Annotated in this window: 109 protein-coding genes (2 of these 109 only partly in view); 66 read left to right on the top strand and 43 right to left on the bottom strand. The window is 70.8% G+C overall.

The window, feature by feature from the left end:
- On the bottom strand, window positions 1-3,275 hold the 5' portion of the coding sequence (eccCa, locus tag ABFX55_RS30375) for a type VII secretion protein EccCa (protein ID WP_346126155.1). 694 nt of this gene lie to the left of the window's left edge; the window shows 3,275 of its 3,969 coding nt (coding positions 1-3,275); its start codon is at window positions 3,273-3,275; its stop codon lies off the left edge, out of view.
- Window positions 3,276-3,320: 45 nt separating this feature from the next.
- On the opposite strand from eccCa, the gene eccD reads away from it, so the two are divergent.
- Window positions 3,321-4,766 carry a type VII secretion integral membrane protein EccD gene (gene eccD / locus ABFX55_RS30370; RefSeq protein ID WP_346126154.1) on the top strand — a complete coding sequence of 482 codons (1,446 nt, stop codon included), beginning with the start codon at window positions 3,321-3,323 and terminating at the stop codon, window positions 4,764-4,766.
- 6 nt (window positions 4,767-4,772) lie between these two features.
- On the opposite strand, the gene ABFX55_RS30365 is transcribed toward eccD, so the two are convergent.
- Window positions 4,773-5,204, bottom strand: a complete 432-nt coding sequence (locus ABFX55_RS30365; RefSeq protein ID WP_346126153.1) for a YbaB/EbfC family nucleoid-associated protein — start codon at window positions 5,202-5,204, stop codon at window positions 4,773-4,775.
- Window positions 5,205-5,364: 160 nt separating this feature from the next.
- Between ABFX55_RS30365 and ABFX55_RS30360 the strand changes: the two genes are divergently transcribed.
- From ABFX55_RS30360 to ABFX55_RS30350, 3 genes are all read left to right on the top strand, one after another.
- The gene (locus ABFX55_RS30360) at window positions 5,365-5,652 is read left to right on the top strand and encodes a hypothetical protein (RefSeq protein WP_346126152.1); all 288 of its coding nucleotides are present in this window, start codon (window positions 5,365-5,367) and stop codon (window positions 5,650-5,652) included.
- A 10-nt stretch (window positions 5,653-5,662) separates the two neighbouring features.
- A complete protein-coding gene (locus ABFX55_RS30355) occupies window positions 5,663-6,568 on the top strand; it encodes a hypothetical protein (RefSeq protein ID WP_346126151.1) in 906 nt (301 codons plus the stop codon).
- A gap of 64 nt (window positions 6,569-6,632) precedes the next feature.
- The gene (locus tag ABFX55_RS30350) at window positions 6,633-7,076 is read left to right on the top strand and encodes a YbaB/EbfC family nucleoid-associated protein (RefSeq protein WP_346126150.1); all 444 of its coding nucleotides are present in this window, start codon (window positions 6,633-6,635) and stop codon (window positions 7,074-7,076) included.
- A gap of 122 nt (window positions 7,077-7,198) precedes the next feature.
- Here ABFX55_RS30350 and ABFX55_RS30345 read toward each other — a convergent pair whose 3' ends face one another.
- Together ABFX55_RS30345 and ABFX55_RS30340 are read right to left on the bottom strand one after the other, a co-directional pair.
- Window positions 7,199-7,966, bottom strand: coding sequence for a hypothetical protein (locus ABFX55_RS30345; RefSeq protein WP_346126149.1), 768 nt, complete (start codon window positions 7,964-7,966; stop codon window positions 7,199-7,201).
- Window positions 7,963-9,513, bottom strand: coding sequence for a hypothetical protein (locus tag ABFX55_RS30340; RefSeq protein ID WP_346126148.1), 1,551 nt, complete (start codon window positions 9,511-9,513; stop codon window positions 7,963-7,965). Before ABFX55_RS30340 ends, ABFX55_RS30345 begins: the two co-directional genes overlap by 4 nt.
- Window positions 9,514-9,858: 345 nt before the next feature.
- On the opposite strand from ABFX55_RS30340, the gene ABFX55_RS30335 reads away from it, so the two are divergent.
- The 6 genes from ABFX55_RS30335 (at window position 9,859) to ABFX55_RS30310 (ending at window position 14,508) form a co-directional block, all read left to right on the top strand.
- Window positions 9,859-10,170: a WXG100 family type VII secretion target gene (locus ABFX55_RS30335; protein WP_346126147.1), complete on the top strand. Its 312-nt coding sequence runs from the start codon at window positions 9,859-9,861 to the stop codon at window positions 10,168-10,170.
- Window positions 10,171-10,198: 28 nt separating this feature from the next.
- Window positions 10,199-10,561, top strand: coding sequence for a WXG100 family type VII secretion target (locus ABFX55_RS30330; RefSeq protein ID WP_346126146.1), 363 nt, complete (start codon window positions 10,199-10,201; stop codon window positions 10,559-10,561).
- Between the two features lie 69 nt (window positions 10,562-10,630).
- Window positions 10,631-11,050 carry a hypothetical protein gene (locus tag ABFX55_RS30325; protein WP_346126145.1) on the top strand — a complete coding sequence of 140 codons (420 nt, stop codon included), beginning with the start codon at window positions 10,631-10,633 and terminating at the stop codon, window positions 11,048-11,050.
- Between the two features lie 21 nt (window positions 11,051-11,071).
- On the top strand, window positions 11,072-12,574 hold the full coding sequence (locus ABFX55_RS30320) for a WXG100-like domain-containing protein (RefSeq protein ID WP_346126144.1): 1,503 nt from the start codon (window positions 11,072-11,074) through the stop codon (window positions 12,572-12,574).
- On the top strand, window positions 12,571-13,734 hold the full coding sequence (locus tag ABFX55_RS30315) for a hypothetical protein (protein ID WP_346126143.1): 1,164 nt from the start codon (window positions 12,571-12,573) through the stop codon (window positions 13,732-13,734). The genes ABFX55_RS30320 and ABFX55_RS30315 overlap by 4 nt, the downstream gene beginning before the upstream one ends.
- 3 nt (window positions 13,735-13,737) lie before the next feature.
- On the top strand, window positions 13,738-14,508 hold the full coding sequence (locus tag ABFX55_RS30310; protein WP_346126142.1) for a hypothetical protein: 771 nt from the start codon (window positions 13,738-13,740) through the stop codon (window positions 14,506-14,508).
- A gap of 30 nt (window positions 14,509-14,538) precedes the next feature.
- Here the strand turns inward: ABFX55_RS30310 and ABFX55_RS30305 are convergent, their stop codons facing one another.
- Entirely contained in the window at window positions 14,539-15,858 is a 1,320-nt protein-coding gene (locus tag ABFX55_RS30305; RefSeq protein WP_346126141.1) for a LysM peptidoglycan-binding domain-containing protein, read from the bottom strand.
- A complete protein-coding gene (locus ABFX55_RS30300; protein WP_346126140.1) occupies window positions 15,855-16,157 on the bottom strand; it encodes a hypothetical protein in 303 nt (100 codons plus the stop codon). Before ABFX55_RS30300 ends, ABFX55_RS30305 begins: the two co-directional genes overlap by 4 nt.
- Before the next feature lie 90 nt (window positions 16,158-16,247).
- On the opposite strand from ABFX55_RS30300, the gene ABFX55_RS30295 reads away from it, so the two are divergent.
- Together ABFX55_RS30295 and ABFX55_RS30290 are read left to right on the top strand one after the other, a co-directional pair.
- A complete protein-coding gene (locus ABFX55_RS30295) occupies window positions 16,248-16,907 on the top strand; it encodes a response regulator transcription factor (RefSeq protein ID WP_346126139.1) in 660 nt (219 codons plus the stop codon).
- Between the two features lies 1 nt (window position 16,908).
- Entirely contained in the window at window positions 16,909-18,288 is a 1,380-nt protein-coding gene (locus tag ABFX55_RS30290) for a sensor histidine kinase (RefSeq protein WP_346126138.1), read from the top strand.
- Here the strand turns inward: ABFX55_RS30290 and ABFX55_RS30285 are convergent.
- Window positions 18,227-19,156: a TAXI family TRAP transporter solute-binding subunit gene (locus tag ABFX55_RS30285; RefSeq protein ID WP_346126137.1), complete on the bottom strand. Its 930-nt coding sequence runs from the start codon at window positions 19,154-19,156 to the stop codon at window positions 18,227-18,229. The two genes, ABFX55_RS30290 and ABFX55_RS30285, sit on opposite strands and share 62 nt — an antisense overlap.
- Window positions 19,140-20,555, bottom strand: a complete 1,416-nt coding sequence (gene eccB / locus ABFX55_RS30280; RefSeq protein WP_346126136.1) for a type VII secretion protein EccB — start codon at window positions 20,553-20,555, stop codon at window positions 19,140-19,142. Before eccB ends, ABFX55_RS30285 begins: the two co-directional genes overlap by 17 nt.
- Window positions 20,556-20,646: 91 nt before the next feature.
- On the opposite strand from eccB, the gene ABFX55_RS30275 reads away from it, so the two are divergent.
- Together ABFX55_RS30275 and ABFX55_RS30270 are read left to right on the top strand one after the other, a co-directional pair.
- The gene (locus tag ABFX55_RS30275; RefSeq protein ID WP_346126135.1) at window positions 20,647-21,033 is read left to right on the top strand and encodes a hypothetical protein; all 387 of its coding nucleotides are present in this window, start codon (window positions 20,647-20,649) and stop codon (window positions 21,031-21,033) included.
- Entirely contained in the window at window positions 21,033-22,397 is a 1,365-nt protein-coding gene (locus tag ABFX55_RS30270; protein ID WP_346126134.1) for a hypothetical protein, read from the top strand. The genes ABFX55_RS30275 and ABFX55_RS30270 overlap by 1 nt, the downstream gene beginning before the upstream one ends.
- Here the strand turns inward: ABFX55_RS30270 and ABFX55_RS30265 are convergent.
- Window positions 22,394-26,914: an FtsK/SpoIIIE domain-containing protein gene (locus tag ABFX55_RS30265; RefSeq protein ID WP_346126133.1), complete on the bottom strand. Its 4,521-nt coding sequence runs from the start codon at window positions 26,912-26,914 to the stop codon at window positions 22,394-22,396. The genes ABFX55_RS30270 and ABFX55_RS30265 overlap by 4 nt on opposite strands.
- A 79-nt stretch (window positions 26,915-26,993) precedes the next feature.
- The gene (locus tag ABFX55_RS30260) at window positions 26,994-27,215 is read right to left on the bottom strand and encodes a hypothetical protein (RefSeq protein ID WP_346126132.1); all 222 of its coding nucleotides are present in this window, start codon (window positions 27,213-27,215) and stop codon (window positions 26,994-26,996) included.
- A 238-nt stretch (window positions 27,216-27,453) separates the two neighbouring features.
- On the opposite strand from ABFX55_RS30260, the gene ABFX55_RS30255 reads away from it, so the two are divergent.
- From ABFX55_RS30255 to ABFX55_RS30200, 12 genes are all read left to right on the top strand, one after another.
- A complete protein-coding gene (locus ABFX55_RS30255; protein WP_183650327.1) occupies window positions 27,454-28,131 on the top strand; it encodes a hypothetical protein in 678 nt (225 codons plus the stop codon).
- Between the two features lies 1 nt (window position 28,132).
- Complete coding sequence (locus ABFX55_RS30250; RefSeq protein WP_183650324.1) at window positions 28,133-28,867, top strand: hypothetical protein; 735 nt, start codon at window positions 28,133-28,135, stop codon at window positions 28,865-28,867.
- Window positions 28,864-30,162, top strand: coding sequence for a TadA family conjugal transfer-associated ATPase (locus ABFX55_RS30245; protein WP_346126131.1), 1,299 nt, complete (start codon window positions 28,864-28,866; stop codon window positions 30,160-30,162). The genes ABFX55_RS30250 and ABFX55_RS30245 overlap by 4 nt, the downstream gene beginning before the upstream one ends.
- On the top strand, window positions 30,162-31,019 hold the full coding sequence (locus ABFX55_RS30240) for a type II secretion system F family protein (RefSeq protein WP_346126130.1): 858 nt from the start codon (window positions 30,162-30,164) through the stop codon (window positions 31,017-31,019). The genes ABFX55_RS30245 and ABFX55_RS30240 overlap by 1 nt, the downstream gene beginning before the upstream one ends.
- Entirely contained in the window at window positions 31,012-31,932 is a 921-nt protein-coding gene (locus ABFX55_RS30235; protein ID WP_183650315.1) for a type II secretion system F family protein, read from the top strand. Before ABFX55_RS30240 ends, ABFX55_RS30235 begins: the two co-directional genes overlap by 8 nt.
- Window positions 31,932-32,165, top strand: a complete 234-nt coding sequence (locus tag ABFX55_RS30230; protein ID WP_183650312.1) for a hypothetical protein — start codon at window positions 31,932-31,934, stop codon at window positions 32,163-32,165. The genes ABFX55_RS30235 and ABFX55_RS30230 overlap by 1 nt, the downstream gene beginning before the upstream one ends.
- Before the next feature lie 101 nt (window positions 32,166-32,266).
- Window positions 32,267-32,716 (top strand): TadE family protein, encoded by a 450-nt coding sequence (locus tag ABFX55_RS30225; RefSeq protein ID WP_346126129.1) that lies wholly within the window; start codon window positions 32,267-32,269, stop codon window positions 32,714-32,716.
- A complete protein-coding gene (locus tag ABFX55_RS30220; RefSeq protein ID WP_346126128.1) occupies window positions 32,713-33,102 on the top strand; it encodes a TadE/TadG family type IV pilus assembly protein in 390 nt (129 codons plus the stop codon). Before ABFX55_RS30225 ends, ABFX55_RS30220 begins: the two co-directional genes overlap by 4 nt.
- A gap of 14 nt (window positions 33,103-33,116) precedes the next feature.
- Window positions 33,117-33,509, top strand: coding sequence for a pilus assembly protein TadG-related protein (locus tag ABFX55_RS30215; protein ID WP_346126127.1), 393 nt, complete (start codon window positions 33,117-33,119; stop codon window positions 33,507-33,509).
- A gap of 324 nt (window positions 33,510-33,833) precedes the next feature.
- On the top strand, window positions 33,834-36,800 hold the full coding sequence (locus ABFX55_RS30210; RefSeq protein ID WP_346126126.1) for a hypothetical protein: 2,967 nt from the start codon (window positions 33,834-33,836) through the stop codon (window positions 36,798-36,800).
- A 61-nt stretch (window positions 36,801-36,861) separates the two neighbouring features.
- Window positions 36,862-37,452 carry a hypothetical protein gene (locus tag ABFX55_RS30205; protein ID WP_346126125.1) on the top strand — a complete coding sequence of 197 codons (591 nt, stop codon included), beginning with the start codon at window positions 36,862-36,864 and terminating at the stop codon, window positions 37,450-37,452.
- Window positions 37,449-38,369, top strand: coding sequence for a hypothetical protein (locus tag ABFX55_RS30200; RefSeq protein WP_346126124.1), 921 nt, complete (start codon window positions 37,449-37,451; stop codon window positions 38,367-38,369). The genes ABFX55_RS30205 and ABFX55_RS30200 overlap by 4 nt, the downstream gene beginning before the upstream one ends.
- Window positions 38,370-38,372: 3 nt before the next feature.
- Here ABFX55_RS30200 and ABFX55_RS30195 read toward each other — a convergent pair whose 3' ends face one another.
- Window positions 38,373-39,182: a MarR family winged helix-turn-helix transcriptional regulator gene (locus ABFX55_RS30195; protein ID WP_346126123.1), complete on the bottom strand. Its 810-nt coding sequence runs from the start codon at window positions 39,180-39,182 to the stop codon at window positions 38,373-38,375.
- Window positions 39,183-39,252: 70 nt separating this feature from the next.
- On the opposite strand from ABFX55_RS30195, the gene ABFX55_RS30190 reads away from it, so the two are divergent.
- Window positions 39,253-39,882, top strand: coding sequence for a hemerythrin domain-containing protein (locus ABFX55_RS30190; RefSeq protein WP_346126122.1), 630 nt, complete (start codon window positions 39,253-39,255; stop codon window positions 39,880-39,882).
- A gap of 71 nt (window positions 39,883-39,953) precedes the next feature.
- On the top strand, window positions 39,954-40,796 hold the full coding sequence (locus tag ABFX55_RS30185) for an ion transporter (RefSeq protein ID WP_346126121.1): 843 nt from the start codon (window positions 39,954-39,956) through the stop codon (window positions 40,794-40,796).
- On the opposite strand, the gene ABFX55_RS30180 is transcribed toward ABFX55_RS30185, so the two are convergent.
- Window positions 40,766-41,353 carry an AAA family ATPase gene (locus ABFX55_RS30180; RefSeq protein ID WP_346126120.1) on the bottom strand — a complete coding sequence of 196 codons (588 nt, stop codon included), beginning with the start codon at window positions 41,351-41,353 and terminating at the stop codon, window positions 40,766-40,768. The two genes, ABFX55_RS30185 and ABFX55_RS30180, sit on opposite strands and share 31 nt — an antisense overlap.
- Window positions 41,354-41,533: 180 nt before the next feature.
- Here ABFX55_RS30180 and ABFX55_RS30175 point away from each other — a divergent pair, with 180 nt between their 5' ends.
- A complete protein-coding gene (locus tag ABFX55_RS30175; RefSeq protein ID WP_346126119.1) occupies window positions 41,534-42,307 on the top strand; it encodes a sporulation protein in 774 nt (257 codons plus the stop codon).
- A 142-nt stretch (window positions 42,308-42,449) separates the two neighbouring features.
- Here ABFX55_RS30175 and ABFX55_RS30170 read toward each other — a convergent pair whose 3' ends face one another.
- The 3 genes from ABFX55_RS30170 to ABFX55_RS30160 are packed head-to-tail and all read right to left on the bottom strand — an operon-like array spanning window position 42,450 to window position 45,526.
- The gene (locus tag ABFX55_RS30170; protein ID WP_346126118.1) at window positions 42,450-42,944 is read right to left on the bottom strand and encodes a methylated-DNA--[protein]-cysteine S-methyltransferase; all 495 of its coding nucleotides are present in this window, start codon (window positions 42,942-42,944) and stop codon (window positions 42,450-42,452) included.
- Window positions 42,941-44,308: a DNA-3-methyladenine glycosylase 2 family protein gene (locus tag ABFX55_RS30165; RefSeq protein WP_183650287.1), complete on the bottom strand. Its 1,368-nt coding sequence runs from the start codon at window positions 44,306-44,308 to the stop codon at window positions 42,941-42,943. Before ABFX55_RS30165 ends, ABFX55_RS30170 begins: the two co-directional genes overlap by 4 nt.
- Before the next feature lie 9 nt (window positions 44,309-44,317).
- Window positions 44,318-45,526 (bottom strand): MFS transporter, encoded by a 1,209-nt coding sequence (locus ABFX55_RS30160; protein WP_346126117.1) that lies wholly within the window; start codon window positions 45,524-45,526, stop codon window positions 44,318-44,320.
- Between ABFX55_RS30160 and ABFX55_RS30155 the strand changes: the two genes are divergently transcribed.
- Window positions 45,525-46,538 carry an ArsR/SmtB family transcription factor gene (locus ABFX55_RS30155; protein ID WP_346126116.1) on the top strand — a complete coding sequence of 338 codons (1,014 nt, stop codon included), beginning with the start codon at window positions 45,525-45,527 and terminating at the stop codon, window positions 46,536-46,538. The two genes, ABFX55_RS30160 and ABFX55_RS30155, sit on opposite strands and share 2 nt — an antisense overlap.
- A 288-nt stretch (window positions 46,539-46,826) precedes the next feature.
- Here the strand turns inward: ABFX55_RS30155 and ABFX55_RS30150 are convergent, their stop codons facing one another.
- Both ABFX55_RS30150 and ABFX55_RS30145 read right to left on the bottom strand, forming a co-directional pair.
- On the bottom strand, window positions 46,827-48,353 hold the full coding sequence (locus tag ABFX55_RS30150) for an MFS transporter (protein WP_346126115.1): 1,527 nt from the start codon (window positions 48,351-48,353) through the stop codon (window positions 46,827-46,829).
- Between the two features lie 2 nt (window positions 48,354-48,355).
- Window positions 48,356-48,775 carry an NADPH-dependent FMN reductase gene (locus tag ABFX55_RS30145; protein ID WP_346126114.1) on the bottom strand — a complete coding sequence of 140 codons (420 nt, stop codon included), beginning with the start codon at window positions 48,773-48,775 and terminating at the stop codon, window positions 48,356-48,358.
- A gap of 64 nt (window positions 48,776-48,839) precedes the next feature.
- Here ABFX55_RS30145 and ABFX55_RS30140 point away from each other — a divergent pair, with 64 nt between their 5' ends.
- The gene (locus ABFX55_RS30140) at window positions 48,840-52,016 is read left to right on the top strand and encodes an ATP-binding protein (protein ID WP_346126113.1); all 3,177 of its coding nucleotides are present in this window, start codon (window positions 48,840-48,842) and stop codon (window positions 52,014-52,016) included.
- Here ABFX55_RS30140 and ABFX55_RS30135 read toward each other — a convergent pair.
- The gene (locus ABFX55_RS30135; protein WP_312896010.1) at window positions 51,974-52,864 is read right to left on the bottom strand and encodes an NYN domain-containing protein; all 891 of its coding nucleotides are present in this window, start codon (window positions 52,862-52,864) and stop codon (window positions 51,974-51,976) included. The genes ABFX55_RS30140 and ABFX55_RS30135 overlap by 43 nt on opposite strands.
- On the opposite strand from ABFX55_RS30135, the gene ABFX55_RS30130 reads away from it, so the two are divergent.
- Window positions 52,769-52,981: a hypothetical protein gene (locus tag ABFX55_RS30130; protein ID WP_246453665.1), complete on the top strand. Its 213-nt coding sequence runs from the start codon at window positions 52,769-52,771 to the stop codon at window positions 52,979-52,981. The two genes, ABFX55_RS30135 and ABFX55_RS30130, sit on opposite strands and share 96 nt — an antisense overlap.
- Window positions 52,982-53,023: 42 nt before the next feature.
- Here ABFX55_RS30130 and ABFX55_RS30125 read toward each other — a convergent pair whose 3' ends face one another.
- Window positions 53,024-53,224, bottom strand: a complete 201-nt coding sequence (locus tag ABFX55_RS30125; protein WP_346126112.1) for an acyl-CoA carboxylase subunit epsilon — start codon at window positions 53,222-53,224, stop codon at window positions 53,024-53,026.
- Window positions 53,221-54,819, bottom strand: a complete 1,599-nt coding sequence (locus tag ABFX55_RS30120; protein ID WP_346126111.1) for an acyl-CoA carboxylase subunit beta — start codon at window positions 54,817-54,819, stop codon at window positions 53,221-53,223. Before ABFX55_RS30120 ends, ABFX55_RS30125 begins: the two co-directional genes overlap by 4 nt.
- A 58-nt stretch (window positions 54,820-54,877) precedes the next feature.
- Here ABFX55_RS30120 and ABFX55_RS30115 point away from each other — a divergent pair, with 58 nt between their 5' ends.
- From ABFX55_RS30115 to ABFX55_RS30100, 4 genes are all read left to right on the top strand, one after another.
- The gene (locus ABFX55_RS30115) at window positions 54,878-55,642 is read left to right on the top strand and encodes an ABC transporter ATP-binding protein (protein ID WP_346126110.1); all 765 of its coding nucleotides are present in this window, start codon (window positions 54,878-54,880) and stop codon (window positions 55,640-55,642) included.
- Window positions 55,618-57,177 (top strand): hypothetical protein, encoded by a 1,560-nt coding sequence (locus ABFX55_RS30110; RefSeq protein WP_346126109.1) that lies wholly within the window; start codon window positions 55,618-55,620, stop codon window positions 57,175-57,177. The genes ABFX55_RS30115 and ABFX55_RS30110 overlap by 25 nt, the downstream gene beginning before the upstream one ends.
- Window positions 57,178-57,241: 64 nt before the next feature.
- Complete coding sequence (locus ABFX55_RS30105; protein ID WP_346126108.1) at window positions 57,242-59,866, top strand: phosphoenolpyruvate carboxylase; 2,625 nt, start codon at window positions 57,242-57,244, stop codon at window positions 59,864-59,866.
- Window positions 59,863-60,294 (top strand): GNAT family N-acetyltransferase, encoded by a 432-nt coding sequence (locus tag ABFX55_RS30100; protein ID WP_346126107.1) that lies wholly within the window; start codon window positions 59,863-59,865, stop codon window positions 60,292-60,294. Before ABFX55_RS30105 ends, ABFX55_RS30100 begins: the two co-directional genes overlap by 4 nt.
- Here ABFX55_RS30100 and ABFX55_RS30095 read toward each other — a convergent pair.
- The 4 genes from ABFX55_RS30095 to fdhD form a co-directional block, all read right to left on the bottom strand.
- Window positions 60,275-61,420, bottom strand: a complete 1,146-nt coding sequence (locus ABFX55_RS30095) for a DUF418 domain-containing protein (protein ID WP_346126106.1) — start codon at window positions 61,418-61,420, stop codon at window positions 60,275-60,277. The genes ABFX55_RS30100 and ABFX55_RS30095 overlap by 20 nt on opposite strands.
- Before the next feature lie 174 nt (window positions 61,421-61,594).
- A complete protein-coding gene (locus ABFX55_RS30090) occupies window positions 61,595-63,007 on the bottom strand; it encodes an MFS transporter (RefSeq protein ID WP_346126105.1) in 1,413 nt (470 codons plus the stop codon).
- 140 nt (window positions 63,008-63,147) lie between these two features.
- A complete protein-coding gene (locus tag ABFX55_RS30085) occupies window positions 63,148-63,564 on the bottom strand; it encodes a peptidase inhibitor family I36 protein (RefSeq protein ID WP_346126104.1) in 417 nt (138 codons plus the stop codon).
- A 101-nt stretch (window positions 63,565-63,665) separates the two neighbouring features.
- Window positions 63,666-64,499 carry a formate dehydrogenase accessory sulfurtransferase FdhD gene (gene fdhD / locus ABFX55_RS30080; protein WP_346126103.1) on the bottom strand — a complete coding sequence of 278 codons (834 nt, stop codon included), beginning with the start codon at window positions 64,497-64,499 and terminating at the stop codon, window positions 63,666-63,668.
- Window positions 64,500-64,609: 110 nt separating this feature from the next.
- Between fdhD and ABFX55_RS30075 the strand changes: the two genes are divergently transcribed.
- The 12 genes from ABFX55_RS30075 to ABFX55_RS30020 all read left to right on the top strand — a co-directional run bounded on the left by ABFX55_RS30075 (window position 64,610) and on the right by ABFX55_RS30020 (window position 75,415).
- Window positions 64,610-65,491: a biotin--[acetyl-CoA-carboxylase] ligase gene (locus ABFX55_RS30075; RefSeq protein WP_346126102.1), complete on the top strand. Its 882-nt coding sequence runs from the start codon at window positions 64,610-64,612 to the stop codon at window positions 65,489-65,491.
- Between the two features lie 32 nt (window positions 65,492-65,523).
- Complete coding sequence (locus tag ABFX55_RS30070; protein WP_346126101.1) at window positions 65,524-65,874, top strand: ArsR/SmtB family transcription factor; 351 nt, start codon at window positions 65,524-65,526, stop codon at window positions 65,872-65,874.
- Window positions 65,871-66,476 (top strand): SRPBCC family protein, encoded by a 606-nt coding sequence (locus ABFX55_RS30065; protein WP_346126100.1) that lies wholly within the window; start codon window positions 65,871-65,873, stop codon window positions 66,474-66,476. The genes ABFX55_RS30070 and ABFX55_RS30065 overlap by 4 nt, the downstream gene beginning before the upstream one ends.
- Window positions 66,477-66,525: 49 nt before the next feature.
- Window positions 66,526-67,038: a PH domain-containing protein gene (locus tag ABFX55_RS30060; RefSeq protein ID WP_183650247.1), complete on the top strand. Its 513-nt coding sequence runs from the start codon at window positions 66,526-66,528 to the stop codon at window positions 67,036-67,038.
- Between the two features lie 10 nt (window positions 67,039-67,048).
- Entirely contained in the window at window positions 67,049-68,008 is a 960-nt protein-coding gene (locus ABFX55_RS30055; protein WP_346126099.1) for an adenylate/guanylate cyclase domain-containing protein, read from the top strand.
- A 16-nt stretch (window positions 68,009-68,024) separates the two neighbouring features.
- Entirely contained in the window at window positions 68,025-69,110 is a 1,086-nt protein-coding gene (locus ABFX55_RS30050; RefSeq protein ID WP_346126098.1) for an S-(hydroxymethyl)mycothiol dehydrogenase, read from the top strand.
- Window positions 69,111-69,157: 47 nt separating this feature from the next.
- Window positions 69,158-69,778: an MBL fold metallo-hydrolase gene (locus ABFX55_RS30045; protein WP_346131301.1), complete on the top strand. Its 621-nt coding sequence runs from the start codon at window positions 69,158-69,160 to the stop codon at window positions 69,776-69,778.
- A gap of 149 nt (window positions 69,779-69,927) precedes the next feature.
- Window positions 69,928-70,107, top strand: a complete 180-nt coding sequence (locus ABFX55_RS30040; protein ID WP_183650237.1) for a (2Fe-2S)-binding protein — start codon at window positions 69,928-69,930, stop codon at window positions 70,105-70,107.
- Between the two features lie 17 nt (window positions 70,108-70,124).
- Window positions 70,125-70,604 carry a bacterioferritin gene (bfr, locus tag ABFX55_RS30035; RefSeq protein WP_346126097.1) on the top strand — a complete coding sequence of 160 codons (480 nt, stop codon included), beginning with the start codon at window positions 70,125-70,127 and terminating at the stop codon, window positions 70,602-70,604.
- Window positions 70,605-70,901: 297 nt separating this feature from the next.
- The gene (locus ABFX55_RS30030) at window positions 70,902-71,570 is read left to right on the top strand and encodes a response regulator transcription factor (RefSeq protein ID WP_043620820.1); all 669 of its coding nucleotides are present in this window, start codon (window positions 70,902-70,904) and stop codon (window positions 71,568-71,570) included.
- Window positions 71,571-71,573: 3 nt separating this feature from the next.
- Window positions 71,574-72,848, top strand: coding sequence for an ATP-binding protein (locus ABFX55_RS30025; protein ID WP_346126096.1), 1,275 nt, complete (start codon window positions 71,574-71,576; stop codon window positions 72,846-72,848).
- A 95-nt stretch (window positions 72,849-72,943) separates the two neighbouring features.
- Window positions 72,944-75,415 (top strand): NHL repeat-containing protein, encoded by a 2,472-nt coding sequence (locus ABFX55_RS30020; RefSeq protein ID WP_346126095.1) that lies wholly within the window; start codon window positions 72,944-72,946, stop codon window positions 75,413-75,415.
- Window positions 75,416-75,419: 4 nt separating this feature from the next.
- Here the strand turns inward: ABFX55_RS30020 and ABFX55_RS30015 are convergent, their stop codons facing one another.
- A complete protein-coding gene (locus ABFX55_RS30015; RefSeq protein WP_346126094.1) occupies window positions 75,420-75,908 on the bottom strand; it encodes a GtrA family protein in 489 nt (162 codons plus the stop codon).
- A gap of 374 nt (window positions 75,909-76,282) precedes the next feature.
- Here ABFX55_RS30015 and ABFX55_RS30010 point away from each other — a divergent pair, with 374 nt between their 5' ends.
- From ABFX55_RS30010 to purE, 3 genes are read left to right on the top strand one after another with little or no spacing between them, the layout of a single operon-like run.
- The gene (locus tag ABFX55_RS30010; RefSeq protein ID WP_346126093.1) at window positions 76,283-77,077 is read left to right on the top strand and encodes a hypothetical protein; all 795 of its coding nucleotides are present in this window, start codon (window positions 76,283-76,285) and stop codon (window positions 77,075-77,077) included.
- Window positions 77,078-77,123: 46 nt separating this feature from the next.
- Window positions 77,124-78,326: a 5-(carboxyamino)imidazole ribonucleotide synthase gene (locus ABFX55_RS30005; protein ID WP_346126092.1), complete on the top strand. Its 1,203-nt coding sequence runs from the start codon at window positions 77,124-77,126 to the stop codon at window positions 78,324-78,326.
- The gene (gene purE / locus ABFX55_RS30000; protein ID WP_346126091.1) at window positions 78,323-78,820 is read left to right on the top strand and encodes a 5-(carboxyamino)imidazole ribonucleotide mutase; all 498 of its coding nucleotides are present in this window, start codon (window positions 78,323-78,325) and stop codon (window positions 78,818-78,820) included. Before ABFX55_RS30005 ends, purE begins: the two co-directional genes overlap by 4 nt.
- Before the next feature lie 207 nt (window positions 78,821-79,027).
- On the opposite strand, the gene ABFX55_RS29995 is transcribed toward purE, so the two are convergent.
- Window positions 79,028-80,341 carry a UDP-glucose dehydrogenase family protein gene (locus ABFX55_RS29995; protein ID WP_346126090.1) on the bottom strand — a complete coding sequence of 438 codons (1,314 nt, stop codon included), beginning with the start codon at window positions 80,339-80,341 and terminating at the stop codon, window positions 79,028-79,030.
- A gap of 123 nt (window positions 80,342-80,464) precedes the next feature.
- On the opposite strand from ABFX55_RS29995, the gene ABFX55_RS29990 reads away from it, so the two are divergent.
- Window positions 80,465-81,619, top strand: coding sequence for an acyl-CoA dehydrogenase family protein (locus tag ABFX55_RS29990; protein ID WP_346126089.1), 1,155 nt, complete (start codon window positions 80,465-80,467; stop codon window positions 81,617-81,619).
- 206 nt (window positions 81,620-81,825) lie between these two features.
- Here ABFX55_RS29990 and ABFX55_RS29985 read toward each other — a convergent pair whose 3' ends face one another.
- The 3 genes from ABFX55_RS29985 to ABFX55_RS29975 form a co-directional block, all read right to left on the bottom strand.
- Window positions 81,826-82,383 carry a hypothetical protein gene (locus ABFX55_RS29985; protein ID WP_346126088.1) on the bottom strand — a complete coding sequence of 186 codons (558 nt, stop codon included), beginning with the start codon at window positions 82,381-82,383 and terminating at the stop codon, window positions 81,826-81,828.
- Between the two features lie 551 nt (window positions 82,384-82,934).
- Entirely contained in the window at window positions 82,935-84,368 is a 1,434-nt protein-coding gene (locus tag ABFX55_RS29980) for a WGR domain-containing protein (RefSeq protein ID WP_346126087.1), read from the bottom strand.
- Between the two features lie 148 nt (window positions 84,369-84,516).
- Complete coding sequence (locus tag ABFX55_RS29975) at window positions 84,517-85,203, bottom strand: GNAT family N-acetyltransferase (RefSeq protein ID WP_346126086.1); 687 nt, start codon at window positions 85,201-85,203, stop codon at window positions 84,517-84,519.
- A 69-nt stretch (window positions 85,204-85,272) separates the two neighbouring features.
- On the opposite strand from ABFX55_RS29975, the gene ABFX55_RS29970 reads away from it, so the two are divergent.
- Window positions 85,273-86,469 carry a cytochrome P450 gene (locus ABFX55_RS29970; RefSeq protein ID WP_346126085.1) on the top strand — a complete coding sequence of 399 codons (1,197 nt, stop codon included), beginning with the start codon at window positions 85,273-85,275 and terminating at the stop codon, window positions 86,467-86,469.
- Between the two features lie 19 nt (window positions 86,470-86,488).
- On the opposite strand, the gene ABFX55_RS29965 is transcribed toward ABFX55_RS29970, so the two are convergent.
- The gene (locus tag ABFX55_RS29965; RefSeq protein ID WP_346126084.1) at window positions 86,489-87,160 is read right to left on the bottom strand and encodes a response regulator transcription factor; all 672 of its coding nucleotides are present in this window, start codon (window positions 87,158-87,160) and stop codon (window positions 86,489-86,491) included.
- Window positions 87,157-88,350: a HAMP domain-containing sensor histidine kinase gene (locus ABFX55_RS29960; protein WP_346126083.1), complete on the bottom strand. Its 1,194-nt coding sequence runs from the start codon at window positions 88,348-88,350 to the stop codon at window positions 87,157-87,159. The genes ABFX55_RS29965 and ABFX55_RS29960 overlap by 4 nt, the downstream gene beginning before the upstream one ends.
- A 108-nt stretch (window positions 88,351-88,458) precedes the next feature.
- On the opposite strand from ABFX55_RS29960, the gene ABFX55_RS29955 reads away from it, so the two are divergent.
- Genes ABFX55_RS29955 through ABFX55_RS29945 form a run of 3 tightly spaced genes read left to right on the top strand, consistent with a single transcriptional unit; the run spans window position 88,459 to window position 91,696 of the window.
- Window positions 88,459-89,391 (top strand): ATP-binding cassette domain-containing protein, encoded by a 933-nt coding sequence (locus ABFX55_RS29955; RefSeq protein ID WP_346126082.1) that lies wholly within the window; start codon window positions 88,459-88,461, stop codon window positions 89,389-89,391.
- Window positions 89,388-90,926, top strand: coding sequence for an ABC transporter permease subunit (locus ABFX55_RS29950; protein ID WP_346126081.1), 1,539 nt, complete (start codon window positions 89,388-89,390; stop codon window positions 90,924-90,926). The genes ABFX55_RS29955 and ABFX55_RS29950 overlap by 4 nt, the downstream gene beginning before the upstream one ends.
- Window positions 90,923-91,696, top strand: coding sequence for an ABC transporter permease (locus ABFX55_RS29945; protein ID WP_346126080.1), 774 nt, complete (start codon window positions 90,923-90,925; stop codon window positions 91,694-91,696). The genes ABFX55_RS29950 and ABFX55_RS29945 overlap by 4 nt, the downstream gene beginning before the upstream one ends.
- 1 nt (window position 91,697) lies before the next feature.
- On the opposite strand, the gene ABFX55_RS29940 is transcribed toward ABFX55_RS29945, so the two are convergent.
- Complete coding sequence (locus tag ABFX55_RS29940; RefSeq protein WP_346126079.1) at window positions 91,698-92,279, bottom strand: 3'-5' exonuclease; 582 nt, start codon at window positions 92,277-92,279, stop codon at window positions 91,698-91,700.
- A 64-nt stretch (window positions 92,280-92,343) separates the two neighbouring features.
- On the opposite strand from ABFX55_RS29940, the gene ABFX55_RS29935 reads away from it, so the two are divergent.
- From ABFX55_RS29935 to ABFX55_RS29925, 3 genes are read left to right on the top strand one after another with little or no spacing between them, the layout of a single operon-like run.
- Complete coding sequence (locus ABFX55_RS29935; protein WP_346126078.1) at window positions 92,344-92,868, top strand: PadR family transcriptional regulator; 525 nt, start codon at window positions 92,344-92,346, stop codon at window positions 92,866-92,868.
- Window positions 92,861-93,514 (top strand): ABC transporter ATP-binding protein, encoded by a 654-nt coding sequence (locus ABFX55_RS29930; protein ID WP_346126077.1) that lies wholly within the window; start codon window positions 92,861-92,863, stop codon window positions 93,512-93,514. Before ABFX55_RS29935 ends, ABFX55_RS29930 begins: the two co-directional genes overlap by 8 nt.
- A 41-nt stretch (window positions 93,515-93,555) precedes the next feature.
- Complete coding sequence (locus ABFX55_RS29925; RefSeq protein ID WP_346126076.1) at window positions 93,556-94,770, top strand: hypothetical protein; 1,215 nt, start codon at window positions 93,556-93,558, stop codon at window positions 94,768-94,770.
- Between the two features lie 17 nt (window positions 94,771-94,787).
- On the opposite strand, the gene ABFX55_RS29920 is transcribed toward ABFX55_RS29925, so the two are convergent.
- From ABFX55_RS29920 to ABFX55_RS29890, 7 genes are all read right to left on the bottom strand, one after another.
- Window positions 94,788-95,999, bottom strand: a complete 1,212-nt coding sequence (locus ABFX55_RS29920) for an FAD-binding oxidoreductase (RefSeq protein WP_346126075.1) — start codon at window positions 95,997-95,999, stop codon at window positions 94,788-94,790.
- Window positions 96,000-96,051: 52 nt separating this feature from the next.
- Entirely contained in the window at window positions 96,052-96,525 is a 474-nt protein-coding gene (locus tag ABFX55_RS29915) for an RrF2 family transcriptional regulator (RefSeq protein ID WP_346126074.1), read from the bottom strand.
- 16 nt (window positions 96,526-96,541) lie between these two features.
- Window positions 96,542-97,156 carry a GNAT family N-acetyltransferase gene (locus ABFX55_RS29910; protein WP_346126073.1) on the bottom strand — a complete coding sequence of 205 codons (615 nt, stop codon included), beginning with the start codon at window positions 97,154-97,156 and terminating at the stop codon, window positions 96,542-96,544.
- A gap of 82 nt (window positions 97,157-97,238) precedes the next feature.
- Window positions 97,239-97,973 (bottom strand): DUF4097 family beta strand repeat-containing protein, encoded by a 735-nt coding sequence (locus ABFX55_RS29905; protein ID WP_346126072.1) that lies wholly within the window; start codon window positions 97,971-97,973, stop codon window positions 97,239-97,241.
- Between the two features lie 79 nt (window positions 97,974-98,052).
- Window positions 98,053-98,871, bottom strand: a complete 819-nt coding sequence (locus tag ABFX55_RS29900) for an LLM class flavin-dependent oxidoreductase (RefSeq protein WP_346126071.1) — start codon at window positions 98,869-98,871, stop codon at window positions 98,053-98,055.
- Window positions 98,872-98,938: 67 nt separating this feature from the next.
- Entirely contained in the window at window positions 98,939-99,280 is a 342-nt protein-coding gene (locus tag ABFX55_RS29895; RefSeq protein WP_346126070.1) for an STAS domain-containing protein, read from the bottom strand.
- Between the two features lie 28 nt (window positions 99,281-99,308).
- Window positions 99,309-100,745, bottom strand: a complete 1,437-nt coding sequence (locus tag ABFX55_RS29890; protein WP_346126069.1) for an LCP family protein — start codon at window positions 100,743-100,745, stop codon at window positions 99,309-99,311.
- A 66-nt stretch (window positions 100,746-100,811) separates the two neighbouring features.
- On the opposite strand from ABFX55_RS29890, the gene ABFX55_RS29885 reads away from it, so the two are divergent.
- Window positions 100,812-101,834 (top strand): glycosyltransferase family 2 protein, encoded by a 1,023-nt coding sequence (locus tag ABFX55_RS29885; RefSeq protein WP_346126068.1) that lies wholly within the window; start codon window positions 100,812-100,814, stop codon window positions 101,832-101,834.
- Window positions 101,835-101,880: 46 nt separating this feature from the next.
- Here the strand turns inward: ABFX55_RS29885 and ABFX55_RS29880 are convergent, their stop codons facing one another.
- Window positions 101,881-103,263 carry an SDR family NAD(P)-dependent oxidoreductase gene (locus tag ABFX55_RS29880; protein WP_346126067.1) on the bottom strand — a complete coding sequence of 461 codons (1,383 nt, stop codon included), beginning with the start codon at window positions 103,261-103,263 and terminating at the stop codon, window positions 101,881-101,883.
- A 107-nt stretch (window positions 103,264-103,370) separates the two neighbouring features.
- Here ABFX55_RS29880 and ABFX55_RS29875 point away from each other — a divergent pair, with 107 nt between their 5' ends.
- The 6 genes from ABFX55_RS29875 (at window position 103,371) to ABFX55_RS29850 (ending at window position 109,351) form a co-directional block, all read left to right on the top strand.
- Window positions 103,371-104,828 (top strand): CDP-alcohol phosphatidyltransferase family protein, encoded by a 1,458-nt coding sequence (locus tag ABFX55_RS29875; protein WP_346126066.1) that lies wholly within the window; start codon window positions 103,371-103,373, stop codon window positions 104,826-104,828.
- Window positions 104,825-105,448: a DUF5941 domain-containing protein gene (locus tag ABFX55_RS29870; RefSeq protein ID WP_346126065.1), complete on the top strand. Its 624-nt coding sequence runs from the start codon at window positions 104,825-104,827 to the stop codon at window positions 105,446-105,448. Before ABFX55_RS29875 ends, ABFX55_RS29870 begins: the two co-directional genes overlap by 4 nt.
- Window positions 105,449-105,740: 292 nt before the next feature.
- Window positions 105,741-106,472 carry a phosphocholine cytidylyltransferase family protein gene (locus ABFX55_RS29865; RefSeq protein ID WP_183650078.1) on the top strand — a complete coding sequence of 244 codons (732 nt, stop codon included), beginning with the start codon at window positions 105,741-105,743 and terminating at the stop codon, window positions 106,470-106,472.
- 28 nt (window positions 106,473-106,500) lie between these two features.
- Complete coding sequence (locus ABFX55_RS29860; protein WP_346131299.1) at window positions 106,501-107,541, top strand: iron-containing alcohol dehydrogenase family protein; 1,041 nt, start codon at window positions 106,501-106,503, stop codon at window positions 107,539-107,541.
- Window positions 107,519-108,286: a CDP-alcohol phosphatidyltransferase family protein gene (locus ABFX55_RS29855; protein WP_346126064.1), complete on the top strand. Its 768-nt coding sequence runs from the start codon at window positions 107,519-107,521 to the stop codon at window positions 108,284-108,286. The genes ABFX55_RS29860 and ABFX55_RS29855 overlap by 23 nt, the downstream gene beginning before the upstream one ends.
- 180 nt (window positions 108,287-108,466) lie before the next feature.
- Window positions 108,467-109,351, top strand: a complete 885-nt coding sequence (locus ABFX55_RS29850; protein ID WP_346126063.1) for a glycosyltransferase family 2 protein — start codon at window positions 108,467-108,469, stop codon at window positions 109,349-109,351.
- Here ABFX55_RS29850 and ABFX55_RS29845 read toward each other — a convergent pair whose 3' ends face one another.
- The 3 genes from ABFX55_RS29845 to ABFX55_RS29835 all read right to left on the bottom strand — a co-directional run.
- On the bottom strand, window positions 109,352-110,068 hold the full coding sequence (locus ABFX55_RS29845; RefSeq protein ID WP_346126062.1) for an acetoacetate decarboxylase family protein: 717 nt from the start codon (window positions 110,066-110,068) through the stop codon (window positions 109,352-109,354).
- A gap of 82 nt (window positions 110,069-110,150) precedes the next feature.
- Window positions 110,151-111,062 (bottom strand): glycosyltransferase, encoded by a 912-nt coding sequence (locus ABFX55_RS29840; protein ID WP_346126061.1) that lies wholly within the window; start codon window positions 111,060-111,062, stop codon window positions 110,151-110,153.
- Window positions 111,063-111,170: 108 nt separating this feature from the next.
- Window positions 111,171-112,041: the 3' portion of an acyltransferase family protein gene (locus ABFX55_RS29835; protein WP_346126060.1), read on the bottom strand. It continues 359 nt past the right edge of the window; only the last 871 of its 1,230 coding nucleotides appear in the window; its start codon lies beyond the right edge, outside the window — the gene reads right to left on this strand; it ends in the stop codon at window positions 111,171-111,173.

Here is a 112,041-nt window from a genome sequence, read left to right as displayed (position 1 = left end):
TCCTCGACCCCTGGCAGCATCTCCGCCGGCAGCACGGCCGGCAGCAGCCGCACACCGGGCGCGTGCGGGCCCTGCCAGGCCTCCCTGACCGTCTGGATGAGCGCGCGCAGGCCCACCGCCGCGTCCTCGGCGTTCTGGACGTTGTCGATTCTGGGCAGCGCCGAGAGGAAGTGCAGGCCCTCCTTGGTGAGCCCACGTCCTGGCGACCCCTCGGGTACGGCCAGCGCCGACTTGCGGTTGATCTCCGACTCGTAGGCGTCACCCAGCTTGAGCTCGATCCTGGTGCCGAACAGGTCGCGGATGGCGGGCCTGAACTCCGACCACTTGTTGGTGGAGGCCACCACGTGGATGCCGTAGCCGAGTCCACGCGCGGCCAGGTCCGTGATCGTCGGTTCGAGGGTGTCGAACTCCTGCCTGATGGTCAGCCAGCCGTCGATGACGAGGAAGATGTCGCCCCAGCCGTCGCCCTCGATCTCTCCGCTGGCCCGTCGCGCGCGGTACGAGACGATCGAGTCGATGCCCTGTTCACTGAACATGCGCTCACGCTGTTGCAGGATGCCTGCCACTTCGGCGACCGTACGGCGGACGCGGTCGCCGTCCAGACGGCTGGCCACGCCGCCGACGTGCGGGAGCCCGTCGAGAGCCGCCAGTGACCCGCCGCCGAAGTCGAGGCAGTAGAACTGCACCTCCCGAGGGGTGTGGGTGAGAGCCATGCTGGCCACGAGCGCCCTGAGCACGGTGCTCTTGCCGCTCTGGGTGCCTCCTGCCACGCCGACATGGCCGGAAGCCCCGGAGAGGTCCAGCCAGAACGGGTCGCGCCGCTGCTCGAAGGGCTTGTCGATGATGCCGATGACGGCGTGCAGCTTGCCGCGTCCCTGCCAGCCAGTGGTCGTCAGACCGAACTCGGGCGTGACCGAGAGCGGCGGCAGCAGCTGTGACATCGTGGGGGGCAGGCCGAGCGGCGGCAGCCAGATCCGGTGCGCGGCGGGGCCACGGTCGCGCAGCCGGTTCACCATGATGTCCAGCAGGCTGGTCTGCGGAGTCTTGTCGTCCACCGGCGCCAGTTCCTTGGCCGGCTTCTCCACGACGGGGATGGGGGCGAAGGCGGGGCCGTACTCCACGACCTCGCGGACGAGGCCCCCGCTCGTGGCGGCGGCCTTGTAGGGATCGGGCTGGTAGGGGCCCGAGACATAGGCCGCCTTGAACCGCGTCATCCCGGTGGTGTCGAACTTCAGGTAGCCGTTGCCTGGCGCGGACGGCAGCTCGTAGGCGTCGGCGACGCCGAGGACGACCCGGCTCTCCATGGCGGAGAACGTGCGCAGGCCGATCCGGTAGGACAGGTGCGTGTCCAGACCGCGCAGCCGTCCCTCTTCCAGGCGCTGGGAGGCGAGCAGCAGGTGCACGCCGAGCGAACGGCCGAGCCTTCCGATCATCACGAACAGATCGATGAACTCGGGCTTGGCCGACAGGAGCTCGCTGAACTCGTCGAGCACGACGAAGAGCGTGGGCATGGGGGCCAGGTCCGCGCCTTGCTCCCTCGCCCGCTCGTAGTCACGCAGTGACGCGAAGTTGCCCGCTGAGCGCAGCAGCTCCTGGCGGCGGACCATCTCGCCGTGCAACGCGTCGTGCATGCGGTCGACCAGCGGCAGCTCGTCCTCGAGGTTGGTGATGACGGCCGAGACGTGCGACAGGGACTCCAGGCCGAGGAAGGTCGCGCCGCCCTTGAAGTCGACCAGCACGAAGTTGAGGATCTCCGAGGAGTGCGTCACGGCGAGACCGAGCACCAGCGTGCGCAGCAACTCGCTCTTGCCCGAACCGGTGGCGCCGATGACCAGGCCGTGCGGGCCCATGCCGCCCTGCGCCGACTCCTTGATGTCGAGCTCGACCATGCGCCCGTCGGCACCGAGTCCGATCGGCACCCTGAGTCTGTTGCGGCCCGCGCGAGGCCGCCAGGTCTGCTCGGTGTCCAGGTTGGTCGGGTCGCCGACGCCGAGCAGGTCCGTCAGCGTGGTGTTGACCGACAGCACGTCCTGCGTCTCCCCGCCTCCGGAGGCGGTGGACAGCCGCAGCGGCGCCAGCTGCCTGGCCAGCCCCTCCGTCATCAGGTAGTCCAGCCGGTCGGGGTCGCCGAGGCGGGTGCTGGTCGGCTTGCCGGTGTGGTCCAGCTTGATCATGTGGAAGCCGTCGCGCTGGATGTCCAGCCGCAGCATCGCCTTCTCCTCCACCAGCCCCGCCGCCTCGGACAGGTCGAGCACGGTGACGCCCTGGATGGTGTCCATGCCGAGCTGGGAGTCATGCGGCACGTAGCCGCCGTCCACGACCACCACGTGGTACGGCAGCGCGTCGGCGGGCGCGCCCGGCTTGAACCTGGCCCGCTCCTTCAGCTCGGTGCCGACCAGCCGGTCGAGCTCGCCGAGGTTCTCGGACATCAGCCGCACCTGGCCGGCCAGGTCGTTCTGCTCGGGATGCAGGGCATGCGGAAGCCACTTGACCCAGTCCCACTGCGGCATCGACTCCTTGCCCGCGCAGACGAGGATGCGCAGGTCGTCCGGAGAGTGGAAGACGACCATCTGCGCGATCATCGCTCTGACCAGGTCGCGCACGGCTTGGCGGTCGCCTGACAGCTTGATGCGGGCGAAGGAGCCCAGCGCCACGGAGACGGGCAGCTCGGAGACCGTGGCGTGGGCGCCGATGAACCTGCGCAGCGCGCCGGCCGTCAGCGCGTCGAGGTCCTCGACGGGCTTGGAGTCCGGCGGGATGAGCTGGATCGCCAGTTTCTGCACGCCGGTGCCGAGCCGTACGGTGCCGAAGTCGGGGTCGCGCGGCCGGCGCTCCCACAGACGCGAGCCCATCGCGATCCACCAGAGCGAGTCGGGGGATGGCCCGCTCCATTCCAGGGCCTCGCGTTGCTGCTTGGCGGCCTTGCGCGCCTTCCTGCGCACCTGCGCCAGGTAGCGGAAGTAGTCGCGGCGCAGCCCGTTGAGCCGCTGCTTGCGCTCGCCCGACTGCCTGCCCAACTGGCCGAGGGTCATGCCCATCATCGAGAAGGCGAACAGTCCGCTGGCCACGTACATCAGCGGGTTGGAGTTGCCGCCGGCGGTGAACATCAGGCCCATCGCCGCGCCTCCCGCGACCATCGGCAGGAAGGTCAGCACTCCCATGAAGCCCTGGCCTTGGACTTCGGGGATCTCAGGCGGGGATTCGAGCAGGACCTCGCCACGAGGTGGCTTGGGGCTGGGACGGCGCTCGGGCCGTCGCACAATCACGATGCTCACGCGGTAATTTCTTACCATCAATGCGGGTCTTTCCGCTTGCCCGATATGTTTCCTTCTGTGAAGTCGCTTGCTCAGGGACCACCCCTTCAAGGCCCGATGCAGCAGGGCGCTCTGGCACAGGTCCCCGCTCCGATCCCGGCGCTGTGCCACGTCACTGTCGTGGGACCACGGAAGAGAGCCGACCTGGCGTTGCCCGCGGACATCCCGCTGCCGCACGTCCTGCCGAGTCTGCTGCGCGCGATGGACGAGGTGGGCGGCGAGGCCGCGTCGGGACCTGGCTGGGTGCTGCAACGGCTCGGCGGTGCGCCGTTCGACCTCGGCAAGAGTCTCGGCGCGCTGGGCGTGCTCGACGGGGAGGTGCTCTATCTCAGGCCGCGCGAAGTGGCGCTGCCTCCCGCGCTCTACGACGACGTGGCCGACGTGGTCGCCGGCGGCGTCAAGGGCAGCTCGGGCAAGTGGACGTCCGACCACACGCGGCTGGCGGGCACCACGTCGGCGTGCGCGCTGCTGGTCATGGGCGCGCTGGCGCTGTACCTGGCGGGCCCGCCGTGGACGATCAGGGCGATCGTGGCGGGCGTGCTGGCCCTGCTGCTCGTGGTGACCGGCGCGATCATGTCGAGGGCGGTCGGCGACTCGTCGGTGGGCGCGGCCATCGGGTGGGCGGCGCTGCCGTACGGCTTCCTCGCGGGTCTGCTGGCGCCGGGAGGCGGCTTCGGCGCGCCCCACCTGCTGGCCGCCTTCGCCTGCACGGCGCTGGTGGCCACGTTCGGCGGCACGCTGACCTCCGACGGGGTGGCGGGCTTTCTCGGTACGGCGATCGCCTCGATGGCCGGGTCGATAGGCGCGGCGATCGTCATGATCTGGGGAATCTCGGGGGCCGGCGTCGCCGCGATGACGGCCACCGTGCTGCTGGCCTTCACCCCGTTGATCCCCACGCTCGCCTTCAGGATCGCGAAGCTGCCCCTGCCCTCCATGCCGACCACGGCTGACGAACTGCGCACCGACAACCAGCGTCTGGACGCGGCCGAGGTCAAGGAGCGCACGGTCAAGGCGCAGTCCTACGTGACGGGCCTGATCGCGGGGGTCTGCCTGGTGGTGGCCGGCGCGCAGCTGCTGCTGGTGCTGGAGGGCGGCCTGACCGCCCGGATCATGCTCGTGGTGCTCTCGCTGACACTGATCATGAGGGCCAGGGTCTTCCACGCGCTCGGTCAGCGGATCTGGCTGCTGGTGGTCAGTCTGGCCGCGCTGGCCGCTCTGGCGCTGTCGCTGGCGGTAGGCATGGGCGACATCGCGGCCGTCGCCGTGGGCGTGGCGCTGCTGTGGGTGGCGCTGGGCGCTGCGGGCCTGGGCATCTGGCTGCCCACGGGCAAGCCCTCGCCGTTCTGGGGCCGCGCCGGCGACATCGTCGACCTGGTGTTCATCGCCGCGCTGTTCCCGCTCGCGCTGGGCGTGCTCGACGTGTACGCGTGGGTGCGCGGCCTGTCGGGCTGAGCCCGGCTACCAGTCGTCCCTCCTGCTCAGTCTGTCGACCGTGCTGTAGGCGCGGTCGACAGACTGGCCGAACGTGTCGTGGATGTCCTGCAACCGGCGCTGGAGCGCTGCGAGGTCGAACGGCTCGCGGGTCGCCTCGCCGCTCAGCGCATGGGAGAGGAGCTCCTCGCCCTGGCGCTGGGCGTCCTGCTGGGCCGCGCGCACGGCCTCGACGAGTTCCTCGGCCAGTTCCTCGCTGCCCATGCGCATCGCGCGAGGGTCGAGCCTGACCGAGTCGAGCATGCCACCGTGGTCGGTCCTGGCGACGACCAGCCCGCTACGGCTCTCGCCCGTGCCCGTGACCGAGGTGATCTCCTGCGACATCTCCTCGAGCCTGCGTACCGACTCCTCACTCTCTCGGGCCATGCGCTCGAAGTTGGCAGGGTCGAAGAAGGACATCGCCTGGGTCTCCTTTCGGGCTGGTGATCCACCATGCACTCAAGGAGGCCACAGTTAACCGCGAAGGAATGATCCGGGTCGGATCGGTGAAGCATCCAAGAACTCCCGCGATCTTGCTATTTGTCAGATTTAGGGTGCTTCCATGGCACAAGATCGACATGTGGTGTCCAAAGGGATCGACCACCTCGCCTGGCGCGTGGGCGAGGAGGTCCGCCCCATGTTCACCCTGCCACGCGACGCGCTCTTCCAGGCCACCGAGATCGCCGGTCCCGGCTTCGGCGTCCTCGGTGAGGCCCTGCTCGGTGACACCTACCGGGAGGTGCAGCAGATGGCTCAGGCCTTCCTGCACGACGGTGACGAGTGCGCGCGCGGCTGGCAGGACGCCCTGAGGACCTGCGCCCACAACTGGCGGCTGGCCGAGGATGCCAACATGGTCAAGTACCAGTAGGGCGGCGACCATGGTCACCTCGTCCGACCCGCACCGCGTCTGGCTCGATGTGCTGAAGTCGTCCCAGAGCAGTCCCGCACCGCCCAACAGGCCCATGCCCACCCCCGACCGCTACGCCAGGACGCTCAGGCCGGTGTCCGGGGCCAGAGCCCCCATGATGAACGTCGCGCCTCCCGCGCCCTCCGGAGGTCCGCCCCCCGCTCTCGGCGCGTTGCGCGCGGCGGCGCGCATGTCGATGTTCCTCGTGGCCACCTCCACTCTCGCCGCCGTGGCGGTCGTGAACGCGCCGGGCATCGCGCAGGCCGCGACCAACTGGGACATCGGACTGGCCGCGCCCCTCGACGACGGCGTGAAGATGGGCCTGCCCAACGTCCGCGACGAGTCGAGGGAGGTGTGGAAGGCGCTCGACCAGGAGGCGTTCGAGGTGGCTGTGGGCCTGCTGTCCAGGGAGATCGGCAAGTTGCGCCGCTCCTTCACCGTCATCGCCGGCGCCGTGGACGAGATCGGCAGCATCACCAGGGCGTACTGGATCGCGATGGGCACCCTGGCGATGGCCGTGCTGGCCACGCTCACGGTGATCAAGCTGGCCAAGCTCATGCCGCACACACGCGTGCTGGCGGTGCTCCAGGAGGCGATGCTCGGCAAGCTGGCCCTGGGAACCACGGCGGGGACGCTCGGCCTGCTCTCGACGTTCCTGAGCTTCTCCGGCACCAAGATGGCGAACGAGGCGAAGAAGTGGCACCAGCTCCAGTACGTGACGCCCACCGGGGCGCTGAAGATCGACTTCAAGAACGCGGCCATCAAGACCGCGGGCCTGCCGTCCTACCACAAGGCCGACAGGTCCGACCGGTTGCCGCCCGGCAGCGAGAGCTTCCAGTGGGTGGGGCCGAAGAAGGAGCTTCCCGAACTGCCGTGATTGCGGAGTAAACCGACAACCCGCTACGTTGCTGGTCGTTTGCCCCTCCAGGACGGAGTAGCTGGTGCAGGAGTTCGGGGACTTCGCGAATCTCGATATCGACAAGCTTCTCAAGACCGCGGACGAGCAGTTCGCCCGCGTCGAGGAGATGCAGGCGACCATGGCCGCACTCGTGGGGCGCGCCCAGGACGAGGACGGCCTGGTCAGCGCCGCCTACTCGAGCGGGGGGCTGAGCGAGCTCGAGCTGCACCCCAAGGCCATGCGGCTGAGCTCGGGGGAACTGGCCGAGAAGGTCAAGGCCGTCGTCCAGGACGCCGCCGCCGACCTGCAGCGACAGGTCAACGAGACGATGGGGGACGTGTTCGGGGAGGAGGACAACCCGATGAAGTTCGTCAACGACCCCGAGGCCGCGCTCGAGCAGGTGAAGAACGCCGAGGCTGCCTACAACAGGACCTTCGAGGACGTGATGGGCGAGCTCGACAAGATCCGCCGTCGCCTCGACCTCTGAGCCTCCGTCCGCCGGTTGGCCCTGGGCCTGCCGGCGGACACGGCACGAGCCTGACGCCCGGCGTCAGGCTCGTGCTCGTCGCCATGACAGTCGGCGACCTTCGTCGGCATGCCGGTGAGGGCTCAGGCCTGCCCTGTGCTCCCCGCCTGCCCCGTGCTCCCCGCCTGCTCCTTCGCGGCCTTCTCCTGCGCCGCCGCCGCCACCTTGCCCGCGTTCTCCTCCCAGTTGGCCTTCGCCTGCTGGAAGGTCGGCTTACCGCCCTCGGGGTTGGTCACCTTGCCCGAGAGACCGACTCCCTGGACCAGGTTCCAACTGGCGCCCAGCAGGAAGATCCCGGCGGCGGCGCCTGCGGTGATCTTGTTACTCGCGAGCGCTTTCACGACTACGCTCAGCACCTTGCGTGAGGCCGTCTCGGTGAGGAGCTGGTGCATCGCCAGGGTATGCGGCCCGATGAGCCCTGCCGCCAGCCTTGTCGCCACCACCGCGGCGGCCAGCTTCATCATCGTCAGCCCCACAGTGAGCGCCATGGTGGCCCCGGCCCACGCGAGGGTCTGCGTGTTCCGGCACACATCACCCGCGCTCTGCTTGATCCGTAGATCCGTCTCCACATCGGCGCGGAGATCCGCGCAGCTCTTCTTGAAAGCCTCCGCGTCCTCCGAGGTCCACCCCTCGGGCGCCGGACGCTCTTCTGCTCTCTTCAGCGCCGCAATGGCCGTGGTCAGGTGCTGGGCCGCTTCGTCCCACTTGTCGCCTAGCTCGCCCTGCGCTTCCGGGCTGCAGGTCAGCGTGGCCAGGGCCAGCGGGATGAGGAAGGGCGTTCTGCCGATCATCACGACGGCGGCCTTGGTGCTGGTGGCCACACCCACGGCGTACATGGACAAACCGATCATTTGCTGGCCCCTCCCTTGTACGTGCTCGCGTCGTCAGCGGCGTCCCAGACCTCCACGGTGGTCTTCAGCGCGGTGTCCCAGCGGTCGAGAAGGGCCTTGCCCTCCTTCAGGTAGGAGGAGGCCGCGTCGCGGGCGCTGTTGTGGCCGAGCGTCATCGGCACGCCCGAGACGCCGAAGACCGTGGGGCCCACGTGGTTCTCGTCCACCGCCTTCAACGCGTCGCGTATCGCGGGCGCGACCTCATTGACGACGATGGAAGCCGCGGACTTGACGGCGCTCTTGGCGATGTCCTTGGTCTTGCCGTCACTCTTGCCGCCGTCGCCCTTGCCATCGCCCTTGTTCTGGTCCCCGCTCCCGTTGCCGGAGCCGCCGCCGGTCGGGAGGCCGCTGCCGCCACCGGGCGAACCGCCACCGCCCGTGGGCGAACCGCCTCCGCCCGTGGGGGAGCCGCCACCGCCCGTCGGCAGGCCGCCGCCACCGGTGGGAACCTCGGGGGTCGTGCCGTCACCGCCGGGGGGCGAGTCGCCTCCGGGGGTTCCAGACCCGTCACCTGACCCGTCAGGGGGTGTCGTCGCATCGGGGTCCTTGCCTTCGGGGTCTTTGCCTTCGGGGTCTTTGCCGTCGGGGTCTTTGCCGTCGGGGTCTTTGCCGTCGGGGTCTTTGCCGTCCGGGTCCTTGCCCTCGGGGTCCTTGCCTTCGGGGTCTTTGCCGTCCGGGTCTTTGCCTTCGGGGTCTTTGCCGTCCGGGTCTTTGCCGTCCGGGTCTTTGCCGTCCGGGTCTTTGCCGTCGGGGTCCTTGCCGTCCGGATCCTTGCCTTCGGGGTCCTTGCCGTTGCCGTTGCCGTTGCCGGAGTCGTCGGCTGGAGGCGGTGAGCTGCCGTCTCCGTTCTGGCCCGGCACCTCGCCCGGCTGCTGGTCCGAGCCGCCGTCGCCCTGCCCGCTCTGGTCGCCGCCGTTCTGCCCGTTGCCGTCCCCAGCCTCGCCCTGGTCGTTGCCCTGACCGTCGTTCGGACTGTCCTGGCCGGTCTGCGGGTCGTCGATGTCACGCAGACCGCCCTCCAGGTCGGCGGGGTCGGCGTCGCCGCTGCCCTCGGCGAGTTCGGCGATGTCAGGGTTGTCCTCCCCGTTCACGCCCTCGCCGGACGGCGGGTCGGACTCCTTTCCGGCGTCGGGCGCCTCCCACCCGGGATCCCCCTCAGCTGCCTCGGGCGCGACGAATCCCGGCTCGGTGTCGCCGGGTTCGGCTGAGCTCTCGGGATCGACGGACGAGAGCCGGGTCTCGTCCGGTCCGGAGCCCGCGGATCCGTCGCCGTCCGCAGTGACCTCCGTCGATCCGGTGCCCGAGGTCGGTCCGGTGAACGCGGTGTCGGCCGGCCCGCCGTCCCGCGGACCGTCGACTCCGGCGGAGTCGGACGCAGACGCGAACGCCGGTTCGCCCGCCGCCTGGGTGGGGAAGGGTACGAAGCCGCCCCCGCCGCGTGACGCGTCGTCGATGTCATGCAGGCGACCCGAATCGGATGTCAGCCCCCAGTTGAGGAGGCTGTCCATGCTCCGCTGTTCGCTCACCCGGCCTCCGTTTCCCAGGGCTCTCAGTGATCCGCAACAGTAGCTCAAACAGGGGCATGTGGGACTGGTGCGGGGGAAATCACCCTTTCCGTTGACATGAAATCGACAGGGCAGGTCAACCATTGCCAATTCAACTACCTGCGGGTTTCCCTCCGCGTCGTCCTGGCGTTATTGATCTGTGATGTACATGCTTGTTAGTTATGTTGCCAGAAGGGGTCTGTGTGCCCTTTGATGTTGGATGCGGTGATCGCTCCCACTAGGCGGCGCATGGGCCGTGACGGGGGTGGCGCTGCTCATGCAGCGAGCCACATGGCGCAGGAGGTACCGATGGCTGAAATCAACTTCTTCCAGGCAAGCCCGGACCAGCTCAAGGAAGCCATGCTTCGAGTGGTGCACGCGGCTGAACAGGCCGAGGGCCTGCGTACGGCCGTCCAGCAGACGGCGCAGTACCTGGACTGGGGAGGCCCGGCGGCCAAGTCCTTCGCCCGCGCCATGCTCGGGTGGGACGACAACATGCTCCGTGTTGTCACCGACCTGCGGGGCGTGGCCGAGACGATGGGCGCCAACGCGAAGGTCTACAAGGCCGTCGACGACGAACACGAGGCCGCGAGCTTCGTCCAGAACCTCATCAACCGGTAAGCACCGAAGACCTGAGTAGGAGACCCCTATGGCATTCCCCAGCGACGACGTCAAGATGTCGTTCGACGATCGCGTCAGGGTCAACTTCAGCAGTATGGAGAACGCCACCGGCGACCTCAGCAGGATCCTCTCCCAGTTCGACACGATCACCGACGAACTCATGAAGGATCTCAGGATCATCCTGGGGGACTCGGACGGTGCTGACGGGCCCGAGAAGGACGCCTGGGGCGGTGGAGCGAAGACCTTCTTCGAAGAGAAGAAGCGCAAGTGGGACGCCGAGGCCGCGATCATGCGCCAGGAGCTGGCAGCCGCCGGTATCCACGTCAACACCGCGAACGACAACTACCAGGCCGCCGAGCGGGCCAATGTCAAGATGTGGCTCCAGAGCTAGACGAGTCGGCCCACCGGTCACTGTGACTCGCGGTGGCCGGCTTCGTCGTCGTGACTGCGGAAGGGTGTCATGGCAGAACCAGGCGATGAGCGATGGCCGGGACTCGATGGTGACCAGAACACCGTCGAGTTCAGCGTCAGCAGGATGCGCGCGATCGCCAGAGAGATGCGCCGCACCCTCGACGTGATGAACGGCAGGGGTATGGGCGGCCCTGCCATCCCCGGCGAGAGATTCATGACCGGTGCGCTCGAGAGCGTTCAGGGTCACGCGAGGATCTCCGAGGACGACGTCGGCCGGTGGCCTTCAGCACTGGCGTTCGCGCACACGGTCGGCTCGACAGGGCCGGACCCCGAAGCGAGCTGCGGCGGCAAGGCCGGCGGTCTCGAAGCGGTCTACTCGAAGTTCGTCTCGACGTTCGAGGCGGTCATCCAGTCACTGGAGGACCACGCGGTCGAGTACGAGAAGACCAACGTGTACAACGGCGGCTGACGCCGCCAGGGGAAGGTCAGCGTGGCTCGCGAGTCGAACACCTACCAGATCAAGGCCGGTGCCGTACCTGACGCCGGCGCGGTCACAGCGTCCGCCGAGCAGATCAAGAAGTGGCTGAACGACACCAACCCGGCGGCCATCGTGCAGGCGGCCGACGCGTACTCCAGCGCCGCCTCGATGATCAAGCTGGCCCGTGACTCGCTGCTCACCGCGGCGACGGGGTTGAGCGAGATGTGGGGCGGGCCGACGGCCGCGCTGTTCCAGAAGAGCCTGAAGAAGCTCGACCACACGGGCCTCGAACTGGTCACCAAGATGGAACAGATGGCGAAGGCGCTCGACGCCTACGGGGCCACGCACCTTCCCGCCGCCATCGAGAAGGTCGAGGTCATCAACCCGGTCACCCAGACCTTCCCCTCGCCGAGCCCCGGGCTCAAGCCGACGATCGGCACCTCCCCGACAATCGGCGCCTCGCCGGGCTCAGGATCATCCGGCGCCGCGCCGACGCCCGGTCTCACCGCCCCGCCGATCAACCTGGGCGAGGATCCGATCACCGCCAATTTCAGGGTCAAGCAGGACCAGCGCGCCCAGCAGATCCTGCAGGACCTCAACAAGCAGATCCTCGACCTCTACCAGTCCGGGGTGCCCGACGACATCTCCTACGACCTGGAGATCCCGGCCCCTCCGAGCGGCGCGGACTACCGGCGGACGAGCGTGTCGTTCGAGGACCGTTCCTCGTCCTCGTCGAGGAACGGTTCCTTCGAGACCCCCTCCTTCAGGACCGACGACTACTCTCCCGGTTCGGGCGGATCCAACGGTTCCGGCGGAGGTCCTTCAGGCGACGTCGGTCCTGGCGGAACGGCCCCCGGAGGAGGTCCAGGAGGCGGCGATACGACGCCGCCCCAGAACCCGGACAGGCCCGGCACGAACCCCGGACCGGGCAGCCCCGGCGACACCGATCCGAACTCTCCTGGCGCCGGCGGCGGAAACGACACCGGCGCAGGGACCGGCGACGGCACGGGGAACGGCACGGGCGCGGGTCCGGGCGGCAGCAACGGGAGCGGCACCGGCACCGGCACCGGTAAGGACGGCACCACGCCGCCGGTGATCGGCCACAACGATCCGGGGCAGACGGAGACGGCCACCTACAACCCGACCCAGACCACGAGCCCCACTCCGCAGACCTCGACGCCGTTCAGCCACGTGCCGCCCACCGCACCGCAGACGATCTCGACCCCGCCCGCGACGCCCAACACCTTCGTGACCCCCACGAACGGAACGACAGGCGTTCCCTCGGTGCTGGGTGCCCCTGGCCAGCTCGCGGGTCAGGGAGCGCTGACCTCGGCGGCCTCCCGTGGCGCGTTCGGCTCCGGCATGCCGCTCCTGCCGATGGGCGGCATGGGAGCCATCGGCGGGGAGGCGAACGAGGACTCTGGCCGCACCACGGCCCTGCGGGAGGACTCCAACCCGTGGGCCCCGCCGCACGACGTGACGAATCCCTATCTCGGCCTGCGGGATGAGGCATGAGCGCTTCCGGTACCTCGGGTGACCCGCTGTCCGGCCTGTCTGGTCTGTCTGGGCTGTCCGGACTGTCCTCGAGCGGCAGGGCGCCGTCCTCTGGCTTCTCCTACGCCGACGGCCAGATCGAACCGACCTCGCGCACCCTCGATGGGGATCAGGATCTCGCAGGCAGGTTCGCGGCGAGGACCGGCGACATCGACGTGCCGTGGCCGGGCTTCGGCGTCATGTGCTCGTCCATGAACGACGCGCACAAGAGATGCCGCGACCAGGAGGTCACGAGCCTCATGGCGTTCCGCGACGTGCTGGAGTCATGGCGGACGGCGCTGAAGCTGGCTGACGCCAACTACTACGAAGCGGACGAAGCGGGCAAGGGCAAGGGCGACGGCAGCCCAGGCGGCGGGACCGGCGGCCTCGGCGGCCTCGGCGATCTGGGCAACATCGGCCCAGGTGGGCTCGGCGGGCTGGGCAATCTCGGTGGATCCTCCTTCGATCCCAACCTGGGCAACCTTGGTCTGAAGAATCCTGGAGGAGGGTCGGGGGCCGACCTGCCCATCAACACGCCCAACGTGCCGGACATGAACGATCCGAATCACAGGTACCCCGACCTGACCACCCCGGATCTCAAGAGTCCGGATCTCAAGACCCCGGATCTCAGGACTCCGGATCTCAGGACTCCGGATCTCAGGACTCCGGATCTGAACAGTCCCGACCTGCGCAGTCCCGATCTGAAGACTCCTGACCTGAACGTCCCGGGCGGGCCCGACGTCAACGCCGGCAACCCCGGCGTGAACATGCCCGACCCTCGGACGAGCCTGGCCGACTACCAGCCGCCGAACGTCCAGACGCCCCAGGTGCCCCAGGTGCGCGTCCCCGAGGTGCCCACCACTACCGGAGACCCCACCGGCTCGTACGGCAGAGCGGGCGGAACCGGCACGGGGTACGGCAGCGGAGGAACGGGCGCCGCGGCCGCAGGGCTGCCCGCCGCCGCTCGCGGAGCAGCAGGAATGAACGGCATGCCGATGATGCCGATGACGCCGATGGCGCCGGGCATGAACGGCGGGGACAACAAGGAGAAGACCGAGGACACCTACGAGCTTCGCGAAGAAGAGGGCACGTGGATGGACGATGACGGCATCGCGCCCCCGACGCTGACCCACGAGGTGTGACAGGTGGCTGACGGTCTCGGAGTGGAGCGGTTCACGTCGGCGGCGAGCCTGGCCTTGGGCGCGGCCATGCTGATGCGGCGTCCGATCGCGTTCGTGATCCCTTTGGCGATCGGCCTGATGCAGGGTCATCCTGACGGGATGAAGGTCGCCACGCAGGCGTGGAAGACGATCGACGCCGGCGGGTTGACCGAGGAGATCAGGGCACTGCGTGACTCGCTGGCCCACTTCGCCAAGGATCTGGACGCGCGTGCCCGCTGGACGGGCCAGGCCCGCGAACAGGTCATGGGACTCCTGAGCGAGATCGACGACCAACTGCTGCAGAACGTCGAGCTCCGCAACGGCACGGGCGGCGGGATGGAGGGCGCCTCGAAGCTCTGGGACAAGCTGTCCTATGTGGCGGGGGCGGTGGCTCTCGGCATGTTCTTCCTCGCGATCTTCATGCGCAGTTCGTGGGCGCTGGGTCCCGTGGGAGGAGCCACGGGAGAGCTGACCGCGACCCCCATCCTGAGCCGGCTCTGGGCCACCATCAAGGCGGCCAAGGGCAAGCTGCTGGTGGCGGCCTTCGCGCTCAGCGGCATCTGGATGGGAATCCAGGCGCTCAGCCAGCAGCAGCAGGCCAAGCTCGAGAGCATGAAGGCGCAGCCGGCCTACGACAGCCTCGGGCTCACCTACCAGAAGAGCACGGGACAGCTCACGCCGAAGATGGTCGGCGACCAGAACAAGAAGCTCGGCAACCTCGGGGGCGTCAAGCTGCCCGACGAGCTCCAGGGGTAACGGCTCTCCGGGCCGTGCGGCGACGGCGCCTCACTCCGGAATGCTGAGGACCTGCCCGACTCTGAGAACCTTGGGGTCGGGACCGATCAGGTCGCGGTTGGCGTCGTAGATCTCCCGCCATCTGGAGCCGTCGCCCCACACCTTCTGGGCGACCTCCCACAGCGAGCCCTCGTTGACTGACCACCGCTCGACGGCCGGTCGTTCCCACGCGGGCAGTTCCTGGGGCAGCTTGGGGGAGTCCAACGGGCGCCAGACCCTGAAGGCGGCCGTGGGTGCGAAGCCCAGGGCCTGCTTCTGCGCGTCGGGCCCGAGCTTGGCCAGCCACGACATCTTGGAGGTGACCAGGTTGCGGGTCGCGACGAAGCCGCCGAAGGCCATGCCCGATTCGCCGACGGCCACCCCGCTCTTGACAAAGCTGGCCGACCAGGAGGCGGCGGCGCCGCCCTGGAAGAGGCCCTTGCCGAAGACGCTCGCCACGGGCACGAACGTGCCTGCCAGCATGGCGCCGGTGGTGACGGCGCCCGCCTGGGAGAACGTCATGGGTGAGAGGTTGAAGACGCTCTCGCCCCTCATCCCCTGCGCCGCCATCTGCGAGCCGAGCACCCCCGCGTAGACCCAGGCGGAGGTCTTGGCGTAGGCGCCGAACCTGGCCGAGGCCAGCTTGGTCATCGCCTCGAAGCTGAACGGGCGCATGGCGGCGGTCTTGAGCATGCCGCCGAGCTTCGGGATGAAGGTCAGCCGTCCGGCCAGCGGCAGCCTGGCCAGCACCCTGCCGACGCTGGCGAACACCGACGCGAGCTTCTGCAGCAACGCGACGGCCTCCATGACGAGCTTGGCGGACCTGAGGTAGGCGAGGTACGCGGCCCAGATGTTGGCGGCCAGCCGGAGTGCGAAGAACAGCGCCGCCCACAGCACCGCCGTCCTGACCAGCTCGATGATGGCCTGCTTGGTCATGTTCGTGGCGTTGAGCACGGCTTCGAGCACTTCGGCGACGCCGAGACAGCTCTGCCTGAGCGCGGCCCTCGCGTGGGGATCGACCACCTTGCCCCACGCCAGGCGGAACTGGTCGGCCGCCGCGCCCTTCCACTCCTGCACGATCTTGGACACCGCCGGGTCGATCGCGTTGTGCAATCGGTCGAGGTCGGCGTCGAGCCGCCGGTGCGCGTCGGCGGCCGCCATGAGGCGCAGCTCGACACGGTCGTCGAACATCAACGGCAGCGCGTTCCACATCGAGCGGAGCGTGCTCAGCAGCGGGCCTCCGTCGAGGAGCGCGCCGGCGTCGAAGTCCCAGCCCCACGAACCGGGATTCCAGTTCCATGTGAGGGGGTTGAGGCTGGCTTCCCTCGTCACCTTGGCGCCGCCCTGACATAGGTGGTCTCGGACTCGCCGAGGGCGAGCGCCACGAACTCCAGTGCGAGCCGCAGGTCCTTGAGGTAGGCGGCGACCGACTCGTAACGCCCAGGATCGCCGCAGTAGGCGGCGGCCACGGACTCGGAGCCCGGAGCCATCCCGAAGTCCTCACGCCTCAGCTCGGCAGGAGCGAAGGCTCGCTCCATCCACGCCACGTCGTCCACCTGGGCAGCGCATGCCCGCATGGCCTTCTTGAGCGAGTCCGGCAGATAGGCGAATCCTTGTGACTCCTGCCCCACTAGCCCTCCTCGTCCCGTTTAGGGGGAGGATAGGAACTCGAGTTAACGGTGGTGAAATATTCGATGTCAGATTTGAGGAGTTGTTGAGCTATGCGGATCCTGCTCGTCGAAGACGACGACAGGTTCGCCGACGCGCTGGTGACCGCGTTACGGCGGCACGGGCACCACGTCGATCGCGCACGCTCGGCGGCGGAGGGGCAGGCCGCACCGCAGGCCGAGCTCGTCCTGCTCGACCTGGGCCTGCCCGACCTGGACGGCGTCGACCTGCTCCGCCGTCTGCGCGCGGACTCCCAGACCGGCATCATCGTGGTGACCGCCAGGGGTGAGGAGTCGCAGCGGGTGCGCGGCCTGCGCGCGGGCGCCGACGACTACATCGTCAAACCTTTCGGGGTCGCCGAGCTGGAGGCGCGCATGGAGGCTGTGATGCGCCGCGTCCGCAGCCACCGCCCCCCTTCCAGGGGTTCCAGCTCCTACGGCCCGCTGGACGTGGACGAGCTCACCCGCACGGTCAGGATGAACGGCGCCGATGTTCGCCTCACCCGCAAGGAGTTCGACCTGCTGAACGCTCTTGTCAGAGCCGACGGCGCGGTGATCGGCAGGGACGGCCTGCTGGCCGAGGTGTGGCACACCACGTGGCAGGGCGGGGCGCGCACCCTGGAGGTGCACATCGCCAGCCTGCGCGCGAAGCTCGGCGACCCCGGCCTGATCGAGACCGTTCGCGGCATGGGCTACCGCATGCGAACGCTCTGACATGCGCCGACGCCTGCTGATCAGTTACATGTCGCTGCTGGCCCTGTCGCTGCTCGTCCTCATCGTGCCGCTGGCGGTCAACCTGGCAGTGCGTGAGACGCACGAGTCGTTCATCGAGCAGCAGGGTGACACGCAGCGCTTCGCCTCGCAGGCGGACCCCGCGCTCGGCCCGGCCAAGAACCAGCGGCTGCGGGCCGAGCTGGTCCGCTACCACGAGCTGTTCGGCATCGGCGCGGCAGTGCTCGACGGCGAGGGGAAGATCGTCGCGGTGGCGCCGCCCAGGCTGTCGCTCGAGGAGGCGAGCCGGCCGATCGAACGGGCGCTGTCGGCCGACCCGTGGCAGCCCGGCACGGTCTGGCCGTGGCAGTCGGCAGACCTGGTGGTCGCGGTGCCGGTGATCCAGGAGGGGGAGGTCGTGGGAGCGGCGCTCACCATCACTCCCACGGGCCCGCTGCGCGCGAGGATCGCCAGGCACTGGGCGGTGCTGTTCGCGGGCTACCTGCTCGCGCTGGCCCTCACCTGGCTGGCGGCCAGGTGGCTGGCCAGGTGGACGCTGCGTCCCGTCCTGGAACTCGACGCCGTCACCCACGACATCACCCAGGGACGGCTGGACGCCCGGATGGCCAGGATGGAAGGGCCGCCCGAGCTCAGACGTCTGGCCCTCTCGTTCAACCTCATGGCCGACACCGTGACCGAACTGCTCGAGCGCCAGCGCGCCTTCGTCTCCGACGCCAGCCACCAGTTGCGCACCCCGCTGGGCGCGCTGCGGCTGCGGGTGGAGAACCTGGCCGACCACCTGCGCGAGAGCGGGCTGCACGAGCATGCCCTCACCGTGGAGGAGAGCGACAGGCTGGCTCGCATCCTGGAGGGCCTGCTGGCGCTGGCCAGGGCGGAACGGCACGACGATCCAGGGTGCGTCGAGGTCGACGCAGAGGAGGTCGTGGACAGCCGTGTGGCGGCATGGGAGGGGCAGGGGGTGGTGCTGCGCCGTACCGGTGGGCTGAAGGCGCCGGTGTGGGCGCTGCCCGACGCGCTGGACCAGATCCTCGACGCGCTGATCGACAACGCGCTGAAGTTCGGGGCCCGTACCGTGACCGTCCACCTCGAGCAGGAGGCGGAGCGGGGAGTGATCCACGTCATGGACGACGGGCCAGGGCTGGCGGAGGAGGAGCTGTCCAGGGCGACGGAGCGGTTCTGGCGGTCGGCCAGGCACCAGAACGTGGACGGCACGGGGCTCGGCCTGTCGATCGTGTCGGTGCTGGTCGCGGCGTCGGGCGGCTCGATCGACCTGCTGGGGCGCGAGCCCACCGGGCTCGACGTCAGGATCGGCTTTCCCTGTAGTAGCGGATGGCACCCTGATGCAGCGGCACAGGATCGGTGACGAAGGCGGACCTGACGGTGAGCCTGCGCGCCTCGGGGTGCGCGCGCTCCAGCGCCTCCCTGTCGCTGAACAGCAGGTTCGTCAGCTCGTAGGCCAGCTCCTCCGGCATGTCGTGCCGCACGATCAGGTAGTCGGCCACCCCGATCGAGCCGCAGGCGGGCAGGCCGTAGGCCGAGGCGGGGATGGTGCGCGGGCTGTAGAACTCGCCGTGCCTGCGACGCATCGGCTCGGCGTGGTCGCGCAGGTCCACCAGGCGGATCAGCCGCCGTCGCGCCAGCTCGCTGACCGTCTGGGTGGGCAGGCCACCGGAGAAGAAGAAGGCGTCGATCGACCCCGCGGTCAGCGCCGACGCCGACGTGGTGAGGTCGAGCCGCTCCACCAGTTCGGGTTCGATCCGCGCCAGGGCGAGCAGCCTCCTGGCGATGATCTCGGTGCCCGAGCCGGCCGCGCCGCAGGAGATTCGCTTACCTCGCAGGCTCGCAAGGGAGACGATGCCCGACCCGGCCCTGACCACCAGGTGCACGTAGTTGTCGTAGAGCCTGGCCAGTGCCCGCACGGGTTGCGGCGAGGGAAAGGGCGGCTCGCCCTGGACGGCCAGAGCGGCCGAGTCGGCCAGCGTGAACGCCAGGTCGGCCCTGCCCTCCGCGACCAGGCGCAGGTTGTCGAGCGAGGCTCCCGTGGCGATCACCCGCGGCCTCAGCCCTGACCTGTCCGCGGAGATCGCCGCGGCCAGGCCCTCGCCGTACTCGAAGTAGACCCCGCCGCGCTGGCCGGTGGCGATCACCAGCGGGGTGGTCCTTCGCGTAGGGGCGCACCCCGCCGCCATCAAGGCGAGCAGGAAGGCCCGCCTGCTACTGACTGACCACAACGGGATTCTTCACCTTGGCAGGATCGAGCACCGGGCCCGGTGGGATGAAGTGGATGAGATGGGCGGGCACCGGGGTGATGTCGCCCGCGTCGTAGCCCAGCTTGCCGACCTGGTCCGGAGAGTGCAGCCGGTACCTGCGGCCCTGGTCGGTGATCAGGTCGTAGGTCTTGACGGCGTTGAGCTGGCCCTCGCCCGGCAGCAGCCCGGCGAGCGCGGCGCTCCCCGGAGGCAGGATCACCTGGCTGTAGTAGTCCTCGGAGCCGAGGACGGCGGGCGTCGGGATGGACATCGTGCCGCCGATCGTCAGCGCCGCCTTCACCGACCCCTTGGCCGCGTCGGAGTACACCGCGCACAGCGGCACGGTCGTGTCCACCGTGATCACCTTGGGCATGGTCAGGGGAAGGCCGCTGGCCAGCAGATTGGCCCGCGAGCGCCTGCTGTTGGCGGTGGCCGCGTCGATCTCGATCGGGACGGCCCTGCGGTTGCCGTACGCCTTCTTGATCTTCGGGTCGTTCAGGAGCAGGTCCGCCTGGGTCGAGCTGACGGCCGCCAGGCCGTCGCCGCGGAGCACGTACCATCTGGGCGGGCCGCCGGCGACGCCGGGCGTGGTGAACACCTGCCCGACGGCCGCCCTCCTGCCGTCCGGCCCCTTCACCTTCCTGCCCAGGTCGGGGATGCTCGGCCCGCGGAAGGGCACGCCCTCGGGGACGGCATTGAGCCAGGAGGCCGGCACCTGGCGCAGCGTGGTCGCGCCCAGGGCCGCCAGGCCCGCAGGGTCCACCCGCATCCGCTGGTCGCGCCAGATGACCCAGCCGTTGCGCTGGCTGTCGACGACCACCATGGCATCCGCACCGACCGGCCTGCCGCCCACCGGAGTGCCGCCCACCAGCGTCACGAACGGATCCCTCGGCCCGGTGGGTGTCTTGCTGTTCATGACGCAGGCCGACCACGGCCCTTTGACCAGCTTCTCCTTGACCGGCAGAGACGGCGGCAGCCCCGGGATCCCCACCATCGGGCCGCGGGTGAAGCCCGCCAGCGAGGCGGCTGTCACGTTGCGCACCTTGACGTCGGTGCTGTCGAGCAGCAGGCGGGCGGAGACGTAGTTGGTCACCGGCAGCAGCCTGCGCTGCTCCTGGCTGTAGACGAAGGTGGCGCCGGTGTCCTCCTCCACCAGCAGCTGACCAGGCTCTGTGAGATTCGTCGCGCCACCAGGTTTGATCAGGCCCCAGATCCCGAACCCCGCGACGATCAGTACCGCGATGAGCAGTCCGCAGAACATGGCGACGTTCTGCCTGCGCATCGGCGACTCGGGAACGTCAGGCTCGGCCTGGAGCAGGGCCATGCCGAGGCGCTGCATCATCAGCCGGTGCGCCTGGTAGAGATCCTTGCGGGTCTGCATGGAGGCCAGCATAGGAGCCTTATGTCCAACTTCTACACGACTTGGCTGGGTTCCACTAAGGTCGTGATCACGGCGAATCGGAGGTGGAAGAATGGCGGACCCTGAAGCGCGGGAATTCTGGCGTGAGAACTCCTGGCCTGGCCTGAAGCCGAAGCCTGACGAGATCGACTACGACGCGGACAAGCTCAAGGGCATCGCGAAGGAGCTGCTGGCGGGGCTGGAGCGCCTGGAGGGGCTGCTGCCCGGCTCCGTCAGGGACGTGCAGCGCCACGCGAAGCCGCTGGGCAACCCGGTGACGACCACGTACTGGGAGGCCGGTGCGATCCTCTTCGAGTCGATCGACAACGCCTACTACTCCATCTCGGACATCTATCCCGACGTCATCGCCAAGTACAGGGCCGCGCTCGGAAAGGTCTACACGGGCGCGGGCGTCATGGACTGGGCCGAACTGCTCAACAACAAGACGAAGAGCGTCTGATGGAGATCAAGTCGACGCAGTACCCGGTCAAGAAGAACGGCGACTTCTCCGTCGATGGCACCCCGCCGGTCGAGCACGTCACGAAGGTCATGGACGGCCTGGAGATGGTAGACGCCCGATCCATCGAGAACATGGGAAGCGCCTACGTCAGCGCGAGCAAGCTCCTGGCCGAGACCCTGGAGACGATCTGGAGCGCGGCGGGCAGGATGGCCCAGGTCTGGGCCGACAAGCCGTCTGTCGAGGCGCAGCAGGCACTGCGCGCGCTGTACATCACGATCAAGGAGCTCTCCCGCAAGACCTCCACGATCGGCTACGCGCTGGAGGACCTGGGCAGGACGGTGCTTCCGGGGCTGCCGAAGAAGCCCGACGGCCTTTTCAGCAGCCGCTGGAACGACGGCATGTCCTGGGATGACAGCTTCCAGGACCTGACCTTCGACGGAGGGGATATCTGGGAGTCCGACAGGGACAAGGCCGCGCAGGACCTCGTGAAGATCCATGAGGGGCTCAAACAGATCTACGACCGCCTGCCCTCCGAGATGCGCTCGGACCTGCCCGACATCAGCGAAGGGCCTCCGATGCCGCCGATCGACAAGCCGCCGCCCGGTGGGGGGAAGTTTCCCGGATTCGATCCCACCAAGTGGAACACCGGCGGTCCTGGCGGTCCCGGAACCGGTGACGGCGGCACCGGCACTGGCGGGGGTAGCTGGCCCGACGGCACCGGTCCCGGTGGCCTCGGCCCCGGAGGTACCGGCCCAGGCGGACCAGGCGGACCAGGCAACGGCGGCCTCGGGCCAGGGGGCCAGGACCCCAACGGCCCGGGTTCAGGCGGCAAGGGGCCGGGCTCGGACGCCTCTGACCTGCCGGACGGCTCCGGCGACCTGCCCTACCCTGGAAACGTGCCCCCTGGTACCTCGCCCGGCCAGAACGGCGACCTTCCGAAGACACCTGACCTGCCCGACGATCCCACCAGGGTGTTGAACAGCCCGGATTCCGGCCCCACGAAGCTGGCGGACTTCCAGGAGCGAAGGTTCGACACCCCCACGAGCACCGACCCCAGGACGGCGACCGGAACCGGCACTGGCCCTAGCACCGGCACTGGCCCTAGCACCGGCTCGGGCCCTAGCACCGGTACCGGCACCAGCATGGGCGGTGGTGGTGGCGGTGGAACGGTCGCCCCTGTCTCCGCGCGAGGCCCGAGCTCGTCCGGCATGGGCGGCATGCCGTTCTTGCCGCCGCCCCTGGGCATGACGCCGAAGCAGGAGGATCCTCCGAATACCGACGGCACCTGGCTGATGGAGGACGACAACGTGTTCGTCCCCGACAACCCCAGTGTGATCGACGGCCCGACGCTCGGGCAGGCCTAGCAGGGCAGGGCCGTCTGGATCGGGGTCACGGTGCCGGTGGTCACCAGCAGCCCCCTGCCGGGCGGCCCGCCCACCGCGCCCCTCGGCAGCCGCACGGTGAACAGGTCGCCGTCGGCGGGGCTCTGCACCGACAGCAGCAGTCCCGTGCGCGACTTGCGCGTCTCGGCCACGAAGCCCCTGTAGGCGGTGGACAGGTCGCCCGTCGTGCCCGCGATGATCAGGCCGTGCTCGCCGTCCCTGCCGGTTCTGAGGGTCTCCTCCAGCAGCGTGCCGAGCGGGGCGTCGGGATTGATCAGCTCGGCGTCGTCCACGACGACCACGTAGCGCTCGCGCCCCTCCAGCAGCTCGCGCAGGCCCACGCCGTTGCCGTCCAGGACGGCCAGCGCCCCCTCCAGCTCGCGCAGCGGGCTGCGACGGGGGACGACGGCGACGACGGGGGTGCCCGAGGAGATCAGCGAGCGCGCGGCGGTGAGCAGCGCCGACGAGCGGCCAGAGCGTGGAGGGCCCGCGATGACCGCGCCGGGGCCGTGGGCGAGCAGGTTCACGCCCACCGGAGCCAGCGCGTCGCCGCCCACGCCGAGCAGCGCCCACAGCGGGCCTTCGCCGGAGGGCCCGAGCTCGAGCGCCTGGGCCGTCGTGATGCGCATCGGCAGGGCGTCGACCCGCAGCGGGGGCTCGCCCTCGGGCTCACGAGAGCGGGCGAGCGTCTGCAGGGCCGCCACCTGCGCGGGGCCCGAGGGATCGGGGTCGAGCAGGGCGATCTGGCTCTCCACCACGCCGTGCTCGCTCGTGGACAGCGCCCGGCCCGGCGGCATGGCGGCGGGCAGGTCCTTGACGGGCAGCCCCGCGAGGCCGTAGTCGGCGGGATCGGCCAGCCGCAGGACCAGCCGCTCGTCGAAGACGGTGGACACCTGGCCGAGCAGCGCCGAGCGGTCGCCCGTCACCACCGCGCGCAGCCCGACGGCGGGCCCCTCGCGCAGCAGCTGGAGCAGCGCCTCTGTGAGCCTGCCGTAGTCGTAGCCCTCGAAGGCCGCGACGTATCCCTCCCACCTGTCGACCATCAGCACCAGCCACGGCAGCCTGTGTCCCGCCGCGCGGTACTCCGCCAGCGAGGCGTGTCCGGCCTCGGCCAGCAGCTGCTGCCTGCGGCCCACCTCCTCGCGCAGCCTGGCGAGCAGCCGTTCGACCCTGTCGAGCTGGTCGCGGGTGACGACCGCGCCGCAGTGCGGCAGCGCGACCAGGGGAAGCATCGCGCCCGACCCGCAGTCGATCACGTGCAGGTGCACGTCGGCGGGCGACGCGGTGGCGGCGATGGCGCCCGCGATCGTGCGCAGCGCGGTGGACCTGCCGCTGCGCGCCGCCCCCGCGATCAGCAGGTGGCCGCCGCGCTCCAGGTCGAGCGCGAGCGGCCGGCGCCGCTGCGCCCACGGCAGGTCGGTCACCCCGAACTCCAGGCCGTCGGGTTCGCCGATGATGACCTGCGCGGGCAGCGGCGGCAGCCACGGGCTCGGCTGCTCGGGAACATCGGCCCGCTCCGCCGCCGCTGCGATCGTGTCGGCCAGGATCGCCAGGTCGGTGATCGCCAGCCCTTCGAGAGGTTCGGGCGCGGGTGGCAGCGGCCTGCCCAGCGCCCCCCACTCGAGCTCCACCGCGCGCGGCTGCGCCTGCGCGTCGCCGGGCGCCCGCCCGCCCACCCTCGCGGCCTGCACCGCCACGTGCTTGACGTAGCAGCGGCCAGGCGTCGCCTTGGAGATGTGCGCGGCGTCGGGGATGCCGATGACGTCGGCGGACTCGGCGGCCTCCGTCACCCTGAGCGCGATCCGCAGCGAGGTGTTCGCCTGGATGTCGGCCGTCACCACGCCCGCGGGACGCTGCGTGGCCAGAATCAGGTGGATGCCGAGGGAACGGCCCCTGCGCGCGATGTCGACCAGGCCCGCCACGAAGTCGGGCAGCTCGGCGACCAGCGCGGCGAACTCGTCGATGATGAGCACGAGGCGTGGCAGCGTGCCCTGGTAGTCGTCGATGTCCTTGGCGTCCGCGTCGAGCAGCAGCCGCTCCCTGCGCCTGATCTCGGCGGCCAGCGAGGTCAGCGCCCGCTGGGTGAGGTGGCCGTCGAGGTCGCTGACCATGCCCACGGTGTGCGGCAGGCGCGCGCAGTCCTTGAAGGCGGCGCCGCCCTTGTAGTCGATCAGCACGAAGGTCAGCTGGTCGGGCCTGTTGCGGGCGGCCAGCGCGCAGATCAGCGTCTGGAGCAGCTCCGACTTGCCCGCGCCCGTCGTGCCGGCGATCAGGGCGTGCGGGCCGTCCTTGGCCAGGTCCACGGTGAACGGGCCCTCGGGGCCGACGCCGAGCAGCGCCTCGGTGGTCGGCGCCTCCCACCGGACGGGCGGGTGCAGCAGGTCGAGCAGGCGCACAGCCTCGGGCAGGCTGCCGTTCGGGTCGTCGCGCGAGACGTCGCGAAGAGGGGAGAGCGCTCTGGCCAGCCGCTCGCACCACTCGTTCGGCACCTGGTCGGTCAGGGCGGCGCCCAGCGTGTCTAGGCCGCCGCCGCGCAGCCGTACCTGGCCGTCGAGGCCGCAGGCGGCCACGGTCTCGCACTCCTCGGGCAGCAGCCGCTGCTCCCCGTCCACCGCCAGCGTGTAGACGCCCGCTCGCGGGCCCTGCCTGAGCACCTGCGGCATCCCCTGCAGCCCGCGCAGCACCTGCGCGCCGTCGAGCACGACCAGCACGTCGTAGGGGCGCTCGTCGTAGGAGGGCCGCTTGTCGGTCTCGGGGCCGCCCAGGTCGTCCCAGCCGGTCGGGACCTTGCCGAAGTCGGGGATCGAGGTGTTGAGCCGCTCGTCGATCAGCGCCGTCAGCTCCGCCACCCGCCTGGCGGCCGCCTCGGGGTCGGCGCCCACCAGCACCACGCAGTCCTCGCCGCCGTGCGGGGCGCAGTGCGGCAGCCAGCGCGCCCAGCCCCACCGCTCCTCCGCGTCGGAGCCGGCGGAGATCACCACGATCGCCAGGTCGCGCGGGCTGTGCAGCGCGGCCGCCTGCGCGACCATCCAGCTCACCAGTCCCGCCGTCGCCTCGCGCCCGCCCGTCACGCCCGCGACGCCGAGGCGTCGCATCGGCAGCGCCACGGGCACCTTCCTGCAGACAGGGCTCTCGTACGGCTGGTCGAACTCCAGGTCGGCGGGCAGGTCGGCGAGCCCGACCCTGAGTTTGAGCGCGTCGGCGTCGTGGATCCTGCGCTCCCACAGCCTCCGGCGTGGGCCCGTGGCGGTGAGCAGCACCTCGGCCGGGTCGGGCGCGGCGGCCCTGCGGGCCCGCTCGTCGTCTCTCCTGGCCTGCTCGACCTCCTCGCGGAAGGCGGCCAGATCCTCTTTGTACTGTTTGACGGAGCGCTTGTGCTGCTTGCGCCCGTGCCGCCGGTCGCTCCACCACTGGCCGAGCATGATGAGCGGCGTCATGAGCGCGATGAGCAGGTAGTACCACTGGCCGGTGACCAGCATCATCGTCACGCCGAGCACCGCGGGCAGCAGGGCGGCGAGCAGCTGCAGCCGCATCGTCTCCGCCCGCCTGGGCTCCTGCGGCACCTCGAACCTGCGCGCGGTGTCGGGACGGCGCAGCCTCGGCGGCCGGTTGTAGGCCAGCCCGCCGTCGGGGTGGGGGGCGAGATGCGCGTCGGCGGGTTCGATGGCGGTCAGCGTGAAGATCGAGGAGCCGGCCGTCAGCAGGGCGTGCTCGGGCCAGTCGGCGGGCGCGGTGACGGGCTCGCCGTCCAGGGTGATCTCGGGGGGCTCCCCCATGGGGGGCGTGTCCCTCAGCGCCAGCTCGTCGAGTTCCTCGGCGTATCGGCCCTTCGCCTTCTTACGCGGAGGCTCCTGCGGCTTCCTCTTCGGCGGTTCGACCGTGATCGACTCGGGGGTCACGCGGAGGATCGCGGCCTCGGCCGCCAGCGAGGGGTCGCGTACGGCGATCGCGCAGCTCGGGTCGGCGCCGATCACGTGGACGCCCAGGCCGAGGCGATGGACCGAGCCCGCCTGCGGGCCTCCCACGACGCGCACCTCGGCCACGCCGCCGGGCTCGGCGACCAGGGTCAGGCTCGCGAGGTGGGGGTGGAGGGTGATCCTGTCGCCGTTGCGCAGGACGGCTCTGACCGGGGCCCTCGGGTCGACGGGACGGCCGTCGCGCCACACCGTCGGCCCGTCGAAGCCCAGGCCGCCGACCCCGTGCGCCCATCCGTCGTCGGAGGCCGCCGCGGGCGGGTCGCTGGTTCTGTGGTGGCCGGTGTGCCTGCCCGCCCGTCTGCCGGGCGAGAGGCGGGTCTCGCCGCGCTGGCGCGGGATGCGGGGCTCGGCGTCGAGGCCGTAGGGGGCGCGGTTCCTGGACAGGCGGACCACCTTGGCCAGCGGCTCCTCCGGCGGGCCTGCCAGCGCCTCGGCCACCCTGGCCACCGTGGTGCCCTGGTCGCCCTCGATCACGACGTCACGATCGCCGCGCTCGTCGAGGACGGTGAGCATGATCCGCATGTGCCGCTCCTCCGGGTCGGACCGGCCGCCACGCTAACGCGTGACCGCGGTGCCCGCCGCCCGGATGACGACACCGGTATCAGGAAGGAGGCCGGCGGCCGGCCTCCTTCGTGCGGTCGCGAAGCTCCTCGGCCTTCTCCTCCAGCAGCCCCGCGTAGGCGTTCACCTCGGCGGTGACCTCCACCAGATTGGCGGCCGCCCTGTGCAGCCTGCCCACCATCCACGAGGTGGCGGGGGCCGCGGCGAGACGCGCGACCCAGCGACGGCGAAACCGGGCGAAGCGCCCGCTGTGCCTGGCCATGCGGCAAGCATCCCACAGTTTGAACAGGTTCAGGGTGACAGGTCTGTGAATTCTGTGACCAATGTGGTCGCTATCACCAAATACGCATTCAATTCAAGCAGCTTTAATTAACCGGTCTGGTTGACAGGCTCCTACCTGCGAAAGGAGCATTGGTCCTCGTATTCGGGTCCCGTCAGGCGTCATCAGATGCACATAATGGCCTGAATTCCCGCAAATTCATCATGGGAGCCCCCCACCTATGAGGACCAGCGAAAAGCCTGCCGTGAACTCGGCGGGGCCCGCAGGCGTGCTCTCCAGCAGCACCTCACGCAAGCTTCCCGTGCCCCCTCGCGAGCGCAAACCCGCGCTCGCCGCGCTGGCCGTCCTCCTCATTCTCGGTGGCGCGCTGGCGACCACGCTGCTCGTCATGCGCAGCGGTGATCGCATTTCCGCGATCAGGGTCGTGCAACAGATCGGCGGGGGTCAGAAGATCTCCGCCAATGCCCTCGAAGAGGTGCAGATAGCCGATACAGGAGTCGCCTATGTGGCATGGTCGCGGCGGTTCGCCGTCATCGAGACCTACGCCGCGGCGACCATTCTTCCCGGCACCCTCCTCACCGACCAGATGACCGTGACCGCGAGCCAGGAGCTCGGCCCTGGCAAGGCCAAGGTCGGGCTCGCGCTCAAGCCGGGCCAGGCGCCCGCGGGGCTGCGCGAGGGCGACAGGGTGCAGGTCATCCACGTGCCAGGACGCTCGTCAGGCGCGCAGAGCAGGGTGCTGGCGCCCAACGCCCTGGTGCACATCGTGGGCGAGCCGACCAGGACGGGCTCGGCGGGGCTGATCACCGTCATCGTCGACTCGACCGTCTCGCCGCAGATCGCCGCCTACGCCTCCGGCGGCGAGATCGCGGTGGCCGAGCTGCCGGGAGCGCGCTGACGTGGCGCTGATCGTACTGGCCGCCGACAAGGGGGCGCCCGGCGTCACCACCGCGGCGACCGCGCTCGGCGCGGTCTGGCCGCGCGCCGTCCTGCTGGCCGAATGCGACCCGGCGGGCGGCGACCTGGCCTACCGGCTGCCCGCCGCCGACGGCGGCATGCTGAACCCCGGCAGAGGGCTGCTCACCCTGGGCGCCACAGCCAGGCGCGGGCTGGAGCCTGCCCAGATCCACGAGCACACCCAGAAGATCATCGGTGGGCTCGACGTGCTGGCCGGGCTCACCCACGGCGAGCAGGCCGCAGGCCTGACCTGGATGTGGGGGCCGCTCGGAAGGGCGCTGTCCGGCCTGCCGGGCGCCGACGTGCTGGCCGACTGCGGCAGGCTCGGCGCCCACCCCCAGGTGGGCGAGCTGATCGCGGAGGCCGAACTCCTCGTGCTGTTCACCCGCGCCAGCCTCGACCACGTCGCCCACCTGCGCGAACGCCTCGCGATCGTGCCCAAGGGCCCGCAGCTCGGCGTGGTCGTGATCGCCGACCCCCGCACCTATCGAGCCTCTATCGACGAGGTGCGCAGGATCGTGGGAGGACAGGCCGCCTTCGTGGCGGGGCTGGCCCACGATCCCAAGGGCGCAGAGCTGCTGCGCGGCCAGTGGGGCGGCAGGCTCGACCGCTCCCTGCTCATCCGTACGGCCCGCGAGCTCGCAGGACGGCTCTCCTCCCAGGTGAGGGTGCCATGACCATCGACCACTCGCTGGTCAAGCGCTTCCGCCAGGAGGTCGGCGACCGCCTGTCCCACCAGCGCCGCCTCGACCAGGCCAACGGCATGCCCGCCATGACGGGCGAGGACGAGCGGCAGTTCGCCCGCGCGCTGATCTCCCAGGTGCTCGAGGAGTTCGCCAGGGGAGAGATCGGCTCGGGCCGTACCCCGCCCACACTCGAAGAGGAGGAGGCGCTCGCGGCGGGGATCCACGCCGCGCTCTTCGGCGTCGGCCGCCTCCAGCCGCTGCTCGACGACGGCGACGTCGAGAACATCGACATCAACGGCTGCGACCGCGTCTTCGTCAGCTACGCCGACGGCCAGGAGCTCACCCACGAGCCCGTCGCCGAGTCCGACGAGGAGCTGATCGAGCTCATCCAGATCCTGGCCGCCTACTCGGGCCTTTCCAGCAGGCCGTTCGACACCGCCAACCCGCAACTCGACCTGCGCCTGCCCGACGGCTCGCGCCTCTCGGCCGTCATGGACGTCACCGTACGGCCGGCCGTGTCGATCCGCAGGGCCAGGCTCGGCAAGGTGTTCCTGTCCGACCTCGTGGGCAACGGCACGCTCACCCCGCTGGTCGGGCGCTTCCTCACCGCCGCCGTCGCCGCCCGCAAGAACATCATGATCGCCGGATCCACCAACGCGGGCAAGACGACTCTTCTGCGGGCGCTGGCCAACGAGATCCCCGCCCACGAACGGCTGATCACCGTCGAGCGCGCGCTCGAACTCGGCCTCGACCAGTTCCCCGAGCTCCACCCGAACGTCGTCGCCTTCGAACAGCGCCTGCCCAACTCCGAGGGGCAGGGCGAGATCACCATGGCCGAGCTGGTACGCCGATCCCTCCGCATGAACCCGTCGCGCGTGATCGTCGGCGAGGTCCTCGGCGACGAGATCGTCACCATGCTGAACGCGATGACCCAGGGCAACGACGGCTCGCTGTCCACCATCCACGCCAACTCCAGCATGGAGGTCTTCAACCGCATCTCCACCTACGCGCTCCAGGCCGCCGAGCGGCTGCCCATCGACGCCACCCACATGCTCATCGCGGGCGCCATCGACTTCGTGGTCTTCATCGAGAAGCGCAACGACTACGCGGCAGGCGGCACCCTTCGGCGCTTCGTCTCCAGCGTGCGCGAGGTGAACGGGGTCGACGGGCGCGTCCTTTCCAGCGAGATCTTCGCGCCGGGGGCCGACGGCACCGCCGTACCGCACGCGCCCGTCTCCTGCCTCGAGGAGCTCGCCCCGCACGGCTACGCCCCAGGAGCCTGGTGATGACCGGCATCGACCCGCTGGCCCTGCTGTCGGGCGCCGCCGCAGGCGGCGGCCTGTTCCTGCTCGTCCTCTCCGTCTACGGCCTGCGCCCCCGCCCGAAGTCCGCCCCCCGCCACCTCGTGCGCACCCTGTCCACCCGTACGGCCGTCGCGGCGATCCTGGCCACGGTGATCCTCGCGGTGACGCAGTGGCCCGTCGTCGCGGGCGGCGCGGCGCTGCTCGTCTTCGCCTGGCGAGGGCTGTCAGGCGGAGCCGCCTCCGAGCGGGCCGCCATGGTCAGGCTGGAGGGGCTGGCGGCGTGGACCGAGTCCCTGCGCGACACCATCGCGGGAGCCGCGGGCCTGGAGCAGGCCATCCCCTCCTCCATCAGGGCGGCGGCGCCCATGCTCCGCCCGCACCTGCGCGCCATGGTCGACCGCCTGCACACGCGCATGGCCCTGCCCGACGCGCTGCGGATGTTCGCCGACGAGCTCGACGACCCTTCGGCCGATCTGGTCATCGCGGCGCTGATCCTCAACTCCAGGCTGCGCGGCCCAGGGCTGCGCGACGTGCTCGGAGCCCTTGCCGTCTCGGCCCGGGAGGAGCTCGACATGCGCCGCAGGGTCGAGGCCGAGCGCCGCTCCACCCGCCGGTCGGTGCAGATCGTCGTGCTCACCGCTCTCGGCTTCGCCGCCGCGCTGGTCGTCTTCAACCCCTCCTACGTGGCCGAGTACCGCTCCTGGCTGGGGCAGGCCGTCCTCGTGGTGGTGGCGGGGCTGTTCGGGGCCGGGTTCGCGTGGATGCGCAGGCTGGCCCGCTTCGACAAGCCGACCAGGCTGCTCGGTCTCGACGCACCCACGGGAGGTGCCCATGGTTGAGGGTGTGCTGGCGGGCGGGGTGCTCGGGCTCGGACTGTTCCTCCTGACGAGGGCGCTCTTCCCCGCAAGGCCGGGGCTCGTCGCCCGCCTCATCGCGCTCGACGCCGCCAGGGAGGACACCGACGCTCCCAGGCTCCAGCTCGTGCTCCCCGACGAGGAGGTCAGCGCCTTCCGCCGCGGCCTCGGCGTACGGCTGGCCAGGCTCTACGCCGCGAGAGGCTGGGAGGTCCGCTCGATCAGGGCCGACCTGGCGCTGGTCGGACGCTCGTTCGAGGGCTTCCTCGCCACCAAGGCGCTGCTGGCCGCCTCGGGGCTGCTCGCCTTCCCCCTGCTCGCGGGGTGGCTGGCGCTGATGGAGTGGGGCGTCTCGCTGACCATCCCCTTCTGGGCGGCGCTGGCCGTCTCGCTGCTGTTCTTCGTCCTGCCCGACCTGCAGATCAGGCGCGACGCGGCGGCCAAGCGGCGCGACTTCCGCCACGTGGTCGGCGCCTTCCTCGACCTGGTCTCGATGAACCTCGCGGGAGGACGCGGCGTCCCCGAGGCGCTGATGATGGCCGTCTCCGTCAGCGGCGACTCGCCGAACTGGGCGATGTCCCGCATCCGCGACGCCCTCAGCGGGGCCAGGATCGTCGGCATCACCCCGTGGCAGGCGCTCGGCCAGCTCGGCGAGGAGATCAACGTCGACGAGCTGCGCGACCTGTCCGCCGCTCTCGGGCTGGTGGCCGACGACGGCGCGAAGGTGCGCGCCTCCTTGACCGCCCGCGCCGCCACCCTGCGCCGCCGCGAACTCGCCGAGATCGAGGGGCGGGCGGGGGAGCGGTCCCAGTCCATGCTCGTCGCCCAGCTCCTGCTGTGCGCCGGGTTCGTGATCTTTCTCAGTTTTCCCGCCGCTATGAAGATGCTGGGGTCGTGATGAACCATCCGTGGATCGTGTACCTGACCGCCTACCTCGGGGTCCGCGTGCACCGCGCCCGCACCGCCCCCACGCGTGGGGCCTCCGCCGTCGAGTGGGTGATCATCACCGCGATCATCGCGGGGGTGGCGCTGGGGCTGGCGACGCTCATCAAGACGCTCGTGGAGCAGAAGCAGAGCGACCTCCAGAACAGCTTCGGCGGAGGCGGCGGCTCGGGAGACGGCAACGAGTGACCCTCTCCCGACCTGCCCTGACCGGCCACCTCTCTCCCATCGAAGGCGTGCCGAGGAGCCCTCGTCCTCCGGCCGGGGGCGAGGGAGCTGAGCCTGCCTCCGTGGGGCCCGGCCTCCCTCGGCCCGCGGCCGTGGGCGGCGGGGAGCGGGGGGCCACGGTGGTCGAGCTGGCGATGATCATGCCGGTCGTGCTCGCCGTCGTCCTGCTGATCGTCCAGGTGGCGCTGTGGTTCCACGGCCGCCAGGTGGCCGACGCCGCCGCCAGGGAGGGCGCGAGGATCGCCAGGTCGGCCCCGTTCGACTCGACGAGCTGGCAGGACGAGGCCGTCTCCAGGGCCGAGGACGTCGCCGACGCCATCGGTCCCCGCATCCTCGACGGCGCCGCGGCGACAGCCGTACCCAAAGGGGTCGATGAACGCTGGGTGACGGTGACGGGCAGCGCCGTACAGGTGATCCCGCTGCTCCCCGAGCTGACCTTCACGATCACGGCCACGTCGGGCGGCCCGGTGGAGTGCTTCCGTCCCGACAACGGAGGCGACGACTGCCAGTGAACGCCGACAGGGGCTCGATGGCTGTGGAGACGGTGATGCTGGCGCCGATCTTCCTGCTGTTCCTGCTGTTCCTCGTGGGCGCGGGACGGCTGGTCGAGGCGCAGGGCGAGGTGAACGGCGCGGCGAGGGACGCCGCCAGGGCCGCCTCGGTCCAGCGCACGCTCGAAGGGGCGGAGGGCGCGGCGGAGGCGAGCGCGAAGGCCGCGCTGGAAGGGCAGTGCGACGCGCCCCGGATCTCGCTGGCCGGGAGCGCCTGGGAGGAAGGCGGGCAGGTCAGGGCGGAGGTGACCTGCGAGCTGAACCTGGAGTTCCTGGGATTCGGCGCGGTCAAGCAGATGTCCGGCATGTCGGTCGTGCCGCTGGAGCAGTTCCGGAGGGTGGAGTGAACGAGCGCGGCTCGATGTCCGTGTTCACGGTGCTGTTCTCCGTCGTGGTGTTCCTGCTCGCGGGCCTGCTCGTGGACGGCGGCGCGGCGATCAACGCGAGGCTGCGCGCCGCGGACGTCGCCGAGCAGGCGGCCAGGGCGGGCGCGGACCGCGTCGACGTGGAGTACCTGCGCCAGACCGGACAGGCCCGCCTGCTGGGCCAGGAGGAGGTGTGCGCGCGCGCCGAACAGGTCGTCAGTGCTTACTCGCCTGCCGAAGTGAAGCCCGCCGACTGCCAGGTCGGCGGCGCGCAGACCCAGGTGACGGTCTGGGTCAGGGTCAACTGGAAGGCCTTCTTCCTCGGCGCGCTGGGCTTTCCAGGCGCGGAGATGGAAGGACAGGCCACCGCCGCGCCGGACGCCCGCTGAACCAGACCGAATCTCGTCACTCGCTGGCCCGGCGGCCCGCGGGTGACGACGCTTGATGCGAAGGAGGGAGAGGCGATGCCGACCCGAGAGCCCGCGCGCGCGGACGACCCTGCCCGTCGACCAGCGGGTACGGCAGACCAGGTCACGCCCCAGCGCCCGTACAGCACCGCCCCGTGGAACACCGGCCTTCCGGCAGGCCGGCCGGAGAGCCGCGCGAGCGCCACAGAGCCTTCGTCACCCGGTCCGGCGAAGCCGGGGAACGCGGTGCGCGGGGGCGGCACCGGAGGGAGCGGGCGGGGCGGGAGGCGGCCCGGTGCGGTTCCGGTGCGGATCCCGGCCAGGCGTACGCCCGGTGACATCCTCGCCGGCCTGGGAGCGCTCGTCGTGCTGGTGGCGCTCGTCGGTGGGGTGCCCTTCGCGCTGCTGACGCTGGCGGGACCGCCGATCTCGCCCGAGCTGCTCGACATCGACATTCTGACCAGCAACGTCGGCACGAGCACCGTCGTGGCGATCATGGTGCTGCTGGTCTGGCTGGCCTGGCTGCAGCTGTTCGTGTGTGTGATCGTCGAGGTGTACGGCGGAATCCGCAGGGTGGGCATGCCCGCCCGCGTGCCGTTGTCAGGAGCGACCCAGGCGCTGGCCAACCGGCTGGTGTCGGCGGTGTTGCTGCTGTTCACGGCGGGGGCGGTGGCCGTGCCGATCGCCGGGTTGTCCGCGCCGCCCGCGCGTCCCCCGATGACCGCCGTGGCCTATGCGGCGCCGGTCGTCGTGGAGGAGGCGACGGTCTACAAGGCGAAGAAGGTCTACACCGTGCAGCCTCCGCACGGCAGGCATCACGAGAGCCTGTGGGAGATCGCGGAGAAGTGCCTCGGTGATGGGCGGAGATATCCGGAGATCTTCCGGTTGAACCAGTACAAGGAGCAGCCGGACGGCGCCCGCCTGCGCATGGCCGACCTGATCAGGCCGGGCTGGGTGCTCGACATGCCGGATGACGCGATCAACGTGCACATCGTCCCGGCGGGACAGCCCAGGGAGAAGACGCTCGAGGAGCATCCTGGACCGCCCGAGAGGGTGTCGGAGGACGAGGCGCGCTCGGGGGAGGCGGGTCACGGCGAGACAGGCGCAACCACCACCGAGCGACCCAACCCGACCGGGCAGGCCGACCGAACCGACCGTGCCGAAAAGGCCGAGCGCGCCGAAGCCGACCGTGCCGAAAAGGTCCAGCGGGCCGAGCGGGCCGAGCGGGCCGAGGTAGAGCGGGCGGAGAAGGCAGAGCAAGCCGAGCAGGCGAAGGCGGCCAAGGAGGCAGAGGCAGCCGAGAAGGCAGCGGCGGCCAAGGCCGCGGCAGAGCGGGCGCGCGAGGACGAACAGGGCCAGGAAGATCGGCACGCGCAGGGGGATGCGCGCACCGAGGCGGACCGGCAGGCTCGGGAGGATGCGCGCACTGAGGCGGCCGAGGCGGACCTGCAGGCCGAGCGGGCCGAGGAGGAGCGGCAGGCCGAGCAGAGTCCGGGGTTGGATCTGGTCGACTACCTGGGAGGCGCCTCGCTGGCCGCCGCCGGGCTGCTGGTCGCCCTCGGCGCCAGGCGGCGTCGCCAGCTCTGGCACCGCGCCTTCGGGCATCGCCTGTCCCGTCCCCGCGACGACGCCGCCCTCGCCGAGGTGGCGCTCCGCCTCGGAGCCGACGCCCCAGGGGCCCGCATGCTCGACGCCGGGCTGCGCCTGCTCGGCTCCGCGCTGGCCGCCCAGGACAGGGTGCCGCCCACCGTCTACGCCGCCCACCTGTCGCCCAGGACCCTCGACCTGTGGATCCACCCGCCGAGCCCCGACGCGCCGGAGCCGTGGGAGGCGCAGGACGGCGGCCAGGTCTGGCGGCTGGCCGCGCACGAGGGCAGGCTCCTGCAGGAGCAGACGGGCGGCGCGCCGTACCCGGGGCTGGTCTCGCTGGGCACCGACGGCGGCGGCCGCGTCCTCGTCGACCTGGAGGCGGCCCACGGGCTGATCAACATCCGCGGCCCGCACACCACCGCCGCCCTGGCCGCGCTGGCCGTCGAGCTGGCCACCAACAGGTGGTCCGACGAGATGCGCGTCACGCTGGTCGGCTTCGGCGAGGAGCTGACCTCCATCGCACCCGAGCGGGTGAGGTCCGTGGGCAGCCTGTCGGAGGTCCTGCCGGAGCTGGAGGAGGGCGCCGCGCCTCGCCAGGAGGTGCTCACAGGGCGGGTCAACGGGCAGTCGCGCCGGGCCCACTACCTGCTCAGCGCGGTCGCCCCCACCCAGGAGGAGGCGCGCAGGCTGGCGCTGCTGGCCCGCAGGGACACCGCGGGGTTCGTGGTCACGGGGGAGGTGCCGCACGCCACCTGGACGATGGAGATCACCGAGGAGGGCCGCGCGCGCATCCCCGAGCTGGGCTTCGAGGTGACCGCGCAGCTGCTGCCCCGCCGCCACTACCAGGCCCTGCTCGACCTGTTCGGTACGGCGGAGCGCCACGAAGGCGAGGCCATGCCCGAGCCCGAGCCCCTGGAGGAGCTCCACCCGCCCGCCGTCGAGATCAGGCTGCTCGGCCCGATCGAGGTCGTCGGCCCCGAGGCGATGGAGGAGGGGCGCATGGAGCTGGCCACCGAGCTGCTGGTGTATCTGGCCACGCATCAGGGCGGCGTCCACCCCGTCGTGCTCGGCGGCGTGCTGTGGCCGCGCGGTGTGCAGGCGCTGGTGCGCGACGCGACGATCGCGCGGGTCGCGCGCTGGCTCGGAGAGGAGCACCTGCGCACCGACGAGGCAGGACGGCTCAGGCTCGGCCCGGAGGTCCGCACCGACTGGACGCTCTTCCGCGAGCTGGTGCGCCGCTCGCACGGCGACGAGAGCGCGAGAGCCGTCCTGCTGGAGAAGGCGCTCGGCCTGGTCAGGGGGCCGCTGCTGGCGGGCAGGCCGCGCGGCAGGTACGCGTGGCTGGCCGCCGACGAGCTGGAGTACGACGTGGCGGCGGCCGTCGCCGACGCCGCCCACCGGCTCTGCGAGATCAGGCTGGCGCACGGCGAGGCGGACGCCGCGGTGGCCGCCGTACGGGCGGGGCTGCTGCTGGCCGCCGACGACGAGGGCCTCTGGCGCGACCTGCTGCGCGCCACCCACGCCACCGGCGACCAGGTACGGCTGCGCGCCGTCGTCGAGGGCCTGACGCGCAGGTCCTCCTCGCACCCCTACGGCGAAGGCATGGCCCCCGAGACCGAGGCGCTCATCGACGAACTGCTGCCCTCGTGGCGCATCCACGTGGTCAGGGAGTCGTCAGCGTGACTCATACCGAAAGCCGCATCTCCATGGCTCACGAAAGACGGGAAGCCCTAGCGTGATCCGCATGCGAGGGCTGATCGCACCGGTGGTCGCCGCCCTGCTCGGGGCGGGTTGCACGACCGCCGGCGCCGATCGGCCCTTCACCCCCGGCCAGGCGAAGGCCGCTCCGACGGCGGTCGCCGGCCCTGCCGCGACGGAGTCCATCGCGGTGGGCCCGAAGACGAAGGTGCTGGTGGAAAGGCCCGTGGTCACCGATCCGCGTCACGCCGAGCTGCTGAAGGCGTTCACCGACATCTACGCGGGCATGTGGCGGGCCGTCGTCACCGGCGACGAGTCCTACCTGTCGAGGGTGGACGACCCCGGCGGGCGCGAGGCGACGGACTGGGTGCTCAGCTTCGAGGACAGGTCGGTGCGCGGCACCGCGAGGGTCTTCGCGATGAACGTCACGGCGATCATGGACGGCGGCGCCGAGGTCAACGCCTGCGTGGACGAGACCCGCATGCGCCTGCTGTCGGGCAGGGGCGGCGTCGCCGTACCGGACCAGCCCGCGTGGACCCGCGCGGCCTACCTGCAGGCCATGGTCCTGAGCAGGGGCGACGACGGGGTGTGGCGGGTCAGGGACTTCAGGCACGGCAAGGAAGGGTGCGCCAGATGAACCGCCTGCTCTCGGTCGCCGCCGCGGGTCTGCTGCTGCTCGATCCAGGAGGCCCGCGCGGCGACGGCTTCCAGGACGGCCGTACGGCGGGCGTCCGCCTCGAGAACTCCAAGATCGTGATCACCGGCAACGGCGCCAAGGGCGGCAAGGCGGACGGCTACCAGCTCAAACGCCCCTGCTGGTACGAGCCTGGCCCCGACGCCTCCCAGATGCTCAGGACCCAGGAGGAGGTCAGGGCCTACTGGTTCAGGATGAACCCCAACGGCACGGAGGAGCAGTTCCAGGCCTTCCTCAAGCAGTTCAAGGACAAGATCGGCAAGCCGGGCCGCTGGTGGACGCCCGCCTACAACGAGGCCGACGCGAGAGGCAGGGCCTGCTGGGGCGGGCTCGACCAGTTCGTGTGGGTGCCGCCGGGCACGACGCCGCCGGCCGGCATCACGCTGGCCGAGCTGGTGGAGATCGCCCGGGCCGCGCTGACCGTGCCCGAGCCGAAGGTGAAGCTGAACCCCGACGTCAAGAGCTATGTCAACCTGCCGACCTGGGTGTGGCTCGAGGGTGTGGGGGAGACCACGCGCTCGGTCACCGCCTCCATTCCCGGCATCATGAGCGCGACCGTCACCGCGTCGCTGGAGGACATCAAGATCGACGCGGGCACCTCGTCCGACAGGGCCGAGGTGCGTGAGGAGTGCGGGGCGGCGGGCCGGCCGTACCAGCGGGGCGGGGAGTTCACCTGCGGCGTGCGGTACCTGCGCGCCTCGATCGACCAGCCGCGCGAGGTGTACGTGCTGACGGTCACCACCGTCTGGCCCGTCGAGGTGGAGGACGACGTCGTGCCGTTCGCCTACGACCCTGTGGAGGTGGGCGCCACCCGTGACGTGCCGGTGGGCGAGGTGCAGAGCACGGTCAGGCGGCCATGACGCTCACCCGACGAGCTTCCTCAGCAGCTCGCGCAGCTCCTGTTCGGGCTCGGGGCCGCCGAGCAGGTCGCGGATCCGGGCCTGGATGGTGATCTGCGCGTCACGGGCCACCTCCAGGCGCTGCCTGCCGAGGTCGGTGAGCTCCAGGGCGTAGCGGCGGCGGTCGTGCGGGTCCCTCCCCCTGACCACGAGACCGGCCTGGGCCAGCTCCTCGACCACCTCGGCCGCGGCCGGCTCGGTGATCCTGAGGTGCTGGGCCAGCTGCTGCTGCGGGCAGGGCGCCAGCGCGTCGAGCCCGGCCAGTGGGCCGAAGTGCCGTGTGCGCAGCCCCGTGCCGGCCAGCTGCGCGTCGCCGAGCCTGCGCAGCCGGTAGTGCGCCTGCGCGACGAGGTGCTCGGTGCTCTGGAGCGGTGAGGGCTCGGGCAGGAGCGTGCCGAGCAGCTCGTTGAGCCTTCGCCGTTCGGCCGGTGTCAGCACGGCGGTGACCTGGGCGTCGTGGGCCGAGGCCGCCTCGCGCATCTCGCCGAGCGCCCTGCGGCCGCTGTCGGTCAGGCTCAGCACGTAGGAGCGGCGGTTGAGGGGGTTGCGGGCTCTCGTGACGTGGCCGGCCTCCTCGAGCCTGTCGATGAGCCGCACCATGAGCGTCCTGTTGAGGCCGAGCCGCTCGGACAGGTCCTGCTGCGAGAGGCCGTCCTGGTCGGCGAGGACGTCGAGCGCGACGAAGTCGCGCGAGCGGGAGTCGCCCGTGAACAGGGTGAACGCCTGGCGCATCAGGTTGCCGAGCGAGAGCTGGACGAGGTCGGACAGGTTCACGGCTCGATCGTATCAGCATGTTGATAGTTGGAACATTGACAGTTGGGAAGGTGAGATTTATGGTCCTTCCATGACCTACCGACTCGACATGACGATGATGTTCGCGGTGCACGACGCGCTCAGGCGCGACGTGGAGCGCGTGGCCAAGCTCACCGCCCGCCTCGACGACGACCCGAGGCGCCTGCTCGGCGCGGCACTGGGCTGGGAGATGTTCAAGGGGTACCTGCGGGTGCACCACACCACCGAGGACGACATGCTGTGGCCGGTGATGGAGCGGACCCTCGCGGGACGGCCTGACGAACTGGCGCTGCTGGCGGCCATGGAAGCCGAGCACGCCCTCATCGACCCTCTGCTCGCCTCCTTCGACGAGGCGCTGGCCGACCCGGACACCGGCCACGAACGGCTCGGCGGCCTGGCCGACAGCCTGGCCACCGTGCTGGGCGGGCACCTGAGGCACGAGGAGCGTGAGGCGCTCGCGGTCATCGACCTGAGCGTCACCGAGGAGGAGTGGCAGCGCTTCGGACAGGAGCACGGCAAGCGCATCGGCCCAGACGCGCAGCGCTACCTGCCGTGGGTGCTGGACGAGGCGAGCGAGGAGCGGGTCTCATTCATCCTCGGCCGCATGCCCGAGCGCATCCACAAGGCCTACCGCGAGGAGTGGCGCGCGGCCTATGTCGCACTGAACGCCTGGGGCGCCTGAGCCTGACCGAATGCTCCCGATCGCTACGATGATCATCGTTCGGTCTCTCTCATCACTCGGGAGCGGTTCGCTTGTCGCGGCAAGAGCGCGTTCGTTCGATCATCGAGACCCGGCTCGTCCAGCGGGTGATCATCTTCGTCATCGTGGTCAACGCCGTCACCATCGGATGCGAGACCAGCTCCTACCTGATGGAGCGGATGGGCGGGTTCTTGCACGCGGTCGACAGGATCGCGCTCACGGTCTTCGCCGTCGAGATCGCCGCCCGCCTGTACGCCTACCGAGGGGCGTTCTTCAAGGATCCGTGGAACTGGTTCGACGCCGTCATCGTGGCGATCGCCCTGGTGCCGGCCTCGGGCCCCACCTCGGTGCTGAGGGCGCTGCGCATCCTGCGGGCGCTGCGCCTGGTTTCGGCGGTGCCGAGCATGCGGCGCGTCGTCAACGCGCTGCTCGCCGCGGTGCCGGGGATGGCCTCCATCATCGGCCTGCTGGTGCTCATGATCTACATCGCCGCGGTGATCGCCACCAAGCTCTTCGGCGAGATCGTGCCCGAGCGCTTCGACGAGCTGCCCCGCTCGCTGTTCACGCTGTTCCAGATCATGACTGGTGACGACTGGGGCAACGTGGCGCAGGAGGTGATGAGCGAGAAGCCGTGGGCCTGGCTCTTCTTCATCGCCTACATCCTGATGTCGACCTTCGTCGCGCTGAACCTCTTCATCGCGGTCGTGGTCAACGCCATGAACGACTCGGAACCCTCGCCCGCTGAGACCCAGACCCAGGCCGAGCTCATGGCCGTCAAGCAGGACCTGGCCGCTCTCCACGCCAAGCTCGACCTGCTGCTGCTACGCGACGAGGAGCCCGACGCGCTGACCGCGGCCGGCGGTCGTCAGCCGCCGGGGACCGCCAGCCCGCGGTGATCGGCGAAGTGGATGACCTCCAGCCGGTCGGCGTCCTCGCGGTCCAGCACGCGGGCGCTGGTGGCGGGCGTCGGGTCACCCGCGCGCACCCGTTCGAGCAGCGCGCGCCAGTGACGCTGGTGGCGGGTGAAGGTGGTCGGCGCGGCGACCCTGCCCCTGGCGTACTGCCCTGCGAGGGCGACCTCGGGCGGCGCGTCCAGCAGCAGCAGGTGCAGCTGCGCGCCGTGACGGCGGGCCAGCCACGCGAACGCGCGCAGCACGAAAGGCCCGCATCCGCGGTTGTGCGCGATCACCGGGCCGCCCGCGCGCACCCCGCTCCTGATGCGCCACACGTGGGTGGCGAACACCAGGCCCGTGCGCACCGGTTTCGGCGCCCACCGCGGCCTGCCCGCCCACCGGCTGCGTGACTGCTGCGAGTCGATCACCGTCACCGCGCCCACGGTGACCGGCGCGCTCTCGGTCCCGTCCAGGTCGTACAGGCGGCGCAGCAGGGTCGTCTTGCCCGCTCCCGGCAGCCCGGTGAGGATGACCAGCGACCTGGCCGGATAGATGGTCAACGAGTATCTCCGTTTCAGCGCCCGAGGCCGCCGGGAGGTCCATGGCCAGCCCCCAGGTCCGTGCGCCAGCCTACGTCGCGATCCGGGGTGGCGGTTTGCTCTCCAGGTCAGGAACCCGCCCCTAGCATTGATCGTTCAGCCGGGAGGCTGACTCAATCGACTCGACAGGGAGAACAAGCCGTGGTCTTCAAGCGGATGCTGGGTGCCTTGGGTGTGGGCGCGCCCACCGTGGACACCGTCCTCGCCACCCCGAGGATCCAGCCCGGAGGTTCGCTGGCCGGTGAGGTGCGGCTCAAGGGCGGCGACTTCGACGCCGACATCGAGCACATCACGCTCGGCCTGGTCGCCAGGGTCGAGATCGAGCACTCGGAGGGAGAGAGCGGCGGGCTGGGCGAGTTCTTCCGCGTGCAGGTCAGCGGCCCCTTCTCCCTGCGCAAGGGCGAGGACAAGGTCGTCGCCTTCAGCTTCGGCGTGCCGTGGGAGACCCCGGTCAGCGAGGTCGGCGGCCAGCGGCTGACCGGCATGGCCGTGGGCGTGCGCACCGAGCTGGCCATCGCCAAGGCCGTCGACAAGGGGGACCTCGACCCCGTCTCGGTCGAGCCGCTGCCCTCGCAGCTGCGCGTCCTCGAGGCCTTCCCGCAGCTCGGATTCCAGTTCAAGTCGGCCGATCTGGAGGTGGGCGGGATCCACGGCGTGCGCCAGGAGCTGCCGTTCTACCAGGAGATCGAGTTCTACGGGCGGGGCGGCGAGGTCGAGCTCACCTTCGTCGCCGACCAGGGCGGCCTGGAGATCGTGCTGGAGGCGGGAGGCCGCTCGGGGGACGCCATCGGCCGCTTCCACGTCACCCACGAGGAGGCCCTGCGCACCGACTGGGTCACGGAGATCGACCGCTGGCTGGGCCGGCTCACCTCCGGCTTCGGCCACGCCGCCCCCCCAGGGCCACTACGGCCATGACGACCACCGAGGGCACCACGGCGGCTCCGGCATGGGAGCCGCCGTCGCCGCGGGCGCGGCCGGCGTCGTCGGAGGGCTGGTCCTCGGCGAGGTCGTCGAGGACATCTTCGAGGGCGACGACGAGGGCGGCGACTGGTAGCCGTCAGGACGCTTCGTGCCCGAGCAGCCACTCCTTGACGGGAACCCCGTAGTAGTAGCCGCCGAACCCGCCGGTGCTCGGCAGCACCCGGTGGCAGGGCACGAACGGCGCGATCAGGTTCTGCGCGCAGGCCGACCCTGCCGCCCTGGCCGCGGTCCTCGGCATCCCCGCCCGCTCGGCCAGCTCCGCGTACGACACCGTGGTCCCGGCCTTGACCTCGCGCAGCGCCTGGTGCAGCCGCCTGCGGGTGGGGGAGCCCGGCTGCTCGACCGGCACCTCGTCGAGGGCGTCGAGGTCGCCCGCCAGGTAGGCGCGGACGGCCTCGGCGGGGGCGCCGAGATCCTCCACGACGTCGAGGCCGAGGGCCTGCAGCTGGGGCGAGAGCCGTACGAACATCTGGGAGGGGTCGGGGGTGAAGCCCGCGGCCACGATCACGCCCTCGCGGGCGAGCAGGGACAGCGGGCCGATCGGGGTCGGGAGGATCTGAGCGTCGATCACGAGGAGCTCCAGAGGTGAAGGGCGGCGTAGGCGCGCCATGGGCGCCACCGCTCGAGGTGGTCCTGAGGGATGCCGAGCGCGTCCATGCGTTTGACCAGGACGAGGTCGCCTGACGGCCAGGCGTCGGGATCGCGCAGCGCGCGCAGCGAGATGTATCCGGCGGTCCACGGGCCGATGCCGGGCACCCTGAGCAGGGCGGCGACCGCGTCGGCGGGGTCCTGCCCGCCGTCGAGGTCGATCTCACCCGAGGCGACGCGGCCCGCCAGGTCCCGCAGCGTGGCCACCCGCCTGGTGGTCAGACCGAGCGCCGACAGGTCCATCTCCGCCATCTCCTCGGCGGTGGGGAACCTGCCCGCCCTGGCCACGATCCTGCCCAGGAGCGTCCTGGCGCCCGCGACCGAGATCTGCTGCCCGACGATCGCGCGCACGGCCAGCTCGAAGCCGTCGAAGGCGCCGGGCACCCGCAGCCCCGGACGCGCCGCCACCAGCGGCGCCAGCGACGTCGAACCGAGCGCCTCGCTGATGGCGGCCGGATCGGCGTCGAGGTCCAGCAGCCTGCGGCAGCGCGCCACGACCCTGGCCAGCTGGCGGGTGTCGTCGAGGGAGGCCTCCAGCACGACGTGTCCACGGCCAGGCGTCAGCGTGATCGTCCCGCCGGGGATCACCCGCACGTACGACCCGCCGTCCACACTCTCCAGGCCGGGGATCGCGCGCGCGGCGAGGAAGGCGAACAGCCCCTCCACGTCGTACGGCTCCCGCCAGTTCAGCCTGAGCCTGAGCGCGGCGGGCACCCCAGGGCGGTGCGCGGTGGCGCGCATCTCCGAGGGCGTGAAGCCGTAGGTCGCCTGCATGGCCGCGTTGAACTGCCGCACGCTGCCGAACCCCGCGGCGAACGCCACGTCGGTCACCGGCAGCGCCGTCTCGGTCAGCAGCTGCTTGGCCAGCAGCAGCCGCTTGGTCCTGGCCACCGCCAGCGGCCCGACGCCGAGTTCGGCGACGAACAGCCTGTGCAGGTGGCGCTCGGTGATGTGCAGCCTGGCCGCCAGCCCCGCCACGCCGCGCTCGTCGGCGGCGCCGTCGTCGATCAGCCGCAGCGCCCTGCCCACCAGGTCGCCCCTGACGTCCCAGCCGGGGTCGCCGGGTGACAGCTCGGGACGGCACCGCTTGCACGGCCTGAACCCCGCCGCCTCGGCGGAGGCGGCGTGCCGGTAGAAGCGCACGTTGCGCGAGGAGGGAGTGCGGGCGGGACAGATAGGCCTGCAGTAGATGCGCGTCGTCTTCACCGCCGTGTAGAAGCGCCCGTCGAACCTGGCGTCGCGCGCGGACACCGCGCGGTAGCAGGCGTCGAAATCCAACGTTTCCATGCCATGACGCTATCGCCTGGCAGGAAGTCCCAACTGGCGGATTTCGGACCTCACCGTGGCCAGTGGCAGCCACGACATGGCGATCACGATCCCGCCTGCCCACAGCGTCGCGCGCACCCCCCAGAGCTCGCCGACGCCCGCCGCCAGCAGGCCGCCCAGGCCCACCGCCCCCATGAGGATCACCTGCATGATCGAGGTCATCCTGCCCAGCATGGTGTCGGGTGTGAGCTGCTGCCTGAAGCTGACCAGCAGCACGTTGTTCACGCCCGTGCGCACGGACACGACGAAGAAGCCCGCCGCCGACAGCCAGATCCAGATCCCGTGGTCGAGCAGCGGCACCAGCAGCCCGAAGGGCGCCGTCGCCAGACTGAGCAGCCACACCGCGCCGCCCTGACCCAGCCACCTGGCCATCAGGTGCGCGCAGGCGGAACCCACCAGCGCCCCCACCCCGCTCGCGGCCAGGTAGGCGCCGAACACCCACTCGGGGAAGGCCAGCTCCCGCACCAGCAGCACCGGCAGCAGCACGGTGGCCAGCGGAAAGCCGAGGTTGGCCATCGCGCCCTGCGCGGCGATGGCCACCAACACCCTGTTGCCGAACAGGAACCGCAGCCCTTCGCGCAACTGCCGTCCGATCGGCTCCCGTACGGCAGGCGGGCTCTCGACCGACCGGATCCCGCGCAGCCACAGCGCCGACCACGTGTACGTGACGGCGTCGAGCAGCAGCACCAGCGGCGCGCCGAACACCTGGGTCAGCACGCCCGACACGCTGCGGCCCGACACGTACATCGCCGAGGTCGTCCCGACGAGCAGGGAGTTGGCCGCGGTCAGCCGATCCCTGCCCACCAGCGAGGGGACCAGGCTGTGCGAGGCCACGTCGAAGAAGAGCGTGCCGACGCCCGAGACGATCGCGACCAGGTACAGCTGCGGCATCGTCAGCGCGTCCAGCCACCAGGCCGCCGTCACCGACACCATCGCCAGCGCCCTCAGCACGTCCATCGCGACCATGACCGGGCGCCGCCGCACCCTGTCGACCCAGACTCCGGCGGGCAGTCCCACCACCAGCACGGTCAGCGTCGCCAGCGAGCTGAGCAGGCCCACCTCCCCAGGACCCGCGTTCAGCGCGGTGACCGCGAGCAGGGGGAGCGCCACATGGGACAGCTGTGTGCCGAACTGGCTGCCGAACGCGGCGACGTACAGCCGCCTGAAGTCAGGGTCCATGCCTGGAAAGATGCCGCCGCCGCGTCATAATGGCGATGGATTAAGGAGAGAGCTAATCGAACTGACCTTCACCGTCCAGGACATCGCCAACACGCGCTTCGCGATCTCCCCGCTGTGGGAGGTCGTGGCCAGCGTCCGGGTGATCAAGGAGCCTGTGGGCGTCAACCGGCCGTGGGCCGAACAGGTGCGCAAGCGGCTGGAGGGGGTCGAATGGCGGCTGCTGTCCGACCTGGTCCCGATGCCGACGATCTCGCTGGTCTGCTTCATCGCCCCTCCGCCGACCACGTCGCTGCCCGACCTGGAGCTGGAGCTGTCGGGCATGCTCTCCCACGCCGCCGACGTACGCGCCGAGCTCGACGCGTGGGGCGGCGCCCGTACGCCGGAATTGCGCGCCCTCTACGACGATCCCTCGGCGGGGCTCGAACGGCTGGCCGCGCAGATCAGGGCGTACTGGGCGGTCGCGATCGAGCCGTACTGGCCGCGCATCCGCACGCTCATGGAGGGCGACCTGCTCTACCGGGCCCGCATGCTGGCCGAGGGCGGCGTGCACCGGATGCTCGCCGACCTCGACGCCAACGTCAGCTGGCAGGGCGAGCGGCTGCGCCTGGCCCATCGCTTCTGCGACGGCGTGCGCCCGCTGGACGGCAGGGGCCTGCTCCTGGTGCCGTCGGTCTTCGCCTGGCCGCGGATCTTCTCGATCACGGTGCCGCCCTTCCAGCCCACGCTCCGCTACCCGCCGCGCGGCATCGCCACCCTGTGGGAGCGCGAGCGCAAGGACCCGCCCGAGGCGCTGGCCGCGGTGCTCGGCGCGACCCGCGCCCGGCTGCTGGCCGAGCTCGACCAGCCCGCCTCGACCAAGGACCTCGCGCTGCGCGCGGGGCTGTCGGAGCCCGGGGCCAACCAGCACCTGACGGCGCTCAGGAGGGCGGGCCTGTGCAGCGCCCACAGGACGGGGCGCTACGTCCTGTACGCCCGCACCGCCATCGCCGAATCCCTCCTCAACCCCACCTGACCCGACCCGCCCCCTCCGAGAGCCCCAGACTTCGGTCGCGCCCTCTCGCAATCTACGGGCCTCCCGCCGCCAGACGACCTGATCTCCTGGGGCGGGAGGGGGTGCCGTCCGACGGGTCTCAGAGTCCGAAGGGTCTTCGGGCGGGTCACGCCGAGAGACCCCGGCCGGCGGCTTCGGCTGGGGTCTCGGGAAGGAAGGGGATCCGTGGCGAGCGGGGTGAAAAGACCCCAGCCGGAGCCCGGCGCGCGGGGTGCGCGACCGTGTCCTCCGGCTCCGGCTGGGGTGGTCTCATGCGGCGCTCAGCGCCTCCTCCCTCTCGGGAGCCGACGGAGCGGGAGTCCCCGACGGCGGCACGCGCCGCAGCAGCGTCACGGCCACCAGCGCCGCCACCGCCGCCAGCACCGCCGCCACGCCCGCCGCCACGTTCAGCCCGTCGGTGAAGGCCGACCGCGCCGCCGCGATCACGACCTCGGCCTGCGCCGCGGGCAGGCCCTCGGCGAGCGCGAGCTCTCCCGCGAGCGTGTCCGCCGAGCCGGTGGGCATGGCGCCCCTGTAGACGACGGTCCCGATCGTGCCGAGCAGGGCGATGCCGAGCGAGACGCCCAGGTCGCTGGCCGTGGTGTTCACCGCGGACGCGGCGCCGGCCTTCTCCTGCGGCGCGGAGGCGATCACCAGGTTCGTGGTCAGCGCCATCGTCGGGGCGATGCCCGGGTAGAGGATGTAGAAGCCGGTCAGCAGCAGGGGCAGCCCCGACACGCTGCCGACCTGGGTCAGCACCACGTAGCCCGCCACCGACAGCGCCGTTCCCGCAGCCACCACATAGGCGGGCCTCACCCTGCGGGCCAGAGCCGGCGAGAACGTGGAGACCGCGACGAGCATGAGCGCGGCGGGCAGGATCCACAGCCCCGACTCCAGCGGCGACAGACCGGCCACGAGCTGGAGGTACTGCGTGAACAGCAGGTAGACGCCGCCCAGCGCGATCGCCGAGAGCAGGAAGACGCCGAGCGCGCCGCTGAAGGTGCGGTTGGCGAACAGTCTCACGTCCAGCAGCGGGTGCTCCAGACGCAGCTGGCGGCGGACGAACAGCGTGCCGAGCACCAGGCCCGCGACGATCGCTCCCACGGCGACCACCGACAGGCCGCTCTTGGCCAGCTCCTTGACGCCGTAGACGACGGGCAGCAGCGTCGCCATCGACAGCAGCACGCTCAGCACGTCGGCGCCTCCCGCCTGGGGCGCCCGGTACTCGGGCACCAGCGCGGGCGCCGCGACCAGCACGACCGCCATGACGGGCACGCCTGCCAGCAGCGCGGCGCCCCACCAGAACGTCTCCAGCAGCAGGCCGCCGACCAGCGGACCGACGGCCACGCCGACCGAGATGGAGGCCGCCCACATGCCGATCGCGCTGGCCCGCTGGCGGTCGTCGCGGAACATGTTGCTGATCAGTGACAGCGTGGACGGCATGACCGCGGCCGCGCCCACACCCATCACCGCTCGGGCGACGATCAACAGGTCGGCGCCGGGCGCGAACGCCGCGGCCACGGAGGCGACCCCGAAGGCGGCGGCGCCGAACAGCAGCACCTTGCGCCGCCCGATCCTGTCGCCGACGGTGCCCATGGCCACCAGCAGACCGGCCATCATGAACCCGTAGATGTCATTGATCCACAGCAGCTGGGCGCCGCTCGGCCGCAGGTCGGCGGCGATGTGCGGGGTGGCGAGGAACAGCACGGTCATCGCCAGGAACAACAGGACGGTGGGCAGGAGCAGGACGGCCAGGCCGAGCCACTCCCTGGCTCCCGCGCGGGGGTGCACAGTCATGATCAGTTCTCTCTTCTCAGAAGGGACAGCACGCGGTCGGCCGAGCGGGGCCGGCCGTACCTGATGACCTCCGCGACGGTCGTCGCGAAGAAGGGCCGCAGTGGGCCGGCGGCCTCCGTGGCGTCCTGCCTGCCGGCGAAGGCCGCGGGCCTGGCCCGCCACTGCGGAGCGCACCAGTCGGCGAGCGACATGGGGAAGCACTCGGGGATCACCACCACGAAGGCGTCCGCCGCCGCCAGCCAGGGCACCAGGTCCTGGACGGCCGGCGGAGTCGGCACCTCGTGCGAGCACACCTCGGGCAGCCCTGCGGCCTGGAGATCGAGCAGATCGACCTCGAAGCCGCGGGGGCAGGCGAGGCAGGACAGCCATTCGGCCACTGCCAGGCCGTCGGCGCCGCCGCCGATGATGAACGCGAGTCGCATGTCCACACCGTGCAGGGCAGGACTCCAGAAACTCTTCGGATCCGCTTTGGATACTGTTTGCGCCATGCGATTCGGGGTGCTCGGTCCGCTGGCCGTATGGACGTCAGAGGGCAGGCCTGTGCGGATCCCCGAGGTCAAGGTGCGGGGGCTGCTGGCGGAGCTGATCGTGCAGGCGGGGCGGGTGGTGCCGGCCGACAGGCTGATCGACCACCTGTGGGGCGGCAGCCTGCCCACGAACCCCGCGGCCTCGCTCCAGACGAGGGTGTCGCAGCTGCGCAGGGCGCTGGAGGACGCCGAGGAGGGCGCGCGGCGGCTGGTGGTCTCTCGCGCTCCCGGCTACGTGCTGGAGGTCCCTCCCGACGCGCTCGACGTCGGCCGCTTCCAGGCGCTCATCGCGGCCGCCCGTACGGCGGGCACCCCCCGCGCCCGCGCCGACCTGCTGGGCGACGCGCTCGCGCTGTGGCGGGGCCCCGCGCTGATCGAGTTCGCCGACGAGGAGTTCGCCGCGGCCGAGATCGCTCGCCTGGACGAACTGCGCCTGACGGCGATGGAGGAGCAGGCCGAGGCGAGGCTGGAGCTGGGCGAGCACGCCGTGCTGGCGGGCGAGCTGGGCGACCTGGTGGCCAGGCACCCTCTGCGCGAGGGCCTGCGCGCCGCCCACCTGCTGGCCCTCTACCGGTCGGGACGCCAGAACGAGGCCCTGGACGGCTTCCGCGACCTGCGTGAGCGCCTGGCCGACGAGCTGGGCGTCGATCCTGGCAGGGAGCTGGTCGCGCTCCACGAGGCGATGCTGAGGCAGGAACCCTCGCTGGATGCGGCCCCCGCGGGGCCTCCCCCCGGTAACCTGCCCGCCCCGATGGGCGAGCTGATCGGCCGCGCGGAGGCGATCGGCGAGGTGACCGCGCTGCTCGACGCGGGCCGCCTGGCCACGCTCACGGGGCCTGGAGGGGTGGGCAAGACCAGCCTCGCGCTGGAGGCGGCCAGGCGGCTGGTCCCCTCCTTCCCCGACGGCGCCTGGCTGGTGGAGCTGGGCGCGCTGCCCTCCCGTCTCGGTGACTCGGAGTGCTCGACGGAGGAGGTCACGGAGGCCGTGGCGGCCGTGCTGGACATCCGCGACGAGAGCGGCGCGCTCAGCCTGGCCGAGACGATGCGCGGCAAGCGGGCGCTGCTCGTCCTCGACAACTGCGAGCACGTGCTCGCCCCCGTGGCCGAGCTGGCCGGCGCGCTGCTGCGGGCCGTACCCGAGCTGCGGATCATGGCGACGAGCAGGCGGCCGCTCGGGGTCGCGGGCGAGCGGCTGTGGCAGGTGCCCCCGCTGGCGGCGCCGAGCGCGCTGCGGCTGTTCGAGGCGCGGGCCACGGCCCGCGCGCCGGGCTTCGCGGTCGACATGGGCAACGAGGCGACGGTCGCGGCGATCTGCGCGCGGCTCGACGGCATCCCGCTGGCGCTGGAGCTGGCCGCCACCAGGGTCCGCGCGCTCGGCGTCAACGAGCTCGCCGCGCGCCTCGGCGCCCTTCACCAGGACCCTCCGCGCCCGCCCGAGGACGGCTCGTCGCAGGGCACGCTCGACGGGTTCAGGGTGCTCGCCGCTGGAGCGAGCGACGCGCCCGCCAGGCAGCGCACGCTGCGCGCGGTCATCGACTGGAGCTGGGAGCTGCTCGGCGACGACGAGCGCGCGGTGCTGCGCAGGCTCGCCGTCCACGCGGGCGGGTGCACGCTGCGCGCGGCGGAGGCGGTCTGCGGCGACGAGGGGCTCGACGTCATGGACCTGATGGCGGGCCTGGTCGACCACTCCCTCGTGACGGTCTCGACCGGGGGCGAGCCGCGCTACCAGCTGCTCGAGTCGGTCGCCGCCTACTGCCGCGAGCGCCTGGCGGAGGCCGGCGAGCTGGAGGAGGTCGAACGGCGGCACCTGCGCCACTACACCGAGCTGGCCGTCTCGGCCGAGCCGTACCTGCGGGGGCCCGAGCAGCGCGAGTGGCTGGCCAGGCTGGACGCCGAGAGCGCCAACCTGCGCGCCGCCCTCGGCGTTGCGCTCAGGCACGGCGGCGCGCTGCGCCTGGTCAACGCGCTGGCCTGGTACTGGGTGCTACGCGGACGCCTCGGCGAGGGCCGCAGAGCGCTCGTCGCCGCCCTCGCGGCAGGCGGCCACGAGGACGACGCGGGCACGGCCGCGACCTGGCTGGCCGCCTTCGCCCTGCGCATGGGCGAGGTGCCCGACCACGCCGACCCCGCCACCAGGCCCGCCGACCTCGACGGCCTGGCGAGCCGGGCCAGGGCGGAATGGTTCCTCTCGCTGGCCAGGCTCGGCATCGGCGACGCGCATGCCGGCGAGGAGCAGGCCGAACGCGTCCTGGAGCTGTTCCGCGCCCTGGGCGACGAGTGGGGCACCGCCGCCGCGCTCAGCACCCGCTCCAGGCAGGCGCTGCTGCGCGGCGACCTCACCACCCTCCACGAGTACGGCGCGCAGAGCATGGCGCTGTTCACCACGCTGGGCGACCGGTGGGGTCAGCTGCACGCCACGCTCGGCCTCGGTGCGCACGCCGAGATCGCGGGCGACTACGAGAGCGCGGCCAGGCTGCACCGCGAGGGCCTGCGCATGGCAGAGGAGCTGGGCCTGCACAGCGAGGTGGCCGACAAGCTGTCGGAGCTGGGCAGGATCGCGCTGCTCGAAGGCGACTTCGCCCAGGCCGACGAGCTGCACGGCAAGGCCGCGCGACTGGCGCGCGAGCAGGGCTACACGATCGGCGAGGAGTACGCCTCGCTCGGCCTGGCACTCAGCGCCCGCCGCCAGGGCAGGCTGGACGCCGCTGAGGCGCTCCTGCGCACCTGGCTGGAGTGGGACCGCGAGATGAGCGCGGCCATCGCCTCGGCCCTGATCCTGGCCGAGCTCGGCTTCGTCGCCGAGCTGCGCGGCGACGCCGAGGCCGCGCTCGCGCTGCACCTCGAGGGACTGGAGGAGGCGCGCGAGTCGGGAGGCCCCCGGGCGGTCGCGCTCGCCTACGAGGGTCTGGCGGGAGCGCACGCCGCGGCGGGCCGCGCCGTCGAGGCGGCCCGCCTGCTGGGCGCGGCCGACGGGATCAGGCGGTCGCTGGGCGCGCCGCTGCCGCCCGCCGAACGCGGCGACGTCGACAGGATCACCGACGCCGTGGTGGCGGCGCTCGGCGAGGACCGCTTCGCGAAGGAGTTCGCCACCCCTTACTTGGAGGAGACCCCCACCCCCAGGTCGAACTCACGGTAGACGCGCGCCCAGAACCCGTCGCGCAGCCAGACCCTCGCCTCGGGGTAGGGCCGCAGCGAGTGCCCGAGCTCCTTCTCCGCCTCGATCAGCAGCTCGGTGTCGATGACCGTGGGCAGGATCGGGCCGGGCAGCAGGTCCCTGATGTTGTCGCGGCCGCGGGTGAGTATCCACTTCTGCGCCACGTGCTCGCCGACGTCCTCGACCCGGGGGCGCGAGGGGCCCAGCTTGGCCACCTGACCCGGCTTGACGTGCGGCTTCGGCACGGCGGTGCGCCCTGCGAACACCTGGGCGGGCGAAGGCGCCGTCACCGGCGGCACGACCGTCACCGGCTGCGGGGCACGACTGAAAAACGGCCTCAGGAACTCAGCGGAAAGAACCTCCACGGTGTCGGACTCCCACACCAGGCGCTCGGCCTGGTTGGTGCCGTAGGGCGGTTCGACGCCCCACAGGTGGATCCGCACGCCGTAGGCCTGTGCCGCCTCCACGGCGGGCACCATGTCCTCATCGCCCGCCAGCAGAATCGTGTCGGTCACCGCGTGGTGCCTGGCCAGCGCCTCGAGATCGCTCCTGATCTGGGCGTCCACGCCCTTCTGCTGGCCACGCGCGTTGAGGTTGCCAAGCCGGACTTTCACCCAGGGGAGCTGGGCGATGACTCGCTGGTCCACGGTGGGCACGCGGTCACGAGCTGCGTCATACCAATAGATCCGCAGCAGCTCGCCGGAAATGCGTTGTTCTGCATGCTTCTGTAGCGATTGGATGAGCTCATCGGCGCCAACCCGGTATTCCTTGCGCTCCTTGGCGCCGAGCAGTACTTCCCCTGCGGCGGCATAGAGATATCCAACATCCACAAGGACGGCGTACTTCGCCGCGACAGGGTGCGGCGTGAGGTCTGGGATGGCCATGTCGTCCTCCAGGCCGCGGTGCTCGTTGATCGGCTGACTATATACGCCTACTTTTCTAGATAGTCCCAACTCCCGGCGAAGTTGACACCCGATTCTCAGGATCCTCTACGGCAAGGTGCTGTTTCGCCACGCCGACTTCCCAGGTGCGAGCGGTTTACGCATGGCCCTGGCCGGGTTTCGCCATGATTCGTTCTTCGGCTCGACGGGCCGCTCGGCTTGGGCGTGTCGGGTCGCCACAACCGCCACGAGAGCCGCGATCTCCTCAGCGGTGGCATCGCCACGAACAATTCGCAGATGAGTCGTCACAGCGGGATGTTCCCATGCTTCTTCGCGGGCAGGGAGGCCCGCTTGTTCCGCAGCGCGCGCAGCGCCCTGACGATTTGGACCCTGGTGTCGGACGGCCTGATCACCGCGTCGACGTAGCCACGCTCGGCGGCGAGGAACGGGTTGGCCAGAGTGTCCTCGTACGCGGTGACCAGCTTGGCCCGCTCGGCGTCGGGATCGTCGGCCGCGGCCAGCTCGCGCCGGTAGAGGATGTTGACCGCCCCCTGTGCCCCCATGACCGCGATCTGGGCGGTCGGCCACGCGAGGTTGATGTCGGCGCCCAGGTGCTTGGAGCCCATGACGTCGTAGGCGCCGCCGTAGGCCTTGCGGGTGATGACGGTGACCAGCGGGACCGTGGCCTCGGCGTAGGCGTAGAGCAGCTTGGCGCCGCGCCTGATGATTCCGTTCCATTCCTGGTCCGTGCCAGGAAGGAATCCTGGTACATCGACAAATGTCAACACCGGAATATTGAAAGCATCACAAGTACGTACAAATCTCGCCGCCTTTTCGGACGCGGCAATATCAAGAGTTCCGGCGAAACTCATCGGCTGGTTGGCCACGATGCCCACCGAACGTCCTTCGACCCTGCCGAAGCCGACCACGAGGTTCGGCGCGAACTGGGCGTGGACCTCCAGGAACTCACCGTCGTCGAGAACGTGCTCGACGACCGTGCGCATCTCGTAGGGCTGGTTCGGGGAGTCGGGGATCAGCGTGTCGAGCTCGCGGTCCTCGTCGGTGACGGTCAGTTCGGGGTCGGCCTCGTAGACCGGCGCCTCGTCCAGGTTGTTCGAGGGCAGGTAGGACAGCAGCGCCTTGGCGAACTCCAGGCAGTCGGCCTCGTCGGCGGCCTCGTAGTGCGCGACGCCCGACCTGGAGTTGTGGGTGTGGGCGCCGCCCAGCTCCTCGAAGCTCACCTCTTCGCCGGTGACGGTCTTGATCACGTCGGGGCCCGTGATGAACATGTGCGACTTCTCCTGCACCATCAGGATGAAGTCGGTCAGCGCGGGGGAGTAGACGGCGCCTCCCGCGCACGGGCCCATGACCAGCGAGATCTGCGGGATCACGCCCGAGGCGTGCACGTTGCGCTTGAAGATCTCGGCGAACAGTCCGAGGGCGACCACGCCCTCCTGGATCCTGGCGCCTCCGCCGTCGTTGATGCCGACGATCGGGCAGCCGACCTTGAGCGCATGGTCCATGACCTTGACGATCTTCTCGCCGTAGACCTCGCCGAGCGAGCCGCCGAAGACCGTGAAGTCCTGGCTGAAGACGGCGACCGGCCTGCCGTCCACGGTGCCGTGCCCTGTCACCACGCCGTCGCCGTAGGGCCTGTTGTTCTCGATGCCGAACGCCGTGGCCCGGTGCCTGGCGAACTCGTCGAACTCGACGAAGGAGCCCTCGTCGAGGAAGGCGTCCAGGCGCTCGCGGGCGGTCATCTTGCCCTTGGCGTGCTGCTTCTCCACCGCGCGCGACGAGCCCGCGTGGACGGCCTCGTCCTTCCGCCGCTCGAAGTCGGCGATCTTGCCAGCGGTGGTGTGGATGTCGATCTCTGGGGGCTCCGACGGCAGTGCAGCGCTCATGCCGTAAGACTAAAGGGGATGTGCGCGACGGCGTCGGACAGGCACCAGACTGGTGGTCATGACGGAGGCGGTGCGCACAGAAGGCCTGTTCAAGAGGTTCGGCCAGCAGGTGGCGGTGGCGGGGGTGAACTTCACGGTCCCCGCGGGCAGTTTCGCGGGGCTGGTCGGCCCCAACGGCGCGGGCAAGACGACCACGCTCAGCATGATCACCGGGCTGCTGCGCCCCGACGGCGGGCTGGCCGAGGTCGGCGGCGTCGACGTGTGGCGCGATCCCGTCCAGGTGAAGGCGCGCATCGGGGTGCTGCCCGAGGGCCTGCGCCTGTTCGAGCGGCTGTCTGGCCGCGAACTGCTCCACTACAACGGGCGCCTGCGCGGCATCCCCAAGGCCGAGGTCGAACGGCGCGCCGAGGAACTGCTGCGCGTCATGGACCTCACCGGCTCGGCGGACAAGCTCGTCGTCGACTACTCCACCGGCATGCGCAAGAAGATCGGCCTGGCCGCGGCGCTGCTGCACAACCCCGCCGTCCTCTTCCTCGACGAGCCCTTCGAGGGCGTCGACCCCGTCAGCGCGAACATCCTCACCGAGGTGCTGCAGCGCTACACCGCCTCGGGCTCCACCGTCATCTTCTCCAGCCACGTCATGGAGCTGGTCGAGCGGCTGTGCGACTGGGTGTCGGTGATGAGCGGCGGCGCCATCGTCGCCCAGGGGCCGATCGACGAGGTACGCGCGGGGCGCAGCCTCAACCAGGCCTTCCTCGACCTCGTCGGCGTTCGCCAGGGCGGAGAGGAGGGGCTGACGTGGTTGGGCTCTTCGTCGCACTGAAGCTCAGGCTGATCTCGGGCGGCATGCGCGGCGACACCCAGCGCGTCCTCGGCTTCGTCTTCTCCTGTCTGGCCGCGCTCGTCGTGGCGGGGGGCGGCTTCCTGCTCCTCTCGCTGCTCAGGCTCGCCTCCCCGCAGGTGGCCGCCGACGTCGGCGTGATCGCCTTCACCGGGCTGCTGGTCTTCTGGGCGACGGTCCCGCTGCTGGCCTTCGGCGTCGACGACACGCTCGACCCCGCCAAGCTCGCCCTGTTCCCGCTGCGCACGCGGCAGCTGGCGACGGGGATGTTCGCCGCCTCGGTCACCGGCATCTGGCCTGCCGCCTCGTTCCTGGTGACGGCGGGCGCGCTGCTCGGGCTGGCCCGAGGCATCGGCGGCGTGCTGCTCGGCATCGTCGCGGTGCTCCTGCAGTTCGCGCTCTGCATCGTCGCCTCCAGGCTGATCACGACCGCGCTGTCAGGGCTGCTGCGCTCGCGCAGGGGCCGCGACCTGCTGGCCGTCGGCGTCATCGTGGTCGTGCTGATGGCCCAGTTGCCCAACCTCATCGTCAACCGCGGCCTGACCGGCGACCCTCTCGCGATGGTGCACAGCATCGCCTCCGTGCTGCGCTGGACCCCTTCAGGCTGGGCCGCCCACGCCATCAGCGACGGCGGGCTGGTCGGCCTGGCCGAACTCGTGGCGCTCGCCGCGCTCGTCCTGGCGCTCGGCTGGCTCTGGGTCAGGGCGCTCAGCAGGGCGCTGGTCACCACGGACGCCTCCACCCAGGCCGCCTCCGTCCGCAGGTCCAGCGGCCTGCTCGACAGAATCCTCCCCGACGGAAGGGTCGCGGCCGTCGTGGCGAAGGAGCTGAAGTACGCCCGCCGCGACCCCAGGGGCAGGGTCGGCTGGTTCGCCTCCATCGCGGTGACCGGCGTGCTGGCCTTCTCCATCAGCGGCCAGGGCCAAGGCTCGGGTCCTGGCGCGGCGATCGGGCCCGCCTGCGTCGGCGCGCTGATGATCGGCATCCAGCAGTGCAACATCTTCGGCATCGACGGCAGGTCCCTGTGGATGAACGCCGTCGTCTACGGCGACAGCCGCGACCTGCGCGGCGACGTGGCGGGGCGGCACCTGGGCGTGGCGATCATCGCGGCTCCCGTGCTGATCGCGCTGAGCGTCCTCGGCGCCGTGTTCTCGGGCGGCTTCGAGGGGGTGCTGCCGGCGGTGCTGACCGCGTGGGGCGTGCTCGGCGTCGGGCTCGGCGTCGGGGCGCTCACCAGCATGCTCGTCCCCTACACCGTGCCCGACAGGCTCAACGCCTTCACCGGCGCGGCCCCGGGACAGGGCGGGGTGGCCTTCGTCGCCTCGTTCGGAGCGATGATCGTGACCGCGCTGATCGCGCTGCCCGTCGTGCTGCCCGTGCTGCTCGGAGTCACCTGGATGAGCGTGGTGGCGCTGCCGTACGGGCTGGCGCTCTCGTGGGCCGGCAGGGTGCTGGCGAGCAGGATCGGCTACCCACGCCTGCCCGAACTGCTCGCGGCGGTCTCCAAGCCGACGTAATGGTCTAGTCCACTGGTTGAGACCGGTCTCCAGTCGTTCAGAACGAATGGATATCGTGCGAGACATGATTGACCAGGCCACACCGCGCCACAGCGCCGTCAGCGAGATGCCCGACGAGCTCCGCCGCGACGTGCGGCTGCTCGGCGAGCTGCTCGGACAGGTGATCGCCGAGCAGGGCGGTCCCGATCTCCTGGAGGACGTCGAACGCCTGCGCAAGGCCGTCATCGGCGCACGCCGCGGCGAGGTGTCCGCCGACGAGGTGGCCGAGATGGTGAGCACGTGGGAGATCGACAGGGCGGTGCAGATCGCCCGAGCCTTCACCTGCTACTTCCATCTGGCCAACCTCGCCGAGGAGCACTACCGCATCCGCACCCTGCGCGAGCGTGACGCCGGCGACGCCGTCCAGCGCGAGTCGCTGGCCTCCGCCGTCGAGGAGCTGGGCAGGGAGCGGGTCGCCGAGCTGGTCGAGGGGCTGGAGCTGCACCCGGTGCTGACCGCGCACCCGACCGAGGCGCGCAGGCGCGCCGTCGTCACCGCGATCCAGCGCATCAGCGGCCAGCTCACCGAGTACAACAGCCAGGGGCGCGGCGCCACCGAGCGCGCGGAGAGCAGGCGACGCCTGCTGGAGGAGATCGACCTCCTCTGGCGTACGGCCCAGCTGCGCAACACCAAGCTCGACCCGCTCGACGAGGTGCGCACGGCGATGGCCGCCTTCGACGAGACGCTCTTCCGCGTGGTGCCGCAGGTCTACCGCTCGCTCGACGCCGCGCTCGGCGAGGGCAGCGGCACCAGGCCGCCCCTGGCCAGGCCGTTCATCCGTTACGGGAGCTGGATCGGCGGTGACCGCGACGGCAACCCCAACGTCACGGCCAAGGTCACCCGCGAGGCCGTCCTCATCCAGGCCGAGCACGTGCTGACCGCGCTGGAGACCGCCACCACGCGCATCGCCCGCACGCTCACCGCGGCCGCCCAGTTCACCCCTCCGTCGCAGAACCTGCGCCGCGCGCTGGCCGGCGCCCAGGACGCCCACCCCGACCTGGTCTCCGAGCTGGCCACCCGCTCGCCGTCCGAGCCGCACAGGCAGTGGCTGCTCTACGTCGCCGCGCGCATCGGCGCCACCCGCCGCCGCGACCTCGACCTGGCCTACCTCGAGCCCGCCGACCTCCTGGCCGACCTGCGGCTCGCGCAGGAGTCACTGGTGGCAGCCGGCGCCGTACGGCAGGCCTACGGAGAGCTGCAGCACCTCATCTGGCAGGTCGAGACGTTCGGCTTCCACCTGGCCGAGCTGGAGGTGCGCCAGCACTCCCAGGTCCACGCCGCCGCGCTGGAGGAGGTCAGGGCGGGAGGGGCGCTGTCGGAGCGCACCGAGGAGGTGCTGGCCACGATCAGGGTGATCGCCTGGATCCAGGAGCGCTTCGGCGTCACCGCCTGCTCCCGCTACGTCGTCTCCTTCACCCGCACCGCCGAAGACCTGGCCGCCGTCCACGAGCTGGCCGCCCACGCGCTCGGCGACCGCGCGCCGGTGCTCGACGTGGTGCCGCTGTTCGAGTCGGGCCAGGACCTCGACAACTCCGCCGACGTGCTCGCGGGCATGCTGAAGCTGCCCGAGGTGCAGCGCCGCCTGGCAGGCAACGACCGCAGGGTGGAGGTCATGCTCGGCTACTCCGACTCCGCCAAGGAGCTCGGCCCCGCCGCCGCGACGCTCAAGCTCTACGAGGCGCAGGAGAGGCTGACCGCCTGGGCCCTGGCCAACGACGTCAAGCTCCGCCTGTTCCACGGCAGGGGAGGCGCGCTCGGCCGCGGCGGAGGCCCCGCCAACAGGGCCGTGCTCGCCCAGGCCCCCGGCAGCGTCGCAGGCCGCTTCAAGGTCACCGAGCAGGGCGAGGTCATCTTCGCGCGCTACGGGCACCAGGCCATCGCCCGCCGCCACATGGAGCAGGTCTCCAACGCGGTGCTGCTGGCCTCCTCGCCGTCCGTCGGCGAGCGCACCGCCGCCGCGGCGGCCCGCTTCCGCGCGCTGGCCTCCCAGGTCGCCGCCGCCTCCGAGCGGGCCTACCGCGCGCTCACCGAGGCCAAGGGCTTCCCCGAGTGGTTCGCGCTGGTCAGCCCGCTGGAGGAGATCGGCTCGCTGCGCCTGGGCTCCCGTCCCGCGCGACGCGGCCTCGGCGCGCCCCGCTCCCTCGACGACCTGCGAGCCATCCCGTGGGTGTTCGCGTGGGCGCAGACCCGGGCCAACCTGCCAGGCTGGTACGGCCTCGGCAGCGGCCTGGCCTCCGTCGAGGACGTCACCGAGCTGCAGGCGGTCTACAAGGAATGGCCGCTGTTCGCCTCGCTGCTCGACAACGTCGAGATGTCGCTGGCCAAGACCGACCGCTCCATCGCCTCGCGCTACCTCGCCCTGGGCGGGCGCCCCGACTTCGAGGCGCAGGTGCTGGAGGAGTACGACAGGACCCGCCGGCTGGTGCTCGCGGTGACCGGGCACTCCAGGCTGCTGGAGAACAGGAAGGTGCTCTCGCGGGCCGTCCAGCTGCGCGACCCCTACGTCGACGCCCTGTCCCACCTGCAGCTGCGGGCGCTGACCGCGCTGCGGACCACCGAGGACCTGTCGGAGGCCGAGCGCGAGCGCCTCTCGACGCTGCTGCTGCTGTCGGTCAACGGCGTCGCCGCCGGATTGCAGAACACCGGGTGATCAGGCCCGCCCGCCCCGAGGACCTGCCGGTGGTCGAGGAGATCGTCGCGGCGGCCTACCAGCCGTGGGCCGAGCTGATCGGCATCCGCCCCATGCCCATGGACGCCGACTACGCGGCGCACCTCGCGGCAGGGCACCTCTTCGTCCTCGACGACCTGCGCGGCCTGATCGTGCTGGTGCCGGAGGAGGGCGTGCTGTACGTGGACAACGTGGCCGTCCGCCCGGACCAGCACGGGCAGGGCCTGGGCAGGCGGCTGCTCGCCTTCGCGGAGGAGCGGGCGGCGGCGCTCGGGCTGCCCGCGCTCCGGCTCATCACCAACGCCATGATGAAGGTCAACATCGCGCTCTACGAGCGGCTCGGCTACACGATCACCTCGAAGGAGCCCGTCGGCGAGCGCGACGTCGTGTTCATGCGGAAAGATTTGTGAAGCGGCGCAGGCCGTACTCGATCGGGCCGTAGCGGTGGCCGCGCATCCACCACGCGCTCAGTGCGAGCAGGAGCGTGAAGACGAGCGCGGCCACGCCCATCACCGCGAGCGGTGGCAGGCTGCCGGCGAGCGCCAGGCCGTAGCCGGTGAAGACCAGGCACATCAGCACCGACTGCCCGATGTAGTTGGAGGCGGCCGCCCTGCCCGCGGGTGAGAGGGCGGCGCCGACCGCGGGCACCCTCCTGACCAACTGGAGCAGCGTGACCACATAGGCGGCGGCCAGCAGCAGCGAGGTCACGTTGTTGACGGCGAGCCCGACCAGCTGCCAACCGCCGTTCGACGTGCTCGACCAGGTGAAGAAGGCGGCGGCCGGAAGGCCGATCCCGAACCCCAGCACCTGGACGCGGGGGATCAGACGAGCCCAGCGCTCGGGCTCCTCGAACAGCCGCGACTTGCCCGCGGCCAGCCCGAACAGGAACAGCGCCATCGCCATCGGGCCCTGGCCGAGCCAGACGAACAGGGCCAGCCCCGGGTAGGTCTCGGCCTGGAAGGTGAGGAAGTCGAGCGGGCTGCCCGTCACCAGGGCCTGCGCCCGCGCCGCCGCGGCGGGATCGGCGGCGGTCGTGCCGCCCGCGCTCGGGTCGAGCAGGGTCAGCGCCGCGAGCGCGAGCCACAGCAGCGACGTGACCCCGATGATCACCGAGCCCGTCACCACGGCGGTCTTCGGCCTGACGTTGCGCATGGCCAGCAGGATCAGGCCGAGCGCGGCGTAGAGGGTGAGGATGTCGCCGATCCACAGCAGGAAGCCCTGCAGCACGCCCAGGGTGAACAGCGCGAGGCAGCGGCGCAGCATCCTGCCCTTGACCCTGTCGCCCCACGAGCGCATCTGCAGGGTGAAGGAGTAGCCGAACAGGAAGGAGAAGATGACGTAGAACTTGGTCAGCACGAGGGTGCTGACCACGAGGGCGACAGGGCCCTCGGTGATGGGCATCACGCCGCTGCCCGTGGCGTAGCCGGGGTCGGCGAAGAAGCCGATGTTCGCCACGAGGATGCCCCCGAGCGCGAAGCCCCTGACGGCGTCGATCTCGTGGATGCGCGTCGCTGGAGGCGCCTGAGTCTGCGTCATGTCCCCGACGCTAGAGATCGGCGGCTCTCGCCCACATCGAACCTCGGACGCATCCGCATCCGACCAAAGTCGCTCTTTCCTGCCGGAGCAGGCCCGGCAGCACAAGACCCCGGGCCGCCGCCGATCGGCGTCCCGGGGTCTCGGACGGTCAGTGCACGAACTCAGTGCACGAACTCAGTGCACGCGCTCGGTGTCGGTACGGCCCTGCCCGGGCAGCATCAGCCCGACCGCGAAGGTCGCCGCGATCATCACGGCGGCCACCGCGAGAGTGATCTCCACGCTGCCGGTGCCGAAGTAGACGGTGCCGAGGACGGCCAGGCCGAGCGCGTTGCCGACCTGCTGGATCGCGGTGAGGGCGCCGGAGGCCGAGCCGGTCTCCTGAGGATCGACCGCGGCCATCACGATGGTGAAGTAGGGACCCATGATCAGCCCGCTGCCGAGGCCGACGAAGACGAGCGCGGGGGCGAGCTGCCACGGGGTCACGCCTGGCTCGGCGACGACGAGCAGGGCGAGCACCGCCAGGCCCATGACGACCGCGCCGGCCAGCAGGACCCTGCGTCCGTACTTCTGGGTGGCCTGGGCGATCCCCATGCCGGCGATCATCCCGAGCGAGGACGGCACGCCGGTCAGCGCCGCCTTCAGCGGCGAGTAGCCGAGGCCGAGCTGGGTGTAGAGGCCGATCACCAGCAGCACGCCGCCGAAGGCGGCGAAGTAGATGGCGCCGACGGCCAGGCCCGAGACGAACGCGGGCTTGCGGAACAGCGAGGGGGCGATCAGCGGGTCGCGGTCACGACGCTTCTCGTAGGCGACGAAGCAGGCGAAGGTCACGGCCGAGGCGGCCATCATCGCGAACGACCAGAGGGGCCAGCCGTGCTCGCCGCCCTGGACCAGGGGGAAGACGATCAGCACGGTGCCGAGGGAGGCGAGGGCCGCGCCCGGCAGGTCGAGCCTGACGCCGCCGGCCGGAGGCGAGGAGGGCAGGAAGCGGGCCGCCGCCAGCGCCGCGGCCACGCCGATCGGGAGGTTGATCAGGAAGATCATCCGCCAGCCGGTGCCGAACAGGTCGGCGCTGACCAGCCAGCCCGCCAGGATCGGGCCGCCGATCGCGGACAGGCCCATGACCGGCCCGAACAGCCCGAACGCCGCCTGCAGCTCCTTGGGAGGGAACATCTCCTTCATCAGCCCGAGCCCCTGCGGGATCATCGCCGCGCCGAACAGGCCCTGGACGACCCTGGCGGCGATCATGGTCTCGGGTGAGACCGCGACGGCGCAGAACAGCGAGCCGATCGTGAAGCCGACGACCCCGATGAGGAACATCCGCTTGCGGCCGACGATGTCGCCCAGCCTCCCGCCGGTCAGCAGGCCCGCGGTCATGGCCAGGGTGTAGGCGGCGCCGAGCCACTGGATCAGCGAGGTGCCGCCGCCGAGCTCGGTCCGCATGGTCGGGCCGGCGATGTGGGTGACGGTGGCGTCGAGCAGCTCCATGACCGAGCCGGCGAGAATGACGAACAGCGCGGGCCAGCGCCACCTGTAGGCGGCGGGCTGCTGGGGTGTCGCCACCGTGGGGCGGGTGTCGAGAACGGTCACCGCTGGCCTCCTGAATCGGAACGGTTTGTTCTGTTCCAGAATAGCAGAACGGAACACTTCATTCCACTCTTGGAGCGTTCCATCGGGAAAACACAGAAGCCCGGCACCGCCTCGCGATGCCGGGCCGTTCGGTGCTTACGTCAGGCGTGGGCCTTCACGCGGAACTCGGGGTCGGTGGTGCCGCAGGAGGGGCCGTTCGGCCCGCCGATGCGCACCGAGCTGAAGAAGTCGCGGTAGGTGCTGAAGAAGTTGCCCTTGCCGCGGGGGCTGGTCCCGGCCGAGCAGCCCTCGTAGTTGGCCTCGGAGTAGAGGTGGATGACGAAGTCCGTCCTGTTCCAGTCGGACTTGGCTCTGTCGTTCATGTTCAACGCCGCCAGGTCGGGCGTGCTGACCCGGATCTGGATGATGTCGCCCGTGCCGTCGAGGCCGGAGAACATGCAGTAGTAGCCCTCATTGCAGCGGTCATAGCCGGTGGCGGCCTGGGCGGGAACGGTCGGCAGGGCGGACAGGGCGACGACGGCCATCGGCAGGACCAGCGCGTGAAGCTTCTTGCCCACTGCATCTCCTCACGTGAAACTTTTCTTCGATGACTTCACGAAGATACATGACACGATCTTTCTGCTGAAGAGAGAATCCGCAGTGATTCCAGGCCCGCTCGCTACACCTTGATGCGCTCCCTGCCCGCGTAGACGTTGCAGCGCTCCTCGCGCAGGAAGCCGACCAGCGTCATCCCGAACTCCCTGGCCACCTCCACCGCCAGCGACGACGGCGCCGACACCGCGCACACGACGGCGATCCCCGCCGCCAGCGCCTTCTGCATGATCTCGTAGCTGGCCCTGCCGCTGACCATCAGCACGTGGTCGCGCAGCGGGAGCCGCTGGTTCAGCGAGGCCCACCCCACGAGCTTGTCCACGGCGTTGTGCCTGCCGACGTCCTCGCGCACGGCGAGCGGCTCGCCTTCGCCGGTGAACAGGCCCGCCGCGTGCAGGCCGCCAGTCTTGCCGAACACGCCCTGCCCCTCCCTCAGCCTGTACGGCAGGCCGTACAACACCTCGGGGGAGAGCGAGAGCCGGCCATCGGGCACGGGGACGCAGCGGTCGCGGAGCACGTCCAGGCTGGCCGAGCCGCAGACCCCGCAGGCGCTCGAGGTGAGGAAGTGCCTGTCGAGGGTGGGCAACTCGGGGATCGGGCCGTCCAGCGCGACCGTGACGGTGTTGTAGCGGGCCTCGGGCGTCACGTCCTCGTCGGTGCAGTAGCCGATGGCCTTGATCGCGCCAGGCGCCGCGATGCCCTCCCCGTGGAGGAAGCCCGCCGCCAGCTCGAAGTCGTGCCCAGGGGTGCGCATGGTGATCGCCACGGTCCTGCGCAGGGGTCCGCCTGCGCCGGTGAGGCGGATCTCCAGCGGCTCCTCGGTGGCGAGGTGGTCGCTGCGCTCTCTGGCGACATTTCCGGTGATCTCGGTGATTCGTGCCCGTGTGGTTGGGGTGGTCACCTCTCGTAGCCTACGGCCGGGTCACTCGCCGGCTCTTCCACGGGTGACGACGGCGTCGTGGCCGGATGCCGCGGGCCGCGGGCGGTGGCGTTCTGGGGGAGGATGGAAGGGTGTCCGAATCACCCTTCACCGACCTCGACCGCCCGCCGCTGAACCAGGCGGCGCTGAGCCGCGCGCTGGTCAGATCCGGCGGACTGTGGTCCGGTGTCACCGTCGTCGACCGCGCGGGCTCCACCAACGCCGACCTCGCCGAGCGTGCCAGAGCGGGCGAGGGCGAGGGGGCGGTGCTGATCGCGGAGGCGCAGTTCGCCGGCCGCGGCAGGCTCGGCAGGGCATGGAACGCGCCGCCCCGCTCGGGGCTGACCTTCTCCGTGCTGCTGCGCCCGGAGGTGCCCGTCGCCAGGCAGGGCTGGCTGCCGCTGCTGTTCGGCGTGGCGGCGGCCTCGGCCGTACGGCGGGTCGCCGAGATCGACGTGAGGCTGAAGTGGCCGAACGACCTGCTGGTCGGCGAGCGGAAGCTCGCGGGCATCCTGGCCGAGCGGGCCGAGGACGGCGCGGTGGTGGTCGGCATGGGGCTGAACGTCTCGCTCCGCCCCGACGAACTGCCCGTCGACACCGCCACCTCGATCGCGATCGAGCACGACGGCAGGGCGAAGAACGGCAGGCCGTCGGCAGGCGACGAGCGGCACTCCCTCGACGAGCGCGCCCGCGCGACCGACCGCGATCCGCTGATCAGGGCCATCCTCAGGGAGGTCGAGAGCCACTACCGCGAATGGCAGAGCGCGGACGGAGACGCCGACGCCTGCGGGCTGCGCGCCGCCTACCAGGCCTCCAGCGCCACCATCGGCCGCGAGGTGCGCGTGGAGCTGCCGGGCGGCCACTTCCTGACGGGCGTGGCGACCGGCGTCGACGCGGCCGGGCACCTCCAGGTCGGCGACCGGACGCTCACCGCGGGCGACGTGGTCCACGTCCGCCCATCATCTCAGCTTTGACTTATATAAGCCCAAGCTGAAATACTCGTGGCGTGCACGCCTTCGATGTCCTCGGCGACCCCGTCCGGCGCCGGATCCTCGAACTGCTGGCCGACGGCGAACTGAGCTCGGGCGAGGTCACCGCGGTCGTCCAGCGAGAGTTCGGGATCTCCCAGCCGGCCGTCTCGCAGCACCTGCGGGTGCTGCGCGACAACGGGTTCGCCAGCGTCCGCGCGCAGGGCACCAGGCGGCTCTACACCGTCGAGACGGCCCCGCTGCGCGAGGTCGACCAGTGGATGGAGCGCTTCCGTCGGTTCTGGGACCAGCGGCTCGACGCCCTGGAGACGGAGCTGGTTCGAGGCAGGCGCGAACGCGCCCACGAGTCAACGGAGGAGTCCCCGTGAAAGACATCGTCGAGGAGATCGGCAGGGCCCGTCGCCAGGTGAGCGTGGAAGGCGAGTCCGCCACCCTCCTGGTGCGCCGCCGCTACGACGCCGAGGTGGAGGAGGTCTGGGACGCCTGCACCGACGCGGGACGCCTGGCGCGCTGGCTCGCGCCCGTCTCGGGCGACCTCCGCCTGGGCGGCCGCTACCAGCTCGAGGGCAACGCGGGCGGCGAGATCCTCGCCTGCGAGCCGCCCAGCCTGCTGAAGGTCACCTGGGTCTACGGCGGGGAGGGCTCGTCCGAGGTCGAGGTACGGCTGGCGGAAGCCGACGGCGGCACGCTGTTCGAGCTGCGCCACGCCGCCGTGGTGCCGCCCGGCATGTGGGACCGGTACGGGCCTGGCGCGGTCGGCGTCGGCTGGGACCTCAGCCTGCTCGGCCTGGCCATGCACCTGGCGGGTGAGCCGCAGCCCGACCCTGAGTCCTTCGGGCGCAGCGCCGACGGCGCGCGCTTCATCGCCGCCAGCGGCCAGGCGTGGGGCGAGGCCCATCGGTCCTCGGGAGCCGACGAGGAGCAGGCCGCCTCCGCGGCGAAGAACACGATCGCCTTCTACACGCCCTGATCCCCCTTCTCCGTGGCGCTCACCCGGCCTGCGTGCCACGATTTGGGCCATGACTCTCCCGGATCACCATCTGACCCAGGGCGAGCGGCGCATCAGGTCGTTCAACCCGCACTGGAAGCGGCTTATCGGCCCCGCCGTCGCGCTCGTCCTCATCCTCGCCGCCATGGGCGCCGCGCTGTACCTCATCCCCGGCGACTGGGAGTACGCCTTCTACGGCAGGGCCGCGTCCGTCGTGATCGCGGTCATCCTGCTGACGATCTGGTCGTTCGTCCCCTACCTGCAGTGGAAGAACACCGGCTACGTGCTCACCACGCACCGCTTCACCATCAGCACGGGCGTGCTGAACAAGTCGACCGACGAGATCCCGCTCACCAAGGTCAACTCGGTCAGCTCCGACCAGTCCTTCACCGAGCGCATGCTGGGCTGCGGCACGCTGACCGTCGAGTCGGCCAGCGACCAGGGCCAGCTCGCCCTGCGCGACATCCCCAGGATCCAGGACGTGCGGGCCGAGCTGTTCCGCGCAGTGGAGGACGTCTCCGACGGTGCCGTCGACGGAAGGTAGTCTCCCCAGCATGAGGCCGACGGCTGAGGAGATCGAGCGGCTGCTCGTCGGCACCCCCGCCCACCACACCAGGGGAGAGGTCGCCGCGGAGGCGGGCGTGTCGCAGGAGCTGGCCGAGCGGATCTGGCGGGCCCTCGGGTTCGCCACGCTCGCCGACGACGCGGTGGCCTTCTCCGACGCCGACGTGGTCGCGCTGCGGCGGGTCCGCAAGATGCTCGACAGCGGGCTGCTGGACGAGCCCACGGTCATCCGCATGGCGAGGGCGCTCGGCCAGACCACCTCCAGGCTCGCCCAGTGGCAGGCCGAGATCATGGTCGGCGCGATGCTGCCGCCCGACGTGCAGCCCTCCGACGCCGACCTCGCCAGGATCCTGGAGACGTCGCAGCAGCTGCTTCCCGACTTCGAGCACGTGCTCATCCACGTCTGGCGGGCCCAGCTGGCCGCGGCGGGAACGCGCTTGCTGGCGATCGCCGACATCAACGACGACCTCGTGCCCGGCCGGGTCTCGCTCGCCGTGGGCTTCGCCGACCTGGTCTCCTTCACCAGAAGGTCCAGGGAGCTTTCCGAGCGCGAGCTGGCCGAGCTGGTGGAGGGCTTCGAGTCGCGCGCCGCCGACGTGGTCGCCGTCCACGGCGCGAGGCTGGTCAAGACGCTGGGCGACGAGGTGCTGTTCACCGCGCCCACCCCCGCGCAGGCCGCCAGCATCGCGCTCGACCTCGTCAAGACCGGCGAGCTGCGCATCGGCATGGCCTACGGACCTGTGCTGCCGGTGATGGGCGACGTCTTCGGCACCACCGTCAATCTGGCGGCGCGGCTGACCGCCATCGCCAGGCCCGGCACCATCGTGGTCGACGCCGATCTCGCGGAGGGGCTGGCGGGAGACGGCTTCGAGCTGCACAGGATCCGCCGCAGGCCGGCCAGAGGGCTCGGCGTGGTGCAGCCGTATGTCTTGCGGCGATCAGCGCCTTGAGCAGATGATGAACGGCATGCCGTACCAAGTGCAAGGCGTCGTCGCTCGTGGCAAGGGTCAGCAGGTCTCCACGGAGACCATTCTCGTGCCGGATCCGGGCCCTGGTGAAGCGGTCGTCAACGTGAAGGCCTGCGGAGTCTGCCACACCGACCTTCACTACCGCGAGGGCGGTATCAACGACGACTTCCCCTTCCTGCTCGGGCACGAGGCCGCGGGCGTCGTCGAGGCGGTCGGCGAGGGGGTGAAGGACCTCGCGCCGGGCGACTACGTGATCCTCAACTGGCGCGCGGTCTGCGGCTCGTGCAGGGCCTGCCTGCGGGGACGCCCCTGGTACTGCTTCGCCACGCACAACGCGGCGCAGAAGATGACGCTCGAGGACGGCACCGAGCTGAGCCCCGCCCTGGGCATCGGCGCGTTCGCGGAGAAGACGCTGGTCGCCGCGGGGCAGTGCACGAAGGTGTCGGCCGACGCGCCGCCCGAGGTGGCCGGCCTGCTCGGCTGTGGCGTGATGGCGGGCCTCGGCGCGGCGCTCAACACCGGCAACGTCTCGCGGGGCGACACCGTGGCCGTCATCGGCTGCGGCGGCGTCGGCGACGCGGCCATCCTCGGCGCCTCCCTCGCCGGAGCTGCCAAGATCATCGCGGTGGACGTGGACGACCGCAAGCTCGCGTGGGCGCGCGAGTTCGGCGCCACCGACACGGTGAACTCCGCGCAGGCCGACGCCGTCGAGGCCGTCCGCGACCTCACGGGCGGTTTCGGCGCCGACGTCGTCATCGAGGCGGTCGGCAGGCCCGAGACCTACAAGCAGGCCTTCTACGCCCGCGACCTGGCCGGCACCGTCGTGCTGGTCGGCGTGCCGACCCCCGAGATGACGCTGGAGCTGCCGCTGCTCGACGTCTTCGGGCGCGGAGGCTCGCTGAAGTCCTCCTGGTACGGCGACTGCCTGCCCTCCCGCGACTTCCCCATGCTGATCGACCTGTTCCTGCAGGGACGCCTCCCTCTCGACAGGTTCGTCTCGGAGAAGATCGCCCTCGACCAGGTCGAGGAGGCGTTCACCCGCATGCACCGCGGCGAGGTCCTGCGCTCGGTGGTGGTCCTGTGAGTGAGCGAGGCGTGGGAACCAGTAAGCACAGCATCGAGTCGATCAGGATGCGCGAGCCGTCAGGTGCGGGCATCCTGATCGACAGGGTCATCACCTCGGGTACCTTCTCGCTCGACGGCGGCACGTGGGAGGTCGACAACAACGTGTGGCTGGTGGGCGACGCCCGTTCGGTCATCGTCATCGACGCCGCGCACTCCGCCGAGAAGATCGCCGAGCGCGTGGGCGGCAGGAGCGTCACCGCGATCGTCTGCACGCACGCGCACAACGACCACATCAACGCCGCCGCGCCGCTCGCCGAGCTGACGGGGGCGCCGATCCTGCTGCACCCGGCCGACCAGGTGCTCTGGGAGATGCACTACGGCGACGCCGTCCCGTACACGCCGCTGGAGGACGGCGCCTCGCTGAAGATCGGGGGCATCGAGCTGCGGGTGATCCACACGCCGGGGCACGCCCCTGGCGCGGTGTGCCTGCACGCGCCCGAGCTGGGCGTGGTCTTCACCGGTGACACGCTCTTCTCCGGCGGGCCCGGCGCGACGGGCAGGTCGTTCTCCTCCAAGGAGACGCTGCTGGAGTCGATCAGAACGCGGCTGCTGTCGCTGCCCGCCGAGACCGTCGTCCACACCGGGCACGGCGACTCCACCACCATCGGCGCGGAGAGTTCCCTCTAGGTCACGCAGAGGAACCTTACGCTCGGGAGTAGTGTCCTGTCCTGGGCGATTTATGCCTGTGTCGCACTACACATAGGCAAGCCTTACCAAAGTGGGTTATCTTAGGTGTGCCTAACCAAAGGTCCCAACTGCGAGAGGCTCCTCCCCCGATGTACGTATGCGTGTGTCGTGCCGTGACCGAGAACGAGGTCCACGACTGCATCGCCGCGGGCGCGAAGAGCGCACGGCAGATCCGCGACACCACCGGCGCCGGCAGCGACTGTGCCTCTTGTGTCCGGAAGATCTGTGCGATCCTGAAAAGGTCTGACGACCTGATTCCGACCGCATAGCACAAGGGGCCCGTTCAATGCAGGGCGACAAGCAGATCATCGAGCTGCTCAACGAGCAGCTGACCGCGGAGCTCACCGCTATCAACCAGTACTTCCTGCACGCGAAGATGCAGGAGAACTGGGGCTACACCAGGCTGGCCAAGCACACTCGCGAAGAGTCGATCGACGAGATGCGTCACGCCGAGAAGCTCACCGACCGCATCCTGTTCCTCGAGGGACTGCCCAACTACCAGCGGCTCGGCACTCTCCACATCGGTCAGACCGTGGAGGAGCAGCTGCGCGCCGACCTCGAGGTGGAGCTGAGCGTCGTCCAACGGCTCAAGCCCGGCATCAAGCTGATGCGCGAGAAGGGCGACACGACCTCGGCGCGCCTGTTCGAGGACATCCTCGCCGACGAGGAGCACCACATCGACTACCTGGAGACCGAGCTGGGGCTCATCCAGAGCCTGGGCGAGCAGCTGTACCTCGCTCGCTACGCCGAGCCTCCCTCCGACTGACCCTTCCTTGGTCGCCCGCCGTGACATCCGCTCCGGCGGGCGTTCTCATTTCCGCCCTTTCCCGGACGGCACGCCGACGCGTGTCGCGACACGCCGGGGGCATGATCGCGAGGGCGCGAGGGTTGCTTGACGTACCCGAGGGAAGAACGAACGGGGAAGACGGCGGAAAGCGTGGGCCATTAAACCCAGACTAGCCGCCATTTATCAGCGTTTGCCCAGGTCAATAGATAGGTCAAACGCGAGTCAAACCGCGCGCTGCGGCCGGGAAACGATCGCCTAAGGTCCTACGATCGCTTCATGACCTGCGTACTTCTCGCCGAGGATGACACCTCGATTTCCGAGCCGCTCGCGCGCGCCCTGCGCCGCGAGGGCTACCAGGTTGAGGTGAGCCCCGACGGCCCGCAGGCCCTCGAGAGGGCTCTGTCGGGGGGCATCGACCTCATCGTTCTAGACCTTGGCCTGCCAGAGATGGACGGTCTCGAGGTCGCCCGCCGGATCCGGGCCGAAGGGCACGGAACTCCGGTCCTCATCCTCACCGCTCGCGTCGACGAGGTCGACACGGTCGTCGGCCTCGACGCCGGCGCCGACGACTACGTCACCAAGCCGTTCCGCCTCGCGGAGCTGCTCGCTCGTGTCCGGGCCCTGCTACGGCGCGGCACCTCAGAGACCCCTGTCGTCCAGGGGGTGCGCATCGACGCCGACTCACGTCGCGCGTGGATGGGCGAGAAGGAGCTGCACCTGACCACCAAGGAGTTCGACCTGCTGCGCGTCCTCGTACGCGACGCGGGGAAGGTCGTCACGCGTGAGCAGATCATGCGCGAGGTCTGGGACACCAACTGGTGGGGGTCCACCAAGACTCTCGACATGCACATCTCCTGGCTGCGGCGAAAGCTCGGCGACGATGCCGCCAAGCCTCGCTACATCACCACCGTCAGGGGAGTCGGCTTCAGGTTCGAGCGAGAGTAGGACGTGCGCCGCCGCCTACTCTCCTCCACCCTGGTCGTCGCGGCCATCGCCGTACTTCTGCTCGGGGTGCCATTGGGCGTGGTGGTCAGCAGGCTGATCGTCGAGGACGCCAATCAGCAGCTGAGGGCCGAGGCGACCCGTCTGGTGGGCGAGGTGGAATACGCCCGCATCCAGGAGACGCCGCTCGACCCGCAGCAGCTGGAGCAGAAGTATCCAGACAGATACATCCAGATCTACGTCAACGGCAACCCGCCGACGGCGACCGTCGTCGGCACCTCTCCGCAGTCCGGCCACTCCATGCACGAGGAGGCCAAGTCGGACAGCGGCATCTACGTCAGGGTGAGCCGCGACAAGGATCAGGTCGAGCAGGATGTGCGCGCTCGCCTGCTCCTCATCGTGGCGCTGGCCGCCGCGGCTCTCGCGGTCGCGGTGGGTCTCGCCATCGTGCAGTCACGTCGGCTCACCCTGCCGCTCCAGGACCTGGCCAAGATCGCCGACCGGCTGGGATCGGGAGACGCCCGGCCCAGCAAACACCGCTACGGCATCCCCGAACTCGATCGCGTGGCCGAGGTGCTCGACCGCAGCGCCGCGCGCATCTCCGACCTGCTCACGCGCGAGCGCGAGTTCGCCACGGACGCCTCCCACCAGCTGCGCACCCCGCTGACGGGGCTCACCATGCGCCTGGAGGAGATCGTCGCCGCCTCCGACGAGCCCACCGTCGTCCGCGAGGAGGGCGAGGCCGCCATCGTCCAGGCCGAACGCCTCACCGCGGTCATCGACGAGCTCCTGGCCGCAGCCCGCCGTCAGCGCATCGCGCAGGCAGAGCCCATCTCCGTCGACGAAGTGCTGGTCCAGCAGGTCACCGAGTGGGAGCCCGCCTTCCGCAGGGCGGGCCGCTCGGTCTCCCTCGGCGGCACCCGCGGACTCAAGGCCCTGGCCACCGGAGGAGGGCTCGGCCAGGTCGTCGCCTCGCTTCTGGAGAACTCGATCCAGCATGGCGGAGGCGACGTCTCGGTCTCCACCAGCAGCAGCGACAACTACATCGTCATCGAGGTCGCCGACGAGGGCCCAGGGATCTCCGACGAGATCGCGCCGAAGGTCTTCGAGCGCAACGTGAGCGGTGGAGGCGGCACGGGTCTCGGGCTCACGCTCGCCAGGGCGCTGGCCGCCGCGGACGGCGGACGGCTCGAGCTGGTGCGCCGCCGTCCCGCGGTGTTCGCGATCTTCCTGCGCCCCGCCGAGGTCACGGGTCGCCGCGTGGTCACCGGGCCGGCCTGAGAGCCGCGCGCAGCCCATTGACGGGCCACGCGCGAAGGTTTACGGTCAGGGCCATAATCGAGCATGATCGAGCGCCCCTCGGGAGGTGCGGCCCGGTGACCCCTCTGAGAAGGCTGCTCGCTGGAGCGCTGTCAGGCGCGCTGCTCTTCGCTTCGCTCACCCCTGCGCACGCCGCCGACCTGCGGATCGCCAACGCCGGATTCGACCAGGGGCTGACCGGCTGGAGCGGCTCGCACGGTCAGGGCGGCGTCACCGCGGTGAGCTGGCAGGGCCGCACCACCGCGCGCGTCGCCGACACCGGGCCCGCGCTGGCCTACGGCAGGGAGAGCCTGCCGGGACTGCCCGCTGTGCCGGGCTCCCGCTACACCGCCCACGCCACGGTCTGGACCGAAACCGGCACCGCCGACCTCTACCTGCGGTTCAGGGGATCGTCGGGACAGCTGCTCGGCAGCGCCGGCGCCTCGGTGTCAGGCGGGAGATGGAGCGACGTCACCGCCTCGGGCCTCGCCCCCGCGGGCACGACGACGGTCTCGGCGCTCATCTACTCGGGGGTGGCCAACGTCGGCACGGCCTACTGGGACGAGGTGCTGATCACCAAGGACGTGACCGACCTCGGCGTGCAGATCGAGAGCAGCGTGCCCAACGCCACCACGTTCGCGGGCGGCAGCGCCTACGCCGTCTACACCGGCACCGCGGACACCAACCCGCAGCTGGCCGTGATCGACCTGGCGACCGAGACGGTGAAGAGCCGCATCACCATCCCCGACACCGCCGCCACACCCACGGTCGGCGGCTGGGCGGCGGCCACGGCCACCGACGGCAGCGTCTACCTCGGCACCTATCCCAACTCCAAGCTCTACAGGCACGTGCAGGGCCAGACGACGGTGAGCGACCTCGGCAGGGCTGAGGGCGGCTACTCCTTCATCTGGGACCTGGAGCCCGGTGCGGGCGGCAAGGTGTACGGCGGCACCTACAACGACGGCCGCTACTTCAAGTACGACCGCGGCGTCTTCACCACGATCGGCCAGGTGCCCATCGTGGCGGGAGCGGAGTACATCCGCAGCCTCGCCCACGACCCCGCCGCCAACGCCACCTACCTCGGCACCGGCACCGACGCCTCGCTCGTCAGGTTCGACAACGTCACGGGACGGGTGGACAGCCTGCTGCCCGCCGCCTACGCGCACAACTCCATGGTCGGCGGCCTCACCTGGACAGGAGGCAGGCTGTTCGCCTGGCTCGACCGCACGCTGCTCGTGCTCGAGATCGTGAGGAACGCCGACGGCTCGCACCGCGCCGTCACCGACGCCGCGATCACCGACGTGGACCTGCACCACTCACCCGCACTCGACGGCAAGGTCTGGCTGGTCAAGGACGGCCTGCTGCACTCCTACGACCTCGCGGCCAAGGCTTTGCAGGCGACCGCCGTACGGCCTGGCCTGGACGTCACCGGCTACACCTGGCTGAACGGCACGCTTACCGGCCTCGGCGCGGCGGAGGACGGCACCAGGATCTTCACGTACGCCCCCGCGACAGGCCAGTGGAGCAGCAGGGTCGTGCGCGACACCCCTGTGCTCCCCGCCGCGATCAACGCGCTCGGCGCCGGTCCCGACGGCAGGATCTACTCGGGCGGCTACCTCACGGGCGGCACGGGCGTCTACGACCCGCTGCGCGGCGACACCGACAGCAGCGCCCCCGACACGCCCACCCTCACGGGACTGAGCCAGACCGACAGCCTGCTCGCCCACGACGGCAGGCTCTACCTCGGCGTCTATCCGTCGGCCAAGCTCTACAGCCACGACCCCTCGGGCCCGTGGCCGCCCACGCTCAGGTACACGGCGGGCGAGGCGGGCAGCAAGGCCGACGACTGCGAGCCCGGCAAGGGCCCGCCCCCGCAGGACCGTCCCTACGCGCTCGCCGGCGGGCCGGACGGCACGGTCTACATGGGCACCGTCCCCAAGTACGGCAAGCGCAGCGGCGCCCTCACCGTCTGGAAGGAGGGGACGGCGGGCAGGACCCTGTGCGTGGTGCGCGACCAGGCGGTCGTCTCCCTCGCCCACGCGGGAGGCAGGCTGTTCGGCGGCACCTCCACCAGGGGCGCGCTCGGCGTCAACCCCGTCTACGCGCCTGGCGCCTCGGCCACGCTGTTCTCCTACGACCCCGCGACCGGCGAGGTGCGCACCCACCCGCTCCCGCTGACGGCGCCCAAGGCCGTCACCGCCCTCACCGAGGTGGACGGCAGGCTCTGGGGCCTGGCCGGCGGCTCGCTGTTCACGCTGGACCCCGCCCGTCCCGACGCCATCACGGTGACGCGGCTGTTCCCCGATCCCGACTACGCGGCCAGGCCGGGGCTGGCCTGGCGCGACGGAGTCCTGCTCACCCTGGACAAGGATTCACAACACGTCTACGGCACGGCGGGCGACCAGATCTTCAGGATCGACAGGGCGACGAAGGCGCTGACCGTGCTGCTGACCGTCCCCGGCATGGAGGGGCTGACGGCCGACAGGTTCGGCCACCTCTACTACAAGATCAACGAACGGCTGCACCGCTACACGGTGCCCATCCCGTAGGCGGCTAGCGCCTGGGGGAGAGCGGCTCGGGAAGGCCGGTGACGGGCTCGACCGGCGGCTCCTCCGGCGCCAGGAACACCCACTTCTTGTACGACCAGAACCGGAACAGCGTGCCGAACCCCACGCCGATGACCTTGGCGATGTTGTAGCTCAGCGCGTCGTGCAGTCCGAGGGTGTACGTCGTGAATCCGATGACGATCAGGCTGATCAGCAGCCCGATGCCGTTCAGCAGGAAGAACAGGAGGTATTCGCGGGCCAGCCCGCTCTGCTCGCGGTTGCGGAAGGTCCAGAACCTGTTGCCGACGTAGGCGAAGGTGGCCGAGATGACCGTGGCCAGGCCCGTCGAGAAGAGGGGGCCCCAGCCGAAGCCGAAGCGGAACAGGTTGGTGGCCCCGAAGTCGATCACGAAGGCGATGCCGCCGATCGTGCCGAACTTGGCCAGCTCATGGATCAGATGAACGAACCGGTGGTAGGCGCGTCTGAAGAACTCCACGTCTCCTGCACGGTCCTTTCGGTTCTCCAGCCGCACCCTCGGGACGGGTCCGGTTCCACCAGGTTACCGGCCGAGCGCCTCACCCGGGTGCGAAGGTTCCGCAAAGCGAGTCGAGTACCTCATCATCCGTCCGCAAAGAACAATTCTAGAAATATCGTCTTATGAGGGGAAAGCTGGAACGGAGTTCACTACGCTGACGCCCAGATCGCGGCTCAGCGGCCGCGACAGACGGCCGTCACCCTGGGGAATCACCCGTGAAGCGTCGACTGTTCGCACTCTTGACCAGCCTGTCCATGGTGACCGGCTGTGGTGTCGCGAGCAGCCGTGCGGGGGAGCCGAAGGAGCCGCCGTCACCACCCGCATCCGCTCACCGGGTGGAGCGAGCAGTGGCGGAGAAGGCGTTCGACCTGCTCGACGAGCTCGCCCAGGCCTGGGAGGACCGGGACTGCGCGACCGTCGACCGCCTCACCGCGTGGGCGGAGAATGCGCTGGGCGGTCGTGCCTGCGAGGCGACCCGGAACGGCCGCCCAGCCCTGACCGGCTACTCCGACCTCGAGTACCTGCTGCCCGAGGCGCCCGGCTGGTTCGCCGTCCTGGCGCGCCGCCCCGAGCCCACGTACTTCCTGTTCGTCCACGACCGCAACTGGCGCCTCGCGGCAGGGCCGCTGCGGCTGCTCGGCGAGGCGCCCGAGCGCGCCGACGGCGCGGGACCCTCCAGCGGTACGGCCAGGCGCGCCAGGCTGGTCCCTCAGCGCCACCTCACCTATCTCACCGACCCGGCGGGGGTGAGCGGGGTCGCCTTCCCCTCCGGCGACGCCATCGCCGACCTGCGTGACGAGCTCGCCGACCGTACGGCCAGGGCCCGGCCCGACAGGGTGAGCGTCGACGTCGAGCTCTTCGGCGGCCCGTCCCGCGCGCTGGCGCTGTCGAACGGCTCGATGCTGGTCTTCCACACCCTCCGCCTGGTCTCGCGCCACCGCCCCGGCCAGGGCAGGGATTCCCTCGGCCGCCCGCCGTACGGCAGGGCGCTGGTGAAGGAGTTCACCGGCGAGAACGACCCCGCCTCCCTGACCGGCACCGAGCTCGTCGTGCTGGCCAGTGAGATCAGCGCGAAGAACAAGCTGACGACGGTGGCCCTGCGCCGCGCACTGGCCGATCTGACCACTTGACGGCCGCGACGTGGCGATGGCCGAGGTGAGGGTATGCTTCGGGCACGTGAGCAGCCCCTCTTCGCATGTCGGGCCCGTTGTGGGCGTCGTCGGCGCTGGCCAGTTGGCCCGCATGATGCAGCAGGCCGCGATCCCGCTCGGTCTCGAGCTACGGGTCCTGGCCAACTCGCCGGACGAGAGCGCGGCGAAGGTGATCGTCGACACCCGTCTCGGCGACTACCGTGACCTGTCCGTCCTGCGGGAGTTCGCCGCGGGCTGCGACGCGGTGACCTTCGACCACGAACACGTGCCGACCGAGCACATCAAGGCCATGGCCGCGGAAGGGCTCCAGGTCCACCCTGGCGCCGACGCCCTGGTCCACGCGCAGGACAAGGCGGAGATGCGCAGAAGGCTGACCGAGATCGGCGTGCCCTGCCCCGCCTGGCGCACCGTCGAGACGGCCGCCGACGTCGCGGAGTTCGCGGCGCAGAACGGCTGGCCCGTCGTGCTCAAGGCCGTCAGGGGCGGCTACGACGGCCGCGGCGTGTGGGTGTGCGACGACGAGGACGAGGCCGCGACCGTGGTCGCGACCGGTGTCCCGCTGCTGGCCGAGGCGTTCGTGCCGTTCGAGCGCGAGCTGGCCGTCCTGGTCGCCCGCTCTCCGCACGGGCAGGGCGTCAGCTACCCGGTCGTCGAGACCGTCCAGGAGAACGGCATCTGCGTCGAGGTCCTGGCCCCCGCGCCAGGGCTCGACGCCGAGGTCGCCGCCCAGGCGCAGCGCATCGCCCTGAAGATCGCCGATGAGCTGGGCGTCACAGGGCTGCTGGCGGTGGAGATGTTCGAGACCCGGAGCGGGGGAGCTCGGAGCGAGAGCGCGAGCTCCGAAGCGGCTACGAACACCGCCGGCCTCGTGGTCAACGAGCTGGCCATGCGCCCCCACAACAGCGGCCACTGGACCATCGAGGGCGCCCGCACCTCCCAGTTCGAGCAGCACCTGCGGGCCGTGCTCGACCTGCCGCTCGGCTCGCCGTCCATGGCGGCGCCCTACGTCGTCATGGCCAACCTGCTCGGCGGCGACGATCCCGACATCTTCAAGCGCTACGAGCACGTGATGGCCCACGACCCCGGCGTCAAGGTGCACTTCTACGGCAAGGAGGTGCGGAAGGGCAGGAAGATCGGCCACGTGACCGCCCTCGGCGCCGACCTCGACGACGTCAGGGCCAGGGCCAGGCACGCCGCCGTCTACCTCACCACAGGGGAGTACACATGATCGGCATCGTGATGGGCAGCGACTCCGACTGGCCGGTCATGAGGCTCGCGGCGGAGGCCGTGGCCGAGTTCGGCGTGCCGTTCGAGGCCGACGTGGTCTCCGCGCACCGCATGCCGACCGAGATGATCGAGTACGGCAGGCAGGCCGCCTCCCGCGGCCTCAAAGTGATCATCGCGGGCGCCGGAGGGGCCGCGCATCTGCCCGGCATGCTGGCCTCGGTCACGCCGCTGCCGGTGATCGGGGTGCCCGTGCCGCTGAAGTACCTCGACGGCATGGACTCCCTGCTGTCCATCGTGCAGATGCCCGCGGGCGTTCCCGTGGCGACGGTCGCCGTCGGTGGGGCGCGCAACGCGGGGCTGCTGGCCGTCCGCATCCTCGCCGCCTCCGACGAGACGCTGCGCCGACGCATGGAGGCCTTCCAGGACACGCTGCGCGACCAGGCTCACGCCAAGGGCGAGAAGCTGCGCGCGGAGGCGGCCGAACTGGGGCGCTGACTCAGCGGTCGTAGCCGAGCGGGTCGCCTGGCCGGCACTCCGGTTCGCGCTCGGCGTGTGTCGGTATCCAGCGGCTGGGAGTCTTTCGTGGGGGGTGCTCCGCAGGCTGCCTTGACGAGCTGCTTCCCGCTCTTCGGCCTGCCGAGGGCTTTGCGGCCTGCCGGGGGCTTTACGAGCGGACGGGGGCTTTACGGACGGCTGAGGGCTTTACGGCCTGCCGAGGGCGCGGTAGTGCCAGCCCGCCGCGCGCCAGGTCTCCGCGTCCAGCGCGTTGCGCCCGTCGACGATCTTCCTGGTCGCGACCGCCGCGCCGAGCTCCTCGGGGTCCAGGTCGATGAACTGCTTCCACTCGGTGAGCAGGAGCACGACGTGCGCCCCGCGTACGGCGTCGAGAGCCGACTCGCCGTAGGACAGCTCGGGGTGCGCCTTGCGGGCGTTGTCGAGCGCGATCGGGTCGTACACCGTGACCTGTCCGCCCTGCTCCCCGATGGTCACGGCCACGTCGAGAGCGGGGGAGTCGCGGATGTCGTCGGAGTTCGGCTTGAACGCCGCGCCCAGGACGCCCACCGTGCAGCCGCGGAACGAGCCGCCCGCCAGCTCGCGGGCCAGGTCGACCATGCGCGCGCGGCGGCGCATGTTGATCGCGTCGACCTCGCGCAGGAACGTCAGCGCCTGGTCGGCGCCCAGCTCACCGGCGCGTGCCATGAACGCGCGGATGTCCTTGGGCAGGCAGCCGCCGCCGAACCCGAGGCCGGGGTTGAGAAAACGACCGCCGATGCGGTCGTCGAACGACAGCGCCTGGGCCAGTTGCTGCACGTCGGCGTGAGAAGCCTCACAGACCTCGGCCATCGCGTTGATGAAGGAGATCTTGGTCGCCAGGAACGCGTTCGCCGCGGACTTGACCAGCTCGGAGGTCGGATAGTCGGTCACGACCATCGGAACCTCGCCGAGCGGCTCGTAGACCTCGCGCAGGATCTTCTCGGCCTGCTCGGAGGCCACGCCGATCACGATGCGGTCGGGGTTGAGCGTGTCCTGCACGGCGAAGCCCTCGCGCAGGAACTCGGGGTTCCACGCCAGCTCGGCCCCCGCGTTGACCGGTGCGAGGCGGGCGAGCTTGGCCGCCAGGCGGGCCGCGGTGCCGACGGGAACCGTCGACTTGCCCACGACCAGACAGTCTCTGTCGAGGTACGGCGCCAGCGACTCGACGGCCGCGTCGAGATAGGAGACGTCGGCCGCGTACTCGCCGTGCTTCTGCGGCGTGCCCAGGCAGAGGAAGTGGATGTCGCCGAACGCGGCCGCCTCCTCGTAGGAGGTGGTGAAGCGCAGCCGTCCCGACTCGAGCCCTCGCCGCAGGATCTCTTCAAGGCCGGGTTCGTGGATCGGCAGCTCGCCGCTCTGCAGGCGGCGGATCTTGTCGACATCGACGTCGAGGCCGAGGACTTCGAACCCGAGGTCCGCCATGCAGGCCGCGTGGGTGATGCCCAGATACCCGGTTCCGATCACCGTTAGGCGATATGGCACGAGTGAGCTCCTTTCATCGCCAAGGCATGTTACCGGTCCCCACCACTTCCACTGTGCCACCTGCGTAAACCGGCGAATCGTACCGGCTGGTAACAAGATGGTTGGACGTCCTAGTATTCGGTTATGACCTACGCCCTCACCGAGGAGCACGAGATGCTCCGCGAGACCGTCCGTGCCCTCGCCGATGAGAAGATCGCGCCCCGTGCCGCCGAGGCCGACGAGCGCGAGGAGTTCCCGTGGGACGTCTACAAGGCGCTCGTGGCCGCTGACCTGCACGCGATCCACGTCCCCGAGGAGTACGGCGGTGCGGGAGCCGACGCGCTCGCCGCGGTCATCGTCATCGAGGAGGTGGCCCGCGCCTGCGCCTCCTCCTCTCTGATCCCGGCCGTCAACAAGCTCGGCACCGTGCCCCTGCTGCTGTCGGCCTCCTCCTCGCTGAAGGAGCGCTATCTCACGCCCGTCGCCGCGGGCGAGGCGATGTTCTCCTACGCGCTCTCCGAGCCCGAGGCCGGCTCCGACGCCGCCGCCATGAAGACCCGCGCGGTCCTCGACGGCGACCACTACGTGCTCAACGGCGTCAAGATGTGGATCACCAACGCGGGCGTGTCCGAGTACTACACGGTCATGGCCGTCACCGACCCCTCCGCGGGCGCTCGCGGCATCTCCGCCTTCGTCGTCGAGAAGTCCGACGAAGGCGTCTCCTTCGGCCCCAAGGAGAAGAAGCTCGGCATCAGGGCCTCGCCCACCAGGCAGGTCATCCTGGAGAACGTGCGCATCCCGGTCTCCCGCCTGATCGGCGAGCCTGGCACCGGCTTCAAGACCGCTCTCGCCACCCTCGACCACACCCGCGTCACCATCGCCGCCCAGGCTCTCGGCATCGCCCAGGGCGCCCTTGACTACGCGATCGGCTACGTCAAGGAGCGCAAGCAGTTCGGCAAGCCCATCGCCGACTTCCAGGGCCTGCAGTTCATGATCGCCGATATGGGCATGAAGCTGGAGGCCGCACGGCAGCTGACCTACTACGCGGCGGCCAAGTCGGAGCTGGCGATGCACGGCAAGCCGCAGAAGGACCTGACGTTCCTGTCGAGCGCGGCGAAGTGCGCGGCGTCGGACGCGGCCATGGAGATCACCACGGACGCGGTGCAGCTGCTGGGCGGGTACGGCTACACGCGGGAGTTCCCTGTGGAGCGCATGATGCGCGACGCCAAGATCACCCAGATCTACGAGGGCACCAACCAGATCCAGCGCATGGTCATGGCCCGCCAGCTCCTGAAGTAGGAGACGAACTGCGGAAACCCGGTCCCTTGCGGCGAGGGGGTCGGGTTCCGCGCCACTCGATGGATCTCGAACTCAGTATCTGTTCCGTCGGTGTTCCGTGATCTTGGCGCGAGATAGCGGCGGGATACGGTGAGAAGTGGCAGCGGGAGCCGAGCGTGTGTGCCTGGTGGATAGAACGCGGCTCGGTCGGAGACGAGGCCAGCTGATCACCACTCGTCCCAGCCCGACCATGCGTACCAGGGGCCGAAGATCGGATCGAGCCGCTCCACGTCGTCCTCGGGCATCTGGCCCGCTGGGCTCCATATGAAACCTGCCGATGTGCGTACCAGCCAGTCATCGATGCTGAATCGGGCGCCGCCATCAGGTGTCGCCTCTGACCAGCAGACCGGGTAGAGACCCACCTGTCGGCACTCGTGGGAGTAGGTGCCGCTTCGAGCCACGGTCTGGGCGTAGTCGGCCAGGGCGGACTGCGACAGCGTGAACCGTACGAGGAATGGGACGTCGGCGGTGATCGCCACGGCGGTGGAGCTGACAATGATCCATGGCATCAACCAGCGGAGCAAGTGCGCGGATACCGCGTTGACGTTTGCTATCAGCGCTGGGATGGCCCGCATGATCCACAGCAGGTAGAGCAAGCCACCCGCGAAGAATGCCCATAGGAATAGTTCGACGTACAAGTACGGTCCGCTGGCCCACCACAGGCTCACGAGCGCTGCGAGCGAGAACGCTGTGATTAACGGCCACCCGGGCGGCTTGGTGATCACGACGCCACCTTAGCGATCAGCCGGGCAACACCAACAGCCGGCGTAGACGGGCTTAGGGTAGCCGCTGCTCATCCCCATGATCGAGCTATTTTCGCAGGTGGCCGGATCAAGCATCGGAGATCACCCAAACCTACGAGGGCACCAACCAGATCCAGCGCATGGTCATGGCCCGCCAGCTCCTGAAGTAAAGCACGGTCTTTCAGGCTGTGACACTGGGGGGAGTGCTCCCCCAGACCCCCACAAAGCATGGGCCTTTGCTTGGGGCGCGCTTCGCGCGTGGCGGCTCCGGGCTGGTCTGTGTGGGGGCCGAGCCCCCACACCCCCTGGCGGGGGCCTACCGGCCCCCGCGCCCCGGACGCGTTGGCGCTTGGACGGGGGAGGGCGGTGGGAGTGGTTGGCGCGGCCTATCCGAGTGGAGCTGCGTCGTGTCGTGGCCTGGAGAGGAAGCAGGGCCGAGTGGCGACTGCGGCGTGTACGGTCTCGCGACCTGCGGCGATGGGCAAGCTCCGGGGCGGTTCAGGGCGCAGCCGCCGCAGAGGTGCCCGATGGGGTCAGAGCAGGCGCCTGATCTCGCCGTACGCCCGGTAGAAGCCGCCGCGCCCAGCGGAGCGCACGCCGTCGACCAGGTAGCGGGCGCCCGCCTCCCGGACGGTCTTGGGGAACTGCACGTTCCATGACTCGTAGCCGGGGCTGACCACGCGGACCCGCAGCCGCTCGCCCTCCTTGACGCACTCCACGACCACGCCGTCGCCCGCGCCGTCGGTCTCCAGCACCCTCTCCAGCACCGTCTCCAGCGTGGTGGACGGCTCGACCGCCTCCAGCGACGCCGCCGCCTTGACGTCCATCGGCTGGGGCACGCTGCCCGCGCGGGCCGCGGCGATGGCCGCCTCGCTGGCGTCGATGCAGACCAGGGAGCCGTCGGTGGTGACGATGTAGAGGCGGTCGTCCAGGAACTGCATGGAGAACGCCGACCCGCAGCCGGTGGCGAGCTTCCACAGCCGCTCTCCGGAGGCGTCGAAGCAGTAGACCGAGGAGTGGTTGTCGCCCGCGAAGACATGGCGTCCGCCAGGCGAGGTGGCGCAGGAGTAGACGGCGCCGTCGCACTGGTAGACCGCCTCCACCCGGCCGTCGCTCTTGGCCAGGCGGTGGACGGTGCGGCGGGCCGTGCCGGCGTAGACGGAGCGCTCCTCCTGCCAGCCGAACAGCACGTCGCCTGCCAGCTTGTTCTCCCAGACGAGCGTGCCGTCGGAGGTGTCGTAGCGGGCGACCCCGCGCGAATGGCCGTGGTAGACGGCGTCCCCGTCGCACCTGACCATCCAGGCGGAGTCGCCGGCGCCGGTCCGCGCCCACTGGAACTCGTCCTCGTAGTCGATCGTGGTGATCCGCCCCGCCCGGTCGGAGACGCCGAGCACTCCGTCGTGGATGTCCAGCCAGTAGATGTCCACGTCGGCGGCGATCTCGTACGCCGACCTCGGCACCTTGCCGCTCAGGTCGTACACGCGGCCGTCGTCGCACCCGGCATAGATCCAGAAGTCGTCGGCCACGATGCACTTGACGCCGTCGGGCAGCCGGAAGCGGCCGGTCACCGTGCCGGAGTGGGTGACGGTGTAGACGTCGCCGCGCTGGTTGCCGACCCAGCAGCGTTCGCCGTCCACGAAGATGCCGAACGCGGCCGCGCCGCTGTCGAAGCGCCACAGGACCGGCGCCTGCTGGGCGGTCGAGCGGGTGCTGGCGATGGCCCTGCGGGTGACCGCCCGGCGCTGGCGCACGCCGCGCAGGGCGGGCGCGTAGCCCTTGCGTGTCTTCTCGCCGATCTTCTTGGCCGCCGCCGCCTGGGCCTTCGCTTCGGTGGGGAAGGCGGTGACCTTCGTCTGGCCGGATTCGCCGATGCGCCCGTAGGTGATCGTGACCTGCGTCCCCGCCACGGTCACCTCATAAAACTTGTGCGCTCCGCCGCCGTCCTCAGACAGCTCGAGGTAGGTCATGTCCGCTTCTCCAGATTTGCCCGGCTTGATCAATTGCACGGGAGACTAGAGCACCGCAACGACAGAAACCTCGCCCCAGGCCGTACACCTGAGGCGCTTCCAGGCCGAAGGCCCCTCGCGGCGACCGTGCGGGGGCCGTGTCACCCGCTCATGGCTGGCCTTGATCTTCTGCCGAACGCATCGTCCTGTCGTCGCCGGCGGAGACGACCAGCCGCGCCTTGACCTCGGGCCACTCGGGGGCGATCACGGAGAACATGGCGGAGTCTCGTACCTTCCCCTCCTCTCCGGGCGCCCAGGACGGTGACCAGCCGCGCAGTACGCCCTCGAACCGCGCGCCGAGCCGTTCGATCGCCCGTCGCGACCGCTGATTGCGCGCGTCCGTCTTCAGGTCCACGCGGGCCACGCCCAGCGTCTCGAACGCATACGTGAACAGCAGAAGCTTCGCCTCGGTGTTGATCCCCGTGCCCTGTGCCGACGCCGCCAGCCAGGTCCAACCGATCTCTATGGCGCGCAGCTCCTGTCGGTCGGGCCATGACCGCGGGTTCCAGAACGCCGTGCACCCCACCGCCATCCCGTCCTCCACGCGGACCTGGGCGAAGGGGGTCAGGCCCTCGCGTCCCCTGGCGAACTGGGCCTCCAGGTATGCCTTCACCTCGTCCCTGCGGGGGACCACCGTGAGGCCGTAGGAGGAGCGGTCCTCCTCGGCGGCCCTCGCGAGGTCCGGAGCGTGGTCCATCGTGAGTGGCTCCAGCCGGACGAATGATCCATGGAGCACGGGAACGTCGAGATGCGGACTCATCGGGTTCTCCCTGGCGGCCAGGCGATTGTCGGTCATGAGATGTCGGGGCATGTGCCGGTTCTTCAGATCTTGTACGTGACGCACCTCACCCGCGACCATAGGCACGTGAACCCACAGGCCTTCTACCGCGACCCGTACCCCGTCTACGCCGAGGCCCGCAGGGCTCGCGGGCTCACCTTCGTGCCCGAGCTGGGCGCCTGGCTGGTCAGCAGGCGTGAAGACGTCCGCGAGGTGCTGAGCAAGCCCGAGCAGTTCTCCTCCGCGCGCGCCTTACGGCCGGACTACCTGCCCGGCAAGGCCGCGCTGTCGGAGCTGGTCAAGGGGTTCGGCGGGGTGCAGGCGGTGCTCACAGCGGACGGCGAGGCGCACCGGCGGCTGCGCCGCCCCCTCGCCAGGGGGCTTTCCCCCGCCAGGGTCGCCGCCGCGCTCCCGTTCGTCACGGCGCGGGCCGAGGCGCTCATCGGCTCCTTCGCCGGCGACGGCCAGGTCGAGTGGATGGAGGCCTACGCCAGGCCCCTGCCCGCCGACGTGATCGGCCACCTGATCGGCTTCGACCCCGCCGACACCCATGGCGCGATCCGCGGCGCGCAGCGAGCGGAGGACCTGCTGTTCACCGAGCTGACCGAGGCCGAGCAGGTCGACGCGGCGAAGGAGATCGTCGCCCTGCAGCACCTGCTCGACGGCTACGCCCGCGCGCGCAGGAGGGATCCGCGTGATGACCTCATCACCGAGATGGTCAGGGACCTGGCCCCCGGCTCCGACGACCTCACGCTCGACCAGCGCAAGGAGATCGTCTCCAACCTCCAGAACCTGCTCCTGGCAGGACACCTGACCGCGACCGCGCTGCTCGGCACGGTGGTGCTGAACCTGCTGCGCGACCGTCGCCAGTGGGAGCTGCTGTGCGAGAAGCCGGAGCTCGTCTCCGTGGCCATCGAGGAGGCGGCCCGCTTCGAGGCGCCCATCCAGGGCTTCAGGCGTACGGTCACCACCAAGGTGACGCTGAGCGGCACCGAGCTGAACGAGAACGACGTGCTCTTCGTCTCCTTCGCCTCGGCGGGCCGTGACGCGGACGCCAACGCGCGCCCCGACGAGTTCGACATCACCAGGCCGGCCCTGCGCAACCTGTCGTTCGGACACGGCCCCCACGGCTGCCCAGGCTCGCAACTGGCCAAGGAGCAGGTGCGGATCACCCTGGAGATGCTGATCCGCGACCTGCCCGGACTCCGCCTGGCCCGCACGGACGTCACCATGGCCCCCACCCTCATCCACCGATCCCCCGAGGAGCTCTTCCTCGCCTGGTGACGGCCCACGCCCGGCTCGGTCAGGGGCCGGGTGGGCCGGTGATGCGGTAGCCGACGCCTGGAGTCGTGGTGATCACCGAGGGGTCGCCGAGTTTGCGGCGCAGCCGGCCGATCGTGACGGTGACGGTGTTGGTGAGCGGGTCGGCGTGTTCGTCCCACACCTGTTCGAGCAGGTCCTCCGTGCTCAGGAAGGCAGGGGTGGCGCGGAGGAGGGCTTCGAGCAGGGCGAACTCCTTGACCGACAGGTCCAGGTGGCGGCCGTCGCGGGTCACCGTACGGCGGAGGGGGTCGAGTTCGATGCCGGCCGCGCGCAGGGTGCGGGCGCGGGCGGAGGGCTGGCGGCGGGCCAGGGAGCGGATGCGCAGGACCAGTTCGGGGAAGTGGAAGGGCTTGGCGAGATAGTCGTCGGCGCCCAGGGACAGGCCGCTGACGCGGTCGCCGGGGGAGCCCGCCGCGGTCAGCATCAGCACCATGACACGGTCGTCGCGTTCGGTGATCATCTGGCAGAGGCTGTCGCCGTGGATTCCCGGCAGGTCGCGGTCGAGGACGACCACGTCGTAGGCGTTGACGTCGAGTTTGGCCGCGGCCTCCAGGCCGTCGTGCGCCAGGTCCACGGCCATGCCCTGGTCGCGCAGGCCCTCGGCCACCACCTCGGCGAGCGCGCGGGCGTCCTCGACCACCAGCACCCTCACGCCGGGACCCCGGTCCGCTCGGTGGCCAGGGGCAGCGAGATGGCGACCCGCAGGCCGCCTTCTGGCCTGGCCCCGAGGTCGAGCCCGCCGCCGTGCGCGGTGGCGATGGCGGCGACGATCGACAGCCCGAGCCCCGATCCGTCGCCTGAGCCGGTCCGGTCGGCGCCGAGCCGCTGGAACGGCTGGGCCAGCCGCGCCACCTGCTCCTGCTCGAGGAGCCGTCCGCCCGTCTCGACCACGAGCAGCGCCGTCGTGCCGTCGGCCGTGGCGGCGACCCTGATCCAGCCGCCCTCGTCGTTGTGGATGATCGCGTTGTCGATGACGTTGTCGGCCATGCGCGACAGGAGTGTCGCGTTTCCCTGTGTCCAGGTGTCGTCGTGGAGGTCGCCGTCGTGGACGGTCAGGCGCCTGGCCGCGATGTCGGCGGCCCTGGCGTCCAGAGCCGCGTTCACCGTACGGCCGAGCGAGATCGTCGAGCGGTCCGACATGGCGCCGTGCTGGGTGCGGGCCAGCAGGAGGAAGCCTTCGAGCAGCCGGTCGACCTGGTCGAGCTCGGTGCGGAGCCGGCCGGCGAGCGCGACCGTCTGCGGGGGGACGGGCTCGGGCTTGGCCACGGCGACGTCCAGGGAGGCCCGCATGGTCGCCAGCGGGGTGCGCAGTTCGTGTGAGGCGTTGGCGACGAACCTGCGCTGCGCGGCGAAGGAGCTCTCCAGGCGTTCGAGCAGCTCGTCGATGGTGTCGGCGAGGTCCTTCACCTCGTCGGCGGGGCCGGGTACGGCCAGCCGTTCGTGCAGGTTGTCGGCGGAGATCCGGCGCGTGGCCGCGGTGATCGTCCGCAACGGGCGCAGCACCCATCCCGCGATGATCCGGCCCAGCACGATCGACGCCAGCGCCATGACGGCCAGCGCCACCGCCGAGCCGACCAGGAGCTGGTGTGACTGGCTCTCCCTCGCGCCGGCCAGCTGGCTCTCGAGCAGGGAGATGCGCTCATGGGCGGCCGCCAGCGTCGAATTCCGGGCGGGAGGGTTGCCCCCTGGCGCGACCTCACTGATCCGCGTCGAGCCCAGGCTCACGAGGTTGGTGATGACCAGCAGCGCCGCGCCGGACAGCAGGAACAGGACACCGTACAGGGCGGTGAACCGCAGCCGCACGGTGCGGGCGGGCAGGGCCAGGCGTCGCGCTGTCCTCATCGGCTCTCTCTCGTTCGTGCGGAGCTCCAGGATGCCGCCCAGGACCTAACAACGACATGACGGCCTCTGTTCGGCCCACGTTAGGGCGGCTTCCGTACAAACGGAGCCATGCGAGCAACCATTGAAGTCAACGACGTGCGCAAACGCTTCGGGTCCACGGTGGCGCTGGACGGGATGTCGTTCACGGTGGAGCCCGGGCAGGTCACCGGCTTCGTCGGGCCCAACGGCGCGGGCAAGTCCACCACGATGCGGGTCATCCTCGGGCTGGACGCGGCCGACTCGGGCAGCGCGCTGATCGGCGGCAGGCCGTACCGGAGCCTGCGCAGCCCGCTGCTCCACGTCGGGGCTCTGCTGGACGCCGGGGCGCTGCAGCCGCGCCGTTCGGCCCGTAACCACCTGCTGTGGCTGGCCCACTCGCAGGGGCTGACCGCCGGGCGGGTCGACGAGGTGATCGAGCAGGCGGGCCTGGGCCAGGTGGCCAGGCGGAAGGCGGGCGGCTTCTCCCTCGGCATGCGTCAGCGGCTCGGGATCGCCGCCGCGCTGCTCGGCGACCCTCCCGTGCTCATCCTGGACGAGCCCTTCAACGGCCTGGACCCCGACGGCATCGTGTGGATGCGCGAGTTCCTCGGCGAGCTGGCAGGACAGGGCAGGGCGGTGCTGGTCTCGAGCCATCTGATGAGCGAGCTGCAGGACACCGCCGCCCACGTGGTCGTGGTCGGCCGAGGCAGGGTCATCGCCGACACCAGCGTGGCGCGGCTGCTGGCCGAGGTGTCGGGCGACAGGGTGACGCTGCGCAGCACGGCCCCTCAGGAGGCGGCGAGGGTGCTGGAGCACGCGGGCGCCACGGTGGCGGCCGTCGACCGCGACACGCTCACCGTCTCGGGGCTGCCGGCGGAGCGCGTCGTGACGCTGCTCGGCCGGTACGCGGTGCCCTTCTCCGAGGTGACGGCGCACCGGGCGACGCTGGAGGAGGCCTACATGAACCTCACGAGGAGCGCGGTCGAGTACCGCGCCACCACGGGCCAGGAGAGCGCGCGATGAGCGGGCGTCACGGCTTCACGCGCCTGCTGCGGGCCGAGTGGACCAAGTTCAGGACGGTCCTCGGCTGGGTGATCGCCATGATGGTCGCGGCGGCGGCCGTCGTACTGCTCGGCCTGTTCTCCGCGTCGGGCAGCCACGCCTCGTGCGGCGCGGGCCCTGTCGAGATCGACTGCCCCGAGCCCCCGCTGGGGCCCGAGGGTCAGGCGGTGAGCGACAAGTTCTACTTCGTCCACCAGCCGCTGGAGGGGGACGGCAGCATCACCGTCCGCGTGACCTCGATGACCGGCCAGATCCGGCTGCCCGACCTCACTCCCGGCGTCAGAAGGGTCGCGCCAGGGGTCGTGCCGTGGGCGAAGGCCGGGGTCATCGTCAAGGACGGCATGCGGCAGGGCTCCGCCTACGCGGCGCTGATGGTCACGGGTCGGCACGGGGTGCGGATGCAGCACAACTACACCCACGACCTGGCAGGACGTCCGGGAGGCGTCTCGAAGAAGGACCCCCGCTGGCTGCGGCTGACCCGTTCGGGCGACACCCTCACCGGTGACGAGTCGGCCGACGGCAGGCGGTGGACCACGGTCGGTTCGGTGCGGCTGGCCGGGCTGAGCGACACGGTGGAGATCGGGCTCTTCGCCACCTCTCCCTGCGACCTCCTGGTGAAGCAGGGCGATTTCGGCGGGAGCATCGGGCAGTGCCGCTTCACCGAGGCCACCGCCGACTTCGACCAGGTCAGCCTCCAGGGCAGGACGTCCGGCGACGCGTGGCGCCAGGACGACGTGGGGGTCACCGAGGCGCCGGACGGTTCACCCCACCACCCGGGCAGGTTCGAGCGGTCCGGCGGCACGTTCACCGTGACAGGGGTCGGCGACATCGCGCCGCACGTGGAGGGTGAGAGCATCGAGAGCACCCTCACGGGTGCGCTGGCGGGGCTCGTCGTGGTGGTCGTCGTGGCGGTGCTTTTCGTCACCGCCGAGTACCGGCGAGGGCTGATCCGCACCACTCTGCTCGCCAGCCCCCGGCGCGGTCGCGCGCTGGCGGCCAAGGCCGTCGTGATCGCCGCGGTGACGTTCGTGACAGGGCTGGCCGCCGCCTGCGTGGTGGTCCCGGTGGGCACGCGCATCCTGCGCGCCAACGGCAACTACATCCTGCCGGTGAGTCCGCTCACCGAGGTCCGGGTGGTGGTCGGCTTCGCGGCGCTGCTCGCGGCCGCCGCCGTCCTCGCCCTCGCCCTCGGCGCGCTGTTCAGGCGCGGCGCCGCGTCGGTCGCCGCCGCCATCGCGCTGATCCTGGTGCCCCACCTCCTCGCGACCACCTCGGTTCTGCCCGTCGTCGTGGCGCAGTGGCTGGTGCGGCTCACCCCCGCCGCGGGCTTCGCGATCCAGCAGAGCATCCCGGAGTACCCGTACATGACGGGCCACTACGCCCCATCGGCCGGCTACTACCCTCTGCCGCCGTTGGGCGGCCTCGCCGTGACCTGCGCCTACGCCGCGGTCGCTCTTGCCGCGGCGATCGTCCTGCTGCGCAGGAGGGACGCGTGAGAAGGGAACTGCACGCGGAGTGGACGAAGCTGCGCACCAGCCAGGCGGGTTGGCTGCTGCTCGCCCTCGTCGCGCTGACCGTGGCGGCGAGCGCCGCGGCGGTGGCGACGGTGTCCTGCCCGCCGGAGGGCTGCGGCCATGACGCGCCCAGGCTCAGCCTCGCGGGGGTCCAACTGGGCCAGGCGGTCGTCGCGGTCATGGCCGTGCTGATGATCAGCGGCGAGTACGGCACGGGCATGATCCGCACCACCCTGACGGCGATGCCGCGCCGTACCACGGTCCTGGCGGCCAAGGCGGTCATCCTCGCCGGGCTGACACTGGCCGCGGGGAGCGTCGCGGTGCTCGGGTCCGTGCTGACGGGGCGGCTCATCCTGCCGGGCAACGGGTTCGTCCCCGCGCACGGCCAGGCGCTGCTGTCCCTGGCCGACGGGCCGACACTGCGCGCGGCCTGCGGCTCGGTCCTCTACCTCGCGCTGGTCGCCCTGCTCAGTCTTGGCATCGCCGCCGCCGTGAGGGACTCCGCGACGGCCATCGGGGTGGTGTTCGGCCTGCTCTACGCCTTCTCGGTCCTGCCCTTCATGGTCGCCGACCCGGACTGGCAGACGCTCCTCTGGAGGATCTCGCCGATGAACGCGGGACTCGCCGTCCAGGTGACGACCAACGTGTCAGGACTGCCGCTCAGCCCCTGGGCGGGCCTCGGCGTGCTCGCCGCATGGGCCGGCGTCGCCCTCCTGGGCGGCGGCCTGCTGCTGCGACGGCGCGACGCCTGACTCACACAGGCGCGGCCGTCAGCCGATCCGCGTGTCGTGGGTCGAGGGACACCAGGTGGAGGGTCAGGGCGGCGATGTTCCACGCGTCGTCCTCTCCACGGTGATGGCGGCCCTCCAGCGGAAGCCCTGCCACCTGCAGGGCCTGCGCCATCCCCGGGCGCTTTCGCAGTTCGTACGCCTCGGTGAAGACCGCCTTCACGTTCGTGTGCCGCCGGCCGAAGGGGTAGGGGGCGCCGGTCGCCTGGCACTGGCGGGTGAACTGGTGGCGGTCGTAGTCGCCCCAGCTCGCCCACGGCCGCCTCCCCGCGGCGTGCTCGGCGGCCAGCAGGCGGCAGGCCTCGGCGAAGGTGACGCCACTCTCCACCTCCTCCTGCGTCAGGCCGGTCAGTTCGGTGCAGAAGGCGCTCACGGTGGAGCGGGCGGGCCGGACGAGAACGCGGTGGCGGGAGACCCGCTCACGCGCGTGGAGGTCGACGACGGTCAGTCCGATCTCGATGATCTCGCTGACCGCTCCCGGTGGTGGCCGGCCGTCCCAGCAGGTCGCCTCCACGTCCACGACGTTCAACAGTTCGCTGTTCTCCATGCCGCAGAGACTAGGTTCACCCAACTATTCATTCAATGAATACATCGTGTGTATAGTTGCGATCATGTCAACCGGACATGTCCTGCTGGGCCTCCTCGTCGAGCGCCCGAAACACGGCTACGAGCTCAAGAAGGAGCACGACCACCGCCTGCCAGGCTCCCGTCCCCTCGCCTACGGGCAGGTCTACGCCACGCTCCAGCGCCTCGAACGCGACGGTTGGGCCGAAGTGGCCGAGACCATGCAGGAGGGCGGCCCCGAGCGGACCGTCTACGCGATCACCGATGAGGGGAGGGCGGAGCTCGACGGCTGGCTGGAGCGGCTCGAACCTCCCGCGCCCCATGTGGCGAGCCCGCTGTTCGCGCGCGTGGTCGTCGCGACGCTGGCCGGCGGCGGGGCCGACGGCTACCTGCTCAGGCAGCGCGCCGCGCACCTGGCGCGGATGAGGGAGCTGACGCTGCGGAAGGCGGACGGCACGCCCGCGCAGGTCCTGGCAGCCGACTACGCGCTGCAGCACCTCGACGCGGACCTGCGCTGGATCGAGACGGCCATCGCCAGGCTGGCCGACCTGAAGGAGGAGATCGATGCTTGAGGCCCGCGCGCTGCGCAAGTCCTTCGGCAGGACAACAGCCCTGGAGGGCGTCTCCCTGTCGATCGGCGAAGGGGAGATCGTCGCGATCACCGGCCCGAGCGGATCGGGCAAGTCGACGCTGCTGCACTGCCTGGCGGGGATCATCCGGCCGGAGGCGGGCGAGGTCACGTTCGCGGGACAGCGGGTGGACAGCCTCGGCGACGCCGACCGTACCCGGTTGAGAAGGGAGAGCTTCGGCATCGTCTTCCAGCACGGCGAGCTGGTGCCCGAGCTGAGCGCCATGGAGAACGTGGCCCTGCCGCTGCTGTTCGGCGGGCACGCCAGGCAGGAGTCCCTCCGAAGCGCGATGGAGGCGCTGGAACGGCTCGGCGTCGCCGACTGCGCCGACCAACTGCCGGGAGAGCTGTCAGGTGGTCAGTCGCAGCGGGTGGCCGTGGCGCGGGCGCTGGTGGCGAGCCCGAAGGCGGTGTTCGCCGACGAACCGACGGGAGCGCTCGACTCGCTGGCGGGGGAGCTGGTGATGAAGGAGCTGGTCCGTACGGCGGCAGCGGCCAGGATGGCCCTCGTGATCGTCACCCACGACAACCGCGTGGCCTCCTACGCCGACAGGGAGATCGTGCTCAGAGACGGGCGGGTGGCGGGATGAGCGGGCAGGGGCACGCGCGACCGGTGGGCAGGGGGCGCCTGATGACCGCGGGGGCGGCGCTCGCCACCCTCCTCCTCGGCGCGGCCGTCGCGCTGCTGGAGCTCGGCCTGCTCTCGAGCCGCAAGGACATGTGGCGGATGGCCCCGCCCGACGACACGCCGCTGGTCGCCGCCCTGGCCCTGGCTCTGATGGCGGTGCCGGCCGCGGCCTTCGTCCACCAGGTCAGTCGCCTGGCACAGGCGACGGGCGAACGGCGGCTGGCGGCGCTGCGTCTCGCGGGCGCCACGGCCGGTCAGGTACGGCTGATCGCCGCGCGCGAGAGCGGCAGGCACGCTCTGGTCGGCGCGCTGCTGGGCGGCGCGGCGGCGCTGGCGTTCGCCCTGGTGCTGGGTGTCAGTCCGTGGTGGACGCTGGTCGCGCCGCCCGTCGTGGTGCTCGGCGGCGTGCTGTCGGGCCTGATGGCGGGACGTCACGTGATCGCCTCTCCGCTCGGCGTGGTACGGCGGGCCAGGCTGAGGCAGCCTCGCGCCCTCGACCTGGCCCTGGTGGTGCTGGGCAGCGGGCTGATCCCGATCAGCCTCGCCCTGGGGCACTGGCTGGTCACGTCCGTACTGATGGTGGCGGGGGCGGTGGTCCTGGTGTTCGGACTGACGCTCGCCGCGACCTGGCTGATCAGGGCGTCGGCCAGGCGCGCGGGCCGCAGGGCGGGCACCGCCGAGGCGCTGCTGGCCGCCCGTCTGGTGGAGGCCGACCCGAGGGCATGGGCGCGCACGCTGTCGGTGGTGGGCGTGACGGTCTTCTTCGGGGCCGGTGTGGCCGCCCAGCAGACGCGCTTCCTGCTGGAGGGCATGAGCGCCTCCCTCGTGGCGGGCTACGGGCTGGTCTACCTGGCCCTGCTGGTCGCGCTGTTCACCTCGGCGGGCGCACTGGTGGTGCACCAGGCCGAGGAACTGCTGGACCATCGGCGCTCGTTCGCGGCGCTGTCGGCCGCCGGAGCGCCCGACGACGCGCTCGGCCGGGTGCTGACCAGGCAGGCGCTGATCGCCGCGACGCCCGTGTGCGCCGTGGCGGCGGTGGCGGGTGTGCTGGTGGTCGTGCTGATGCTCGTGGACGTCTTCCCCTGGACCGGTCTGCCCCTCACCCTCGGGCTGGCCGGGGCCATGGCGGGGATCGGGGTGCTCGGCGCGGGCCTGGTGGCCAGGCTCGCCCGCCCGATCCTCGCCAGGGCGCTGCACCCGGGCGCGCTGCACCGCTGACCGGGACGCCCCGGCGATCACCCTGCCAGGACGGGGTAGTTGCTGCGGAACACGTTCGCGGGGTCGTGCCTGCGCTTGATGTCCCGCAGCCGCTCGAGCGTCCCGGCGGGGAAGGCCGCGGCCGCGCTCTCATCCGGCGAGAGGAAGGTGAACGGCTTGCGCCCGCCTTCGGCGATCTTCCGCTGCTTCTCCTCCACGCCCGGCAGGCCGAACATGTAGAGCAGGTACGGCTCGTCCACCTGGCCGGCGGCGCTGTCGGACGGCCTGGCAAGCGCGCCGCCCAGATGCCTGATCTGCACGCTGATCAGCGGGTCGATGGGCATGATCCGCTCCAGGATCCCGTCGAGGTCGCCGAGCAGCTGGGCCCTGGACGCGCCGGGCCCCGGGTCGGTCGGCTCGCCGGTGATGTCGCCGAGCGAGGTGAGCGGCATCGGGCCCCTGGTGTCCGACAGCGCGCCGCCGATCCTGTCCAGCGGCGCGAGGAGCTCGCTCGGGTCCTCGCCGAGGTAGGTGCAGTCCACGGCGACGAACGGCGGTGAGCCGGGGAAGCTCAGCAGGTCGAACCAGACGGTCAGCTCGTCGGGGGCCGTCGCGGTGATCTCCTTGAACGCCTCGAGCACCTCGGCGGCTCGGGAGGCGTGCCACAGGACGCGCCCGCCGTACAGGTGGGGCGCGGGGTGGAGGTCGAGCTCGATCGCCGTCACCAGCGCGAAGTCACCGCCTCCGCCGCGCAGGGCCCAGAAGAGCTCGTCGTCACGGGTGACCGTCGAGCGCCTGCCCTCGGCGTCGACGATGTCGAAGGCGCGCACGCTGGAGGAGGCGAAGCCGTGCTTGCGGGAGAACCACGACAGGCCGCCGCCCAGGGTGTAGCCGGTGACCGTGACCACGGGGGAGCTGCCCGGCAGTCCCGTCAGGCCGTGCGCGGCGGACGCGGCCTGGAGCTGACCCCACCTGACTCCCGCGCCGACGCGCGCCACCCTGGCGGCGGCGTCGATCTCGATGGAGGTGAGGCCGTGGGTGCGCAGCAGGATGGTGTCGGCGACGTCGCCGCTCGCGCCGTGCCCGCTCGGCTGCGCGGTCACCGCGAGCCCTTCCTTACGGGCCAGGCGGACGGCGTCGATCACGTCGTCGACGGAGCCGACCTCGGCCACGGCCCTGACGGGCTGCTTCACGGCGAGGTTCCAGGGAGTGACGGCCTGGTCGAAGCCTTCGTCTCCAGGAAAAATCATTGTATTCATCGTATTCTCCATCCAGGATATCCAGAATTAAGACATGGACCGATCAGGTCCGCGCGAACCACGCGCGGGTGCCGTCGGGCGTTCCAGGGAACCGGCTCTCGACGGTGTTCCTGATGTCGGCCAGGGTCTGGCCTGCCAGCTCACGCCGCCAGGCCAGCTCGGCCTTGCGCATGGCCTGCGAGACCACGCAATTCGACTTGTAGTCGACGTGCGGGCTGCCGCCGGGGCCCGCCCTGAGGATCTGCTCGCACCTGAACGCCTCCTCGCCTCCCTCGATCGCCGTCACCACGTCCATGAGGGTGATCCGGTCGAGGGGGCGGGCCAGGCGGAAGCCGCCTCTCGGGCCCGAGGTGGAGGTGAGGATCCCGGCCCTGGCCAGGGCCTGGAGCTGCTTGTTGAGGTAGGCCGTGGGCAGGTTGTAGAAGGCCGCCAGCCTGGCCGCCGTCATCGCCTCGCCCGTCTCGATCCACGAGAGGTTGAGGCAGCTGTGGAGCGCCCACTCGACGCCCTCGCTCATTCGCATATCCTGGATACTACACGTCCAGAATGGGAAGCGCCATAGTCGAGCCCCACGTATCCGGACGCAGCACCGAGAAGCCCATCGCCTGGTAGAAGGCGAACGCTCCGGTGTTGCCCGCTCCCACGCCCAGGTGCACGCCCGGCACCCGCCGGACGCGCAGGGCCTCGAGCAGCGTCTTCATGAGCTGCCTGCCCAGCCCCGCGCCCTGCCCTCTGGGCAGGACGTCGATGTGCAGGTGGGCGGGGAAGCGGTCGTACAGCTCGTCGGGGGTGGGCCTGGCGTTGTGGATGCGCTCCACGCACCACCAGTCCTGGGTGCCGTCGCCGGGGTCGGCGGCCATCGGGAGGGGGTAGCGGGCGCGCAGCCCCGGCCACCAGTGCTCCTCCGTCCAGTGCTCGAAGGCCACGGTGTCGGCCGTGGCGATGATGTAGCCGAGCACACCCTGGTGGTCCACGGCGACGAAGCTGAGCCCCGGATCGGCGACGGGGTACGGCCCCGCGTAGATGTGCGCGAGCAGGTCGGGATCGCGGTAGAGCGCGGTGGCGTCCTTGCCCGAGTCGCCCGTCTGGAGGCACACGCGGTACATCCCAGGCAGGTCGTAAGGCTGGAAGGGTCTGATCTCCACCATCTGGCTCCCCCTGGCGCAATGTCGAGACTGCGAGAAGGTACCAGGCGCTGTGCGGCATCTGTCGGACCGCCCCGGCGGACGTCTACGTCCGGGCGACGCGCACGTCTCCGTCCTCGCTTCTGGCGACGATCGTCCTGGCACTGGACCTGCCCGCGTCCTTGAGCTCCGTGCGGGAGCGGCCGTTGCGGCTCACCGCGATGATCCCGTACTCGCCCTCGGGCACCGCCACCGCCACCCCGCCCGAGCGTGACTGCGTGTCCACCTTGCCGGGGGGAGCGGCGAAGCCGACCGTGATGTGGCCTTCGCGCGAGCGCGCCCTGACGTCGGCCGAGCGGGTGGCCCTCGACTTGATCGCCCCCTCGTGCGTGCGCAGGCGCAGCGCGCCGGACAGTCCCTCGGCGACGATGTCGCCGCCGGTGGTGGAGACCGAGACGTCGTCGGCGAGCCCGGAGAGCGTCACCCGCTCGTCGCCCCCCTCGACGACGAGATCCACCCCCGGCGGCAGGTGGACGGTGTAACGGGCGGCGCAGGTGTCGAACACGACCGTGCAGTCGGTGCCGAGCGCCAGCGTGCCGCCGGCCAGCTCCCACCTCGACCTGCCGGGATCCTTCGCCACGCCCTGCAGCCAGCGCTCCACCTTCACCCCCGAGGCGTCGCCGGGGACCACGCGCAGGCCGCCCAGGCCGGCCTTGATCGTGAGAGCCGTCCCGCTGAGCGGGAAGGTTCGGGCCTCGTGCCGCTCGGTCCTGTCGAGCTGGAAACCGCAGGCGCTGAGGCTGATCAGCCCCGCCACGGCCAGTGCCGTCATCCGCTTCATGACAGCGATCGTGTCGCCGATCTCCCTCGGTGCTATCGGCCATCCGGACGATCTGCCATCGGCCGATCGTCCAGAGCGATCACAGGGCGGACAGCACCTTCTCGACATGGGCGAGCGGGTCGTCGCCGACGGGCCGCAGTACGACGGTGTCCGCGCCCGCCGCCCACAGTGCCTTGACGGCCTCGGCAGCCTGCGCGGAGGTGCCCTCGGCGGCGAACACCTCGGAGGGGTCGACCGACAGGAACTCCGCCGCGCCCGCCCTCTGCCCCTCCAGGTCGGTGGTGTCCCCGACGCACAGGTGGGTGAAGACGATCAGCTCGTGCTCACCCGAAGGCGAGATCTGCTCCAGCATCGGGGCGATCGAGCCGGGACCGAAGCCCTCGGGCAGGATCGTGCCCTGCGCCACCCTGCCCGACAGGGCCAGCGAGCGGGGGCCCTTCACCCCCGCCACGACCGGCGGCACCACCGCCGGCGGGTGCACCAGCCGCACGCCGTCGAGCCTGCCGCCGGTCACCGTCTCGCCGCGCAGCAGCGCCCGCACCGACGTGATCGTCTCCTCCAGCAGCGTCAGCGGGGACGGCGAGGCCGCGCCGACCTGGCGCATCCAGTCCTGCACGCCGTGCCCGACGCCGCCGACGAAGCGTGCGGGGAAGAGCCTGGCCAGGTTGGCGAACTCCATCGCCAGCAGCATGGGGTTGCGCAGCGGCGCGGGCGCGATGCCGAGGCCGACCCGCAGCCGCGAGGTGACGGCGAGCGCGGTGGCCGCCGAGGTGAGGCCGCCGGTCCAGCCCAGATCCTCCACCACCCAGAGGTCGTCGACCTTCGAGTCGAGCGCCCGCGCGAACGGGACCAGCCGCTCGGGTGGCAGGTCGCGGTCGAACATCACGCCAAGCCTCATAGGGACCCCCTCCAGTGTCGACGCGTCACCATCCTGGCGGATGGAGATCGCGTGCGCGCGGCGGGGGTCAGGCGGCGAGGGTCTGGCGGGCGCCGTCGACGGAGTCGGTCAGCTCGAAGTGGCGGTCGAGGTTCGTGATCGCCAGCAGATGCGGGATCATGCCGGAGCCCACCACGAGGATGAGCCGCCCGTGCATCTCCTTGACCCTGGTCAGCGTCGAGACCAGCAGGCCCAGGCCCACCGAGTCGCAGAACGGCACCTCGGTCAGGTCGATGGCGAGCTGAGGGCCGTGCATGGGCGCCAGGACCTGGTCGAGCTCCTCACGTAGCCGGGGGACGGCTGCCATATCCAGGTCACCTATTGCTTGAACCAGCGCGAAACGACCATCCGTCCATGACCTGACCACCATGGTAGAAAACTGCCCAAGAAGCGCCGTGTTATCCGTCTTTCTTGCAGATGTTCTGACTTGCCGTCCTTGTGGTGGGCGTGACCTGCGGAGAGGGTGAGGTGGACGGCGACGTGGCCGTCTTGGGCCTGCCCACCTTCGGCTGGTCCTGGCCCACGACGACCTCGATGCCCTTGACGTCGGTCCGCTTGAGCTCGGCCCCGGGGATGGCCGCGGCCACGGTCTTGGCCGACGCCTCCATGCCCTCGCCGTAGCGCACGACGGTCTTCGCGAAGTCCTTGCGCGTGGTGTTGCCCGGCTCGCCCGGCACCTTGAACCCGGCGTCCACCAGGCCCGCCTTGGTGCGCGCGCCGAGCCCGCTGATGAGCGTGCCGTTGAGCACCTTGACCGTGATCTGCTCCGGCGGCACGGTCCTGAGCGACTGCGTCGGCCTGACGGACGGCTTCGGCGCGGGCTTGGCGAGGTCCTGGTCGGCGGCGATGCGCCGGAACAGGTCGGCGGCGCGTGCCTTGTCCCAGAGCACGGCCGACTCGCCCGTCGGCGTCTTGAAGTTCACGTCGGCCAGGGGCACGCTGGCGAACTTCACGTCGTCGAGCGAGACGTCCTTGAGCTGCTCGACCAGCGGCACGAGCCCGTCGTCGGGATCGACCTTGATCGTGGCGAGCGAGGAGTTGACGAAGGAGATCAGGTTGGCGGGGTTGGACAGCGCCTTGCTGAGCATGGCCGAGATGACCTGCTGCTGGCGGTCGATGCGGTCGAGGTCGGAGCGGGCGGTCGCCCTGGTGCGGGCGTAGCCGAGCGCCTTGGCGCCGTCGAGCGCGTGGGTGCCCGCGGCGAGGTTGAGCCCCGTCTTGGGGTCGTTGATCGGCACAGGCGTGCAGACGGTCACCCCGCCGAGCCTGTCGACCACGTTCACGAAGCCGAGGACGTTCACCTCGATGTACCGGGTGATCGACAGCCCCGTCGCCTGCTGCACGGTCTGGCGGGCCAGCTTCGCGCCGCCGAACTGGTAGGCGGAATTGATCTTGTGCTGGCCCTTGCCGGGAATGGTCGTCCAGGTGTCGCGCGGAAGGCTGACGACGGTCACCTTGCGGTGGTCCTCCGACAGGTGGATGAGCATCATCGTGTCGGTGCGCTCGCCCACCTCGCGACCGAGCTTGAGCCTGTTCTGCTCCTTGCGGGTGAGGTCGTCGCGCTTGTCCACGCCGACCAGCAGGATGTTCATCGCCCCGTGCGGCGCCTGCTCGGTGCCGCTGAGCCCGGCGTCGACCGAGCCGATCTTCTGCGGCGTCGCCCACACCCAGCCGGTGCCGGCCAGGACGAGCGCCGACATGGAGCCGGCGACGATCAGATTGCGCCGCCTCGCCCTCGCGCCCCTGCCGGGTTTACGCGGAGGTCGGCGTCCGGCGAGCCTGACGCTCCCTGGAGCGTCACCGCCCACGACGACGCCCGCGTCATCCTCCTCCAAGGCACCCCTCCAAACACCGCAGGGATTGCTCTCCTCCCCTCGTCGTACAGTAGCGTGAGGCCCGCCATGAAGCAGTTCCCCGACTCGCCCGCGCAGCCCGCGTTCCCTCAGACGCGCGCCTGGCCGGCGATCTCCGTCGTGATGCCGATCCTCAACGAGGAAAGGCACCTGCGCGAGGCCGTCGACCAGATTCTCGCCCAGGCCTACCCAGGCCCCATCGAAGTCGTGCTCGCCGTCGGGCCCTCACGCGACCGCACCCAGGAGGTGGCCGACGCGATCGCGGCGGCGGACCCCAGGGTGACCGTGGTGGCCAACCCGACCGGGCGCACCCCCAACGCGCTCAACGCCGCCATCGGCGCCTCCCGCCACGAGATCATCGCCAGGGTCGACGGGCACGCCATGCTGCCCGACGACTACCTCAGGGTGGCGGTCGAGACGCTGGAGGAGACCGGAGCCGACAACGTCGGCGGCGTCATGGCGGCCGAGGGCGTCACCGCCTTCGAGCAGGCCGTCGCCCGCGCGATGACCTCCAAGATCGGCGTCGGCTCGGCCGCCTTCCACGTGGGCGGCACGGCGGGCCCCGCCGACACCGTCTACCTCGGCGTGTTCAGACGCTCGGCCCTGAAACGGGTCGGCGGCTACGACGAGCACTTCCAGCGCGCCCAGGACTGGGAGATGAACCACCGCATCCGCGAGAGCGGCGGCCTGGTGTGGTTCCAGCCCAGGATGCGCGTCACCTACCGGCCGAGGCCGAACCTGCGGGCCCTGGCCAAGCAGTACTTCCACTACGGCAGGTGGCGGCGCGTCGTGGCGCGCACCCACGAGGGCACGATCAACCTGCGCTACCTCGCCCCGCCCGCCGCGGTGGTCGCGATCGCGGCAGGGCTGCTGGTCTCGCCGTTCTTCCCGCTCGCACTGATCATCCCGGGCGGGTACGTGCTGGCGATCACCGGCGGCTCGATGGTGACCGGCAGCGGGCTGCCCGCGCGGGCCAGGTTCGCGCTGCCGTTCGTCTACGCGGCCATGCACCTGTCGTGGGGCTGGGGCTTCCTCACCAGCCCTCGCAAGCTCGCCAGACCTCCGCGCTGACCTTCCCGCCACCTCGCCGACCCGGCCCCTCCACCACGGGGCCGGGTCACCCGTCGTCGGCGAGAACGTCGACGACCTGACCCGTCAGGCCCGAGGCCAGCACCCCTACCGAGGTCACGGCGACCGCGCGCGGCGAAGGCAGGGCGTGCGGCTCCTGCCCAGAGGCGCCCACCGGCGTGCCGGGACGACAGGGGTTGACGCAGTTCACCCTGATCCCCTCACCCTCCCACTCGTCGGCCAGCGCCCGCGTGAGCTCGACGACGGCGGCCTTGGTCGCGGAGTAGAGACCGTGTCCCGCCTGCCCGCGCCGTGGACCGGGAGCGGTGTAGAACAGCAACGCGCCACCGCTCTCCCTGAGATAGGGGTGGGCTGCGCGTGCCACGTTCACCGGGCCGAGCACGTTGACGTCGACGGCGCCGGCGACGACCGCCTCAGAGGCCTCCGCCAGCCTGCCCACGTGCAGCACCTCGGCGGCGTTGACCACGAAGTCGACGCTGCCCACCTCGGCCAGCGCCTTGGCGACCGAGGCGGCGTCCTCCACGCGCACGCCGTCCAGCGAGCGGGAGAAGGAGCGCACGACGGCGCCGTGGCCGCGCGCGAGCTCGGCCACCGCGGCGCCGATCCCTTGGCCGCCGCCGAAGACGACCACGCTCCTGCCGTCGAGCGCCTCGCGCAGGGCGTCCTGCGAGGGCAGGGGAGCCGCGGAGGCCGCCAGTTGGAAGAGCCGCTCGGCGATGTGCACGTCGACGGGGTGGGTGACCTTGATGTTGCGCTCGCTGCCTGGCACGACCACGATCGGCACCTCCGGCAGGTACCGCAGCACCACGCCGCAGTCGTCGGTCGCGGGCCGCAGCGCGAACCCGGGGTCGGCGAAGGCCCGCTCGTACGCCTCGCGGATCACCGACAGCCTGAAGCCCTGGGGCGTCTGGACGCGACGCAGCCGCGACCGGTCGGGGACCTCCCTGACGACCTCGCCGCCGGGGCCCTGCGCCGTCACGACGATCGTGTCCGAGCTCGGGATGGCGACCTCGACCGCGCTCGCCTCCTTCAGCGCCTCGACACACTCCGTGATGATCCGGGGCTCCAGCAGCGGCCGTACGGCGTCGTGGAGGAGCACGTTGCACTCGGCGTCGCCCAGCGCCCGCAGCGCCCGCCAGGTGGTCTCGGAGCGGGTGGCGCCGCCCTCCAGGACGTGGCTCACCTTGCCGAAACCGCGCGCGGCGACCAGCTCGCCGACCTCGGCCGTGAAACCCGGGGTCATCAGCACGATGATCTCGTCGATCTCGGGCGAGGCGTTGAACAGGGCGAGGGTGTGCTCGATGATCGACCGGCCGGCGATCCTGATGAGCTGCTTCGGGGTGCCGAGCCCGACACGCTGACCGACGCCCCCGGCGAGGAGCACTCCCACAGTGCGCAGCCCAGATTTCATATAGCGAGCGTAACGGTCACGCGCGTCGCGGCCGCGCACTCGTGATTTGCGGTCAGGTGGTCGCTACGCTGGGCAACGCACTCCTCGTATCCGAAGGAGAACCGCGCGTGCCAGAATCCACGACCACCCGAGAGGGCCTCACGGCGGCGGCCGTGGTGCTCGCCACCACTCCGGCCGCCCGGCTGTCGTGCGCGGACGGCACCCTGCTCGACAGGGTCAACGACCAGCTGCTGATGCTGCCCGTGCGCGACGTGCACGTGGTGCCGCAGGGCGGGGGGCTCGGCGCCGACCTGCGCGGGGTGGCCAAGATCGCGCGTATCTCCACCGGCACGCTCGTGCTGCTGCCCGCCGACCTCGTCGCCCACACCGAGGCGCTGGCCGTGCTCGTGGAGCACCCGTCGCGCAACACCGGCGCGCTGGTCAGCGCCGACGCCACCGTCGGGCCGCTGCGCCCGCCCGTCAGGGTCGAGAACGGCAGGGTCGTGGCGGCCGGCAGCTCCTACCACCTCGTGCCCGAGGCCAACGCCACCTTCAGGGGCGTGCTGCAGGTCGGCGAGGCCGCCCTCGGCACCCTGGCCGACATCGCCGACGAGCTGGCCGAGCTCGCCGACACCGGCCGCCTCGGCCCCGTCACCCCGATCGAGGCGATCGACCTGCTGCTGGTCGGCCTCGTCCGCTCGGGCGTGAGCGTGCGCGCCGCCCAGCTCGGGCCCCTGCACGCCGACAGGGTGGCCGCCCAGTCGGCCGCCGACCTGGCCGTGACCCGCCTGTCCGACGTGGACGAGGTCAGGGTACGGCTCGAGACCGCGGTCAAGGTCGACGACGGCTTCTTCGCCACCTTCTTCGTCAGCTCGTGGTCGCCGCACCTGGTCCGGCTGGCCGCGAGGCTGAAGCTGACGCCCAACGCGGTGACCGGCATCTCGGTGGGGCTCGCGGTCCTGGCGGCGGTGTGGTTCTCGGAGGGCACCAGGGGCGCCCAGATCCTCGGCGCGGCGCTGGTGCTGCTGTCGTTCGTGCTCGACTGCGTGGACGGCCAGCTCGCCCGCTACACCCGCACGTTCTCACGCCTCGGCGCCTGGGTCGACGCGATGGCCGACAGGCTGAAGGAGTACATCGTCTACGTCGGCCTCGCCATCGGCTACTCCGCCGGTCACGACGCCGCCAACGGAGGCCCTGAGGGCATCTGGCGGCTGGCGGTGGCGGCGATGATCCTCCAGATGCTCAGGCACATGGTCGACTTCTCCTACAAGGGCGCGGTGACCGACGCCAGGCGCGTCGGCGCCACGTGGGCCAGGCCGCCGAGGTCGCTGCTGGAGTCGGAGGACGTCCGCCGTTCCGCCGTGCCGCGGCGGGGAGTGCTCGGGCTCGCGCAGCGGCTCGAGCGCGAGACGGTCGCCCGCTGGATCAAGAAGATGATCGTCCTGCCGATCGGCGAGCGCATGGCGCTGATCGCGATCACCGCCGCGTTCTTCAACGCCAAGGTGACCTTCACCGCGCTGCTCGCATGGGGCGGGCTGGCCCTGCTCTACCAACTCGTCGGCAGGATCGCGAGGTCCACCTCATGATCTCGGTCCACATGGTTCCCGTACCCCGCAGCACCGTGGTCGCCTACCGCGACGACGGGCCGTTCTCGCGCGGCATGGGCGCGCTCGTGGCGGGCCAGCTGCCGCCGCTGCCGCCCGCGATCGCGGGGGCGTTCGTCACCGGCATCCTGCTTCTGGTCGGCGTGGGCGGCACCGACGGGCTGGCGGTGTTCGCTCCCGCCGTGGCGCTGCTGCTGGCGGGGCCCGGCAGCTCGCACCCGCACGACGGAAGGCTCGACTGGTTCGTCCCTCCGATCCTGCGGACCACCGAGTACGTCTTCGTCGCCGCCGTCTGCTTCGGCCACGACCTGCACCCAGTGATGATCTTCGCGCTGCTCGGGGCGATGGCCTTCCACCACTACGACCTGGTCTATCGCATCAGGCAGCGCGTCTACCCGCCGCACTGGCTGGCCACCGCGGGTCTCGGATGGGACGGACGCATGCTGGTGGTGGCGGCCGGTGTGATCATCGGCCAGATGACCGCGGTGTGCGTGCTGCTGACGGTCTACCTGTGGTGCCTGTTCGGCTGGGAATCCATGACGTGCTGGCTCGCCGCCCCTCGCTCCGGGGTGGACGCGGCCGACACGGGAACTCCCGACTGAGGCCGCGTTGGCGTTGGGATCGGGTTGATCCTCGCTCACTCCCGCCGAGCTCCTTCGCCCGTGTTCGACGGTCGCGACCGCTCGGCGCTCGTTGGCGTCGGGTTGATCCTCGCTCACTCCCGCCGAGCTCCTTCGCCTGTGTTTGACGGTCGCGACCGCTCGGCGCTCGTTGGCATCGGGTTGATCCTCGCTCACTCCCGCCGAGCTCCTTCGCTCCGGATTACACGATCAGGCCCTCCAGGCAACTAACCTTTGGGGTCTTACGTAGTCATGCTCGACTGAGGAGTGCACGTTGCTGGGAATGGTGCTGGCCGCCGGGGCCGGACGACGCCTGCGGCCGTACACCGACACGCTGCCCAAGGCGCTCGTGCCGGTCGACGGAGAAACCACGATCATGGACATCTCGCTGCGCAACCTCGCGGCGGTCGACCTGCGTGACGTGGTGATCGTGGTCGGATACGCGGCGCAGGCCGTACAAGAGCGCAAGGCCGACTTCGAGCGGCGTTACGGCGTGAAGATCGAGCTCGTGCACAACGACAAGGCCGAGGAGTGGAACAACGCCTACTCCCTGTGGTGCGCGCGCGAGCACTTCGCGCAGGGCGCGCTGCTGGTCAACGGCGACACCGTGCATCCGGTCTCGGTCGAGGAGACGCTGCTGTCGGCTCCGGTCACCAGCGACATCCTGCTGGCGGTCGACGACGTCAAGTCGCTGGCCGACGAGGAGATGAAGGTGACCCTGCGCGACGGCTCGCTCCAGCGCATCACCAAGCTCATGGACCCCGCCGACGCCTACGGCGAGTACATCGGCGCGACCCTCATCCGCCCCGGCGCCGCGCAGAAGCTCGCCGACGCCCTGCAGGCCACCTTCGAGCGCGACCCTCAGCTCTACTACGAGGACGGCTACCAGGAGATGGTCGAGCGCGGCGAGCAGATCCACGTCGCGCCGATCGGCAAGGTCGAGTGGGTCGAGGTCGACAACCACGACGACCTGAACAAGGCCCGCGACATCGCCGCCCGTTACTAGGGGAGGCTAGATGCCGCTTCTAGCGAGGATGCTGCCCGCGCCCCTCACCATCGAGGTACGGCGGGGCGCGGTCGCGCAGCTCGGCGCGCTACTGGCCGACAGCAGGGTGGCCACCTCAGGCAGGGTCGCCGTCGCGGTCGGCCCCGGTCAGGGTGACCACATCGAGGGTCTCATCGCGCTGACCCTCTCCGAGGCGGAGGTGTTCCGCGTCGCGGACGGCTCGGTCGACGCCGCCGTCTCGCTCGGCGCCGACCTGCGCAAGGGCGCCTACGAGGTGGTCGTGGGCGTCGGCGGAGGCCGCACGATCGACGCCACCAAGTACGCCGCCTCCCTGGCGGGGATCCCGATGGTGGCCGTGGCCACCAACCTCTCCCACGACGGCATCTGCTCGCCGACCGCCTCGCTGGTCTACGAGGGCGGCAAGGGCTCCTTCGGGGTGCCGATGCCGCTGGCCATCCTCGTCGACCTCGACTTCGTGCACGCCGCTCCCGACGCGCTGGTCAGATCGGGCGTGGGCGACGTGGTGAGCAACCTGTCGGCGATCGAGGACTGGCAGCTGGCAAACGTCGAGCGGGGCGAGCCGATCGACGGCCTGGCCTGCTCGATGGCGCGCACCTCGGCCGAGGCGCTGATCGGCCGCAAGGACTCCATCGAGTCCGACGCGTTCCTGACCGTTCTGGCCGAGTCGCTGATCCTGTCAGGCATGTCCATGGTGATCGCCGGCTCCTCGCGTCCCTCGAGTGGCGGAGATCATGAGATCCTTCATGCCGTGGATCAGCTCTTCCCCGGCACGTCCAACCATGGCGAGCTCGCCGGGATCGGTGCCGCCTTCTGCTTCTTCCTCAGGGAGGACCAGGGCAGGCTGACGCAGGTGGTCGACTGCCTCAGGCAGCACCAGCTGCCCGTCACGCCCGGCGACATCGGCCTCAGCGTGGAGCAGTTCACCGAGGCCGTCATGCTGGCGCCCTCCACCCGTCCAGGTCGCTACACGATCCTCGAGCACCTGAGGCTTTCCGAGTCAGAGGTTCGCGATCGGGTGGAGAGCTATGTCCGGGCCTTCGGTAGCTGAGCTGCGGGCGGTCGCCCAGCCCGCCGGCCACCTCGAGCGGAGGAACGGCGAGCACTGGGCCGGCGTGCTCTACATGCGCAGGCTCTCGCTCCGCGTCACCTGGCTGCTGACCAGGACGTCGGTCACGCCCAACCAGCTGACCTGGGTGATGACGGCGGCCGGCGTCGTGGCGGGTGTGGTGCTCGCGCTGCCGGGTCTGTGGGCCGCCGTGGGTGCCGCCCTGCTCGTCCAGGTCTACCTGCTCCTCGACTGCTCCGACGGCGAGCTGGCCCGCTGGACGGGAAAGACCTCGCTGACCGGCGTCTACCTCGACAGGGTCGGCGCCTACTTCACCGAGGCCGCGCTGCTGGCGGGGCTCGGCTGGCGGGCCTCGAGCGTCCTGCCCGACTGGTACACCGTGCTGGGGTTCGCCGCCGCGCTCGGCGCGATCCTCATCAAGGCCGAGACCGATCTCGTGGACGTGGCGCGGGCCAAGGGCGGTCTGAAGACCGCCACCGAGGACTCCGCCGGGCAGATCCGCTCCGGCCTGCTCGGGCTCGGCCGGCGGGTGCTGGGGGCGACGAAGTTCCACCGGATCGTGCAGCCGATCGAGCTGTCACTGCTCGCCCTGGTCGCGGCCGTGATCGACCTGGTCCTCGGCGATCTCACCGCCTCGAAGGTGCTCGTCGTGGCCTGCGCCGTGGCGGCCGCACTTCAAGTGATCCTCCATCTGGTGAGCATCCTGGCCTCCAGGCGGCTAGCGTGACTCGGAACCGTCGGGGCGCCGCGCCCGTCGAATTGATCAGACGCCCTCCGTTCGGTGGGGGTTCACTGACGGTTCCGATACTCTTGTCTTCACCAATCCGGATATGGCATACCCCAGCAGACTCGGTGATCATGAAAGAATGCTCCGCTCGTGCTCTCGACGCGTCAAGGCGATGACCCGTTGAAGATCTCGTGCGTCATCCTCACCATGGGCAACCGGGTCGCCGAGCTCAACCGGGCGGTCGAGTCCGCGCTCAACCAGGTCGACGGCGACGTCGAGGTGGTGATCGTGGGCAACGGGGCCGACGTTCCCGACGTGACGGCGACACCGCCCGACGGCTCCGCGGCGTCGGTGAAAACCGTGCGGCTGGCCCACAACACCGGTATTCCCGCTGGTCGTAACCGCGGGGTCGAGGAGTGCTCGGGCGACGTCGTGCTGTTCCTGGACGACGACGGCTGGTACGCCAACCAGAAGGTCGTCGCGCACGTGCGTGACCGCTTCGCCACCGAGCCCGACCTCGCCGTCATCTCCTTCAGGGTGATGGACCCCGACGGCGGCATCGGCCAGCGCCGCCACGTGCCGCGCCTGCGCGCGGGCGACCCCGAGCGCTCCTCACCCGTCACCACCTTCCTCGGCGGCGCCTCGGCGATCCGCAGGTCGGCCTTCCTGCAGGTCGGCGGGCTGCCCGAGCGGTTCTTCTACGCCCACGAGGAGACCGACCTGGCCTGGCGGCTGCTGGGCGAGGGCTATCGGATCGAGTACGACGCCGAGACGGTCATGTACCACCCGCAGGTGCCGCCGACCAGGCACGCGGAGTTCTACCGGCTCAACGCCCGCAACAGGGTATGGCTGGCGCGCCGCAACCTGCCGTGGCCGCTGGCCGCGCTCTACCTGCTCGACTGGGTGGTGCTGACGCTGGTGCGCGAGCGCCGCTCGGGCGTGGCGATCAAGGCGTGGTTCCAGGGGTTCGTCGAGGGTCTCCGCACCCCCGCCGGTGAGCGCAGGCCGATGGCCTGGCGCACCGCCTGGCGCATGGTGAAGCTGGGCCGTCCGCCGATCGTGTGATCAGGCGGCCTCCGCCGTACCGAAGGTCATGGAGGCGCGCAGGGTCGTGGACATCAGCGCGCGCTTGGGCAGGCCCAGCTCGCTGAGCTCCTTCGCGATCGGATGGTTGCCCAGGCGGATCAGCGCCCCTCCGGGGCGCACCCGCATCCCTCGCGCCCACATCTTGGCGGGAACGCGCCTGGTGACGCCGTCCTGGTGGGTGTAGGCGGTCAGCGGGGTCGCCGCCGCCGCTCCGGGCACCGGCACCCCCGGCCTGACGAGCATGTCCACCACCAGCCGCCCGTCCTTGCGCAGGATACAGCGCTTGTACGGCGACGACAGCCGCAGCTCGATGTCGGCCAGCTCCTTGGGGAAGCCCCAGAGCGTGCGCCCCGCCTCCAGCGTGAAGCCCTGGTCCACCGGCAGCCAGTGGACGAAAGCGCCCGCGTTCCTCAGCGTGGCCAGCCCCGTGCTCCTAGCGCGGGAGGCGTCGGGCGGCCTGACCAGGAAGGTGACGCCGAACTCGTGGTAGGAGTCGAGGTCGCTGTCGCGGTACTCGACGAACACCAGCGTGCAGACGGCTTTGCCGGGCAGGACCTCGGCCACGTCGAGGCCGGAATAGGCGATCACGGCGCGGGCCGCGTCGGCGCGGACGGGGTACATGGCGCTGCAGACGGTGGCGTCGGTCACCCTCACGGGCATGGTGATCGTACGTCCCTGGATCAGATGCGAAGCCATGCCTCCAGTACATGTGACCATCGCGCCGCCGTCCACGTCTTCAGGGGATGTCACCATTTGAACCGCCAGGGCGTCCGGCGCGTCAGACGGCCAGTTCGTGGGCGACACCCGCCCACGACTCCAGCCGTGCGGTGAACGAGGCGGCCTGGTCGGGCCAGTGGTGGCGCAGGCGGGCGAGTGCGTGCCCGTTGGCCGCCAGCGCCGTCCGCCGTACCGGGTCCTCCCTGAGATCCAGGACGGCCCCCAGGGCCGCCTCCACGTCCCCGTACGGCACGACGGCCCCGCACCCCGCCTCCTCCACCACAGCGGCGGCGGCGGGCGTTGTGACGACGGGAACGCCGCGCCCCATGTAGTCGAGGACCTTGGTCGGCGGCCTGGAGGACGGCTCCCGCCACAGGCAGAGCCCCGCCAGGGCGCCCTCGGCCATGCGCAGGGCGTGCCTGTTGGGGACGTAGCCGAACCAGTCGAGCAGGCCCACCCGCTGGGCGTCCCTGAGGATCGGCCTGACCTCCCTGTCGGCGGCGCCGATCAGGTCGAGCCTGATCCCGTGCGGCGCCAGCCGCCCCGCCAGCTCGATCAGCTCGTTGACGCCCTTGGCGGTGGTCAGCCTGCCGAGGTGGACGACCCGGGTGTCGCTCACGGGCAGAGGGGAGTCGGCGACCTGGGTGGCCTCGGCCGCCGCCGGTTCGAGGACGCGGTGCAGCCGTCCGGCCCTGGCCACGAGCCTGCGGCCGAGCGCGCTCCTCGGCTCGTCGCGCACGTCGAGCACGACGGGCGGATGCCGGTAGGGCAGCGCGAGCAGCAGTTCGGCCTCGTGCACGATCAGCAGGTCGGCGTCCTTGAGGCCGCGCCTCAGCGCCGTCCGCGCTCGGCCGCCCCTGCGGACGTCGACCGCGGTGATCGGCGGGATGGGTGTGACGTTGAAGTGGGTGAAAGGAGCGACGTAGGTCACCTCGTGGCCCGCGTCGAGCAGCGCCCTGATCTGCCTGTGCATGATCCGGGCGTCCTCGGGATGATGGAGGGTTGTTGCGACGCAAACGCGCATATAGGCGATGGTGCGCGGCTATGCCATCACCTGCGTGAATGCGGGGGGAACTGCCGTTTAACTTCCCGAGGGACGCCGGTAGAGCCAGGTCAGGCGCGGCTCGAGCACCCACTTGAACACCGTGCGCGTCTCCGGCAGGCACAGCACGATCGCCAGGGCGAAGCAGCTGGCACTGATCGCCAGCACGCCCAGCGGGCCGTGCAGCCACGGCAGGTCGAGCCAGCCCTGCTCCTTGGCGATCAGGACGGGGATGCCGTGGAGGAGATAGGCGTAGAGCGTGCGGGTGCCGAGGTCGGTGTACCAGGTCTCGCTGCGCGGCACCAGCGCGAGGAAGGCGAAGCACATCGCCAGCGAGGCGATCAGCAGCCCCATCTTCAGCCCGAGGCCCATGTACCAGGACAGGTCCATGTCCTGGAAGCTGTGCTTGAAGTAGAAGGGCTTGAGCGAGTACTTGCTCTGGCCGAGGAAGATGGCCACCCCCGCGGCGCCCAGCAGCGTCACGGCCGAGAGGATCTTCACCCACACACGGTTGAGCATCTCGAAGTGCTCGGGCTGCATGACCAGGCCGATCACGAAGAACGGCAGGAGGCCGAAGAAGCGGTCCATGCTGAAGTCGCCGGAGATCTGCGAGAACCCGGCGAACAGGTAGATGGCGATCGCCACGGGGACGGGATGCTTCATCCGCTTCCACACCGGGGTGGACAGCCGCCAGAACAGCAGGGCGAGCAGGTACCAGTTGAGCCAGGCGGGGTCGATGATCGTGAGGCTCCACTTCTGCCCGAGGGAGAAGCGCAGCGCGGCGTAGCCGACCTCCACGATCACGTACGGCACGACGAAGGTGTCGACGAGCTTGTTCGTCTTGGCGTTGGAGTTCCAGAAGTTCCTGGACAGGTAGCCGCTGACGATGACGAACAGCGGCATGTGGAAG

The organism is Nonomuraea roseola (assembly GCF_039535395.1).
GTDB lineage: Bacteria > Actinomycetota > Actinomycetes > Streptosporangiales > Streptosporangiaceae > Nonomuraea > Nonomuraea roseola.
This window is presented reverse-complemented; position numbering and strand designations above follow the sequence as displayed.

Bases quoted from the DNA above. Each gene is read 5' to 3' on its own strand.
- eccD (WP_346126154.1), top strand. From the start codon at position 3,321: ATGTTTCCTTCTGTGAAGTCGCTTGCTCAGGGACCACCCCTTCAAGGC.
- ABFX55_RS30365 (WP_346126153.1), bottom strand. From the start codon at position 5,204: ATGTCCTTCTTCGACCCTGCCAACTTCGAGCGCATGGCCCGAGAGAGT.
- ABFX55_RS30355 (WP_346126151.1), top strand. From the start codon at position 5,663: ATGGTCACCTCGTCCGACCCGCACCGCGTCTGGCTCGATGTGCTGAAG.
- ABFX55_RS30345 (WP_346126149.1), bottom strand. From the start codon at position 7,966: ATGATCGGTTTGTCCATGTACGCCGTGGGTGTGGCCACCAGCACCAAG.
- ABFX55_RS30340 (WP_346126148.1), bottom strand. From the start codon at position 9,513: ATGGACAGCCTCCTCAACTGGGGGCTGACATCCGATTCGGGTCGCCTG.
- ABFX55_RS30335 (WP_346126147.1), top strand. From the start codon at position 9,859: ATGGCTGAAATCAACTTCTTCCAGGCAAGCCCGGACCAGCTCAAGGAA.
- ABFX55_RS30330 (WP_346126146.1), top strand. From the start codon at position 10,199: ATGGCATTCCCCAGCGACGACGTCAAGATGTCGTTCGACGATCGCGTC.
- ABFX55_RS30325 (WP_346126145.1), top strand. From the start codon at position 10,631: ATGGCAGAACCAGGCGATGAGCGATGGCCGGGACTCGATGGTGACCAG.
- ABFX55_RS30315 (WP_346126143.1), top strand. From the start codon at position 12,571: ATGAGCGCTTCCGGTACCTCGGGTGACCCGCTGTCCGGCCTGTCTGGT.
- ABFX55_RS30295 (WP_346126139.1), top strand. From the start codon at position 16,248: ATGCGGATCCTGCTCGTCGAAGACGACGACAGGTTCGCCGACGCGCTG.
- ABFX55_RS30290 (WP_346126138.1), top strand. From the start codon at position 16,909: ATGCGCCGACGCCTGCTGATCAGTTACATGTCGCTGCTGGCCCTGTCG.
- eccB (WP_346126136.1), bottom strand. From the start codon at position 20,555: ATGCAGACCCGCAAGGATCTCTACCAGGCGCACCGGCTGATGATGCAG.
- ABFX55_RS30275 (WP_346126135.1), top strand. From the start codon at position 20,647: ATGGCGGACCCTGAAGCGCGGGAATTCTGGCGTGAGAACTCCTGGCCT.
- ABFX55_RS30270 (WP_346126134.1), top strand. From the start codon at position 21,033: ATGGAGATCAAGTCGACGCAGTACCCGGTCAAGAAGAACGGCGACTTC.
- ABFX55_RS30265 (WP_346126133.1), bottom strand. From the start codon at position 26,914: ATGCGGATCATGCTCACCGTCCTCGACGAGCGCGGCGATCGTGACGTC.
- ABFX55_RS30260 (WP_346126132.1), bottom strand. From the start codon at position 27,215: ATGGCCAGGCACAGCGGGCGCTTCGCCCGGTTTCGCCGTCGCTGGGTC.
- ABFX55_RS30255 (WP_183650327.1), top strand. From the start codon at position 27,454: ATGAGGACCAGCGAAAAGCCTGCCGTGAACTCGGCGGGGCCCGCAGGC.
- ABFX55_RS30245 (WP_346126131.1), top strand. From the start codon at position 28,864: ATGACCATCGACCACTCGCTGGTCAAGCGCTTCCGCCAGGAGGTCGGC.
- ABFX55_RS30240 (WP_346126130.1), top strand. From the start codon at position 30,162: ATGACCGGCATCGACCCGCTGGCCCTGCTGTCGGGCGCCGCCGCAGGC.
- ABFX55_RS30235 (WP_183650315.1), top strand. From the start codon at position 31,012: ATGGTTGAGGGTGTGCTGGCGGGCGGGGTGCTCGGGCTCGGACTGTTC.
- ABFX55_RS30230 (WP_183650312.1), top strand. From the start codon at position 31,932: ATGAACCATCCGTGGATCGTGTACCTGACCGCCTACCTCGGGGTCCGC.
- ABFX55_RS30215 (WP_346126127.1), top strand. From the start codon at position 33,117: ATGTCCGTGTTCACGGTGCTGTTCTCCGTCGTGGTGTTCCTGCTCGCG.
- ABFX55_RS30205 (WP_346126125.1), top strand. From the start codon at position 36,862: ATGCGAGGGCTGATCGCACCGGTGGTCGCCGCCCTGCTCGGGGCGGGT.
- ABFX55_RS30200 (WP_346126124.1), top strand. From the start codon at position 37,449: ATGAACCGCCTGCTCTCGGTCGCCGCCGCGGGTCTGCTGCTGCTCGAT.
- ABFX55_RS30190 (WP_346126122.1), top strand. From the start codon at position 39,253: ATGACCTACCGACTCGACATGACGATGATGTTCGCGGTGCACGACGCG.
- ABFX55_RS30165 (WP_183650287.1), bottom strand. From the start codon at position 44,308: ATGGAAACGTTGGATTTCGACGCCTGCTACCGCGCGGTGTCCGCGCGC.
- ABFX55_RS30155 (WP_346126116.1), top strand. From the start codon at position 45,525: ATGCCTGGAAAGATGCCGCCGCCGCGTCATAATGGCGATGGATTAAGG.
- ABFX55_RS30160 (WP_346126117.1), bottom strand. From the start codon at position 45,526: ATGGACCCTGACTTCAGGCGGCTGTACGTCGCCGCGTTCGGCAGCCAG.
- ABFX55_RS30150 (WP_346126115.1), bottom strand. From the start codon at position 48,353: ATGACTGTGCACCCCCGCGCGGGAGCCAGGGAGTGGCTCGGCCTGGCC.
- ABFX55_RS30145 (WP_346126114.1), bottom strand. From the start codon at position 48,775: ATGCGACTCGCGTTCATCATCGGCGGCGGCGCCGACGGCCTGGCAGTG.
- ABFX55_RS30140 (WP_346126113.1), top strand. From the start codon at position 48,840: ATGCGATTCGGGGTGCTCGGTCCGCTGGCCGTATGGACGTCAGAGGGC.
- ABFX55_RS30120 (WP_346126111.1), bottom strand. From the start codon at position 54,819: ATGAGCGCTGCACTGCCGTCGGAGCCCCCAGAGATCGACATCCACACC.
- ABFX55_RS30115 (WP_346126110.1), top strand. From the start codon at position 54,878: ATGACGGAGGCGGTGCGCACAGAAGGCCTGTTCAAGAGGTTCGGCCAG.
- ABFX55_RS30105 (WP_346126108.1), top strand. From the start codon at position 57,242: ATGATTGACCAGGCCACACCGCGCCACAGCGCCGTCAGCGAGATGCCC.
- ABFX55_RS30095 (WP_346126106.1), bottom strand. From the start codon at position 61,420: ATGACGCAGACTCAGGCGCCTCCAGCGACGCGCATCCACGAGATCGAC.
- ABFX55_RS30060 (WP_183650247.1), top strand. From the start codon at position 66,526: ATGACTCTCCCGGATCACCATCTGACCCAGGGCGAGCGGCGCATCAGG.
- ABFX55_RS30055 (WP_346126099.1), top strand. From the start codon at position 67,049: ATGAGGCCGACGGCTGAGGAGATCGAGCGGCTGCTCGTCGGCACCCCC.
- ABFX55_RS30050 (WP_346126098.1), top strand. From the start codon at position 68,025: ATGCCGTACCAAGTGCAAGGCGTCGTCGCTCGTGGCAAGGGTCAGCAG.
- ABFX55_RS30045 (WP_346131301.1), top strand. From the start codon at position 69,158: ATGCGCGAGCCGTCAGGTGCGGGCATCCTGATCGACAGGGTCATCACC.
- ABFX55_RS30040 (WP_183650237.1), top strand. From the start codon at position 69,928: ATGTACGTATGCGTGTGTCGTGCCGTGACCGAGAACGAGGTCCACGAC.
- bfr (WP_346126097.1), top strand. From the start codon at position 70,125: ATGCAGGGCGACAAGCAGATCATCGAGCTGCTCAACGAGCAGCTGACC.
- ABFX55_RS30030 (WP_043620820.1), top strand. From the start codon at position 70,902: ATGACCTGCGTACTTCTCGCCGAGGATGACACCTCGATTTCCGAGCCG.
- purE (WP_346126091.1), top strand. From the start codon at position 78,323: ATGATCGGCATCGTGATGGGCAGCGACTCCGACTGGCCGGTCATGAGG.
- ABFX55_RS29990 (WP_346126089.1), top strand. From the start codon at position 80,465: ATGACCTACGCCCTCACCGAGGAGCACGAGATGCTCCGCGAGACCGTC.
- ABFX55_RS29980 (WP_346126087.1), bottom strand. From the start codon at position 84,368: ATGACCTACCTCGAGCTGTCTGAGGACGGCGGCGGAGCGCACAAGTTT.
- ABFX55_RS29975 (WP_346126086.1), bottom strand. From the start codon at position 85,203: ATGACCGACAATCGCCTGGCCGCCAGGGAGAACCCGATGAGTCCGCAT.
- ABFX55_RS29960 (WP_346126083.1), bottom strand. From the start codon at position 88,350: ATGAGGACAGCGCGACGCCTGGCCCTGCCCGCCCGCACCGTGCGGCTG.
- ABFX55_RS29955 (WP_346126082.1), top strand. From the start codon at position 88,459: ATGCGAGCAACCATTGAAGTCAACGACGTGCGCAAACGCTTCGGGTCC.
- ABFX55_RS29950 (WP_346126081.1), top strand. From the start codon at position 89,388: ATGAGCGGGCGTCACGGCTTCACGCGCCTGCTGCGGGCCGAGTGGACC.
- ABFX55_RS29940 (WP_346126079.1), bottom strand. From the start codon at position 92,279: ATGGAGAACAGCGAACTGTTGAACGTCGTGGACGTGGAGGCGACCTGC.
- ABFX55_RS29935 (WP_346126078.1), top strand. From the start codon at position 92,344: ATGTCAACCGGACATGTCCTGCTGGGCCTCCTCGTCGAGCGCCCGAAA.
- ABFX55_RS29930 (WP_346126077.1), top strand. From the start codon at position 92,861: ATGCTTGAGGCCCGCGCGCTGCGCAAGTCCTTCGGCAGGACAACAGCC.
- ABFX55_RS29925 (WP_346126076.1), top strand. From the start codon at position 93,556: ATGACCGCGGGGGCGGCGCTCGCCACCCTCCTCCTCGGCGCGGCCGTC.
- ABFX55_RS29920 (WP_346126075.1), bottom strand. From the start codon at position 95,999: ATGATTTTTCCTGGAGACGAAGGCTTCGACCAGGCCGTCACTCCCTGG.
- ABFX55_RS29915 (WP_346126074.1), bottom strand. From the start codon at position 96,525: ATGAGCGAGGGCGTCGAGTGGGCGCTCCACAGCTGCCTCAACCTCTCG.
- ABFX55_RS29910 (WP_346126073.1), bottom strand. From the start codon at position 97,156: ATGGTGGAGATCAGACCCTTCCAGCCTTACGACCTGCCTGGGATGTAC.
- ABFX55_RS29905 (WP_346126072.1), bottom strand. From the start codon at position 97,973: ATGAAGCGGATGACGGCACTGGCCGTGGCGGGGCTGATCAGCCTCAGC.
- ABFX55_RS29900 (WP_346126071.1), bottom strand. From the start codon at position 98,871: ATGAGGCTTGGCGTGATGTTCGACCGCGACCTGCCACCCGAGCGGCTG.
- ABFX55_RS29895 (WP_346126070.1), bottom strand. From the start codon at position 99,280: ATGGTGGTCAGGTCATGGACGGATGGTCGTTTCGCGCTGGTTCAAGCA.
- ABFX55_RS29885 (WP_346126068.1), top strand. From the start codon at position 100,812: ATGAAGCAGTTCCCCGACTCGCCCGCGCAGCCCGCGTTCCCTCAGACG.
- ABFX55_RS29880 (WP_346126067.1), bottom strand. From the start codon at position 103,263: ATGAAATCTGGGCTGCGCACTGTGGGAGTGCTCCTCGCCGGGGGCGTC.
- ABFX55_RS29870 (WP_346126065.1), top strand. From the start codon at position 104,825: ATGATCTCGGTCCACATGGTTCCCGTACCCCGCAGCACCGTGGTCGCC.
- ABFX55_RS29860 (WP_346131299.1), top strand. From the start codon at position 106,501: ATGCTGCCCGCGCCCCTCACCATCGAGGTACGGCGGGGCGCGGTCGCG.
- ABFX55_RS29855 (WP_346126064.1), top strand. From the start codon at position 107,519: ATGTCCGGGCCTTCGGTAGCTGAGCTGCGGGCGGTCGCCCAGCCCGCC.
- ABFX55_RS29845 (WP_346126062.1), bottom strand. From the start codon at position 110,068: ATGGCTTCGCATCTGATCCAGGGACGTACGATCACCATGCCCGTGAGG.
- ABFX55_RS29840 (WP_346126061.1), bottom strand. From the start codon at position 111,062: ATGCACAGGCAGATCAGGGCGCTGCTCGACGCGGGCCACGAGGTGACC.